Source organism: Enterobacter sp. DSM 30060 (genome assembly GCF_013375955.1).
Taxonomy (GTDB): Bacteria; Pseudomonadota; Gammaproteobacteria; order Enterobacterales; family Enterobacteriaceae; genus Enterobacter; species Enterobacter intestinihominis.
Window position 1 is genome coordinate 514,390 of record NZ_CP056118.1, and the last position, 115,343, is coordinate 629,732.

The following is a 115,343-nucleotide window of genomic DNA, read 5'->3' on the forward strand; positions in this document are numbered from 1 at the left end:
CCACCATATCCTGTGGGATAGGCGCATGCCATTCCATCTGAATTCCGGTGATTGGGTGGTAAAGACGTAGCATCGTCGCATGCAGCGCCTGGCGATCGAATTTACGCAGCACGGAGATGAATTCATCCGATGCGCCCTTTGGTGGACGCGGACGACCGCCGTAAACAGGGTCACCCACCAGCGGATGGGTAATATGCGCCATGTGCACGCGGATCTGGTGAGTACGCCCGGTTTCCAGACGCAGACGCAGGCGCGTATGAATACGGAAATGTTCCATGATGCGGTAATGGGTTACCGCCGGTTTACCCATCGGGTGTACGGACATATGCGTACGCTTGGTTGGATGACGACTAATCGGCTCTTCCACCGTGCCGCCAGAGGTCATATGACCAATCGCCACCGCTTCATACTCACGGGTGATTTCGCGCAGCTGCAAAGATTCCACCAGTCGAGTCTGGGCGGGGATCGTCTTCGCCACCACCATCAGACCCGTGGTGTCTTTATCCAGACGGTGAACGATACCGGCACGCGGTACGTCAGCTATCGGCGGGTAATAATGAAGGAGTGCGTTAAGTACCGTACCGTCAGGATTACCCGCGCCTGGATGGACAACAAAGTCACGCGGTTTGTTGATGACCAGAATATCGTCATCTTCGTAGACGATATCCAGCGGGATATCCTGCGGCTCGAAGCGGACTTCCTCTTCGATTTCAGCATTGATGGCGACAGCTTCCCCACCAAACACTTTCTCTTTTGGTTTGTCCCAGATCTTGCCGTTTACCAGCACGCGCTGGTCAAGGATCCATTCTTTTATACGTGAACGCGAATAATCAGGGAACAATTCGGCCAAAGCCTGATCTAAGCGTTGACCGAGCTGATTTTCGGAGACTGTTGCGGTGAGTTCTACTCGTTGTGTCATAAACTGCTTCTTCGTTTAACGTTGGGTTTTACGGCTTTGCCGTTTAATATAGTGTGCTATTGTAGCTGGTCTTAATCGGGAGCAGGAACTGAGTTTCTCCCGGACAAACATTTGAGGAAAGTCAAAACGTCATGACGCGCATGAAATATCTGGTGGCAGCGGCCACGTTGAGCCTGGCTTTGGTGGGCTGCTCCGGTTCGAATGAACAGGTCCCTGACAATCCGCCGAATGAAATCTATGCGACTGCACAACAAAAGTTGCAGGACGGTAACTGGAAACAGGCGATAACGCAACTGGAAGCGTTGGATAATCGCTATCCGTTTGGTCCGTATTCACAGCAGGTACAGTTAGATCTGATCTACGCCTACTATAAAAATGCCGATCTGCCGCTGGCTCAGGCAACGATCGATCGTTTCATGCGTCTGAACCCTACCCATCCTAACATCGATTACGTGATGTACATGCGCGGCCTGACTAACATGGCGCTGGATGACAGTGCATTGCAGGGCTTCTTCGGGGTGGATCGTTCTGACCGTGACCCTCAACATGCGCGTGATGCTTTCAATGACTTCTCCAAACTGGTGCGTAGCTACCCGAACAGCCAGTACATTACCGATGCCACTAAGCGTCTGGTGTTCCTGAAAGATCGTCTGGCGAAATACGAGTACTCCGTCGCGGAATACTACACTCGCCGTGGCGCATGGGTTGCCGTGGTTAACCGTGTAGAAGGCATGCTGCGTGATTATCCAGATACCCAGGCCACGCGTGATGGCCTGAAGCTGATGGAGAATGCGTATCGCCAGATGCAGATGACGGCTCAGGCTGACAAAGTGGCGAAAATCATTGCCGCGAACAGCAGCAACACCTGATACCGCTACAACGCATAACGGCAGCCCGCAGGCTGCCGTTTTTTTATTCTTTCAGACTTACGCTGAAGCGGTTTAGCTTCAACACATCCAGTCAACTATGACCGCAATTGCTGGCTTCGACAAGGTAAATCTCACCTCTTCCTGCCCTGCCTCACAAAAAAGATTCCCTGACAAAAACCGACAAAATAACGTGATCCAAATCACACATTTTGACATTAGGTCGGGTATGCTGGAATCACCAAGACGGAAAGACAAGAGGTAAAATTTATGACAATGAACATTACCAGTAAACAAATGGAAATTACTCCGGCAATCCGCCAGCACGTCGCAGACCGTCTCGCCAAACTGGATAAATGGCAAACACATTTGATTAATCCACATATCATCCTGTCCAAGGAGCCGCAGGGTTTCGTCGCTGATGCAACTATCAATACTCCAAACGGCCATCTGGTCGCCAGCGCTAAACACGAGGATATGTACACCGCAATTAACGATTTGATCAACAAGCTGGAACGGCAGCTCAATAAAGTGCAACACAAAGGTGAAGCCCGTCGCGCCACAACATCGGTGAAAGACGCCAGCTTCGCGGAAGAAGTTGAAGAAGAGTAATCCTTTAAATTGAGTGTACCGACAACGCGCCTTCGGGCGCGTTTTTTATTGACAGGATCAAAACAGTACAGGTACTTTAACCCTATCAATTTCAGGATGACCTAATGAAACAGACGCCGTTTTTCTTCGCATTCTTTTTTACCTTCCCCTGACCGGGAGGCGTTTCGTCGTGTGATAAAGAATGCGAAGACGAACAATAAGGCCTCCCACACCGGGAGGCCTTTTTTATTGATAACGATAAAATGAGACAGACAACACTATGACACCGGAAAACCCGCTCCTGGATTTACGCGTAAAAATCAGTGCACTCGACGAAAAGTTACTGGCCCTGCTGGCAGAACGCCGCGCGCTCGCCATTGAAGTGGGCAAAGCCAAGCTGGATTCTCATCGGCCGGTGCGCGATATCGATCGCGAGCGTGATTTACTGGAACGGTTGATACAGCTCGGCAAAGCGCATCATCTTGATGCCCACTACATCACCCGCCTGTTCCAGCTCATCATTGAAGATTCCGTTCTGACGCAACAGGCCCTGCTCCAGCAGCATCTGAACAAAACCAACCCGCACTCTGCTCGGATCGCTTTCCTCGGCCCGAAAGGTTCTTATTCTCACCTGGCGGCTCGCCAGTACGCAGCCCGTCATTTCGAAGAGTTCATTGAGAGCGGTTGTGCAAAATTTGCAGACATCTTCAACCAGGTCGAAACCGGCCAGGCAGATTACGCCGTGGTGCCTATTGAGAACACCAGTTCCGGCGCCATCAACGATGTTTACGATCTGCTCCAGCACACCAGCCTGTCGCTGGTCGGTGAGCTGACTATTCCTATCGATCACTGCGTGCTGGTCTCTGGCTCAACCGATCTGAGTCAGATCGAAACGGTGTACAGCCACCCGCAGCCGTTCCAGCAGTGCAGCCAGTTCCTGAACCGTTATCCGCACTGGAAAATTGAGTACACCGAAAGCACCTCGGCGGCGATGGAAAAAGTGGCGCAGGCAAACTCTCCTGCCGTCGCGGCACTCGGTAGCGAAGCGGGCGGCGCGCTGTATGGCTTACAGGTGCTGGAACGCAATCTGGCCAACCAGACGCAAAATATCACCCGTTTCGTGGTTCTTGCCCGCAAGGCCATCAACGTGTCGGACCAGGTCCCGGCGAAAACCACCCTGCTGATGGCGACCGGCCAGCAGGCGGGTGCGCTGGTTGAAGCGCTGCTGGTGCTGCGTAATCACAACCTGATCATGACGAAGCTGGAATCCCGCCCAATACATGGCAACCCGTGGGAAGAGATGTTCTATCTCGACGTTCAGGCCAACCTGGAGTCTGCATCCATGCAGAAAGCCCTGCGCGAACTGGGCGAGATCACACGCTCCATGAAAGTACTGGGCTGCTATCCGAGCGAAAACGTGGTCCCGGTCGATCCGGCTTAATGTTCGATAAAGCGGCTTTTCTTCATCCCTGCCACATTTACAGGCAGGGTGAAGATGGCACCGGAAAGCGGGTATTTCGCCAGCTCCTCCGCCTCCATATTTTCCCGCGTGGTGGTGATAAACAGCGTTTTCATATCGTCGCCGCCAAAGCAGACCATTGTCGGGCAGCGTACCGGCAGCCGGTATTCTTCCAGCTGTACGCCTTGCGGTGAAAACCGTGCGATACGCCAGCCGTCAAACAGTGCGCTCCAGTAGCAGCCTTCCTCATCCATTGCCGCTCCGTCGGGTATACCGTCTCCCTCACTAAAACGGCGAAACTCTTCGCGCTTACCGGGTTCCCCCTGCTCATCAAGCGGCGTACGGTAAATCACACCGTTCGGCGTATCAGAAGTAAACATCCACCGTTTGTCAGGACTAAACGCTAAACCGTTATGCCCCTGAATATCGCACTGGATCACTTTCGGTGTCAGGTCGTTGTCGATACGCATCAACATGGCGCCGTTATAATCTCCCGGCCCCCAGAACGTGCCCGCATAAAACCGTCCCTGATGGTCGGTGCCTCCATCGTTAAAGCGTGCAAGCTGCGGGTTGGACGGGTTATCGCAAACCTTACGCTGGAGCAGGCCGTGTTTATCGGTCAGCCAGATGGCGTTTCGCATCGCGACGATAAATCCGCCGCGTTCACGCAGGGCAAAACACCCAACTTCTTCATGGAATGAGAGCACCGAGTGTTCCGCGGTGGGCAGATGGTACCGATGAATCTCCCCTTCCAGAATATCCGCCCAGTAGAGCGCCTTCTCTTCAGCACTCCACGTCGGGCATTCGGGCAGATGCCCGGTATAGTTCAACAGCAGCTGCGGTTCAGCCATGACAATTCCCCAAAATGAAAAAAGCCAGCAATGCTGGCTTTTAGTATATACATCATCAGATTACTGGCGACTGTCATTTGCCTGGCGCAACAGCGTGCGGCTTTCACTCTGGAATCGCGTGGCGTAATCACCGAACCAGTGCTCCACTTTACGGAAACTGTCGATAAACGCTTGTTTATCGCCGTGTTCCAGCAAGGTGATCGCTTCGCCAAAACGCTGATAGTAGCGCTTGATCAGCGCCAGGTTATTTTCAGACGACATGATGATGTCGGCGTAAAGCTGTGGATCCTGGGCAAACAGTCGCCCGACCATCGCCAGCTCCAGACGATAGATTGGCGAGGAAAGCGCCAGCAATTGTTCAAGCTGAACGTTCTCTTCCGCCAGGTGCAGACCATAGGCGAAGGTTGCAAAGTGGCGCAGCGCCTGAATAAACGCCATGTTCTGATCGTGCTCAACCGCACTGATACGGTGCAAACGTGCCCCCCAGACCTGAATCTGTTCCAGGAACCACTGATACGCTTCCGGCTGACGACCGTCGCAGTAAACCACTACCTGCTTCGCCAGGCTGCCGCTGTCCGGGCCAAACATCGGGTGTAACCCAAGCACGGGCCCGGTGTGCGCCGCCAGCATTGCCTGTAGAGGGCCATTTTTAACGGACGCCAGATCCACCAGAATGCAATCTTCCGGCAGCGGAGGAAGTTTCGCGATAATCTGCTCCGTCACATGAATCGGTACGCTGACGATAACCATTCCGGCATCCTTCATGAGTTCCGGCGCATGCGGCCAGTCCTCTTTTTCCAGGATGCGCACCTGATAGCCAGAAAGCGTCAGCATTTTTTCAAACAGACGCCCCATCTGGCCGCCGCCACCGACAATCACCACCGGACGCAGCGACGGACAGAGAGTTTTGAAGCCCTTGTCGTTTTCGCTGGAATAGGATTCCCGCATCACACGACGCAGGACATCTTCAATTAAGTCCGGTGAAACGCCCAGCGCCTGTGCCTCTTTACGGCGGGAGGCGAGCATAGAGGCCTCACGCTCCGGAACGTAAATTGGCAGGCCGTATTTGCTTTTAACTTCGCCGACCTCAGCAACCAGTGCCATGCGGCGCGCCAGCAGGTCCAGCAACGCCTTATCCACTTCATCAATTTGATCGCGTAATGCGGTCAATTCAGCAACCATAACTATCCTCTTATGCCAGACGCGTCGCCAGCTGGCCGTTCAAATCTTTGTGGATCTCACGCAGTAGCGCATCAGTGGTTTCCCAGCTGATGCAAGCATCCGTGACCGAGACGCCGGGCTTCATCGCGCTACGCGGCTGTTCCGATGACTGATTGCCTTCATGAATATTACTTTCAATCATCAGGCCGATAATTGAACGGTTACCATCTTTAATCTGTGCAATCACAGATTCTGCAACCGCAGGCTGGCGACGGTAATCTTTATTCGAATTACCATGACTGCAATCTACCATCAGCGCCGGACGCAGTCCCGCCTGTTCCATCTCTTTTTCACACTGCGCGACATCCGCCGGGCTGTAGTTTGGCGCTTTACCACCGCGCAGGATCACATGCCCGTCCGGATTGCCCTGCGTTTGCAGCAGGCATACCTGGCCCGCCTGGTTGATCCCGACAAAACGATGGGGCATAGCGGCGGCGCGCATGGCGTTAATCGCCGTGGCCAGACTGCCGTCGGTACCGTTTTTAAAACCAACCGGCATAGACAGGCCAGACGCCATCTCGCGGTGGGTTTGTGACTCGGTGGTGCGCGCCCCAATCGCAGACCAGCTAAACAGATCGCCGAGGTACTGCGGGCTGTTCGGATCCAGCGCTTCGGTTGCCAGCGGCAGCCCCATGCTGACCAGCTCCACAAGCAGGCGACGCGCAATCTTCAGGCCCGCTTCCACATCAAACGAGCCATCCATGTGCGGATCGTTAATCAACCCTTTCCAGCCAACCGTTGTACGTGGCTTTTCAAAATAGACGCGCATCACCAGATAGAGGCTATCGCTGACCTCCTCCGCTAATGCTTTAAATCGACGAGCGTACTCAATGGCGGTTTCAGGATCGTGAATGGAGCAAGGACCACATACCACCAGCAGGCGCGGATCGCGGCCTGCGATAATGTCAGAAATGGTCTGGCGAGAGTGCTCAATCTGAGCTTCCTGCGCGACGCTCAGCGGGAATTCCGCCTTCAGTTGATCCGGGGTGATTAACACCTGTTCGTCAGTGATATGTACGTTGTTCAGCGCGTCTTTTTGCATGATTGCGATCCTGTAAAACTCGTTTGCGATAGTGGTTTTCCTCGAAGAGGTGACACAACGATAACACATCAAGTAAAGATTTCAATCCAAAATACGTACAGATTATTTTACAGCAGCCATTTTAATGCCAAATTACAGGTTAAAATCGTAAACATAAAATTACACATACGCTTTTAACGCCAGTCTACGCTCACACCAGGCACGCTATCCCGGCGCTGGCCGTTAGCTTAATTATCCTCGGGTGAATTGAGGGAAAGTTGCGTGGCTACATAAATTCTGGCAATAAAAAATGAATAAAAGTATGAATTTCAGCAGACTTAATTGAGCCTGTCTAAATTACTTTGAATATCGTGCTCTGTAAGATTTAGCTTAGGTCAAGACAGGGATATTTCTGACATAATGACGGCTTTGAGAAAGAATGGTATTCTGCCGGAAATTCATAAGGGCATCTATTTCCGGGGCGGTTTGGCGGATTCTGATGAGAAATACATTCTTGATCGCTTTGCTTCACCTCCCCCTGGCGCTAATGCTGTTCATTTTGGTGAGCCCTGCAAGGGCAGGCTCGCTCACGGAAACGGATAAATCGGTACGTTCGATTGTTTCTGGTATTGTAAGCTACACCCGATGGCCAGCACTTTCCGGCCAGCCTAAGCTCTGTATTTATGCCTCTTCCCGTTACAGACAGGCGCTCAGCAGTGAAGATGTAAATAACCCGTTGCCCTATAGTCCTGTCATTGTGCATAGCGATCGGGAAGCACTCACAGCAAGGTGCGATGCCCTCTATTTCGGGAGCGAATCACCGGCAAAACAACAGGAAATAATAAATCACTATCAGGGCCAGGCGTTGCTATTAATGTCAGAGCAAAATCCTGAATGCGTTATTGGCAGCGCATTTTGTCTGATAATAGAGCACAACAAGGTCAGGTTTTCCGTAAATCTGGATGCGCTGACGCGCAGTGGCGTAAGAGTCAATCCGGATGTATTAATGCTCGCACGGAATAAGAAGCATGAATAAGGAAGTCACACCAACACCGCGTCCGACGTTTAAAAGAACGTTGCGGCGAATCAGCATGATAAGCGTCATTATTACGATGACGTTTATATGGTTGCTGCTGTGTTTCGCTTCCGTGGTGACATTAAAGCAATACGCGCAAAAAAACCTCGAACTCACCGGCGCCACCATGAGCCACAGCCTTGAGGCCTCTCTGGTGTTCAACGATGCCGTGGCGGCAAATGAAACGCTGGCGACCCTCGGCAAGCAGGGGCAATTTGCCGTGGCGGAAGTGCTTAATGCACATCATAAACGGTTTGCCTGGTGGTCGTGGAACCCGGCGGATAATACCGACACGCTGGGCGCGCTGGTCAACCGGTGGTTGTTCCCTGTTCCTGTCGCACAGCCCATCATACATAACGGTAATGTGATTGGCGAAATTCGTCTGACCGCACGAGACAGCCTGATTAGCCACTTTATCTGGCTCTCATTTGCGGTCCTCACCGGCTGCATTCTTTTTGCCTCTGCCGTCGCATTGACCATCACCCGCTCGCTACATCATGGCATGGTTGTTGAAATGCAAAACATCACTGACGTTGTGCATGACGTCCGTACCAACCGCAACTTCTCTCGCCGGGTAACGGAAGGCCGCATCGAAGAGTTCCACCAGTTTGGTGAAGACTTCAACAGCCTGCTGGATGAAATGGAAGAGTGGCAGCTCAAGCTACAGGCGAAAAACGCTCAACTGTTGCGTACCGCCATGCACGATCCGCTCACGGGGCTTGCAAACCGCGCCGCGTTTCGCAACAACATTGCGGCCTTAATGAATGACGCTTCGGCAAAGACCAATTCTGCCCTGCTCTTCCTGGACGGTGATAACTTCAAGTTTATTAACGACACCTGGGGCCATGCCGCGGGCGACTGCGTACTGATCGAAGCCGCAAAAAGGATGGTCGAATTTGGCGAAAAACGTCATCAGTCTTACCGTCTTGGCGGCGACGAGTTTGCCATGATCCTTTATGGCGTCCACACCGCGCGTGAGGTCGAATATATTTGCGCTGCGCTGTCGCAGCAATTTATCCGTCCGTTTGATCTGCATAACGGACACACAGCATCAATGTCACTCAGCATTGGCTTTGCTCTGGCGTGGGAAAATGCCTCCGTCGAGGCATTACTGGAGCAAGCCGATCGCAATATGTACCTGGTCAAAAACCAGCGTTCGAAAACAATACCCTGAAAGGAAGACGATATGTTGAAGCGATACTTCGCGCCGTTGTTACTGGCATCTCTGGTTATGTCCGGGTGCCAGACGCCGGAGGGTAAATTCACACCAGAGCAAATCGCGGTCATGAAGTCCTACGGCTTTAACGAACTGAATGGCGACTGGTCCCTGGGCCTGTCGGATAAGATCCTGTTTGATAAAAATGACGCCAGACTGCGTCCGGAAAGTGAAACGCAGATCCAGACTATGGCCTCACGTCTGGCGGCAATCGGTCTGAATCACGCCCGGATGGACGGCCATACGGATAACTATGGCGAAGAGAGCTACAACGAAGCGCTTTCGTTAAAACGTGCCAATGTTGTAGCGGATGCCTGGGCGAAGGGCGCGAACATCCCGCGCAGCAACCTCACTACGCGGGGTTTAGGCAAAAAATACCCTCTCAGCAGCAACCGTACTGCGCAAGGGCGCGCTGAAAACCGCCGTGTTGCGGTAGTTATCAGCACGCCTTAAGGCTATTTAGCGGATGTGCCGGCGAGCGACACGCCTGAAGCCGCTCGCCAGCGCAGCCAGTCAATCACGATAAATACCGCCAGACTGACGCCCATTACCGGCAACGCCAGCCCCAGCAGGAGGCTTATCATGAACGTCACTCCCCTTCCCCACAGCGGCAATGCCAGCCAGCTTTGACAGAGCGTCTGTACCGGGTTCGCGGCTGACATCGCAGGACGACGCATCCACCACATCCGGTATCCCCAGATAATCAGCACGCACAGCGCAACGCCAAACGCGATGAGCAGCAGCTGATTTGCCAGACCAAACAGGATCCCCATATGGAAATCCACGCCCCAGCGGGTGAGTTTAGCCATCAGCGGGAAATCCCCAAAGCGAGTCCTGTCCAGCACCTTCAGAGAGTGGGGGTCCACGGCAACGGCATCAACCTGCGTCGGCCAGCGGCGATCGATTTCCGTCACCGTCCAGGCCTGGTCGACCCTGCTTGCCGGACGGATCTCAACGTTGTTCGCATCAATTCCTGACTGGCGGGCGGCCTGCAATACGCTGTCAAAAAGCGACAGTACAACAGGCATTTCAGGCATCGACATTCCGCCTTGATGACCACGATGTTCGGCGTGTTCATCCATGATTTCCGGCGCACCGGAAAGGGTGGTGTTTACCTGCGGCGTCAGCCAGTTCATCTCTGCACGCAGCTTATCGACGTTGCCACCGGCCCATTGTGACCAGGTTAACCCGGTGACTGAGAACAGCAGCATTCCCGCCAGTAAGGTCCAGCCTAAGATCACATGCAGGCGACGACGATTCTGGAAACGATTGTTAATACGGCGCTTCGGTCGGGTATAGAACCACAGCGCGATCCCGCCCAGGGCAGCAACCCACATCCACGAGGCGGCTAACTCGCTATAGAGGCGCCCGAGGTTGCCCAGCATCAGCGAGGTATGCAGATAATCGATAGTCTGACGCAGCGGTAAAATCCCGCTGGTGCCGTACACAGTCATATCCCCTCGAACCTCAAGGCTGGCGGGATCAATAAAAATAGCCCGATGCTCGGAGGGACCCAGCGCCGGGTCGGCAAACATCACGCGGGTCGTTTCGCCCTCTTCCAGCCCCGGACGAACGGCATGCAGACGCAGGTCTGATTCTACGGCCTTTTCGGCCGCGGCAATTTGTGCAGCAAGAGGCTGCGCCTCACCCACGGCATCCGTGTGGAGTGCATGATGGTACAGCGCATTTTCAAGCTGCGGCGTGGCGACATACAGCGTACCGGTCAGCGCTGCGAAGAAAATAAACGGACCAACAAACAGCCCGATATAGTAATGGAGGCGACGCAGCAGGTTTCCCCATGCCGCGCGCGGAGTGCAGGTAGTCATACTTTTCCTTTTTAAGGCAAAAAGTGAGTGATTTTGTTTTAAAGGGAGAAAGCAGACCGACGCGGCGGCGCGCGGGTATCGGGGTAAAGCCAGGGGAAAAAGTGCCAGTGGCTGACCGCCTGACGAGGCGGCTTCATGCGCAGCCGCTGCAACACCACGCTGAGCAGAACGATAAGCGCCAGCATCACGCCCGGCACATGCGCTAACAGCACGCAGTAGCCGCAGGCTTCCGCATGGTCAACTGGCATGGAATGCGGCATATCCCCATGATGCTCGTCCATCGACATCATGCTCATGTCATGGTGCATGCCCGGCATGGCGCTCATGGGATCTTTTTGCAGCGAGACGGAGATCAGCGGCGCCACGACGATCAGCAGGATCGCAAACAGCGCGGTCAATGCCGCTGCGCGTTTCCAGCTATGCTGATGCAGTACGTTATCCACTTACCCTCCACCCAAGAAGCGAACATTGTAAATGATTTATGACGGAAGGGTTAACGCGAGAGTTGCGATGAGATAAAAAAAGGGCCAGCCTTTCGGCCAGCCCTTTCTGACAGGATGTCGCTTAAGCGAATCTTAGTTCAGACGCTCTTTAATACGAGCAGACTTACCAGTACGCTCACGCAGGTAGTACAGTTTAGCTTTACGTACAGCACCACGACGTTTAACAGCAATGCTGTCAACTACCGGAGAGTGAGTCTGGAAGACACGCTCAACGCCTTCGCCGTTGGAAATTTTACGAACAGTGAATGCAGAGTGCAGACCGCGGTTACGAATAGCGATAACCACGCCCTCGAATGCCTGCAGACGTTTTTTGGAACCTTCAACAACCCATACTTTCACTTCCACGGTGTCACCTGGACGGAAGGAAGGTACGTCCTGCTTCATCTGCTCTTGTTCAAGTTGCTTAATAATGTTGCTCATAATTTAATCTCTTATCCTGGGTAAACTGATATTCGGGAGCGTATTACGCTTTCCCATCATGTTCATGCTGCTGGTGCGCGTGTTCGGTTTTGAACTCGGCCAGCAACTTTGCTTGCTCTTCAGTCAGAGCCAGGTTTTCCAGAAGTTCAGGTCTTCTAAGCCAGGTCCGGCCCAGCGACTGCTTCAAACGCCAGCGACGTATCTCGGCATGGTTTCCAGACAGTAACACTGCCGGGACTTCCATCCCTTCTAACACTTCAGGACGAGTATAGTGTGGACAGTCCAGCAATCCATCGGCAAAGGAATCTTCCGTTGCCGAAGCTTCATGGCCCAGAACCCCCGGAATAAACCGGGCGACGGAGTCAATCAGCGTCATTGCTGGTAGCTCACCACCGCTGAGAACGTAATCGCCGATAGACCATTCTTCGTCAATCTCGGTTTGAATTACGCGCTCATCTATCCCTTCGTAGCGACCACAGACCAGAATCAGCTTTTGATTCGTCGCCAGTTCGCTCACGCCCGCTTGATCAAGCTTGCGTCCCTGAGGTGACAGATAAATCACCTTCGCGCCTTCACCTGCCGCGGCTTTTGCTGTGTGAATGGCGTCCCGTAAGGGTTGCACCATCATCAACATCCCCGGTCCGCCGCCGTAAGGACGATCGTCCACGGTACGGTGCCGGTCATGCGTGAAGTCACGAGGACTCCAGCTCTGGATGCTCAGCAGGCCATTCTTTACTGCCCGGCCAGTTACCCCGTAATCGGTAATCGCGCGGAACATTTCAGGAAACAGGCTAATTATGCCAATCCACATAGCGCCGTCTTTTACCGTTTATCCGGAGAATTTAAAAACCAGGATCCCAATCTACTTCAATGGATTGAGTAGTGAGATCGACTTTCTTGATAACCTGTCCATCGAGGAACGGGACCAACCGCTCCTTGATGCCAAATGCATCTTTCAGGTTTGCCTTAATGACGAGAACGTCATTTGACCCGGTTTCCATCATGTCGATGACTTTCCCCAGGCTGTAGCCTTCAGTGGTCACTACCTGGCAACCCATAAGGTCTTTCCAGTAGTAGTCACCCTCTTCCAGTTGCGGCAACTGCGACGAATCCACGACAATTTCACAATTAGTCAGCGCATTCGCGGCATCTCGATCGTCAATGCCTTTCAGCTTGATGATGATGTCCTGATTGTGGTGACGCCAGCTTTCCAGCTCGACCTCTTCCCACTTACCGGCTTTCTGGATAAACCAGGGCTGGTAATCAAAAATGCTATCAGCGTCTTCAGTGGAGGAAAACACTCTGAGCCAACCACGGATACCGTAGCAAGAACCCATTTTTCCCAATACGATCGGTTCAACAGGTGCTTTATTGCTCATCATGACCACCGTGACAGATTAAGCTGCTTTGTTTGCTGCTTTGATCAGCGTAGCAACGCGATCGGAAACAGTAGCGCCCTGGCCAACCCAGTGAGCGATACGATCCAGATCCAGACGAGTTTCTTCTTCTGCGCCAGAGGCCAGTGGGTTGAAGAAACCAACGCGCTCAATGAAGCGACCGTTACGTGCATTACGGCTGTCAGTCACAACAACCTGGTAGAACGGACGCTTTTTAGCGCCGTGACGTGCTAAACGAATAGTTACCATAACATCCTCTTGTGTGAATAAAACAACCGGGCCCCATCGAGGAACGGAGCCCGGGTGTCATATTAAAAGCCCGAAAATTTTACTCATTTTCGGGCAAAAAGCAATCTCAAAAGCGATTATCGCCCAGGAAAACCGGGCGGCATCATGCCTTTCATGCCGCGCATCATCTTCGCCATGCCGCCTTTCTTCATTTTCTTCATCATGCGCTGCATGTCGTCGAACTGTTTCAGAAGGCGGTTAACGTCCTGGACCTGCATGCCGCAACCGGCTGCGATACGGCGCTTGCGGGAACCTTTGATGATTTCTGGCTTCGCGCGCTCTTTCAGCGTCATCGAGTTGATGATTGCCTCCATACGCACCAGCACTTTGTCATCCATCTGGGATTTGACGTTGTCCGGGATCTGCCCCATACCCGGCAGTTTACCCATCAGGCTTGCCATACCGCCCATGTTTTTCATCTGACGCAGTTGCTCAAGGAAGTCGGTCAGATCGAAACCGTCACCTTTTTTCAGCTTGCTGGCGAGTTTTTCAGCCTGCGCGCGGTCAACCTTGCTTTCGATATCTTCGATCAGCGACAGCACGTCGCCCATGCCGAGGATACGGGAGGCAATACGATCCGGGTGGAACGGCTCCAGCGCTTCGGTTTTCTCGCCCACGCCGAGGAACTTAATTGGCTTACCGGTGATATGACGAATAGACAGCGCCGCACCGCCGCGAGCGTCGCCGTCGACTTTGGTCAGCACCACGCCGGTTAACGGCAGGGCTTCGTTAAACGCTTTCGCGGTGTTCGCCGCATCCTGACCGGTCATGGCGTCGACAACAAACAGGGTCTCTACCGGATTGATAGAAGCATGAACCTGCTTGATTTCGTCCATCATCGCTTCGTCAACGTGCAGTCGACCGGCGGTATCCACCAGCAGCACGTCGTAGAATTTCAGCTTCGCCTCTTTCAGCGCCGCGTTAACGATGTCAACAGGCTTCTGCGCCACGTCGGACGGGAAGAAGTCTACGCCAACCTGCTCGGCCAGCGTTTCCAGCTGTTTGATCGCCGCCGGGCGATACACGTCCGCCGAAACCACCAGCACTTTTTTCTTGTGCTTTTCGCGCAGGAATTTCCCCAGCTTACCGACGCTGGTGGTTTTACCCGCACCTTGCAGACCCGCCATCAGCACGACGGCCGGTGGCTGAGCCGCCAGGTTAAGCACCTGATTCTCTTCGCCCATCGCCGAAACCAGCTCGTTACGGACGATTTTGACGAACTCCTGACCCGGAGTCAGGCTCTTGTTAACTTCATGACCAACCGCTTTCTCTTTCACGCGGTTGATAAAATCACGCACGACCGGCAACGCAACGTCTGCTTCCAGCAGCGCCATGCGCACTTCGCGCAGCGTTTCCTTGATGTTCTCTTCGGTGAGGCGTCCACGGCCGCTGATGTTGCGCAGCGTGCGCGACAAACGATCGGTTAAATTATCAAACATTGTCTCTCGCCTGGGGTAGAAACGTTAGGTCGCCTGGGCGACACATACACAGAATTTTGCCGGAGTATAACATGAAGGCGCCTTTGTTGTTATGCAACGGTTGGAGCAGGCGTCACGTAACGTTATACTGCTTCTCTTTCTTATTAAGACAACTGTCGACGCCTATATGCCTGTTTTCGCACTGATCGCCCTTGTTGCCTACTCTGTCAGCCTCGCGCTGATCATTCCTGGCCTGCTGCAAAAAAACAGCGGCTGGCGGCGCATGGCTATTCTTTCGGCAGTGATCGCACTGATTAGCCATGCGTTTGCGCTGGAATCACGCATCATTCCCGGCGACGGCAGCGTGCAAAATCTGAGCGTGCTGAACGTCGGCTCGCTGGTCAGCCTGATGATCTGTACGGTCATGACCATTGTCGCGTCTAAAAATCGTGGCTGGCTGCTGCTGCCGATAGTCTACGCCTTTGCGCTGATCAACCTGGCGTTAGCCACGTTCATGCCCAATGAGTTTATTACCCATCTGGAAGCCACGCCGGGGATGCTGGTGCATATCGGCCTGTCTCTATTCTCCTACGCGACGCTGATCATCGCCGCCCTTTACGCCATGCAGCTCGCCTGGATCGACTACCAGCTGAAAAATAAAAAGCTGGCGTTTAACCATGAAATGCCGCCGCTGATGGTGATTGAGCGTAAGATGTTCCATATCACCCAGGTCGGCGTGGTTTTGCTGACACTGACGCTGTGCACGGGCTTGTTTTATATGAAGAACCTGTTCAGCGTGGAGAATATCGATAAAGCGGTCCTCTCCATCATCGCGTGGTTTGTCTATATTGTCCTGTTATGGGGCCATTATCATGAAGGCTGGCGCGGTCGTCGCGTGGTCTGGTTCAACGTTGCGGGTGCGGGCATTCTCACGCTTGCCTATTTTGGTAGCCGCTTCATACAGCAATTTGCTGGCTAAGTAACAAAAGGAGTTCCCCCTGGAACACATCTCTACCACCACGCTGATCGTCATTCTGGTCATCATGGTGGTCATCTCCGCTTATTTCTCTGGCTCTGAAACCGGCATGATGACGCTGAACCGCTACCGGTTACGTCATCGCGCCAAGCAGGGTAACCGTGCCGCGCGTCGTGTCGAAAAGCTTCTGCGTAAGCCGGACCGGCTGATTAGCCTGGTGCTTATAGGTAACAACCTGGTCAATATTCTCGCCTCTGCACTGGGCACTATCGTCGGGATGCGTCTGTACGGCAATGCAGGCGTGGCGATTGCCACAGGTGTGCTCACGTTTGTGGTACTGGTGTTTGCGGAAGTGCTACCCAAAACCATCGCGGCGCTTTACCCGGAAAAAGTCGCCTACCCGAGCAGCTTCCTGTTAGCACCGCTGCTTATTCTGATGATGCCGCTGGTCTGGCTGCTGAATATGGTGACACGGGTGCTGATGCGCATGGTTGGTATAAAGGCAGACGTCACCATCAGTAGCGCGCTCAGCAAAGACGAACTGCGTACCATCGTGAACGAATCCCGCTCGCAGATCTCCCGTCGCAATCAGGACATGCTCCTGTCGGTGCTGGATCTGGAAAAGGTCAGCGTTGACGACATTATGGTGCCGCGCAATGAAATCGTCGGGATTGATATTAACGACGACTGGAAGGCCATTGTCCGCCAGCTGACGCACTCCCCGCACGGGCGTATCGTCCTCTATCGCGATTCTCTCGACGATGCCATCAGCATGCTGCGTGTGCGCGAGGCCTATCGTCTGATGACTGAGAAAAACGAGTTCACCAAAGAGGTGATGCTGCGCGCCGCCGACGAAATTTACTACGTGCCGGAAGGCACCCCACTCAGCACGCAGCTGGTGAAGTTCCAGCGAAACAAGAAGAAAGTCGGTCTGGTGGTGGATGAATACGGCGACATACAGGGGCTGGTGACGGTCGAAGATATTCTGGAAGAGATTGTCGGGGACTTTACCACGTCAATGTCGCCTTCCCTTGCAGAAGAAGTCACCCCGCAAAACGACGGGTCAGTGCTTATCGACGGCAGCGCCAACATTCGTGAAATCAATAAAGCGTTTAACTGGCATTTGCCGGAAGACGAAGCGCGGACGATGAACGGAATGATCCTGGAAGCGCTGGAAGAGATCCCGGCGGCAGGCACGCGCGTGCGCATTGAGCAGTATGATATTGATATTCTAGACGTTCAGGACAACATGATTAAGCAGGTGAAGGTCCTGCCCGTTAAACCTTTACGCGAAAGTATCGCCGAGTAATGTTGTAGGCCGGGTAAGGCGAAGCCGCCACCCGGCACTACGGGTCGGCAAATTACGCTTTCGCTTTCGCCACGGTCACCATCGCAGCGCGAATAGTACGACCGTTCAGGGTATACCCTTTCTGCATCACGCCCAGCACGTTACCCGCGGCAACGTCTTCGGATTCCACCATCGCAATGGCCTGGTGAACGTTTGGATCCAGCGGTACATCCGTATCGGCAATCACTTCAACACCGAACTTACGCACCACATCCAGCATGGATTTCAGCGTCAGCTCGATGCCTTCAATCATCGCCGCGTTATCCGGATTAGCTTTATCCGCCACTTCCAGCGCGCGATCCAGGCTGTCGATCACCGGAAGCAGTTCGTTGACAAATTTCTCCAGCGCAAATTTGTGCGCCTTTTCAACGTCCAGCTCGGTACGACGGCGCAGGTTTTCCATTTCCGCTTTGATACGCAGTACGCCATCGCGTTCGCGATTCTGCGCTTCTACCAACTGAGCTTCCAGATTGGCAATTTTTTCATCGCGCGGGTCCACCTGCTCAGCAGACGTGTCTGGCTCTACTGCCTCAACTTCATCGTGCTGTTCCGTGATAATTTCTTCAGGGGCTTGCCCCTCAGGCGTTTTCTGTTCTTTACTACTCATGAATTTCTCCGCGTTTTTCTGCATTCATCTCGCTAACTTCGCTTATTATGGGGATCAGTTTCCTGGATTCAAGGGAACAAGGCAGATTGTCATCATTCATCAGGCACAAGGACCTCCAGAAAATGAATAATCATTTCAGGTGTATTGGGATCGTCGGCCATCCGCGTCACCCTACCGCATTGACGACACATGAAATGTTGTATCGCTGGCTGTGTGGTAAAGGCTATGAAGTGATGGTCGAGCAGCAGATCGCCCAGGAGTTGCAGCTTAAAAGCGTCAGAACCGGCACGCTGGCGGAAATTGGCCAGCAGGCGGATCTCGCCGTGGTGGTCGGCGGCGACGGCAATATGCTGGGCGCGGCGCGAACGCTGGCTCGCTATGATATTAAGGTTATTGGTATTAACCGTGGCAATCTTGGTTTCCTGACCGACCTCGACCCGGACAATGCGCAACAGCAGCTGGCGGACGTGCTGGAAGGTCACTATATCAGTGAAAAACGGTTTTTACTTGAAGCCCAGGTCTGCCAGCAGGATTGCCAGAAGCGCATCAGCACCGCTATTAACGAGGTGGTTCTCCACCCTGGTAAAGTGGCGCACATGATCGAGTTCGAAGTCTATATCGACGAAATCTTCGCTTTCTCGCAGCGCTCTGACGGGCTGATTATTTCAACCCCGACGGGGTCAACTGCCTACTCGCTTTCAGCCGGAGGCCCAATCCTGACGCCATCGCTGGATGCGATCACCCTGGTGCCGATGTTCCCGCATACGCTCTCGGCGCGTCCGCTGGTGATCAACGGCGACAGCACCATCCGCCTGCGTTTTTCACATCGCCGCAGCGACCTGGAGATCAGCTGCGACAGCCAGATTGCGCTTCCCATTCAGGAAGGAGAAGATGTCCTCATTCGCCGCTGCGATTATCACCTGAACCTTATCCATCCAAAAGATTACAGTTATTTCAATACATTAAGCTCAAAACTCGGCTGGTCAAAAAAATTGTTCTGATTTTACATCCAGCGCTTTACTGTATATAAAACCAGTTTATACTGTATGCAAACACAGTTATGGTTTTTCATACAGGAAAACAATTATGCTGGCACAACTGACCATCAGCAACTTTGCCATTGTTCGTGAGCTTGAGATCGACTTCCATAGCGGAATGACGGCGATTACCGGTGAAACCGGTGCAGGTAAATCCATTGCCATTGATGCCCTCGGCTTGTGCCTCGGGGGTCGTGCAGAGGGTGATATGGTGCGCACAGGTGCGGCCCGTGCCGATCTCTGCGCCCGCTTCTCGTTAAAAGACACGCCTGCCGCCCTGCGCTGGCTGGAAGCGAACCAGCTGGAAGATGGACGTGAGTGTTTACTTCGTCGCGTTATCAGCAGTGACGGCCGCTCCCGCGGTTTTATCAATGGTACAGCGGTTCCCCTTTCCCAGCTTCGCGAGCTGGGCCAGCTGCTCATCCAGATCCATGGTCAGCACGCGCACCAGCAGCTAATCAAACCCGAACAGCAGAAAGCCCTGCTCGATGGCTACGCGGGTGAGTACGCGCTTACTCAACTCATGGCGGAGCACTATCGTCAGTGGCATCAAAGCTGCCGCGAACTTGCGCAGCATCAACAGCAAAGCCAGGAGCGTACCGCGCGCGCCGAGCTGCTGGAATATCAGTTGAAAGAGCTGAACGAATTTAACCCTCAGGCGGGTGAATTTGAGCAAATCGACGAGGAGTACAAGCGTCTGGCCAACAGCGGTCAGCTGCTTTCCATCAGTCAGAATGCCCTGAACATGCTGGCGGATGGCGAAGACGTGAATTTGCAGAGCCAACTGTATACCGTGCGTCAGCTTGTGACCGAACTGACCGGCATGGACAATAAGCTTTCTGGCGTACTGGAAATGCTGGAAGAGGCCGCAATTCAGATTTCAGAAGCCGGGGATGAGCTGCGCCACTACTGTGAACGTCTGGATCTCGACCCGAACCGTCTGTTCGAGCTTGAGCAACGCATCTCCCGTCAGATTTCACTGGCGCGTAAGCATCACGTTACCCCGGAAGAGCTGCCGAATTACTATCAGTCTCTGCTGGAGGAACAGCAGCAGCTGGACGATCAGGCCGATTCCCTCGAAACCTTGTCTCTGGCGGTTAATCTGCATCATCAGCAGGCGCTGGAAACGGCGAAACGGCTGCACGACGTGCGACAGCACTATGCTCTGGAGCTTAGCCAGCATATTACCGACAGCATGCATACGCTGGCGATGCCGCATGGGGTGTTCACTATTGATGTTCGCTTTGAAGAGCATCACCTGACGGCGGAAGGCGCAGACCGCGTAGAATTCCGCGTCACCACCAACCCGGGCCAGCCTTTACAGGCGATTTCGAAAGTGGCTTCTGGCGGTGAACTGTCGCGTATCGCCCTGGCCATTCAGGTGATTACCGCCCGTAAAATGGAAACCCCGGCGTTGATTTTCGATGAAGTGGATGTGGGTATCAGCGGCCCGACCGCGGCCGTTGTCGGCAAACTGCTGCGTCAGTTGGGTGAATCGACGCAGGTTATGTGTGTGACTCACCTGCCGCAGGTCGCCGGCTGTGGTCATCACCACTTTATCGTTAGCAAGGAAACCGATGGCGAAATGACGGAAACGCACATGAAACCGCTGGATAAACGCTCACGCTTGCAGGAGCTGGCACGCCTGCTGGGGGGCAGTGAAGTCACCCGTAATACGCTCGCGAATGCGAAAGAACTGCTGGCGGCATAAACTTTTTCGGGATCTCAGGGTCATACAGAACAACAAAAACGCCGCCAGACCAGTTTCAAAGTGGGGCAAGGTCTATTATCATCGGCATATTACATATGAGCCGCGTACTGCTCGGGCCCGAAAAGGAATCAAATCACTATGCGCTGTAAAACGCTGACCGCTGCCGCAGCGGTTCTTCTGATGTTGACCGCAGGCTGTTCCACTCTGGAGAAAGTGGTTTACCGTCCTGACATCAACCAGGGGAACTACCTTACTCCTAACGATGTGTCCAAAATCCGCGTAGGTATGACACAACAGCAGGTCGCTTATGCCCTGGGAACCCCGATGATGTCCGATCCGTTCGGCACAAACACCTGGTTCTATGTATTCCGCCAGCAGCCTGGTCATGAAGATGTGACCCAGCAAACCCTGACGCTGACCTTCAGCAGTGCCGGTGTGCTGACCAACATCGACAACAAGCCTGCCCTGACCAAATAATCAGGCGTCAGCAACGCAAAAAGGTGCTCAATGAGCACCTTTTTTGTGTATGTTTATTTGGCTACTTACCGGATTTCTCTGCTCGCTGACGGCGCAACTCTTTCGGGTCGGCAATCAGCGGACGATAGATTTCAACCCTGTCGCCCTCTTTCAGCACATCACCGAGCTTAACCGGACGGCTATAAATGCCGACTTTATTCTTCGCCAGGTCAATATCACGGCGAAGTTCAAGGATGCCGGAGGCCCGGATAGCCGCCTCAACGGTGGCGCCCTCTTCAAGCGTCACGCGCTGCAAATACTGCTTCTCCGGCAGCGCATACACCACCTCAACAGCAATCTTATGCGACACTGTAAACCTCTTTGGCGCGCGTGGTGAACGCCTGAACCATATTCGAGGCCAGCTCTTTAAATATTCGGCCAAACGCCAGTTCGATCAGCTTATTGGTAAATTCAAAATCCAGATGAAACTCAATGCGGCAGGCGTCAGCGCTCAGTGGCGTAAACTTCCACCCTCCCATCAGTTTTTTAAACGGACCATCCACCAGATGCATCAAAATACTCTGATTGCTCGTCAGGGTATTGCGCGTGGTGAACGTTTTGCTGATCCCCGCTTTGGAGACATCCACGGCCGCAGTCATCTGCGTCGGGCCAGATTCCAGCACCCGGCTACCCGTGCATCCTGGAATAAATTCCGGATACGACTGAACGTCGTTCACTAACTGATACATTTGTTCCGCGCTGTAGGGAACAAGCGCAGTACGGCTAATCTGAGGCATAGCATTTTCCATGGTCACACAACAGACAAATAATAACATTTATCACCTGTTAAAAAAACGCTAAGCCTTATCTCGTGCTAAGATAGCGCGTTAGACCTCACAGGACGCAATGAGGTGACTTTTTAAAATCAGATTACCGACGGCTTTACGACACTTATGACGAAGAAAAAAGCACATAAACCTGGTTCGGCGACCATTGCGCTCAACAAGCGTGCTCGCCACGAGTATTTCATCGAAGAAGAATTCGAGGCCGGCCTTGCGTTGCAGGGCTGGGAAGTAAAATCGCTGCGTGCCGGGAAAGCCAACATCGGCGACAGCTACGTGATCCTGAAAGACGGTGAGGCCTTCCTGTTCGGCGCGAACTTTACGCCGCTGACCGTCGCCTCTTCACATTACGTCTGCGATCCAACCCGCACCCGTAAGCTGCTGCTGAACAAGCGCGAGCTGGAATCCCTCTACGGACGCATCAACCGCGAAGGCTTCACCGTGGTTGCGCTCTCTTTGTACTGGAAAAACGCCTGGTGCAAAGTGAAAATCGGCGTGGCGAAAGGTAAGAAACAGCACGACAAGCGTACTGACCTGAAAGCACGCGAGTGGCAGCTCGACAAAGCACGTATCATGAAAAACGCAGGACGTTGATTCTGCGCGCTTATTGTACTATTCAATAAGTTAGCGTTTCGGGCTGGTATCGAGGAAGTGAAATCTGGTATACTGATTTCAACACTATTGGGGCTGATTCTGGATTCGACGGGATTTGCGAAACCCAAGGTGCATGCCGAGGGGCGGTTTGCCTCGTTAAAAGCCGCAAAAAAATAGTCGCAAACGACGAAAACTACGCTTTAGCAGCTTAATAACCTGCTAAGAGCCCTCTCTCCCTAGCTTCCGCTCTTAAGACGGGGATCAAAGAGAGGTCAAACCCAAAAGAGATCGCGTGGAAACCCTGCCTGGGGTTGAAGCGTTAAAACTAATCAGGCTAGTTCGTTAGTGGCGTGTTTGTCCGCAGCTGGCGTGCGAATGTAAAGACAAACTAAGCATGTAGTACCGAGGATGTAGAAATTTCGGACGCGGGTTCAACTCCCGCCAGCTCCACCAAATCATGATCCGGATACGTCCGGTGAAGTACAGAAAGCCCGCATGGCACAAGCTCTGCGGGCTTTTTTGTGTCTGTTGTTGTCCGAGAACATCCGGCTAAATCCAGATAAAATTGGTACACGTTTAGGTACACGCTATACTGTGGTCCATTAAACGTGTACCAATTATGGAAGGGATCCAGACATGGCGCGCATTACACGCCCCCTCACTAACAACGAAATCCTGAAAGCGAAACCCCGCGAAAAAGACTTCACTCTGCATGATGGTGATGGCCTGTTCTTGCTCGTCAAAACCTCCGGTAAAAAACTCTGGCGCTTCCGTTATCAACGACCGGGAAGCAGCAGCCGCACAAATTTGAGTCTCGGCTCATACCCTGCCCTTACACTCGCAGCAGCTCGTCAGATACGCGACCAGCACTTAACCACGCTCGCGCAAGGCATGGATCCACAACAGCAACAGGAACAAGCGTCAGAACAACGCCAGATTGAGTTAGACAGCATTTTCTCAACAGTGGCTGCTAACTGGTTCCAGATTAAAAGCAAAAGTGTCACAAAGGATTATGCAAAGGATATTTGGCGTTCTTTGGATAAAGACGTGTTCCCGGCAATCGGTGCGATACCCGTTCAGGAGATTAAGGCCAGAACGATAGTTGAAGCATTGGAACCGATCAAAGCACGCGGCGCATTAGAGACTGTTCGTCGCTTGGTCCAGCGCATTAACGAAATAATGATTTACGCAGTCAACACCGGCCTGATTGATGCTAACCCGGCATCAGGTGTTGGAATGGCATTTGAGAAACCCAAAAAGCAGAATATGCCCACGCTACGACCAGAAGAATTACCTAAGCTGATGCGTTCTCTGGTCATGTCAAACCTGTCTGTTACGACTCGTTGTCTTATTGAGTGGCAGCTTCTGACCCTAGTGCGCCCTTCTGAGGCTTCTGGTGCTCGGTGGGTCGAGATCGATCTCGATGCCAAACTCTGGACGATTCCCGCCGAACGAATGAAGGCTAAGCGTGAACACATTGTTCCTTTATCACCGCAGGCACTAGGAATCATAGAGATCATGAAACCTATAAGTGAGCATCGCGAATACGTTTTTCCAAGTCGCAACGATCCTAAGCGTCCAATGAATAGCCAAACTGCCAATGCAGCACTTAAGAGAATTGGATATGGTGGAAAGTTGGTGGCTCATGGTTTACGCTCAATTGCCAGTACAGCACTCAATGAACATGGATTTAATGCTGATGTAATTGAGTCAGCATTAGCGCATTGCGATAAAAATGAAGTTAGGAGGGCTTATAACCGCTCTACCTATCTAGAAAAACGTATTGCTTTAATGAATTGGTGGGGAGAACTAGTTCAACGATAAAATTTAAGCCTCCAGAAAAACATGTATAAATACACATGTTTTTATTTACAGTTTTTTTTATCATAAAGAAATACTATCTTTGCTTACATATCGAATAAGTCGCTAGGATGAGGGGTTACTCATAAGTCCACGCCTAGTAGTAACGGAATAATGAGGAATATAATGGATTTTGATATTCTTATAGACCAAAGCCTATCGACACTCTTTAATGATAGCATTAATACAATCAATAAAAATAACAAACTTATTTCTATGATAAATGATTTTGAAGACGGCAAGTGGCGTCATCAAAAATTCCACCGATTTATATGGGATAATATATTAGAAACCGCTCTATCGAATCAGGAAAGGGAAGCATATATAGGTGGCCCTAGCACATCTCTAGCTAAAGCAGCACAGAACCTTAGACTTACAGATAGTGAAAAAGATATTAGCAAAGGAAGCGAGCTCGCTGAGATTTTTTTATATGGCATTATGAAACACCACTTTAAAGCGCTACCTGTTGTACCTAAAATATTTTATAAACAGAACACTCAAGATAATGCCAAGGGTGCAGACAGCGTACATATTGTTATAGAAGATGACAACAACTTTACGTTATGGTTCGGTGAAGCAAAGTTTTACAATAGTATTGAAGATGACCGATTCGATTCAATAATCACATCAGTTAACAATTCCATTTCAACAGATAAAATAAAGAAAGAAAACAGTATAATAACAAACACTAAAGATCTAGTTAGCTTGGTAAAAAATGATGGACTAAGATCTAAAATAATGTATTCCTTGTCATCTAAAAACTCAATTGATAATATTAAGCCAATACTCAATATCCCTATTTTCATTTTACATGAATGCCCTATAACAGAAAACGCCTCGTCTCTTTCCCCTGAATATAAGTCATCAATTATAGAACTCCATAAAGAAAGAGCTAAGTCTTTTTTTAAAAAACACCAAATAAAAATAAAAAACATCCATGATTATGACAAGATAAAGTTTCACCTAATCCTTTTCCCTATTCCAAAGAAAGAACAAATAATTAATAAGTTTGTTGAAACAGTTCGTTTTCACAAGGAACAGTAATATGAACAATGAGATTACCAGTGCTACTGACAATGATGGCGAACATGTGGCGCATGTATTTTCAAAATGCAAAGAAATAAACGACCTTATCAACTCAGATAAGGAGGATGAAGCCAGGAATAGTTTAATCCTTCTTTTAGATTATCATAAAAAACATAAAATCCATTATACGCCTTTAGTTAATCATCTCATCAGATGCACAGGGTTGTATCCTTACATTCAGGCTGAAACAGCAGATTGGAATGAACGATTAATCTATGATTTATTCAAAGTTGACGTTGGTTTAAACACTCCAATCACTTTACACAGAGAGCAATCCTTAATATTAAAAAGATTATTAAATGGTGAAAGCTTAGCTGTAAGCGCACCAACAAGTTTTGGGAAAAGCTTCATTATTGATGCTTTTATATCATTAAACAAACCGACTAATGTTCTGATTATTGTCCCTACAATATCTCTTACAGACGAGACCCGAAGAAGGTTGCATAAAAAATTTGCTGCTGAATATAAAATAATTACAACTGCTGACGTTAGCATTTCTCAAAAGAATATATTTATATTCCCACAAGAAAGAGCAATTAGCTACTTAGATAAAATTAATGAGTTAGACTTATTAATCATTGATGAATTTTATAAAGCAAGTGAGAATCATGACAAGGAAAGAGCACCTGCTTTATTGAAAGCAATAATGAAGTTCACAAAAATTGCAAAGCAACGATATTTTTTAGCTCCAAACATTAGCACATTGAAAAGCAATCCTTTCACAAAAGGAATGGAATTTTTGAAATTGGATTTCAGCACAGTATTTTTAGAAAAACATGACCTATCAAAACAAATAAATGAGGATCCTCAAAAAAAACCCTCATTTCTTTTAGATATCCTTGAAAACACAGCAGGAAAATCTTTAATTTACGCTGGAACTTATTCTAACATCAATAAAATATCAGCAGCAATTCTCAACAATCATAAAAAAAGCGAGGTTAAGTTATTGAAAGAATTCTCTGATTGGTTGAGATTGAATTATTCTCAAAAATGGATGCTTGCAGATATTATTGAAAAGGGAACGGGCATTCATAATGGACAACTACATCGTTCAATCAGCCAAATTCAAATAAAACTATTTGAAGAAAATAACGGATTAAAAAACTTAATATCAACTTCTTCAATTGTCGAGGGAGTTAATACAGCAGCAGAAAACGTAATCATATGGCAATCAAAAAATGGAAACCGCAATCTGAAAGACTTCATGTATAAAAATATCATTGGCAGAAGCGGAAGAATGTTCAAACACTTCGTAGGCAAGATATATTTACTGTCTCCGCCACCAAAAGAAGAAGATAACGAATTAGATCTTACAATACCCAATGCACTTGTCGGCGATATTGATGAGACGGAGTTTAAAAACGACCTAACTCCAGAACAAATTTCTGCCATCATAGCTTATAAAGAAGAAATGCAATCATTATTAGGCTTTGAAACATTCAATAGATTACAATCAGAAGGTGCATTCAAATCTAATGATCCATTTCTAATCAGAGATATTGCTGTGGATATATCAATGAATCCTAGCGATTGGTTAAGCATTTCTTACCTTAATTCTGAAAACCCTGAAAGCTGGGATTATTTTTTATATAAAATAATTAAATTAAAACCGGCCGGATGGGGAGTTGAGTATAATAAATTTGTTTCTTATGTTAAAATTGCAAGTTATAACTGGAAATTAACCATCCCTGAAATATTAAGAAAACTCTCAAAACACAACATTACGATAAATGAACTCTTTGAATTAGAAAGAAATCTTACATTCAAATTATCTTCATTACTGAATGATGTAAATGTATTGCTTAACGAGCTAATCCCAAATAGAAACACAGACATATCTCCATTTATCTATAAAACTTCAAACGCATTTCTCCCTCCAATTGTTTATCAATTAGAAGAATATGGGCTACCGCGCATGATTACAAAAAAGATTGATGATGCTTTAAATCTTGACTTAGACAATGAAGAACTAACTTTACATACCATTCTGGACCACCTTAAAACTTTAAACTATGTTTTCGGATTATCCGGGTTAATCGGTGCAAGCATGATTGAAGAATATATAATGAACAACTTCTTTGATGGTGTAACGTATAGTCAATAAGTTCAAAGGTAACTATGGCGGGTATTTAGAGTATATGAATTCTATTCTCAATGACGCAAGGTATAGCCAATTGCGCGCAATGCTCTCCCCGCCCCGCCTGCCCGCTTAAGGGGGCGCTTTTAATGCAGGTGCATGACCGGCCTCAGGGCGCGCCAGTGCTGGCGCTGGCTGGGGTTTCAGTGACGTTAAAACGCATGCAAAACCATGCACCTTATGCATGCATGGCTTTTATACATAAAAATGGCGGGATTTTCGGGGATTTTTTTAGCGGGCTACTGCACGGCCAGTTCTGCACGGCGGCGGGTGTAATTCAGGTTCTGTGCAGGCGTGAATTTTTCACGATTATCATCGCGCGAAGCCGCGTCAGGCCTGAATCCGATGGCCGTTAAAATGTCATTATCCTGCGCCGAATAATTAATTTTTTCACCGGCTGACAGCCAGAGCTGTAGCGCCTCACGCAGATAATCGAGTGAGTGCTGCATGGCGCAGCGCTGAATGGCGGGATGTTGCCCGGAATAATTCATCAGTTCAGGGGCAAGGGCGGCGGCCAGCTCCGCGCCGTGCGCCTGCATAAAATCATTTAATCGGTCGCGGATGCTGATGCGCTGCACCTCCTCGTGCGAGCGGATGTAGCGACCGGCAGCCTGATTAATTTCCCATTTTTTCACGTCAATAATCTCACGCAGCGTTTGCAGGCTCTGGCCGCTGTGCCCGCTGCCGGCAAGCTGTTCGCGGTATGCCTGTTCGGCCTGCGTCAGTTCATCCCTGCGTTGCAGCCAGGCAGATTTGTTTGCCTGACAGGCCTCAAAGGCTTTCTGTAGTGTCAGTGTTGTCACGTATGTTTCTCCTGATGACTGGCCGTGCTTACGCACCGGCACGGTTAACGGTGGCTGCCGGTGCGGGTGCCGGGATGACCGGCTCTGTCACCGGTGAACGAATAACCCCGTCGATGGATTCAAGCGTGCGGAACGTGGCCGAGCACTCGATGTTCATGCACTGGTGATAGCGCTGTTTGACGTTATCGGACAGATACCGGCTGGTGCGGGAATGCGCGCTGGTTTTGCAGAACGGACAGTGAAACATGCTTACCCCTCCGCTTCTGTCTCGCCATTTTCAGCCAGTTTTCTGGCAAGCATCATTCTCTTCGCAGGGCTGCGTAACAGCTCCGTATCCACGCCTGTAATCTGCGGCCGGTGCATGCCCGTCACGGACAACACCGGCTCCTGCTTCATATCGAAGTGATACAGGCTGCCCTGACGGCTCAGCGCATCGCGCAGCTCACTGATGGCCACGGACTGAGGAGCGCTTTCTCCCTTCATTTCGAGGGCGCGAATGCGCAGCATGAAAGCGCGGATAAGGGCGACGGGAACCGCATTGACAGCCTGAGCCCATTCCGCACTGGCGTAAGCGGTAAAGGCATCTTCATGCGCTGAAAGGTATTTATTGGCGGTGGCGCAGGCAGTCAGCATGGCGCGTGTCCGGTCTGTCTCCAGCTCCGTAATCAGGCCGGTGAACTCGTCGGCCAGCTCGCTGCTGGCGATACGCCTGCTGTGCTCAGCTTTCATTTCAGGGGTAAGACTGCCGCGCAGGGTGCGAAAGCGGCTGCGCCAGTCCTGCTCCGCTTCTGCACTCTCACTGAGGGCGGTCTGCCGCTCCTGCTTACAGCGTACAATGGACGTATCAATCTCTTTCAGTACCTGCATGCTGGCCGCGTGCGTGTCTCTGGCAGCAGTGAATGTGCTCAGCTTGTCGGTGATGTGCTGGCTGTTCTCTGCGGACTGCCTGGCGGCAACATCTTGCAGGGCGGTGATGAGTGTTTCGGGTTTCATGTTCAGGCTCTCCATTTATTCAACATGAAATGATTCTGCCCTTCATCACACAACATCTCGATTCATTGCAGTTGTGGCAGTTCTGGCACAAACAGCACTCAAAACCCGGCTGGCCAGAGAAAAGTCTTAGCAAAACCTTACTCACCGTTTGTTTTTTTACTTATAACTATTCACCACTGTTCACTTTAAATAAAAATATAAGTAATACAGTAAGATAAAGGGTGAACAGTTGAGGGCGTGACTGTTCACCGTCTGTTCACCACTGTTCACCCCCTGTTTTTTCAGCCAGTCACTTGTTTAGACTTTTTAACGATTAAAAAAAAGAAATACATAAGTAAAAGTAATCATGAATTTGCCAAAGAATTATCAAGGATTGCCAGCGATTGCCACTGTTTGCCATTCACTTGTTAACGGTTTGTTATATGACATTTCGCTGCAAAATGACTTGTTGCCCTGAAGGAAAATATTCACAAAATAGAGAGCTACCCGAAGCCGGACGGACACGCCCGGCACTGTATGGACTTTGTGAGGTAGCCCGATGCACACTGCTTTTTCTTCTCCGTCTTCTGCCCCTGCCGCGCCACTGATGCCGGTTTCTGATGCCGTTCAGGAGCGCTTTATCCGCCTGCCCGAAGTGATGCATCTGTGCGGTCTGTCGCGGTCGACTATTTACGACCTCATCAGCCGGGAGGCTTTCCCGAAACAAATCTCCCTCGGCGGTAAAAACGTGGCATGGGCGCAGTCTGAAATCACCGCATGGATGGCAGATCGCATTGCCGAACGCAACCGGGGCTGTGACGCATGATGATGACCGTTCAGCAAACCACCCCTTTTTCTGGCTTGCTTCCTGTCGCCGTTTCCAGGTATAGTTTTCCCGCTGTCGCAAAATCGGCAGCCGGGCGTAGGAACCCGAGTTACTTATTGGCGACACCAGACGCGCCATGCGTCTTTTTTTACGTCGTTGCTCAGGCACACCCATTTTTCGGGCTGTGGTGCTTACACCTTAGCCCCTGTCAGATAATGGTGGTCCGGGCGGGGCAGCCTTCGGGCTGGCCGGTTTCCAATAAGGCCGGTATTCCTACCCCCGTCCGGGTCACCACCCATGAGCGTAGGAACTCCGGTGGTGGCAATAACCGCTACTTATTGGAGGTTGCCCCTATGGCTACAACCCTCACCCCGTCACACCCGCAGTTTGTCTTTGTGTTTGCCGCCGTTCGTCGCGCAGACCGTAAACCCCGTATCTGTATGCTCCGCACCGTTGCCGGTGATGAACACGCCGCACGCCTTTCACTCGTTCGCGATTACGTTCTGTCGTTCGCTGGCCGCCTGCCGGTTGCGGAGGTGCGCGCATGAGACACACCACCATTACCGCCCGTGACCTCGAATGCCTTGAGCACATGCGCAACGTCGGCCAGCTCGTCAATGAGCTGATGCAGGTGCAGGACTGCGCCACCGTTCGTCGTGACCCTGCGCAGCAGTCACAGCTCACTTCCGTGATTTACCTCATGACCGCCCAGCTCGACGGCGTGGTAGAGCGCTGCAATCAGCGCTGGCTGACCGGGGAGGGCAACGTATGAAAAAGCCATTACCCCCCGTATTACGCGCCGCGCTGTATCGCCGCGCTGTCGCCTGTGCATGGCTGACAGTATGCGAACGCCAGCACCGCTATCCGCACCTCACCCTTGACGCGCTGGAAAGCGCCATTGCCGCCGAGCTGGAGGGCTTCTACCTGCGCCAGCACGGCGAGGAAAAAGGCCGCCAGATTGCCTGTGCACTGCTGGAAGATTTAATGGAAGCCGGACCACTCAAAGCCGCGCCGTCGCTGTCCTTCCTCGGGCTGGCCGTGATGGATGAACTCTGCGCCCGTCACATGCAATCGCCTGTTGTGCACTGAGGGAGAAAATAACGATGAAAATGAACGTAACGGAAACCGTAAAACAGGCGTGCGGCCACTGGCCGCGCATTCTTCCAGCGCTGGGTGTGAAGGTCATGAAAAACCGGCATCAGGCCTGTCCGGTGTGCGGCGGCTCTGACCGTTTCCGCTTTGACGATAAAGAGGGGCGAGGGACGTGGCTCTGTAATCAGTGCGGCGCGGGGGATGGCCTGAAACTGGTCGAAAAGGTGTTCGGTGTAAAACCATCAGAGGCAGCCCAAAAGGTGAGCGCCGTGACCGGCAACCTGCCGCCGGTTGCCAAGGAAGTGATTGCGACAGCAGAGGCTGAAACCGAAGCTGACCGTAAAGCGGCGGTCTCGCTGGCTGTCAGACTGATGGAGAAAACCCGCACGGCCAGTGGCAACGCCTATCTGACCCGCAAGGGCTTCCCCGACCGGGAATGTCCGGTACTGTCGGTCATGCATAAAACCGGCGGCGTGACGTTCCGCGCCGGGGATGTGGTTGTCCCGCTGTATGACGATACCGGCGCGCTGGTTAACCTTCAGCTTATCAGTTCTGACGGTCTCAAACGCACCCTGAAAGGCGGGGCGGTAAAAGGGGCGTGCCACACCATCGAAGGGAAAAAACAGGCAGGAAAACGCCTGTGGATTGCAGAGGGCTATGCAACCGCGCTCACCGTGCATCACCTGACCGGTGAAACCGTCATGGTGGCGCTGTCGTCCGTGAACCTCCTTTCTCTGGCGAGCCTTGTCCGTCAGAAATACCCGGCCTGTCAGATTGTCCTCGCCGCCGACCGTGACCTGAGCGGCGATGGTCAGAGTAAAGCCGCTGCGGCCGCAGACGCCTGTGAGGGCGTTGTCGCCCTGCCGCCGGTGTTCGGTGACTGGAATGATGCGTTTATGCAGCACGGCGAAGAGGCCTCGCGGAAAGCCATTTATGACGCCATCCGGCCACCGGCGCAAAGCCCGTTTGATACCATGAGCGAGGCGGAGTTTACCGCCATGAGCGCCAGCGACAAGGCTCTGCGGGTGCATGAGCATTACGGCGAAGCGCTGGCGGTGGATGCGAACGGACAGCTCCTGTCCCGCTATGACAACGGCATCTGGAAAAATATCCCGGCCGCCACTTTTTCACGGAATGTGGCTGACTTATTCCAGCGCCTGCGCGCCCCGTTCTCATCCGGGAAAATTGCCTCGGTGGTGGAGACCCTGAAACTGATTATTCCGCAGCAGGCCGCACCGGCACGGCGTCTGATTGGCTTTCGCAACGGGGTACTCGATACACAAACCGGCCTGTTCAGCCCGCACAGCAAATCGTACTGGCTGCGCACGCTGTGCGACGTGGATTTTACCCCGCCTGTTGAGGGTGAAACGCTGGAAACCCACGCGCCGAATTTCTGGCGCTGGCTTGACCGGGCGGCCAGTAAAAATCCACAAAAGCGCGACGTGATACTCGCTGCGCTTTTTATGGTGCTGGCGAACCGCTATGACTGGCAGCTCTTTCTCGAAGTCACCGGTCCCGGCGGGAGCGGCAAAAGTATTCTGGCCGAAATTGCGACCCTGCTCGCCGGAGAGGATAACGCCACGTCGGCCGACATCGACACGCTGGAAGACCCGCGCAAGCGTGCATCCCTGATTGGCTTCTCGCTGATACGTCTGCCGGACCAGGAAAAATGGAGCGGTGACGGCGCAGGGCTGAAGGCCATCACCGGCGGCGATGCGGTCTCGGTTGACCCGAAATACCAGAACCCGTATTCAACACATATTCCGGCGGTAATTCTGGCCGTGAACAACAACCCGATGCGCTTTACCGACCGCAGCGGCGGCGTGTCACGTCGCCGGGTGATTATTCATTTCCCGGAGCAGATTGCCCCGGAGGAACGCGACCCGCAGCTCAGGGATAAAATTGCGCGCGAGCTGGCTGTTATCGTGCGCCAGCTTATGCAGAAATTCAGCGACCCGATGACCGCGCGCGCGCTGCTCCAGTTGCAGCAGAACTCCGACGAGGCACTCAATATCAAGCGCGATGCTGACCCGACGTTTGATTTTTGCGGTTATCTGGAAATGCTGCCGCAGACCAGCGGGATGTTTATGGGTAATGCCAGCATCGTCCCGCGTAATTACCGTAAGTATCTCTATCACGCGTATCTGGCCTATATGGAGGCCAACGGGTACAGAAACGTGCTCAGCCTGAAAATGTTCGGGCTGGGGCTGCCCATAATGCTGAAAGAGTACGGCCTGAATTATGAGAAGCGGCACACTAAGCAGGGGATACAAACCAATCTGTCGCTGAAAGAGGAAAGCTACGGCGACTGGCTACCGAAATGCGACGAACCCGTAGCAACATAACCTCACTCAGACCGGCAACAGCCGGTCTTTTCCTTTCTGGCCATTGCCACAAGGTGAACAATCCACTGTTCACCCTTCACCGTATCTTCACCCTGTATCATCATGAAATTATTAATAAAAAACCAGAGGTGAACAGTGTGAACAGTAAAACCTAAAAAAACTTTTTATCCCCCCACCACATCGCCTGACCGGGCAGATCCAGAACGAGCAAAAATCACAAAGGGGAAGATTCGACTTTTCACTCCTCACCAACTCACCACCGCTTAACCACATGATATAAAATAGAAAATCATCGAAGTTAACACTATAAACAGTTAGATTAAAAAAATACTAACGCATCTTATGGCGATAGGTAACACTATCGCCATAAGAAAAAGCACATTACATGAAGAACAAAGAAGGAAGGCATATAAATGGATAAAACTGATTACATCCTACGTTCACTTACGAAAACCTCAAAAAAACGATGGGAACATTATGCAGTAACTCGCATTTATCATCTTTTAAATGATCCCGACATTGAATTTGTCTGCCAGCAATGTGTCAGAAAAGAAAATGGAAAAATCTATTTGGCAGATTTATTTTTCCCACAACTGGAACTTTATCTTGAAATTGATGAAGGGCATCACAACAGTGAGCAATCACAAATAGATGATGCGAAACGTCGTATGGATATTACTGAAGCTACAGGATTTTTAGAGAAAAGAATTCCCGCCAGCGAAATAAGTCTTGAAATTTTCGATCGTTATATCAATGAATTTATTGAGTTGATACGCAATCGTAAAAATAGAATGATTAAAGATAAAAAATTCAAAGAATGGGATTATGATAATAAATATACAGCTCGTCCACATCTTAAGGCAGGAAGGATATCTGTAGGTCCAGATGCCGTCTTCAGATACCACCGGGATGCTTTGAACTGTTTCGGTTACAACAAAGGACATCATCAGTCTGGCGGTTGGAGCATTCCTTCTCACATAAGTGAAGCAATGGGTCTATCAGGAAAATGCATGGTTTGGTTTCCAAAACTATATGGAAATTCAGATTGGGGAAATGAATTGACTGATGATGGTAACAAAATCATAGAGCGGAATATAAAAGATGATGAGGGATACACAGAACGCTGGGATAAACGAATTGTTATGGCACATTCTCGTGATGAGTTGAACAGGACACTGTACCGATTTCTTGGGGTGTTTGAAGCTATCCCTGGTCACCATACTGGCAACATACTAGAGTTTCATCGTGTAAGTACATCGGTCAATGTATACCCTCCTAATGATGCTGCCCCATGATTAACAGCATATTTAGTTCCCTGTTTATACGAGATACAACACTGCTACAGTGAGAAAATTGGTACACGCTTAGGTACACAACTGAAAGTTGAATACGAAAAAATCTCTTACTTTTAATAGGTTGGAAAATTTATTCAGACTCCGCCAGCCCACCAAATAAAACAAGGGGTTACGTGAAAACGTAACCCCTTTTTTTGCCCATGTCCACATTACGTCCACTCGGCAAAACTTTGGCCAGCGCTAACTTCAGTAACCCCAGTTTTACATTTTTGCATCCAGTGCCCATATGCCGCTTGCCACGCCTCTTGTTCATCGGCAAAAGATGTTCTGCAATAGGCAACTACTCAATGCCTTTTGAACCAAACTCCGAGTACAAGGATGACCAGCTCTGTCGCTATATCCTTACAGCATTCCCGACCCCATAGGACAAATGGATTATGCAAAATTTCTATCATATTGATCAGCTGATTCAGGGTTATTTCAATCAGGATCATGACCTCATAAATGAGGGAGAGGATACTATTGAGGGCACTATTGAACTCTATAAAAAAACAGCCCCAGATTGGATGTTAAAAGAGTTAGCCGAAGAGGTCGATTGTTTTCTTAAGCTTTACGAAGACAGGCTGGATGAGCAATTCAAAAGCCGGTATGGATTTGATTTCTCACCTGAGTTGTGGGATTCAACCCCATTCGATTTCCTGATGACTGTGCGCAGACTTGCCCTTTCTTAGAAGTAGCTACAGGAAGACAAACCCGTAACGGCTTAACCGACCTCAGACCGGCAACAGCCGGTCTTTTTCTTTCTAAATATAAGTTAAGGGTGAACAGTTAAATCCAAAAAAGCTTTTTCTTGATGTGATCCATTCACAAAACAGGTTTGCTTAACCACAGGAAACACTGCAACAAATCGCCATTGGCATACCCGTGAAAGTTGAATTTATAAATTATCAACAAAAAAACAGCCTATTAATGAATTTATTCAGACTCCACCAGTCCAAAAATCCTCCATCGGTGATTACCAGAATCACCCGATGAAGTGCTGAAAGCCCGCACGGCGCAAGCTCTGCGGGCTTTTTATATCTGTCCCTTCCCGTCCAGCGCCCCCTCACACGCCAGCGCCAGCACCATCAGCGCCGTCTCATTCTCCTGCACCGATAATATCTCCATCCCCACCGGCAGACCGATACGGCTTACGCCGCACGGCAACGTTATAGCTGGCAGGCCGCTGATGGCGGCCAGTTCCGGCGCGCAGCCTGGCGGCATCTTCGCCATACTTTCTGGTAATCGTTGTACGGTGGGATACACAAATCCGTCGATGCGCTGCACCTCCGCCACCTGGCAAAGGTTCTGCCGCAACAGGCGCTGAAAGCGACGCCCCGCCAGCCAGAGCGGAGTTTTCAGCGTGCTACTCGCCAGCATCTGACGTAGAAACGGCGCAAACTCTGGCAGGAAAGCGCCGGAGTCCACAATGCTTGTCAGTCCGGAGGGAGCGCCAGGCTGTTTGCTAAGCCAGTCGTCAATCGCCACGCGAAATTCATACAGACTGAGGCAGGTGGCCTGCCTCACCTCTTCAAGGAAGGGGAGTGAAACCTCCACCAGCGTCGCTCCGGCACGGCGCAACGTGTGCAGCGCCGACTGCCAGACCTCCAGCTGTACCTCATCCTCTCCCTGTAACGCGGTTACCACACCAAAGCGAACGCCTTTCAGCGAACGCACAGGAAGCGCAACCGGTGGCAAACCATGGATCACCGCATGCAGCAAGGCGGCATCTTCAACGCTATGTACCATTGGCCCAACGGTATCTTTGCTGGGCGAGAGCGGCGCCACGCCATCCAGCTGTGAACGGCGAAAAGCAGGCCGTAGCCCCACCAGCCCGGTATAGCTACAGGGAATGCGGATAGAGCCGCCGGTATCGGTACCCAATGCGCCATCCGCCATCCCCGCCGCCACCGCCGCGGCGCATCCTCCGCTGGAACCTCCGGCGGTGAGTGACGGGCGAAGCGGGTTTGCCACATCGCCCCCAAGCGAGCTTCGCGAGCGCACGTCAAAAGCAAACTCGGACATATTCGCTCTGGCGAGGATAATCGCTCCTGCCCTGCGCAACCGCTGTATAACAAGCGCATCCGACGTCGCGTTAAGTGAGGCCAGCGCCCGGCAGCCAAGAGTAATGGGCATCGGTGCGCAGGCAATATTATCTTTGACGATCAACGGCACGCCGTGCAGGGGGCCGATCGGCTCCCCGCGGCGACGCTGCTGCTGATGCTGTTCCGCCTGAGACATGGCGTCAGGGTTAACCCCGAGGATCGCGTTGAGCGCCCGGTGCTGCTGAATGACGTCGAGACGGCGGGCAATTTCCTCCGGGCAGTCGTCTGGCGGTATCAGGCGCTTCATAGTCTCAGGCTCCCTCGTGATGAAAACCGGGCAGAAGGCTGCCCGGGATACGTTTTAGTCCCGCATGCCGGTAGTAATGGCATCAATGTCCTGCGGACGCAGACGAATTTCCGCCGCCCGTCGGTGCCCCTGCATCCCCTCGGTACGACTCTGGCGGATCGCCGGTTCTGCGATTGCCGGGATACCCTGCTCGTCAATCCACTGATGGGTACAGATTTTGACGTACGCCCCAACCCACAGACCGCCGGTATAGCGTGCCGCCGCCATCGTCGGTAACGTGTGATTAGTGCCGCAGCATTTATCAGAGAACACCACGCTGGCGTTCTGACCAATAAACAGCGAGCCATAGTTGCGGATCTTCGCCGCCGTCGCGTGCGGATCGCGGGTATGCACCTGCAAATGCTCCGTCGCCATATGGTCAGCAAACGCAATCAGCTGCGCTTCATCTTCGCAGAGCACAATCTCACCCTGCCGGCGCCACGCCTCCCCCGCCGTGGCGGCCGTTGGCAGGCTGGCAAGCTGACGCTCAACCTCCGCCAGGGTACGCTCAGCGATATCCCGGCTGGTTGTCGCCAGCCCGACGCGGGTATGAATATCGTGCTCTGCCTGCGCCAGCATATCGGCGGCCAGAATGCGCGGATCGGCGCTGTCGTCAGCGATAGTGAAAATCTCGCTCGGCCCGGCGAGGGCATCAATGCCGACTCGACCAAACACCTGGCGTTTCGCTTCGTTAACGAAGGCGTTGCCTGGCCCAACGATTTTGTCCACCGATGGAATGCTCTCCGTTCCCCAGGCCATGGCCGCAATGGCCTGCGCGCCACCTACCCTGAAAATGCGGTGCGCGCCCGCCAGATGGCAAACCGCGATCATCGCCGGATGCGCTCCCGGCGGCAGACAGGCGATGATCTGTTCGCAGCCCGCCACCGTCGCAGGGACAATCGACATCACCGGCGCAGAGAGGATCGGGTAACGCCCACCCGGCACGTAGCAGCCCACCGTCTGCACCGGGATGATCCGGTGACCGAGATGTACGCCAGGCAGCGTCTCAACTTCCAGCGGCTGCATGGTCGCCAGCTGCGCCTGCGCAAAACGACGCACCTGATTAATAGCAAACTCGCTGTCGCGGCGCGTCTGGGCATTCATCCCCTGCAGTGCTTCGGCGATCTCCTGCTCGCTCACCTCAAAGTGCGTCGGCACGACGTTATCAAACTGCTGCGAAAAGGCTCTTAGCGCCGTATCGCCTTCTGTTTTCACGCGCTCGATAATGGCGCTGACCTTCTCCGTCAGGGAACGATCGGCCTGCGCATCCTGCCCCTGCGGGCGCTTAATCCAGCTCACCTGATTTAACATTTACGCGTCCTCCATCTGGCCGAGTTTGATTTGCGCCAGCAGCGCCAGGTGGTCATACACGACCCATTCATCAACAATTTTGCCGTTGACGATGTGGTAGTGCGACATGCCCATCACGAACAGTCGTTCTCCGGTCGGCTTGCCCAGTTCGCCGTAACCCAGGTGATGCCCTTCGATGATCCAGCGAACCGCCACTTTGACGCCGCCTTCATCGCACGGGTTGGAACAGATATGCTGCGGCAGCCACGCGCCGTCAGGGATCATCCCCACCAGCGCCAGCGTCTGATGGGTTACCGCCGCGGTGCCGTACAGCTCTTTCATCAGCGGGCCATGCCACTGCACGTTAGGGGCGTAAACCTCTTTGATTTTGCCGAACATCCGACGATTGTAGATCTCGTGCAGCCAGCGCAGACACTGCTCTTCCGTATCGGTGTGTGCAATGGATACATCGCACTCCATCTCCGGCGGATATTGTCCCAGCATGCGGCCATTTTCGCCGATGTCCATCACGCGGAAGCCTTTATCGAACTGCTCTTTTGCCATATTAAATGCGATTTGATCGGTATTCAGGCCAAGCTGTTTCATTAACGACATGTTGTCGCTGACCACCCACTCCCGGTAAATTTTATTCTCGTGGATCATGCAATCTGCCACGGTACGGGTAACGAAGGTGCGGTTGGTCGGCTTGCCTAAATGGCTGTGCTGGGTATGCCGCCCGCTTCCCGTCACCAGGTGAGAGGTATAAAAACCGTCAACATCATTTCCGTTCCAGATAACCTGGGTTGCCATTCCGCGCCGTTCCGGGAAGGCAATTAAGCGTTGCAGCGTATCCTGTACCACCTGTTCACGGTTATAGAGTGTCCCCAGCGCGTTATACAGCACGCAGTTATGGGTATAGTGAGAATAAATTAAGCCGACATCGCGCTCGTCCCATATTTTATGGGTGCAGCGAACTATATAATCGACAATATCGGTATAGCAGTCATCAAAGCCGCGTAATGATTGCACGCGCGGTCTTTTTTCCGGTACCAGATCGACAAAATCACGACGTTCCACCTGTAATACAGGTTCCTCTTTCAGCGATTTCACGCTGCTTTTTTCGGGTACGGCTGGTGCTTTATTTGTTGCTTCGGTGGAAGACATATAAACTCCTGCTCTGTTTTCAGACAATAAGAACCCGCACCCGTAAGTGAGGGTGAATTAAACTCGATTATTTTCGGCAGCCAGAATAAGGGAGCTGCCGCCCCTGTTAATTCACTATTTGCGACCAGATCGCTAATTCATCGATCCCCAGATATTCACGGAAAATTAAACCATCACGTAATTCAAGCTGGCTGATACCGGTAATTGATATGGGTTTACGGGTTGGCGCACCAAATTTGCCGTAACCGTCATGCCAGGTTAATAACGACCAGCGCAGGGAAAGCCGAATCGGCTCGTTAGGATCTTTACGCACAATCAGATGATGGAGCTGCGTTTCGCTGTCGGCAAATGAAGCGCGGTAGCCAGAAAGCTGTGCGCTAATTTCCTGCTCACCGGTGCAGAGGCAATGACCCGGCGCGTAAAGCGTCGCCGCCGGGTGATAGAGACCGGGCACCACGCCACTGTTACCGCCCGCCCACATGGTTAAGTAGCGCTCAACGACGCCTGCCAGCGCCCCTTCTACGTCGTCGCCCTCGGGCCCGCCCGCCCAGCGGGCATCCAGCGTCTCGGCAGAGACCGCCTCCACGCCAAGCTGCTGGCGCATGGTCGCCAGGTTAAAGGCAAATTCGCGGATATCCAGCCCCAGTTGCGCCACAATCGCTGCACGATCCTGAAGCAGCCACTCCTGGCGTACGGCCCCATCAACACAGATGCGATCGGCCCAGGTGCGGACCCAGACATTTTTCCCGGTCGGCGGGCCAAAAAATCCCTCCCCCTGATGCTGAATGCGGGCTACGGTACGCTGAGCCGCATAGTACTCGTCCCCCGGGTTCTGGCTGCACAGAATATCCTCCGTCAGCACCGCTCGCTGCGGGAAGCTGTGCATCGCCTCAAGCGTCAGGCGCATAAACTGGGAAAGCTCATGCAGCTGTTTTTCGGGGGTAGTGAAAACCACCGGCGTGGCGTAAAAATCCGCCAGCTGGCCGATATCTTTCTGCTCCCACACCACGTGCGTCAGCGTCAAAATGAACTGCTGGATAGAGTCGAATTGAGGGCTGAAGCCCCGCAATCTGGTCATGTGCGCTCCTTAGACTGGAATAGCGTTAAACCATTGGTTTCGATAACGCCGCTGCGTGGGCGACGCGCCGAATGGCGTATCACCAGCGTACCGGGCACCGTAATCTGTTCAGGCTCTATGGTTCCGCTGTCAATTTGCTTCATTAACAGTTCCACCGTGGCATCTACCATCGCGCCGACCGGCTGCGACGCCGAAGTCAACGCATAAGAGGGCCAGCCGGAAGGGCCGATGTCGTCATACCCGACAATGGAGACCTCCTCCGGAATGCGCAAACCAAACTCATAGCGCGCCACATCCATTACCGTGACGGCCATATGATCGTTGGCGACAAAGACCGCATCCGGCGCTGGCGACGCCGAAAACAGGGTATAAGCCGCCCGGGTGGTTTGCTGAGCGTCGTAATTCCCGTGCACCACCCGCACATCGGTGATGCCATGTTCTTCCAGCGTGGAGATGAACCCGTTCTGGCGGGCGATATTGACCGGGGAATCAGCCACGCCGCCCACGTAGGCAAAACGCTTGTGCTCCCCCGCCAGCAGAAACTCGGCAATCTGCCGCGCGGCCGCTTCGTTATTACTGTTGACGCTGGAGGCCATGCCACTCTCTTCGCTGCGGTTAAACAGCACTACCGGGATCCCGGCGGCAAGACACTCCTCGGACAACTCCAGCGACAGCGTCACCGAGGCCAGCACAATGCCATCCACCCGGTACTGCATAATCTGGTCAAAAATACGGTCAACGTTACCGTCCCGGTCGCCAACGAACAGCAGCAGGTGATAGTTCAGCGTATCCAGCTTTTGTGCCAGCGCCTCCAGCACCTGCGAGTAAAAGGGGTTATCAAAGTAAGAAATGACGACACCGATAATGCGCGAACGCGCCGTGTTGAGCGAACGGGCTATCGCATTCGGGCGATAGCCCAACTCGCGCGCCGCCTTCAGCACTTTTTCACGCGTTGCCGGTGAAATGCTGGCCCCCGGCGTGAACGTTCGCGACACCGCAGATTGCGATACCCCCGCCAGTTGAGCGACCTGTTGGGATGTGACTGCTGCAAAAGTCTTACGTTTCATTACCCCTGATTCCTTATCAACGTCCTGCCCATTTGCGCGTGCTTCAAACGCCTCAGCAAGTGGGTGTTTTTTATACTTACACCACCTTTGCATGCGTATGCAACACAAAAAATTAAAATTCTCACAACAAGATCGAGATCACTTTACAAACATGAAACCTTTTCGTAACTTCAAATCTTGAATACGTATGCAAAGAGTTTTCATACCGTCAATGGTACCGGAGAGAACAGGAGTCGCCCAAAGGATTGAACCGGTAAACGTCGTCCCTGACTGGTTATAACCCATTAATTCTTAAGAGGTTCAAAACCATGTTTCAAGCACTGTTACGCCGTCGGGAAGCCCGGCTCTTTTTCATCATCAGCATCCTGTTCTTTATCTGCATCCATAGCATTGATGCATTCCTGGCCCCCATGATGATCAACCAGGGCATTGAGCCACAGATCATGGGCATCATCATGGGCGCATCCGGGCTGGCAACCCTTCTGATACGCTTCCCGTTAGGCATTATTTCCGACGTGGTTAAAAGCCGCAGGATCTTCATCCAGATTGGCCTGCTGCTGCCAATTATCGCCTGGCCAATTGCCTGGCTTGAACCCAATGCCATTACGCTGTATCTGGCGAAAGCGGCAGACGGCGTCACGGCGGCGACATGGGTGCTGTACAACATCCTGTTCATGCGTTACTTCGGTCGCAACGAAGCCCCTGCCGCCGTCGCGCTGCTGGCGCTGGCAGGGCCCATCGGCGTGTTTCTCGGCAACTGTATTGGCGCGGTGCTGATTCACTATTTTGCCAATAACATCGCCTTTTTTGTCTCCTGCATCTCCGCCCTGGTGGCGTTGATCCTGACGACCCGCATTCAGGACGTGCACGACCCGGTGCAGGCCCCCACGCTTAAAGCCTGCATCACCGGCGCGCGCCAGCAGCTGGCCGACCGTTCCGTCTGGCTGATTGGCATCCTGGCGACCGTCGTCATTCTGGTGCCCTTCGCCACCCGGGACACGCTGACGCCGGTCTACGCCGAACAGCTCGGCGCCCGGGCGGGGATCCTCGCGGTGCTCGGAAACATCCACCTTCTGTTTTACGGGCTGGCCATCGCCCTGTGCAGCTCGGTGTTTTATCAGCGCCTTGGGCTGGTAAAAACCGCCGTGCTCGGCATCGTTTTACAGGTGATCTCCACCTTCGGCATTCCCTTTACCAGCAATATGTACGTCATTTACCTGTGGCAGGCGCTGGCAGGTTTTTCGTTCGGTATGGCCTTTGCCGCATTCATGTCGCTCAGCGTAGTGAATACCTCGTCTGATGAACAATCCACGCGAATGGGACTATTCCAGAGCATTTATTCCTGCGGCATGTTTGTCGGGCCAGTAATGATGGGCGTAATGATGCAACATATTAACCTGTCGTCCGGTTATATATTGATTGCCGCCCTTTCCGTTGTGGCCGCTATTGCCACGCCGCTGTCCGCTCGATGGGTATATGCCCGTAAAACGCAAACCTCAGCCCAATTATTAAAAAACGGTGCGTACGCCGCCGCGCCGGATCAATAACCCACTTAGAAGTAAACACCCTTTCCCGGACTGCCGGGAGGACAACTGACATCTAAAAAAGGTAAGGAGAAGCGTGTGTCCTGGAAATTAAAAACCGGTAAATCTACCGAAGAGCGCCAGCAAGCCAACCAGCAAATAAGAGAAACGGTTGAGCAAATACTTGCGGATATTGAAAAGCGTGGAAATAAAGCCATTCGCGAATTATCCATTAAATTCGATCGTTATGACCGTCAGGATTATCGTCTGACCCCCGCGGAGATCGACCGCTGCATAAAACAGTTAAGCCGCCAGGATATTCAGGATATTGAATTCGCCCAACAGCAGGTGGCGAATTTTGCCCGCGCGCAGAAAGAATGCCTGCGTGATCTGGAAATTGAAACGCGTCCCGGCGTTATTCTCGGGCATAAAAATATTCCGATTAACGCCGTGGGATGTTACGTGCCTGGCGGAAAATATCCCCTGCTCGCCTCCGCGCACATGTCGATTATCACCGCCAGCGTGGCGGGGTGCTCAAGAATTATCAGCTGTGCCCCGCCGTTTAACGGTCAGCCCGCCCCGGCGATTGTCGCGGCGCAAAAAATGGCTGGCGCAACGGAAATCTATGCCCTTGGCGGCATTCAGGCGATAGGCGCCATGGCGCTGGGCACGGACTCGCTGGCACCAGTCGACATGCTGGTCGGCCCCGGTAACGCCTTCGTCGCGGAGGCCAAACGCCAGCTCTTTGGCCGGGTAGGTATCGATCTGTTTGCCGGTCCGACGGAAACGCTGGTGATTGCCGATGACACCGTTGACGCGGAAATGTGCGCCACGGATCTGCTGGGCCAGGCCGAACACGGCGTCACCACCCCTGCCATCCTGCTGACGAACTCGCTCCAGCTTGCCAAAGAGACGCTCAGCGAAGTGGAACGGCTGCTGGAAAAGCTCCCTACCGCCGACATTGCCCGCCAGTCCTGGCAGGACTACGGGGAAATCATCGTCTGTGACAGCTACGAAGAGATGCTGCTGGAGGCAGATCGTATCGCTTCCGAACATGTTCAGGTGATGACCGACCGGGACGACTGGTTCCTGGCTAACCTGACCAATTACGGCGCGCTGTTCCTTGGGCCGCGTACTAACGTGGCCTACGGCGATAAGGTGATCGGAACCAACCACACCCTGCCGACGCAAAAAGCCGCACGCTATACCGGCGGCCTGTGGGTGGGCAAGTTCATGAAAACCTGCACCTTCCAGAAAGTCCTCAGCGACGAAGCCACCGCCGAAATCGGCAGCTATTGTTCGCGTCTGTCGTTGCTGGAGGGTTTCGCCGGACATGCCGAGCAGGCCAATATTCGCGTGCGCCGTTATGGCCAGACGGAGGTTCCCTACGCCACACCGGCCCCGGTCAGGGAAAAGGTGTAAGCCATGACGCTTTTGCAAACGCCCTCTTTCACCCTGCACGGCAAACGCGCGCTGGTAACCGGCGGGTCAAGAGGGATTGGCTTCGCTGCCGCCGTCGCCCTCGCACAGGCGGGCGCAGAGGTATGGATCGCCGCCCGGGGCCACGAGGCGCTGGCGCATGCCGCAAGTCTGGCAGCGGAACACAGGCTCGCATTTCACCCGTTGGAGCTGGATATTACCGACGCTCAGGAGGTGGAGCGTGTGCTGGCGACATTGCCCGCTCCCGACATTCTGGTGAACAGTGCCGGGCTGGCCCGCCACCAGCCGTTTCTTGAGGTGAACGAGGACAATTTCGATGCGGTGATGGCGCTTAACCTGCGCGCCACCTTTTTTGTCAGCCAGCGCGTGGCGCGCAGAATGCGGGCGGGCGGTAAGGGAGGGTCGATTATTCACATCTCATCGCAAATGGGACACGTTGGTGGCCCCGAGCGTAGCGTGTACTGTGCCTCCAAATTCGCGCTTGAAGGGTTAACCCGAACGATGGCGCTGGAGCTGGGCGATGCGGGGATCCGCGTTAATACGCTGTGCCCGACCTTCATTGAAACCGACCTGACGCGCCCGGCGCTTGCCGATCCGGCGTTCCGCCACTACGTGCTGGACAACATCAAGCTGCGCCGGTTAGGCAGGCTGGAGGACATTATGGGCCCGGTAGTGTTTCTCGCCTCAGATGCCGCCGGGCTGATCACCGGCAGTGCCCTGATGGTTGACGGCGGCTGGACGGCTACGTGAGGGATGCAATGGAATATCCGCTTCTGGACAATACCGATCTGCCACTGGTGCTGCTTGGTGGCACGCTTTGTAACGCCCGGCTCTGGCAGCCCGTTATTGAACGGCTGAATGTCGCAGCGGTGTCGTGTATTACGCTGACGGGTGCGGAGTCCGCGCCGCAGGCGTCACGGCGGTTATTAGAGGTTCTGCCGCCGCGCTTTCTGCTGGCAGGGTTTTCTCTCGGTGCCATAGTCGCGCTGCAAATGGCCGCCGACGCGCCAGAAAGAGTGAACGGGCTGACGCTGATTTCCGTTAATCCGTTGCCCGTTGCGCCAGACACCCTCGCTTCACGCCGGGAAGCGGTACGCACCGCACAGGCGCGGGGCCTGGCCGACTGGCTGGTCTCCTCGCTGTGGCAGAGCTATGTCGCCCCGTCACGTCTGTCCGATCGGATCCTGCAAGAGACTATTTGCCGAATGGCGCAAGAGTGCGGCATTGAGACCTTTGCCGGGCAAACGGAAATAGCCATTCACCGGCAGGACAACCGGACTGCGTTTAACGCCCTCTCCTGCCCCACATTACTTCTAAACGGCGCGCAGGACGTTATCTGTACGCCCCATCATCATCATCAGCTACTGGCAGCAGGCAACGCGAACGTGACCAGGCATACGGTGGAGGCTGGCGGGCATTTTATTCCGCTGGAAACCCCGGATGAGATCGCGCCGCTGCTGCGTCAGTGGATAACGGAGTGCATACAGTGCGCAAAAACAGTTTAAAGACCGCATTTCTGGAAAATACTCCCATCATAAACGGCTGGCTGGCGATCCCGTCCGGTTATAGCGCGGAAATTATGGGCCATCAGGGTTACGACGCCGTCACCGTCGATTTGCAGCACGGCATGATTGATTTTGCCAGCGCGCTGTCAATGCTACAGGCGCTATCGGCCACGCCTGCCGTGCCGCTGGTGCGGGTGGCAGTTAACGATCCGGCGCAAATCATGCGCGTATTAGACGCAGGAGCCTACGGCGTAATCTGCCCGATGATCTCCAGCGCGGAACAGGCTCGCCGTTTTGTTGCGGCCTGTCGCTATCCACCGCTGGGTGTTCGCTCCTTTGGTCCGGCCAGAGGTCTACTCTACGGCGGCATTGATTATCCACAGCACGCTAACAACGAGATCCTGACGCTGGCGATGATTGAAACCCGCGAAGGGCTGGCTGATCTTGACGCCATCCTTGATACCGAAGGGCTGGACGGTGTGTTTATTGGCCCCAACGATCTCTCACTGACGCTGACCGGCAGCGCCAGCGCCGAATCGCAACATCCCGAAATGCTTGCTGCTATTGAGCGGGTGATTCACTGCTGCCGCCAGCAGCAGAAGATTGCCGGAATTTTCTGCACTTCCGGCGCGGCCGCCGCAGCGCGCATTGATCAGGGTTTTCAGTTTGTTACCCCTGCAAACGACGTCATGCAACTGGGTCGCGCCTCGCGTGAAGCCATTGCTCTCGCCCGCGGCAACGCTATCCCTACCACCGGTGCATCCGGTTATTAAAAGGAGAAATAATGAAAACCATCCATCTTACCCAGAGTCAGGCTCGAACACGGTTAATCGCCCCCGAGGACATGGTTTCCTGTAATCTTGCTTTTATTGATTGCAAGCTACCCGGCTCGCATCTCAAACAAAACTATTCCTTCATCGGCCCGGGTGTAACCCAGTCCAGCGAGCAGGTCGTCAATATTCCCGAGCCGCACGGCTTTAACATTGGCGCGGCGGCTATGCCGAAAGGGGTGACGAATAATCTGCATCTGCATTTCACCGCCGAGGTGTTCCTGATCCATGAAGGAACATGGCGTTTTCGCTGGGGTGCCAACGGCGAGCATGAAGCTGAATTTAGCGCACCCACTATCCTTTCAATACCGACCTGGATCTTCCGCGGTTTCACCAACGTCAGTAAAGAAGAGACCAGCGGTATGGTGTTTACGGTGCTCGGCGGGGACAACACGGGCGGCATCATCTGGCATCCTTCCGTGCTGGCGGCAGCCAGCGAATACGGAATGTATTTGAGTAAAGACAACATGCTCATCACACAGGAAACCGGCGATCCGCGGCCTGACCCCGCCGCGCTGCTGACGCCGCTGTCAGAGGAATATATTGCCGGGCTGCGTGACTACAGCGTTGAGGAGATGCGCCAGCGTGCGGTAACCGGCGATGACCGCTGCTGGTCAGCCCAGGGACTGCTGGATTCGGTGCTGCCAGGACACGGCGGCGAAATTGCGCCGGTTATCGGTTTCGGCATTTCACAGGATCGGGATTCCGCTCCCGCTATCGTGAGCCCGCACGGTTTTTCCGTCGAATGGCTGCGTCTCGCCGAGGATCACGTTGTGGGCCGCCATCTCTGCCCGGATATTCAGGTCATTATGGTCTTTAAAGGCCAGCTGGAGGTCACCTGGAACGAGGCGGGCGAAGAAGTGAGCGTTATCGCTCCGGAACGTTCGGTGATCTCTGTTCCGGCAAACAGCTGGCGTCGCTACCGCGCGGTTGACGGCAAAACGGAGTTTATTCTGACGACCCGCGGCGATCAGCGTAAGCGCCTCTACTGGGATGAAGCGATCCTGCAACAGGCGAGAGAACACAATCGCTGTCTCGATCCCGATGGCTACGTAGCCGATGCCGACATCCTGCCTGCCACGGCCCGTCGGGCCGGTGCGATACTGGAGACATGCAACAGCAACAAAACCTGAATTATCCGTTGAGCTCACTTGCCGGATCCGCTGCGTTCGTTGAGAGGCATGCCAGCCTGCATTTTCAGCCTGTTAACGAACCAGCGTCCGGCCGGGCCGGGCGGATGTTCCTCCAGGTGCACCGCCTGCATGGAAAAACCGGGCCCGACGTCGGGCTGCATCGGCACGTTCAGCGTAACCAGTTTTCCCGCTGCGAGATCTTCCTCGACCATTGGCAGCGGCATATAACCCCACCCCAGTCCGGCACGCAGGAAGGCGTGCTTCGCGCCCATATCCGCTAAATGCCATGTCTTTGACGACATGACGCCAAAGCTTCGGCCCACGGTGAGAGAGGAGCGATCGGTCAGCACCAGCTGGACGTGTTCCTGTAAAAGTGAACGAAGGATCGGACCGGACGCGTTCGCCAGCGGATGCTCAGGGGAGACAACGGCCACCGCAGGCACGCTGAGAAGGAATTCTGAGGTGCATCCCGCCGGAAGATGCGGCAGCGATCCGGTTATCGCCACCCGGCAATGACCGTCCAGTAAAGGCTGGAACACCGCCCCCAACGCTTCCACATACAAACGCAGCGGGGTGTCAGGAAATGCCTGCTGAAACGCCTGCACCGCAGCGGTGAGCTGCGCTACGGGAAACATCACGTCGACGGACACCGCCAGTTCAGGCTCAAGACCTTCGGCTAAGGTGCGCGCCTTAGCCTTAAAGGCGTCCATCCCGGCAGTGGCAAGACGCGCCGCTTCCAGCATGGCGACGCCCGCCTCCGTCAGCGTCGGATAACGCCCGGTACGATCGAATAATGGAAACCCGACCTGTGCCTCAAGGTTTGCCAGCGTCGCGCTGACAACCGACTGCGCGCGCCGCAGCCTGCGACCGGCGGCGGAAAAACTCCCTTCATCAACGGCAGCAATAAAGGTGCGGAGTTGATCAACAGACATACCGTCCAGCATGTATCGCTCCAGCAGATGGATCCCATCTAATTATATAGGCTATTCAGATAGGTCAAAGATTACTACTCTCAGTGCATGTTCACTACTCTTCAATGAAGGAAATACAATATGAAAACGACTACTGTAGGTATCATCGGCGCTGGCGCTATCGGGAAAGCCTTTGCAGAACAACTGGTTAAAGCGGGCATGAACGCTATTCTGAGTAACAGCCGCGGGCCGGAAAGCCTGACTGCGGTGGTTGAGAAACTGGGCCACGGGGCTCGCGCTGGCACCGTAGAACAGGCCGCCCAGGCCGACATCGTTTTTGTCAGCACAAACTGGGACAAAACCGAGGCCGCGTTACGCGGCATCAACTGGGAGGGGCGTATCCTGATCGACGCGACCAACCCGGTCATACTGCCAGGCTTCACGCTGGCTGAACTGGGCGGAAAAAACTCAAGCCAGGTGGTGACACAGTGGGCTCCGGGTGCACGCGTCGTTAAAGCCTTCAATACTCTCCTTGCAGGGGTGCTGGCTCAGGATCCGGCGCAGGCGGGTGGCCGTCGTGTCGTCTTTATCTCCGGAGACCATCCTGACGCAAAGGCGGAAATAACAGCCTTAGCCGGGCAACTGGGCTTCGCAAGTATTGATTTAGGCAGCCTGGAGGTTGGCGGTACGCTACAACAATTCCCCGGAGGGCCTCTTCCGGCGGTGAACCTGGTGCAACTGGCATAGCTAAAGGCAACGATAAATATGACGCAGCGTACTTCCGCAGAGACCTTTGAAGAATACCTTCCCGGCAAGCTGATCAGGGAACATCGGGCGCAATCTTCCCGGGATGTATTCGTGCAAATTCTGGCGCGCAGACACGTGCAGGAAAACGTCATTATTCCGGCAGTGCCGGAGCCTTTTATCGTCTGGATCCTCTCAGGTAATGCCGTCGTTGAGGAGCGTTCCCCCGGTGAGCCGTGGTTAGCAAACCGCGTTACCGCAGGCGATTTCTTTCTCACAACGGCGGCTTCTCCTACTGAAATGCGCTGGCACGCCGGGCCAGATACGCCTTTCGTCGTTATGCATGTTTATATGGGAGTGGCTATGATGCAGGAGTATGAACTGCGGGAAGTCTCCGGCGCGCGCGACGACACGCTATCCGCCCTGCTGGAGCAGATACGTCAGGAGCTGTATCTGCAAAATCCACCCAGCGGCCCGTTTATCCAGGGCATTGCGCAGGCGCTGGCAGTACATCTGATTCGCACCTATGGCACTCATGCGAAACGACACCGCGGGGGCTTGCAGGCATTTAAGCTGCACCGGGTCTTCACGGCAATGCGTGAAGGGTTAGCCCAGCCGTTTGACCTGGCACGCCTGGCTGAACTGACCGATCTTAGCGAATACCATTTTAGCCGCGCCTTTAAACAGTCAACCGGACTTTCCCCTTCTCACTACTTTATCCGGCTACGCATGGAGGAGGCGCGTCGCATGCTATCGGAAAGCAATGATTCCATAATCAATATTGCACTGAACGTCGGATACACCAGCCCCAGCCACTTTGCTGCCGTATTCCTCAGGCATAACGGCGTGACGCCCTCCCACTATCGCAGCGATGCCGTTCGCAGCAAAAGCCCGACAGTTTGAGCAAAAGCCCGCGCGAAGCGATTGCCAGAAAGATCCATTATTGACCCGTACTTCAGACATTCTTTCTGAAGCGTTGAAATTAACTCTCAAGAGGATCAACTATGGAACTCAACGGTAAAGTCGCGCTCATCACCGGTGCTTCAAGCGGAATTGGTGCCTCCACGGCCAAAAAGTTAGCGGAACAGGGCGTCAGGGTGGGTCTCGCTGCCCGCCGTCTGGATCGTCTTCAGGCGCTGGTGTCTGAAATTGAGGCTGCTGGCGGGGAAGCCATGGCGCTGGCCATGGATGTCACTGACCCGGCCTCAGTTAATAAAGGGGTGGAGGCACTGCACAAACGCTATGGCCATATTGATATCGCCTTTAATAACGCCGGGCTGATGCCGATTTCGGATATCGCCAGCCTCCGGGTTGACGAGTGGCATCGAATGGTAGATGTAAACGTAAAGGGCCTGTTTAACACGGTCGCGGCCGTATTGCCGATTATGCAGTCACAACGCTCGGGTCATATCATCAATACCTCGTCGATCGCCGGGCGTAAAACGTTTCCCGGACTGGGCGTATACTGCGCGACGAAGCACGCGGTTGCCGCCTTCTCGGATATTTTGCGTATGGAGCTGGCCCCTCAGTTCAACATTCGCGTCACCTCGCTTCAGCCGGGTGCCGTTGAAAGTGAATTATTCGAGCATATCAGTGACGAAAATTATCGTGCACAGATGGAACAGCTGAAGGAGAAGATGACGTTCCTGAAAGCCGATGATATCGCCGACTCGATTCTTTACGTATTGCAGGCACCGGAACATGTGGACGTGGCAGAGCTGTTTATTATGCCGACCGAACAGCCGTGGTAAGAGGGTGAAGCGGGTCAGGCTGGTGCCTGACCCGCTACGTTAGTTTGCAGAGGCCGTAGGTCTGATGGTGATTTCGGTGGTATCGACACTCTCAGGCGCCTCGATGATGTGGCGCACGGCGCGAGCGATATCAGCCGGTTTGAGAGCAATAGCCCGGTACGCATCCATCACCGCCATGGTTTCTTCGTGCGTGATGGTCGAGGCCAGTTCGCTTTCCACTACCCCAGGGTTGACGCAGGACACACGGATGTTCGAACTTTCCTGACGTAAACCATCGGAAATGGCCCGTACCGCAAATTTGGTCGCGCAATAGACGGCGGCCGTGGGCACGACGGACAAGGCACCAATCGAGCCTATATTGACGATCTGCCCCGAGCCCTGGGCTTCCATAATCGGCAAAACAGCACCAATACCCCACAGTACGCCCTTGATATTTACGTCAATGGTGCGCTCCCATTCATCCTGCTTGCCAGCCGAAAGGGGAGAGAGAGGCATAATGCCCGCGTTGTTAATAAGTACGTCAATGCGGCCCCACTTATCCCGTGCTGCCTGAACGAAGGCGGCCATCGACTGGCGGCTGGTAACGTCTAATACCTGAGCCTCTGCCTCCCCACCTGCGCTGCGGATTTCATCAGCCAGAGCGTGGATGCGATCCAGCCTGCGTGCACCCACGAACACTTTTGCGCCTGCCTTGCCGAGCTCTCTGGCGATACCTTCTCCGATACCGCTGGAGGCGCCGGTAATTAAGATGACTTTGTTCATGTTTTACTCCTTCAGTTGAGTTCACTGCAATCATAGATACAGACCATTGTTTCTTGTATCCTGCCTTTACTGGACTCACTGGTTAGCAATGTTAAACAATGAAAATCGATCTTAATTTGTTACCGCTTTTTCTGGCGGTCGCCGAAGAACGCAGCTTCAGCGCTGCCGCCGGGCGCCTGGGCATAACCCGTTCCGCTGTCAGCCAGGGAATAAGACGTCTCGAAGATGGGTTTCAGACCCTGCTGGTGATGCGCACCACGCGCTCGGTAAGGCTCACCGAAGCGGGTGAACGGTTGCATAAATCGTTGCTGGGGCCCATCGCCAACATTGAGGCGGCCTTTGACGACATCACCTCGGACAGCATACCGCGCGGACAGCTCAGGATCGCTGTCACCTCAATTGCGGAAGCGTTTCTTTCGGGCCCACTGCTCGCCTCGTTTACGGCCGCGCATCCTGCGGTATCGCTTGATGTTTTCGTGTCAGATGAGGAATTCGATATCGTGGCAGCGGGCTATGATGCCGGGGTGAGGCTGGGCGAAGTTATCGAAAAAGACATGATCGCTATTCCCCTTACGGGCCAGCAGCGTGAACGGGTGGTGGCTTCACCTTCCTATCTGGCGACACACAGCGCACCGACGCACCCCCGTGAACTGGTCGCTCATCGGTGTATCGGCTGGCGCCCTTCCCCGGACGTTGCCCCCTATCGCTGGGAGTTTGAGGAAGCAGGCGTCCCTTTCGATGTGGCAATTGAACCACAAATCACCACTAACGATCTGCGTCTTATGCTCAGCCTCGCGCTGGCCGGCGGTGGTATAACCTTTGCCACGGAGGACACCTTCACACCGTACATTGAATCAGGACAGCTGGTTTCCTTACTGGATGCGTTTCTTCCATCTTTTCCTGGTTTTTATCTCTATTTTCCCCAGCGCCACAATATGGCCCCCAAGCTCAGAGCCCTGATCGAGCACATCCGCCAGTGGCGACAGCTCCCCGCCACGCAGCCTACACTGCGTTAAATGGTTCCAACCCTGAATGCAGATTTTCCTCAATCTACTGCGTCCCTTTGATGAGCATCAACGACAGCACGTCATTACCATGGAAAATGACAACGGACACGATGGGCAGGACTTCACACAAGGATGGAACCTTAAAAATGTACAGACCAATAGTTGTTATCCTCTTTATTCTTTTGACATTAGCCGCCCTCGTGGAAATCGGCATAATTTCTTTAGGCTAATACCGATAGCCTCTGAAAGGCCTCGCTTGCGGCCTTTTATTTATTAAACATGAGAAGAAAATACGTAATTTTTTTGAGTAGCAGAAATTAACCCGCCCGTAAAAATATATTTTATAAATGAGAGAGTTTTAAATATATCATACACCAGATATTTTACCCTAACTTAAACTACAATTAAGCAGCAATTAAACCTAACCAAAATTAGATATTTATCGCATATTATAATTATTACTATCGCCCCACCAGCACCGTTTTAAGGGTTGCACCTTTTACGCCAAAACCCTTTATCCACGCGCCCTCATAGCTAACGAAATATATTCACGCTATCAATTAACCCCCCTGCAATAGCCGCGTTGGGTTTACGAACACTTAATTTGCGTATTCAGACATTTATAGCTATATCATTTTTATAACGAAATAATTTAATACCTGCACAAATAATAAGGCTTATAAATCGCAAACATATAAATAGACAACTATTTCCTGTGTAAATAATTAGCTTTGCCCTGAGGTTGCCACTTTTAATCCTGGCGGGCATCGGTCGCGCTAAAGAAAGTAACGGTAAATCCTGTTTATTAAACAGTATTTTCGCCGGGAGCGCGTTCATCCCTTCAGAAACGATGGCTTTGTTTGACACGCCGTAACCAATCACTCTGCTGGAGTAATAACTGTATGAGCCAAATATCTGTTATATCTAAATTAACTGGCGTGGAAACGACCACGGAAGGGACACAGATAACACTCGATCACTCCTCAATCGTTAAGCTTAACGTGGATCGAGCCAACATCGCAGATTACTCCCGCAGCGGAAACGATCTGGTGATTACCCTCAATTCGGGCGAAGTGATTACCCTCAAGAATTTCTACGTCACTGATGCGCAGGGCGTAAGCCAGCTGGTGCTTGAAGAGAGTGACGGAGCGCTGTGGTGGATTGAAGATCCAACCGGTGCCGCGACCTATGAATCCATCGCCTCCACCGATGCATTACTGGCGGCGTCAGGGAGTGATGCCGGCGGCGCCGCTGCGTGGCCCTGGGTGCTGGGTGGCCTGGCCGCCGCAGGTGGGATTGCTATTGCGGCGGGAACCGGCGGGGGAGGTGGCGGAGATGACGATAACAACAACCCGAATCCCGGTAATCCGGGAAATCCTTCCGAACCTGATACTACGCCTCCGAATGCTCCCACTAATCTTCAGGTCTCACCTGACGGCAAAACCGTAACAGGTACGGCTGAACCGGGCAGCACGATTACCCTTAAAGATGCCGATGGCAACACCATTGGAACGGGCAAGGTCGGCAGCGACGGCAAATTTACTATCGATCTCGGTACGCCGCTGACCAACGGGGAGCAGATCACCGCCACGGCCACCGACCCGTCCGGCAATACCAGCCAGGGTGGTCAGGTCACAGCACCGGATCTCACCGCGCCGGATGCACCTGCCAATCTGGAGGTTTCGCCTGACGGCAAAACCGTCTCCGGTACGGCTGAGCCGGGCAGCACCGTGACACTGAAAGATGCCGATGGCAACACCATCGGAACGGGCAAGGCTGGCAGCGACGGGAAATTTACTATCGATCTCGGCACGCCGCTCACCAACGGGGAGCAGATCACCGCCACCGCCACCGATCCGTCCGGCAATACCAGCCCGGGCGTTCAGGTCACGGCACCGGATTCAACCGCGCCGGCTGCCCCCGAGATTGTCACCGTCAATGATAACGTGGGCACCGAAGCGGGCCCGCTGAGCAACGGACAACGCACGGACGATGCACGCCCGACGTTCAGTGGCATCAGTGAAGCTGGCACCGTTATTACCTTCTATGACAACGGCAAGCCGATCGGCACCGCCACGGCCGATGCTACCGGGAAATGGAGCTTTACCCCGTCGACCAACCTGTCTGAAGGAAACCACGCCATTACCACCACCGCGACCGATGCGGCAGGCAATACCAGCCCGGCGTCCACGGCGGTGACCTTCGTGGTGGATACGGTCGCACCAGGTGCCCCGGCCATCACCGGCATGACCGACGACGTTGCGCCCAATACCGGCGTGCTCGGAAGCGGAAGCACCACTAACGATCCGCGCCCGCAGCTCACCGGCACGGCGGAAGCGGGCTCTACGGTCACCATCTATGATAACGGCATTGCCATTGGCACAGCGGTTGTAGGCAGCAACGGAAGCTGGAGCTTTACGCCGTCGGTTAACCTGAGCGAAGGCAGCCACCAGCTTACCGTACGCGCCACCGACATCGCCGGTAACACCGGTCCGGCCTCGCCGGCCTTTACCGTAACGGTGGATGTCACCACCCCGCCGGTGCCGACAGGATTTATCGTTAACGATGACACCGGAGGGCTGAAAGGCACGATTACCGCCGGGCAGTTTACCGACGAGTCGCAGCCCCGCCTGACGGGCCGAGGAGAACCAGGCAGCACGATTACGGTTTACGATAACGGCGTTGCGATTGGCAGCACAACGGTTCTGCCGAACGGTACCTGGAGCATCACGCCGACAACGCCGCTGGCAGAGGGTGCACATTCGATTACCCTGCGCGAAACCGATGCGGCAGGCAACCAGAGCGGCCTGTCTCAGCCGATCAACTTTACCGTCGATCTTACGCCGCCAGACATGCCGGAGGCGACGCTCAATTCGACAGGCACGCAAATCACCGGTACTGCCGACAGCAACGGCAACTACGTCGCCAACCTGAACCCTGCACAAGTGAACGGCGAGATCATCTCCGTGGTCGCCTCCGATGCTGCAGGCAACCAGAGTTCACCGGCGCTGGTTAACGCAGCGGACATCACCGCGCCTGCCACACCGGGTAACCTGGTGGTGGCGGAAGACGGGGCAAGCGTCAGCGGAACCGCCGAGCCAAACAGCACGATTATTATTAAAGCGCCGGACGGTACGATCATCGGCCAGGCCACCGCCGGTCCGGACGGCACCTTTACCATCCCGATTTCGCCAGCCCAGACCAACGGCGAAGCCCTTGAAGTGACGGCCACCGACGGCAGCGGCAACACCAGTCCGTCCGGCTTTGCCGACGCGCCAGACAGCACGCCACCGCTGGCACCGGAAAACGTGGTTATCTCTGCCGACGGCACCACGGTAACCGGTACAGCCGAGCCGGGCAGCACCGTCACCATTCGTGAAAATGGCGTTAAGGTCGGGGAAGCGGTCGCCGACGATCAGGGTAATTTCAGCGTTGATCTGATCCCGCCGAAAGCCAACGGCGAAGCCCTGACCGCAGATGCCACCGATACCGCCGGAAACACCGGCCCGACCGCGCCGTTTGACGCGCCGGACATCACCGCGGCACAAACCCCGGTCATCACAGGCGTGGAGGATGATGCGCTCGACGTCACCGGTCCTGTCAGCCAGAACGGTCTCACCAACGACAAAACCCCGACCATCAACGGAACGGGCGAGCCCGGCACAACGATCACCCTCTACAGCGGCACCACTGAAATCGGCACCGCAGTGGTTGGGCCTGACGGCCAGTGGTCCATCACGCTGGAAACGGATCTTCCCGACGGCGGGCACGTGCTGACGGCGACGGCGGTTGACGCCAACAATAACCTCAGCGGGACATCGAACACCTGGAGCATCACGGTGGATACCGCCGCGCCGGGCGCTCCAGCCATTACGCAGGTCATTGATGACGTACCGGGCCGCACGGGGCCGCTCGACAACAACCAAATCACCAACGACACGCTCCCGACGCTGAACGGTACCGGCGAGCCGGGCTCCACCGTGACGATCCGCCTGGACGGACAGGATATTGGTACTGCCATTGTGAATAACGGTGGCGCATGGACCTTCACGCCCACTACCGCATTAGGGAACGGGCAGCATACGTTCACCGTCGTCGCGAGCGATGCGGCCGGCAACACCAGCGCATCATCACCCGGCTTTACCTTTACCGTCGATACCACTCCGCCACCGGCGGCCACCCTTGACACCGTCTCCGATAACATCGGCACTGTGCAGGTTCCGCTTAACAGCGGGGATACTACCGATGACACGCTGCCGCAGCTGCAGGGAACCGCACCGGAAGGCACCACCATCACTATCTATGACGGGACCACCCTGCTCGGCACGGCCGTGCTTGACGGTAGCGGCGGCTGGAGCTTTACGCCAACCACGCCGCTGACGGACGGCCCGCATTCGCTGACGGTCCACGCGACGGATGAGGCGGGTAATACCACCATCTCGCCACCGTTTGAGCTGGCGATCGACACGACCGCGCCTGCAACGCCGGATATTCCTGAGATCACCGTGAACCCGGACGGCGCCACACCGGGGACGGCTCTGAATCCTGGGGAGACCACCCGCGATACCACACCAACCCTGAGCGGCTCGGGCACGCCGGGAGATACCGTAAACATTTACGATGGCGCAACCAAAATAGGTGAAGCCGAGATCGATGGCGACGGTAACTGGAGCTGGACACCGGAAGATCCGCTCCCTGACGGCACCTACGATCTCTCCCTGACGGTGACCAATCAGGACAGCGCCGGGAACGAAAGCGCACCGTCCACGCCAGTGACCATTACCATTGATACCGACGCGCCGGGCCAGCCGGGGATCCCGACGGTGACAGACAGCGTAAGCCAGATCACCGGGCCAGTGGACAACGGCGGAACCACCAACGATCCGCGCCCGGTACTGAGCGGCACCGGTACGCCGAATGACGTCATTACCATCTATGACCAGGTGGGTACAGGCGAGCCGCAGGCCGTGGGCAGCGTCACGGTGGACGGTAGCGGTAACTGGAGCTGGCGTCCTGAGAGCAACATTGGCGAAGGGACGCACCAATACACGGCGACCGCCACCGATGAAGCCGGCAATGAATCTCTGCCATCAACTGGTATCACGATAACGGTCGACACCCTCGCCCCGGATACCCCGCTCATCGGTTCCATTGGCGGCGCTCAGAATGGAGGCTCAACCAACGATAACACACCTGTCATTGGCGGAGGCGGCACGACCGGCGAAACGGTGATTATCTACAACAACGGCGTGGAAGTGGATCGCGTTGAAATCGCCAATGGCGAGTGGTCATACACCCTGCCAACACAAACCGATGGTCCGCTGAATATCACCGTCGCCGCGGTGGACGACGCGGGTAACCTGAGCCCGGTCAGCCCGGTCTTTAGCGTGACGGTCGATACGCAGGCACCGACCGTGCCGCAAATTGACGCCGTCTCTGACAGCCAACTGACTAACAGCGTGCTTTACACCCGCGACGGTTCCCCAACCCTCACCGGGATTGGCGAGCCGGGTTCGAGCGTAACCGTTTCTGTTGATGGCACGCCGTCTCCGGTGGTCGTGGTGGTTCAGCCGAACGGGACATGGTCCTGGACAGCCGACCCCGCGCTTGCGGAAGGGCCGCATACCTTCTCGGTTGCCGCAAGTGACGCGGCGGGGAATACCTCCGCCAGCTCCGGCGATCTCAGCGTGACGGTGGATACGCTGCTTCCTGCAACGCCAACCAATATCACCATTGCCGCAGAGGGCACGCCGCTGACCGGTACGGCAGATGACGGAACCACGGTGACGGTGCGTGACGCCGGCGGCAATATCATCGGGACCGGGGTCGCGACGGGAGGCACCTTCTCCATCGCCCTCTCCCCGGCCCAACTGGATCCCGCGACGCTGACGCTGTTCGCCACGGACGCCGCAGGTAATGCAAGCCCGACAACCACCTTTGACGTACCGGACTCCCCGCTTATTCTGCCAGCGGTGCCGGTGATTACGGCAATCAACGATGATGCCGATCCCGTCACTGGCGATGTGAAAGATAAAACCACCAATGACACCACGCCTACCCTTACCGGCACCGCCGATCCGGGTAGCGTCATCACCATTTATCTGGATGGGGCGCTGGTTCCGCTGACCGAAATTGTTGCGGATACAGACGGCAACTGGAGCTACACGCCGCTGCTGCCGCTCGCGGAAGGCCCACACACCTTCGCCGTCACCGCCACGAATACCGGCACCGGCGCGACCAGCGGGCAGTCGCCGATCGCGACCGTCACCGTCGACCTCACCGATCCGACCGCACCAGCCATCGGTGCGGTGACCGATGACGTAGGCCCGGTCATCGGCCCAATCGCTGACGGGCAGAGCACCAACGACAACCGTCCTACCCTGACCGGAACAGGCACGGCCGGGGACACCATTACGGTGTACGATGACGGCGACCCGCTGGGCACCGTTGTTGTCGGTCCGACCGGCACCTGGAGCTACACGCCGCCTGCGCTGGACGACGGCAGCCATACCCTGACCGTGACCGCCACCGACCCGGCAGGCAATGAGAGCGCCCCGTCGGCCGGGATCACCATCGTTGTCGACACCGTCTCTACCACGCCGGTGATTACCAGCGTGACGGATAACGCAGGCAATGCGGCAACGCCTGTCCCAAGCGGTGATCCAACCAACGACACTACGCCAACCCTGACCGGTAGCGCCGAGCCGAACAGCGTCGTCGCCATTTTTGATGGCGCTACGCAAATTGGTACGGTGGCAGCAGACGGCACCGGTGCCTGGACATTTACTCCTGAAACCGCCCTCGGCGAAGGGACGCATGACTTTACTGTCAGAGCGACGGATCCACAGGGCAACGTCAGCCAGCCGTCCAACGCCTGGAGCGTCGAAATCGATCTGACTGCGCCACAGGTGCCGACGATCGTTACGGTCAGCGACAACGCCCCGGGAGGCGCAACCGGCCCGCTTACCGCCGGGCAGGTGACCAATGACACCACGCCAACCCTCAGCGGCACCGGCCAGGCGGGTACCATCATTCACGTGCTGAATAACGGCGTGGAGATTGGCACCACCACGGTCGACGGCAGCGGCAACTGGACCTTTACGCCGGATCCGGTACTAACGGACGGGACGTATAACCTGCGCGTGAACGCCAGCGATGATGTCGGAAACGTCTCCGCCAACTCGCCAGTGTTCGCCTTTACGGTGGATACCGCCGGGCCTGCGGCCCCGGTGGTTACCACGGTAATAGACGATGTCAGCCCGGGAACGGGAACCCTCGCCAGCGACGGCTCCACGAACGACACCCGTCCAACCTTCAACGGTACGGGGGAAGTGGGCGCAACGGTACACGTTATTGTCGATGATGTGGAAATCGGCACGGCGGTCGTCAACGCCCAGGGTAACTGGACCTTCACGCCGACCACTGAACTGGGCGAAGGGCCGCACGTTATTACCTTCAACGCCACCGATGCCGCAGGCAATACCGGGGTCACCTCACCACCGTTCAACCTGACGGTGGATACCTCGGTGCCCGAGGCACCGGTCTTTACCCCGGCCACTGACGATGCTGGTACCGTGCTGGGCCCGGTCGCCTCGGGACAAAGCACAGATGACACCACGCCAACACTGAACGGCACCGCGGCGGCCAACGCGACCATCACCATTTATGAAAGTGGCCGTGAAGTGGGTACCGCCGTGGCGGACGCAAACGGCGTATGGAGCTTTACCACCGGTACGCTGGCAAACGGCAGCCACACCTGGACCGCCACGGTAACCGATGCCGCGGGCAACGTCAGCCCTGCCTCACCAGGCTTTACGCTGGTGGTAGATACGGCTGCGCCTGTCGCGCCGGTTATCACCCAGGCGATTGACGACGTTGGCACCATCACCGGGGCAATAGGTTCCGGCCAGACCACCAACGATCCTCTCCCGCGTCTGGTGGGGACCAGCGAGCCGCTGGCCACCGTGAATATTTATGAGGGCACCACGCTGGTGGGCACCGGTACTGCCGATGCCGATGGCAACTGGACCGTGGATATCACCGTGCCGCTGGGCACCGGGTCACACACCTTTACCGCAGAAGCAACGGATCAGGCAGGGAACACCGGCGCGCCGTCCGCCGACTTCAGCCTGACCATTGACACCACGCCGCCAGCGCTACCGGTGCTGACCAGCATCACCGACGACGTCGGTAACGCTGCGACGCCTGTCGCCAACGGCGGGTTAACCAACGATGCACGTCCAACGCTCACCGGTACGGCAGAAGCTGGCGCGACGGTAACCATCTATGACAATGGGGTACAGATTGGCACTGCGGTCGCCACCGGCGGCGCGTGGAGCTTTACGCCGTCCACCCCGCTGGCTGACGGGCCGCATAATCTGACCTTCTCCGCCACCGACGCCGTGGGCAACGCCAGCGCGCAGACCGGGGGTTACACCATCAATGTGGATGCCACCGCCCCTGTCGCACCGGCAATCACCTCGATTGAGGATGATGTGGGGACCGTCACCGGACCTGTTACTGGCACCAACCCAACCAACGACACCCGTCCGACCTTAAACGGTACGGCAGAAGCCAATGCCACCGTAAGTATTTACGACGGCACGACGCTGGTGGGGACCGTCACTGCCGATGCCAACGGCAACTGGACGCTGCCGCAAACCAGCACCACGCTGACGGAAGGCGCGCATAACTTCACCGCAACCGCCACCGATGCCGCGGGCAATACCAGCGTGGCTTCACCGATTATCACGATTAACGTTGACCTGACGCCGCCACCAGCCCCAACCGGGCTGGCGGTGATCACCAACGGGACGCAGGTCACCGGTACAGCGGAAGCGGGAAGCACCGTCACCATCACCAGCAGCACCGGAACCGTGCTTGGAACGGCCGTCGCGGACGGTAGCGGAAGCTTCAGCGCCACCATCACCCCTCCACAGACCGCCGGTGAATCCCTGATCGTCTTTGCTACCGATAAGGCCGGTAACGCGGGTATCACCACCTCCGTGATTGCCCCGATCACCACAATCCCGAACGCGCCTGTTATCGCCAATATTGACGATAACGTTGGCACGGTGACGGGCAACCTGACCAACGGGAATACCACCGATGACACCACGCCAACCCTGAGCGGCACGGCACAGCCGAACACGACCATCACCCTCTATAACAACGGGGTGCTGATGGGCACGGTCACCGCGAATGCCAGCGGCAACTGGAGCTTCACCACGCCGGTGCTGAGTGAAGGCCCGCATGCCTTCACCGCCACGGCGAGCAACGGCTCGGGCACCAGCCCGATTTCCACGTCGACCACCGTCATTGTCGATCTCACTGCGCCAACGGCTCCAACCGGGACCTTCAACGCAGACGGCAGCGTATTGACCGGTAGCGCTGAAGCGGGCAGCACCGTCACCATCCGCCTGGCGGATAATTCAACGGTCACCGCCACGGCGGACAGCAACGGTTCCTGGAGCTACACCTTCCTCAATAAACAGACGGAAGGTCAGACGCTGCAAATCACCGCCACCGATGCGGCAGGCAACGTTTCGCTGCCCGGCTCAGCCCTTGCGCCGGTGGTGCCGCTCTCTGCCAGCACCAACGCTGAAGAACTGGCGCTCACGACCACCGCCACGGTGACCAATTCGCAGTACAGCGACTATGGTTTCCTGCTGGTAGGCGCCTTAGGTAACGTGCTGACGCTGCTCGGCAACGACACCGCGCAGGTAGGTTTCACCGTCGGCAACGGCGGCAGTGCGGATATTGCCGTGAACGCCAACGCCACGGGTGCCGTTCTTTCCCTGCTCAATACCCTTGAGCTGGTAGTACAGCGCTTCGACGCCGCCAACAACACCTGGACTACCGTGGTCGATACCGGACAGCCGCAGTTCGCTGACCTGTTGACCCTCGGCGCGACGGGGGTGTCGCTGAACCTGAACGGGCTGGCGAATGGTCAGTATCGCGTCCTGAGCTACAACACTAACCTGCTGGCAACCGGCTCTTACACCAGCCTCGATGTGGCGGTGAAAGAGACCAGCGCAGGCACCGTGTCCGGCGAGACCAGCGTTGTCGGGAACGTCATCACTGACGTGGATCCAACCGCAGGCAGCGACAACGCCCCGGCGGGCACCACCGTCACTACGGTCACCAACGCCCAGGGCACCACCACCAGCGTTACGGCTGACGGCACGGTGATTCAGGGGCAATACGGCACGCTGACCATCAACCTGGACGGCAGCTATACCTATAACCTGACCAACACCAGCGCCGCCGTCATTGGCCGCACGGAGAACTTTACCTACACCATCACCCATAACGGCACCAGCGCCTCGGCAAATCTGGTTCTGTCGCTGGGCGAAGGCACTACCAGCAGCGGGATCGTGGCCGTGGACGATACCGCCTCGCTGACCTTCGACACCACCGTGGAGGCGATCAACAACGGCACCTCGTCGCAGGGCGGCTTTACCCTGGTGGGGATCAACCTTGGCAATACCCTGGGGCTGAACCTGCTGGACGATCTGGCCAACCCGATCATTTATAACGTGGAAGAAGGCACCACCCGCACCATGACCGTTCAGGCGTCCGTGGGCGGCGTCGCGCTGGCCTCGGTGTTCGACCTCTACATCTATAAGTTCAACAATGCGACGCAGACCTTCGAGCAGATGCGCGTTGAACCCGGCTGGCTGCGCGCGCCGCTGCTGGGCGGCACCTCCCCGCAGCTGACGTTGAACCTGCCCGCTGGCGAGTACCTGTTCCTGCTCAATACGGCGGCGGGGATCACCGCGCTGACGGCCTACACGCTGAACGTCTTGCAGGATCATGTCTACAGCGTGGCAAGCGTGAGCGAGAGCACGACCGGGGATGTGCTGGCGGATGATATTGCGCCAGCAGGTACCGTGGTCTCCGACGTTAACGGCGTGGCGGTGAACAGCAGCGGCCTGACGGAGATCACCGGCGAGTACGGTACGCTGCGGATCAACGCAGCCGGGGAGTACACTTACACCCTGGACAGCGGAGTCGGCGCTGACAGCATCAGCACCCCAGATACCTTCGTCTACACCATCACCGCGCCGAACGGCTCGAAAGACACGGCATCGCTGAACATCACCCCGACCGCGCAGCCAATGGACGCGGTGAACGATGTCAGCACGGTGATGGACGTGAACTCGGTGCACCGCACCGCCGCATACTCGGATACCACCGTCGGGTCGGCGAGCTGGAACGCCGCGCTGCTTGCCTCAACCCAGGGCAGCGGAAGCGGGACCTTCGTGGTGGATCCTAATACTGCACTGCATAACGTGGTTCTGTCGTTTAACGTCGCCTCGCTGCTGACCCTTACCGGGTTAACGGTCGACTGGACGCTGACCAACGGCACCACCACCCTCAGATCCGGCTCATTTAACGGCGGGCTGCTGCTGGGCGGCAGGGCGACGATCAACCTGACGGGCCTCGATCTGGAAGCGGGAACCTATACGCTGAACTATACCGGCAGAATGGGACCGCTGGGGGTGGGAAATATCACCGTTACCCCAAGCGTCACCGGGACCAGCTACTCCCTGTCGCAGTTTGACGCCACGGGCACCCACACCGTTGACGGCAATATCTTCGACGGCACCGGCTCCGCGGGCGCGATGGACCAGCTGCACTCGGTCGATACCCGTCTCAGCATTACCGGCTACGACGGCGTAACCACCACGCTGGATCCTTACACCGGCAGCACGCAGGTAAACATCACGGGTCACTACGGCACGCTGGCGATTGCCGCAGACGGCAGTTACACCTACACACTCAACCCGGGGATATCGTTCTCTACCATCACCAGTAAGGAGGTCTTTAACTACACCCTGACCGACGCCAACGGCACCCGGGATACCGCCTCGCTGACCATCAATATGGCACCGAAATTTGTCAGTTCGGAACATAACGATGTGATTAGCGGCACGGCCTACGGCGACACGCTGATTTATCAGGTGTTGAACACTACGGCGGGTAACGCCACCGCAGGTAACAGCACGGGCGACCACTGGACGAACTTCTCCCTCACGCAGGGAGACAAGATCGACATTGGCGATCTGCTGGTGGGCTGGAACGGTAGCGCGTCGACGCTGGGGAACTATGTCTCTGTTTCACAAAGCGGTAACAATACTGTGATCTCCATCGACCGTGACGGCACGGGAGCCGCCTACACTAAATCTACGCTCGTTACGCTGGACAACGTTCAGACCACCTACGACGAGCTTGTAAACCAGCAACACATCATTACCTGATAGCACCTGCAAGAAATGACCCGGGCGCGCACAGCGCCCGGGCATAAACAATAAAGCAGTACTTTTTTATTAGGGACAAGACATGGGAAAGAAGATGCCTTACTGGTGGCTCTCGTGCTGCCTGATATCTGTGCCCGCTATCGCGGCAAACCCTGCGGCGATGATTAATACCGGACAATTAAGCGAAACGCAGGAACTCCCCTCTTTAAATGGCCGCGTGGCGCCCGTAGCCAGCAAAGCCGCCCCCGGCACGCTACAGCTGAATGAAGCGGTTAACCGCGCCGTGACCTGGCATCCGGCCATCAGTGAAGCCGTCGGCAAACTCTATCAGCAGAGCGAAAATGTGGACGTCGCCAAATCGAAATATTATCCGCAAATTAACGCCGGCATGGATAACGGCTATAGCCACGACGGCGACGATAATGGCTTTACCCCCTCGCTGGTGCTTTCTCTTTCGCAAATGCTTTACGACTTCGGCAAAGTCGCAAGCCAGGTGCGCGCCGAAAACGCGGGCGTCGCCCAGCAGCAGGCCAACGTGCTGGTGAGCATCGACACTATCGCCCACGATACCGCCATCGCTATGGTGCAGGTGCAGACCTGGCAGCAGATGGTCGAGACCGCTAAAGAACAGCTGGACGCCCTGACCTCCATCGGCACACTGACGAAGCTGCGTAATGACGAAGGCGCCACGTCGCTCTCTGACGTGGTGCAGACCGATGCCCGTATCGAAGGCGCGCGAGCGCAGCTGATGCAGTATCAGGCCAGCCTCGACAGCTCACGCGCCACGCTGATGAGCATGCTGGGCTGGGACGGCCTGAACGCGGTCAGCAATGAATTTCCGCAAAGTCTCGCCCGCAGCTGCGATATTGCCGAGCCGGACGATCGCCTGGTACCCTCGGTTTTAGCGGCCTGGGCGCAGGCCAACGTCGCGCAGGCCAATCTCGACTATGCCAACGCGCAGATGACCCCTACCGTCTCGCTGGAGCCGGAAGTCCGCCACTATCTTAACGACCGCTACTCAGGCAACGAAACGCGGGACCGCACCCAGTACTCCGCGTGGGTAAAAGTGCAGATGCCGCTCTATCAGGGCGGCGGCCTCACCGCCCGGCGTAACGCCGCCGGACACGCGGTGGAATCGGCCCAGTCCACCATTCAGCGCACCCGTCTTGAGGTGCGGCAAAAACTGCTGGAAGCGCGCAGCCAGGTGATGAGCCTGATGAGCACGCTTCAGATCCAGGGCCGCCAGGAAGCGCTCAGCGCCCGTACCCGCGAGCTGTATCAGCAGCAGTATCTCGATCTTGGTTCCCGCCCGCTGCTCGACGTGCTCAACGCCGAGCAGGAGGTGTATCAGGCGCGCTTTACCCAGCAGCAAACCGCCGGACAGCTCCGCCAGCTTCAGCTGAACTGTCTCTACCAAACCGGGCGCATACGTCAGGCGTTCGATCTTGAAAACCGCACCATCCAGACCGTGGAGATCCAGCCATGAAGCAACGCGATATTCCGCAGGGTGAAAACATGACGGATGAGGCGCTGGAGCAGTGGGCGCAGGCGTTTGGCTATGTGGCGACGCGCTATCGCGTTGCCTGCTCGCCAGGCTCGCTGATCGCGGGCGCGCCGTGGCTGAAAGGCAAACCGATGGTGCCCGCGCTGACGCAGCTCGCCCGTGAAGCCGGGCTGACGTTCCAGCTGCTGACGGCCGATCAGCACGCCATCAACAGCTGGCGTCTGCCGGTGGTGGTAGAGCTGAACGACGGTAAAATCGGCGTGATCGATAATTTCGACGGCGAGGATACGCTTGAAGTCAGCTTTTTCGACGACAGCACGCACACCAACCGCCTGTCGATGAGCGCGATGCTGCCCGCCATCCGCCACGTCATCGCCCTGCGTCCGCTGGCGGCGCTGAAGGACAGCCGCGTGGACGCCTATATCTCAAAATACCGCCCGGACTGGCTCTACCGGCTGGTGATGCGCGACCTTCGCCCTTACAGCTGGGTGATGCTGGCGGCGCTGTTTATCAACGTGCTCTCCCTCTCCGGCATTGTCTTTTCCATGCAGGTGTATGACCGGGTGATCCCCGCCCAGTCCTACCCGACGCTCTACGTACTGACTATTGGGGTACTGATCGCCACGCTGTTTGGTTTTGTGCTGCGCGTGGCGCGCGGGCACATTATGGATCTGCTGGGCAAACGCTCGGATATGCGCGTCTCGGATCGGGTCTTCGGCCACGCGCTGCGGCTACGCCACAGCGCCATTCCGCGCTCCACCGGCAGCTTTATCTCCCAGTTGCGCGAGCTGGAGCAGATCCGCGAGATGGTCACCTCCTCCACCATTTCCACCATCGTCGATCTGCCGTTCTTTATCCTGTTTGTGATTGTGCTGGCGATCATCGCCCCGCAGCTGGCGTGGATCGCCCCGGTGGCGGCGGTGATTATGGTCCTGCCTGGCCTGCTGCTGCAAAAGAAGCTGGCAGAGCTGGCGAAGCAGTCGGCGCATGAATCTACCCTTCGCAACGCGGTGCTGGTGGAGAGCGTGCAGGGGCTGGAGGACATCAAGCTGATGCAGGCGGAGAACCGCTTTTTGCAGCAGTGGAACAGCTATATCCAGATCACCGCCGAATCCGGTCTGCGCACCCGCGAACTGACGCAGAACCTGATCAGCTGGGGGATGACCATTCAGAGCCTGGTCTATGCCGGGGTGATCGTGGTGGGCGCGCCGATGGTGATCGACGGCACCTTAACCACCGGTTCGGTGGTGGCCGCCTCGATGCTCGCCTCACGGATGATCGCCCCGATGGCGACGCTGTGCGGCGTGCTGGCCCGCTGGCAGCAGGTGAAGGCGGCCAAAGAGGGACTGGACAGCATTATGCAGCTGCCGACCGAGAACCAGCGCGAAGAGACGCCGATCCGCCAGGACGTGCTGCGCGGCCACTATCTTTTCGAGCAGGCGCAGTTCCGCTATCACCCGGAAGATCCCCGCATGGCGCTGCGCATTAACCGCCTGGAGATCAAAGCGGGCGAAAAAGTGGCGATCCTCGGGCGCAACGGCGCGGGTAAATCAACCCTGTTGCAGGCGATGGCGGGCGGGATGGATCTGGCGGGCGGTGAACTGCGGCTCGACAACCTCAGCCTGCCGCATCTGGACGTGGCTGACGTGCGGAGAAACGTCGGCTTTATGACCCAAAACGCCCGGCTGTTTTACGGCACCCTGCGCGAGAACATCACGCTCGGCATGCCGCGCGCCACCGATGAAGAGATCTTCGAGGTGCTGGAGATGTGCGGCGCGGCCAGCTTTGTGCAGAAGCTGCCAAAGGGGCTGGATTACCCGATTATGGAGAACGGCGTCGGGCTGTCCGGCGGGCAGCGGCAGTCTATTCTGCTGGCGCGGATGCTGCTGCGCGACCCGAATATCGTGCTGATGGATGAACCGACCGCCTCCCTTGATGAACATACCGAGCGGGAATTTATTCAACGTCTCGGGGCGTGGCTCGGCAACCGCACGCTGGTTGTCGCGACCCACCGCGTGCCGGTACTGGAGCTGGTGGAGCGCGTGGTGGTACTCAAAGATGGCATGCTGGTGATGGACGCGCCAAAAGCGCAGGCGCTGAACAACAGCCGTATGCAGCAACAGCAGCAGGCAACCGGACGGGAGTGGAATAATGAAAATCAATCAGCGTGACGTTGCCGCAGTAGAAGATCTGGATAACGCGCTCGACTCCGAGAGCGGTTATACCGGCGCCCGGCGCATCGTTTTCTTCTCCCTGCTGATGTTTGTGGTGCTCGGCGTCTGGGCGTGGTTCGGGGTGCTGGATGAAGTCTCAACCGGCACCGGAAAAGTGATCCCCAGTTCACGCGAGCAGGTATTGCAGTCTCTGGATGGGGGGATCCTCACCGAGCTGAACGTACACGAAGGGGATCAGGTGCAGGCCGGACAGGTGCTGGCGCGGCTGGATCCTACCCGCTCGGAATCTAACGTCGGCGAAAGCGCGGCGCGTTACCGCGCGTCGCTGGCCTCCAGCGTGCGCCTGTACGCCGAGGTGAACGATCTCCCGCTGAAATTCCCGCCTTCCCTGGCGAAATGGACTGACCTGACCGCCGCAGAAACGCGGCTTTACAACTCTCGCCGCGCCCAGCTGGAGGATACGCAGCGTGAACTCCGCTCCGCGTTAGCGCTCGCCAATAAAGAACTGGCGATCACTCAACGGCTGGTGAAAACCGGTGCCGCCAGCCACGTGGAAGTGCTACGCCTGCAACGGCAGAAAAGCGACCTGGAGCTGAAGCTCACCGACGTGCGTTCCCAGTATTACGTGCAGGCCCGTGAAGCGCTGTCGAAGGCCAACGCCGAGGTGGATATGGTGTCAGCGATCCTGAAAGGCCGCGAGGATTCCGTTACCCGCCTGACGGTGAAGTCGCCGGTGCGCGGGATCGTGAAAAACATCAAGGTGACCACCATCGGCGGCGTCATACCGCCCAACGGCGAGTTAATGGAAATTGTGCCGGTGGACGATCACCTGCTGATTGAAACCCGCCTCTCGCCACGGGATATCGCCTTTATCCATCCTAATCAGGAGGCGCTGGTGAAAATCACCGCCTACGATTACGCGATTTACGGCGGGCTGCACGGAGTGGTGGAGACCATTTCCCCGGACACCATTCAGGACGAAGCGAAGCCGGAGGTGTTCTACTACCGTGTATTCATTCGCACCAGCCAGGATTATCTGGTGAACAAGGCGGGCAGGCACTTTTCGATTGTGCCGGGGATGATTGCGACGGTGGATATTAAGACCGGGGAGAAAACGGTGCTGGATTATCTGATTAAGCCGTTTAACCGGGCGAAGGAGGCGCTGAGGGAGCGGTAGTCAAACGCCGGGTGGCGGCTTCGCCTTACCCGGCCTACACCGCTGTTCCGAGTGATGAGGATCCAACACACCTAACATGATCTCCATCACCAATCTGCTATAGTAGCCCAAATTCATTTTTCAGGAAGAAATCATGCGCCAACGAACCATTGTCTGCCCCATCATCCAGAATGACGGAGCCTACCTGCTATGTAAAATGGCCGACGATCGCGGTGTATTCCCCGGTCAGTGGGCACTCTCCGGTGGTGGAATGGAACCAGGCGAAACCATGGAACAGGCGCTGCGCCGTGAAGTCCGTGAGGAGCTGGGCGACGCGCTGGACATTATCGACGTCAAGCCCTGGGCTTTTCGCGATGACATCAGGGTCAAAACTTACGCCGAGGGTACCACTGAGGAAATTTATATGATTTATCTGATCTTCGACTGCATCAGCGCCAATCGGGATGTTACGTTTAACGACGAGTTTCAGGAGATCGCCTGGGTTTATCCGGAATCGTTAAGAGAGCTGGATCTCAACGAGGCCACGCGCATTACCTTTGCGCAAAAGGGCCTTCTTTAATCGCCCACTGCCCCGGCGTTTTACCGGTCCACGTTCTGAAAACTTCAATAAATGCGCTGACGCTGCTGTATCCGCACGAGAGCGCAATCCACCCCACCGGCTTCCCCGCCGCCAGCCACTCCATCGCCTGCATGACGCGCGCCAGCTGGCGCCAGTTGACGAAGTTCATCCCCGTCTCCGCGCTAAACCGCCGGTTGAATGTACGTACGCTCATCCCGGCACGGCTGGCATGGCTTTCCACCGTCTGATTATCATCGACGGATTGCAGCAGTTTCCTGACCACATTTTTCAGCCGGGGATCGGTCGGTACGGGCAGATAAAAGCGGACCTGAGACGCCAGAGCCAACTCCTCCAGCAGCAAGATGAGCTTTCGGGGATCGTATTCACTCCCGGCAACGCTTAAACGGGAAAACAGTGCATCGGTAAAATCGTCAGACTCGAAAAGCGTGGCCTCTTCCGGAAGCCCTTCACAATCGGCAGGGTCAAGATAGACAGCGCAACCTTCAATCGCGCTTTCCGAAAAGGCAGCGTGCTGCTGACCAGGCGGGATCCAGCCGATATGTTTTGCGGGTACCACCGAACGCCCCAGCGGCGTCTCAATCACCAGCAGCCCCGCAGCAATGCGCCAGAGCTGGCCGGCATGATGGCTGTGCCACGGTGTGTGATAGCCGCCGGGATGAACAAGCCTCTCAGTTGTCAGCATGAATTTGACCGAAAATCGTTATTCTTCGACTTATTACAGAAACTACGCCTTATGCTGTCAAGGATAATAGCGGCTCAACATCACGAGGAGCTAACATGACCATCATTACATCCCTAATAAACCAGCCCGACAACACCGCGCAGCGCGAGCAAATGGCCTGTCTGTTAACCCGCTTATTCAATGGCAATGTAGATCCGGCAGAGGTGTTTACGCCCGACTACCAGCAGGTTACGGACGGTCACATGCTTGATTATCAGGGATTTATGAAACACCTGAACCATGTGCGTGCGCAGATCCGCGAGATTACGTTTACCGTGGAAGCGTTATGTTGCCATAACGAATGTGTGGCAGACCGGCACAGAGTGGCCGTGACATATCCGGATGGTCGCCAGGCAGAATTAGAGGTGTATATGTTTGCCACGCTGCGCGAGGGGAAAATTTGTCGGATCCATGAAGTCACACAGGCGCCAGACGGCGATGCATTTGACCGCACCCTCGCCCACGCCACGCAATAACCTTACCCTACACGGGAACAGCGCATAACGGCATCTGCCATTATGCGCATCCGCTTACAGGGAAATTTTCAGACGTCGAACCGCTTCTTTAAGCTGCTCATCCGTTGGGGTAACGAAAGACATGCGCAGCGTGGTGTGGTCCGGCTCGTTGCAGTAGAAGAACTCACCCGGCACAAACACGACGCCGTTGCTCAACGTTTTTTCCAGCCATTTCGTCGTATTGATGCCGTTATTCATTTTCGCCCACAGGAACATGCCGCCCTTTGGCTTGTGGAACGACATCACATCGCCCAGCTCCGCTTCCAGTTCACTGGCAAAGGTCTGGTATTTCTGGCGATAGGCTTCGCGGATCATTTTAATCTGATTCGCCAGACGACCGGTTTTCAGATATTCGTACGTCATCAGCTGCGACAGCGTGCTGGTGTGCAGATCGGTGGTTTGCTTGAGGTTCACCACCGCACGCTTCAGCCACTCCGGCACCAGCACCCAGCCCACGCGGGTGCCCGGCGCGAGGATTTTAGAGAAGGTGGAGGTGTACACCACGTTATCCTCATTGCCGATATCTTTGGCATGAGCAATCAGCGGGCGGAACGCTTCCTCGGTATAGTTGATTTCGCTGTACGGATCGTCTTCGATAATCACGAAGTCATAGCGCTTCGATAATTCCACCAGCTGTTTACGACGCGCCTCGGAGAGCGTCACGCCGCCCGGGTTACCAAAGGTTGGCACGATATAAACCGCTTTGATGGTTTTGGTTGCCACCAGCGCTTCAAGTTCATCTACTTTCATGCCGTCGCCGTCGGTGCCGACGGAGTCAAAATTCGCCTGTGCCAGGCCAAAGACCTGCAACGCGGCGAGGTAGGTCGGACGCTCAACGACGACCGTATCGCCCGGGTTAATTAACGCACGCGCCAGCACGTCAAGCGACTGTTGAGAGCCGGATGTAATGACCACGTCATCGGCTTTACAGGCGATGCCGCGACCTTCACAGATGCGTTGGATCTCTTCGCGCAGCCCCGGGACGCCTTCCGTCAGGCCGTACTGGAACGCTTCGCCAAAATGCTGAGACAGCACGGCATCAGCGGCAATTTTTAAACCTTCATGATCGAACAGATCCGGGTTTGGAATACCGCCCCCCAGCGAAATCACGCCTGCCATTTTGCTATGTTTTAATAATTCACGGATGGCAGAGGATTGCAGGCCCTGCGCGCTGCTGGCGAGTTTGTTTGCAGACATTCTTTACTTACCTTCTTTTTTTATATTGTGCCCAATCTTAGCAGAATATGGGCAATAAATTCCGTTAGCTTAGGCAGCGGACGCAAATCCTGGCGCCACAATAAATGCACCGGCCTCGGCGCGGGCGTAAACGCTTCCAGAACCCGAACCAGCCTGCCGCTTGCCAGCTCTTCAGCCACCAGCACTTCCGGTTGCAGCAATAGTCCTGCCCCGGCTCGCGCCGCCATGCGTAAGCCGTAGCCGTCATTGCATCGTAAGACGGCATCACGCTTCCAGCGCACCTCGCCTTCCACACCCGGCAGCCGCCACTCGTTACTCGCCGTCCATACCGTGTGCGACAGACACAGGTGATCCACCAGATCGGCTGGCGTTTGCGGCGTACCGTGACGCGCCAGATATTCCGGCGCGGCGCAGATCGTCATGTTGTAGGGACACAGGTATTTCGCCACCAGATCCTCATTTCGGATCTCCCCGATGCGAATGGCCAGATCGACCCCTTCCTCCACCAGATCCACCATTCGGTTGGTGAGATCCAGTTCGATGCGCACTTGCGGGTAGCGCTGTAAAAACGTGGCCGTCAGAGGCGCGATAACGCAGCCGCCAAACGAGGTGGGTGCCGTCACGCGCAGGGTGCCGGCGGGCGTGGCTCGCAGACGTTCAACTGCGTTTTCAGCAATCGAGACCTGCTCCAGCACGCGCCTGGCCTCTTCGAAATAAACGCGTCCGGCGTCGGTCAGGCTCTGGCGACGGGTGTTGCGTTCCAGTAGCCGCGTGCCGAGCTGCGATTCCAGCAACGCAATATACTTCCCGACCATCACCGCCGACATCTCCAGCCGGGCCGCCGCGCCGGTGAAGCTGCCGCTTTCCACCACCGCGATGAACGTCTCCATCCCGCGAAGCTTATCCATATTCCAAACCTCTGGTTAGTAATCTTCTAACGTTAGCCCAGTTTATCTGAGTTTTTATTTATTAAAGAATGAAGACTCACAACATAAGGAGTCTGCTATGAAAATCGTCATTATTGGTGCCAGCGGTACGGTCGGTCGTGCAGTCACAGAAGAGTTAAGCCAACGCCACGAGACGATCCGCGTGGGTCGCACGCAGGGCGAGCATCAGGTGGATATCACCTCGCAGGCGAGCGTACAGGCGCTGTTCGAAAAGATCGGCCCGGTGGATGCGATTGTCTCCGCCAGCGGTGGGGTACACTTCGGCCCGCTCGCAACCATGACCGACAGCGAGTTCAACCGGGGCTTGCAGGATAAGCTACTGGGGCAGGTTCGTCTGGCGCTGACCGGCCAGCACTTCCTGAACGAAGGCGGCTCGATCACGCTGATAAGCGGGATTGTGGCGCACGAACCGATTGCTCAGGGCGTCAATGCCACCACCGTAAACGCGGCGCTGGAGGGGTTTGTGCGCGCCGCGGCCTGTGAACTGCCGCGCGGGATCCGCATTAACCTGATCAGCCCGACGGTGCTGACGGAATCCGTCGAAGCATATGATGGCTTCTTCCCGGGCTTTGAAAGCGTTCCCGCTGCGACCGTTGCGCAGGCCTACCGCCGCAGCGTGGAAGGGGTGCAGAGCGGGCGGGTATATAAAGTGGGTTACTGAGCCTTACGGGCGGCGATCAGCACCAGCATCGGGCGTTCCGCCTCTTCGGCCAGCGCGGGCCAGGCGTCAACCTGCGCCTGCGTTGGTCCCCACTCATTGACTTCACTTATCGTCAATCCGACCTTGATCAGCGCGTTAAGCGTGGTACCCAGCGTGCGGTGGTATTTGATTACCCCCTCTGCCAGCCAGTTGCTGACGCGCTTGCCTTCGTCCTGATAATGGTTCACGCCCCAGAACCGCTCACCGTTGTCGTCGGTGAGCCAGCCCTGACGGGTGGCGCAGGTATAAATCGGGTGCTCCATCGAGAAAACCAGGCTGCCGCCGGGTTTAAGCGCACGCTGCACCCTGGCGAATAACGCGTCCAGTTCCGGCAGATAGTGCAGCGCCAGCGAGCTGTAGACCAGATCGAGACTGTTTTCGCGAAACTGAAGAGATTCCAGATCGCTACGCTGATAGTGGATCTGCGTGTCATCCGTCAGTTCTGCCGCGCGGGCGAGCATCTTTTCAGAGATATCGACGCCCGTGACGTCGCAAGCGCCCAGCTCGCGCGCCACGCGGCAGAACCAGCCGTAGCCGCACCCAAGATCGATAACTGATGTGCCGGTTAAATCCGGCAGCATCGCCTTAAGCGCAGGCCACTCTGGCGCGCCGTCCAGCCCTTGCACGGAGCGCGGAAGCTGGGCGTAGCCTTCGAAAAACGCCGGATTGTCGTAGATGTTTTGTGCCATAACGGACTCCTTTATCGCAACAGTGGCGAGGGTAAAGCACCCCTCGCCCGTTGACAACGTATCCGTCTTATAAATCACAGCCTGCGCCGGATTTTCTCCACCATGGCTGTGGTTGAGATCCCGTAGCGGTCATGGAGGGTGGGCAACGCGCCCGCATCAAGGAACGCGTCCGGCAGCGCGACGGTATCGAAATCCACGTTCACGCGGTTACGCATCAACAGCGACGCGACGGCTTCGCACAACCCGCCTACGTTGCTGTGGTTTTCCGCCACGATGACCAGCCGTCCCGGCTTCGCAGCCTGCGCCAGGATCGTCTCTTCGTCCAGCGGCTTAATGGTGGGCGAGTGCAGCACCGCCACGCTGACGTTATCCTTACGCAGCTGCTTCGCCGCCTCCAGCGCACGCATGGTCATCAGGCCTGAGGCGACGATCAGGACATCGTTCCCCTCTTCCAGCAGCGCAGCTTTGCCAATCTTAAACTGGTAGTTGTACTGGTCCAGCACCACCGGCACCTTGCCGCGCAGCAGGCGCATATAGACAGGGCCATCGTGCGCTGCCATCGCCGGCACCGCCTGTTCGGTGTCGATTGCGTCACAGGGATCGATAATCGTCATGCCTGGAATACCGCGCATAATCGCAATATCTTCCGTCGCCTGGTGGCTCGGCCCGTAACCGGTGGTTAGCCCCGGCAGCGCCGCGCAGATCTTCACGTTCAGGTGCTCTTCAGCAATCACCTGATGGATAAAATCGTAGGCGCGGCGGGTGGCGAAGACGGCATAGGTGGTGGCGAAAGGAATAAAACCCTCTTTCGCCATGCCGCCCGCGGCCCCCATTAACAACTGCTCGGCCATGCCCATCTGAAAGAAGCGTTCCGGGTAGGCCTGAGCGAAAATATGCAGATCGGTGTACTTCGACAGATCCGCAGTCATGCCTACGACCTCCGGTCGCTGTTCCGCCAGCTTCACCAGCGCTTGGCCGAACGGTGCGGCTCGCGTCTCCTGGCCCTCTTCCGCGATAGAGGCAATCATCGCCGACGTGGTTAAACGCGGTTTTTTCTCCGTGGTCTGGCTCATTACAGCACTCCTTCAGGTTTGTTGGCATCCAGCACAGCGAGTGCCTTTTGCCACTCGTCAGCATCCACGCGAATAAAATGGTTCTTGTCACGCTTTTCGAGGAACGGCACGCCCTTGCCCATCAGCGTGTCGCACAAAATGACGCGCGGCTGGTTTTCCGGGTAGCGTTTGGCGTTATCAAACGCCGTTACCAGTGAAGGGACATCGTTGCCGTTGACGCGCTGCACGTACCAGCCGAAGGAGGTCCATTTATCTTCCAGCGGCTCAAAGCCGAGGATCGCGTGCGAGTTGCCATCCGCCTGCTGGCGGTTAATGTCCACCAGCACGATCAGGTTCGACAGGCCGTGATGTGCCGCCGACATCGCAGCTTCCCAAGTTGACCCTTCGTCCAGCTCGCCGTCCGACATGGAGTTAACGACCCATGCCGCGCTCTGCTTGCGCTTCAGCCCCAGCGCCATGCCAACGCCAATGCTTAAGCCCTGCCCCAGCGAACCGCCGGAGATCTCCATGCCCGGCGTGTAGGTTGCCATGCCGGACATCGGCAGGCGGCTGTCGTCCGCGCCGTAGGTCTCCAGCTCCTCTTCAGGAACGATCCCCGCTTCAATCAGGGCGGCGTAACAGGCAATGGCGTAGTGGCCGTGAGAGAGCAAAAAACGGTCACGCCCCTCCCACTCCGGCTCGCCCGGCTTAAGGTTCATCCCGTGGGCAAACGCGGTGGCCAGCACATCGGCATAGCCCAGCGCCTGCCCGATGTAGCCCTGCCCCTGCACTTCGCCCATGCGCAGCGCGTAGCGGCGAATGCGCCAGGCCGCGGCGGCAACCTGTTGAACTGTGGTATCCGTCATCGTCGTATCTCCTTAATGGATCAGCATCCCGCCGTTCACGTCGAGCGTGATACCGGTGGAGTAAGAAGAGAGGTCGCTGCCGAGGAACAGCGCGGCGCGGGCAATATCCTGCGCGTCTCCGAGGCGGTTAAGCGGAATGCCCGCCAGAATGGACGTTTTCATCTCATCGCTCAGCTTGCCTGCGGTAATGTCCGTCTGGATAAGACCCGGCGTGATGCAGTTTACGCGCACATTGTCGGGCCCCAGCTCACGCGCCATGGCTTTTGCCAGCCCCAGCACACCCGCTTTTGCAGCGCTGTAGTGTGGGCCGCCAAAGATGCCGCCGCCGCGCTGGGCCGATACCGATGAAATGCAGACGATGCTGCCCGACTTTTGCGCGCGCATAGTGGGAATAACCGCCTGGGACATTAGCAGCGTGCCGCGCAGGCTGACGTCAAGCACCGCATCGTAATTTTCGCGTTTGATATCCATCAGCTTGATCGGCTGAGTTATGCCGGCGTTATTCACCAGAATATCGATGCGCCCGTATTTCCCCAGCACCTGCTCAATGGCGGCATTAACCTGTAATTCATTGCTGACGTTCGCCGCAAGGCCCAGATGTTCGTCGCCCAGGCTCGCGGCGGCAGCCCGGCTGGCTTCAGCGTTTAAATCGATAATCACCACTTTCGCACCCTGTTCAGCATATAATTTCGCCGTAGCGAAACCCAAACCGCGTACGGAAGCCGCGCCGGTAATAACGGCGACTTTATTTTTCAGTAGCATACATTTACTCCATTCGGACAAGAGAGATTTAATGTTTTATTTCGGTTCTTCCAGCAGCATAATCATAATTAAGCCAATGGCTGCGCAAATACCGAAATAAATAAACACGGAATTAAAACTACCTGTTTTATCCAGCAGATAACCTGCCAGCATCGGGGAAACAAATCCGCCGAGATTACCGCCGCTATTGATAATGGACGCGGCAATCGGATAGGTTTTACTGTCCGCAACAGCCATTCCATAAGCCGTAAAAGCGGGCCAGCCGATATTCAGACAGAGGCCGACAAAAAATAACCCGACGCAAACCGCGACGGTGCTTTGCGGAATATTCAGCATAATAACCATCATTAAAACGGTGCTGATGGCGGTAAACATCATGGTCGGTTTACGTCGGCGGCCGAGCAGTTTGTCGGAGACGTAGCCGCCAAAAATCGCACCGATAAATCCACCGATGCACGGCATGCTGGCGACCAGCCCCATGCTCATAAACGTAAAGCCTTTCTCTTTCACCAGATAGAGCGGGATCCACGTCAACAGTCCGTACAGCACGCTGACCATCATAAAATAGGCCAGGCAGTCGCCGAGAATATTCTTCGAGGTAAACAGCCCTTTCACCGTGCTTACCGGGGCTAATTCCCGCACGCGGATCAGCCGATCGAGGCGTGCAAAGCCTGGTGAAATCACGATATTTTCCCGTCTGGCGTCCGGGGTCTCCTGACCGGCGGTAATGGTCTCCAGCTCCGCTTTCGAGACGAATGCGCTCTCGGACGGCTTGGTGCGTACCAGCAGATACCACAGGACGGCAATGACCAGACCGGGGATCGCAAAGGAGAAGAAGACCCAGCGCCAGCCCCAGGTCATGGCGATCCACACTGCCAGCGGCGGCACGAGGATGGGCGCGAACATGGTGGCGGCGATGTAGACGCCCGTGGCAGTGGCCTTCTCCTTTGGCGGAAACCAGTTATTGATGGTGGAGGCCAGCCCGACCGGGCACGGCCCCTCTGTTAACCCCAGCCCCAGGCGGATACACTTCAGGCCCAGAACCGAGGTTGCGGTGCCCATCAGCCAGGTAAAGGCAGAGAAGCCGAATATCGACAGTGCCACCATGCCGCGAATTCCCTTTTTGGCAATAAAAAAGCCCGCAGGAATTTGGCTCAGAGCGTATCCCAAAAAAAACATGCTGGCGATGGCACCGGCTTCGAAATTATTGATATGAAATTCGTCAATGATAAACGGCAGTACTGCACCAATATTTGTTCGGTCAGCATAGTTAATGGCATAAACAATAAAAATTAATGCCAGCACAACGAAACGGTAATTGGTTTTTTTAGTCTTTATGTAGGGGACAGCTTGTTCTATACGAGACATAACTTACCTCATTATTCGAACACCGTGAGTCGTTTTATTATTGCGTTCAACGTCAATATATCGGCTCACCCATGAAACGCCATTCAATAAAGCTCATTTATTGCTGAGATAAATTTGATTCGCGATACAGCTCAAAAAAATAACATCGGGATAAAATTGCCCGCTCGCAGTCTCAATGTTATGTTTTTTATCAATTATCGTGTAAGGAGTAGGCCATGTCCGCGCAGGATCGCCAGACGTTATCGCTGCCCTCGCTCAGAAATTTGCAGGCGTTTATCGCCGTTGCTAACGCTCTGAGCATCCATCAGGCGGCGGAACAGCTCAACGTCACGCCTTCGGCGGTAAGCCACCAGATCGCGTCGCTGGAATCGTGGCTGGGCAAGAAATTATTTATCCGCAGCGGCAAAGGGGTTCAACTCACCCCGACGGGAGAAAAATATCTGCGGGAGGTCTCGGCGGCGATGAGCGCCATCGGGCGCGCCACCGATCAAATCGTGAAAGAAAAAGACAATGCTGTGCTTCGCGTGCACTCTTCCCCCACCTTCGGGCTGTCCTGGCTGTTGCGCCGTCTGGGCAGATTCCGCGCCGAATATCCTGATATCACCATCAATCTCACCTGCTCCTATGAGAACCTACAGTTCGCCAGAGATAATATCGACATTGATATCCGTCACGGTATTCCGGACTGGGACGCCTACCGGGTGATGACCATTAAAAACGACACGCTGGTGGTATTGGCCTCGCCGGACTATGCAGAAGAGCATCCCATCAGCACGCCCGCCGATCTGCTGCAACAGTCGCTTATCTCGTCCACCAGCACTCTGGTGAACTGGGAGAAATGGTTCGCCTGGCACAATATCGACAGGCCCTGGCTTAATTTCAGCCTCAGCTTCGACCGCTCCTACATGAGCTTTGAAGCGGCGCGCATGGGGCTTGGGTTTATTCTGGAGAGCAAAATGATGGCTACCGATCACATGAAGGATGGCTCGCTGGTGCAGGTGCTGCCTGATGAAATGGGTACCGCCATCAACGCGCACCATCTGGTGATGCCGCACATGAACGAACGCGCGTGGAAGATCCAGCAGTTCGTCGAGTGGATTGACCGTGAGTTGCGATTGTCGGGGTATCACCTGTAGCGATACCCCAACGCGGCGTCAGGCGACCGTGCCCCAGACCAGATTCCCCTTGTGGAACGTCGCGGTACGCGGAGAGATACGCGCCACGGCCTCGGCGGAACAGGAGGCATCCACCAGCACGAAGCTGGCGTCGTCCTGCGCTTTAGGCCACACGCGCTCACCTTTGTCGTTCAGCGGCAACACGTCGCCGGTGGCGATGCCCAGCGCCCGCGAAAGCGTCTGTTCGTTCGGGCGAATATAGAGCTGGGCGTAGAGGTTGGCTTTCTCCAGCATGTCCCCCAGACCGTACGGGGACCAGTGGTCAATCACGCTGTCGGTACCGGTCATGACAAACACGCCTTTTTCACGCAGCTGCTTCAGCGGCATGTGCAGGGTGCCAATCGGCACGGTCGAGGCGATGGTCACCTGCTGCGCCGCCATGCGGGTGGCGATCTCATCCACCTGCTGTTCGTTAAGCGTCGCCAGCGCGAAGGCGTGGCTGATGGTCAGCTTCCCCTTCAGCGCCGGCGTTTTCTCCACGGTTTCTACCATGTAGTTCACCGCCGCCACGCCCGCCGGGCTGGTTTCGTGCAGATGAATATCCACCCCTTTGTTGTAATCCAGCGCAATCTGGAACATGGTGTCGAGGGATTTCTCCATCGCGCCGTCGACGCTGGTTGGGTCCAGCCCGCCCACGTAGTGCGCCCCCGCCTGCATCGCCTCGCGCATCAGCTTTTCAGAATTCGACAGCAGCAGACCGTGCTGCGGGAAGGCAACGATTTCACAGTCAAAACCTGGGCTTCGGCGCGCCAGTACCGCCTGCAAATTTTCCAGGTTTTTCAGGCCGGAAACCGGCTCTATGTTGCAGTGGCTGCGGGCGATGGTGGACCCTTTGGACTGGATCAGGTCGATCAGCTTTTCGGCGCGTTCTTGCGTGTAAGGCTGTAATTCCGGCAGCAGCTTCTGCTCCAGGCGGATCATGTCCTGAATGGTGGTACCCGCCGGACGGTTCAGGGAGCGCCACGGGCCGCCATAGAAGGTTTTGTCCAGATGGATGTGCATGTCGCGCATCGCCGGGAGCATCAGCTTTTTGCCCGCGTCGAAGTGCGGCAGGGCCGCATCGGCGTGGCTGTTGTTATCGCGCAGGGCGACGATTTTCCCGTCTTTGATCTCAAGCGTTTTCAGCTCGGTGCGGGTACTTGTCGCCACGCTGCCGTCGAAGTTAAACCCGGCTTCCAGCAGCACGTTGTCGAGATAGTAATGTTTTGCGGTGATGTTCATCGGTTTACCCGTCACGCAGGTTGCCTTAGCAGAATCGGCAGCATACGCGACGGAACCCGTGGCGCCAAACAGCGCGCAGGCGGTAACCATTTTACCGCTCTGGCTAATAAACTCGCGGCGGCTTTTATTCTCACTCATCTTATCTTCCTTCGTTAACAATGTGGGTCCCCGTTTCACCGCGCAGCGCTGCGGGCAGGCAGTCCGGCGAGGTGATGATCACGCGCCTGCCGCCATGGCGTAAAAATTCCAGCGAAGCGACGATTTTTGGCAACATGCTGCCCGCAGGGAAGTGGCCTTCATCCCTGTAGCGCGTCATCTGCGCCACGTTGACGGTATCCAGCGCCTGCTGGTTCGGCTTGCCGAAGTTCACGCACACTTTCTCCACGCCGGTGGTGATCACCAGCACGTCGGCGCCGATCTCGCGCGCCAGCAGCGCGGTGGAGAGATCTTTATCTATCACCGCGTCCACGCTCTGATAATCGCCCTGGTCACTGCGCACCACAGGAATGCCTCCGCCGCCCGCGCCGATCACCACAAATCCTTTCTGCGTCAGCGCCTTGATGGCGTCCGCCTCGACAATGCGCCGCGGCTGCGGTGAAGCCACCACGCGGCGATAGCCCCGGCCTGAATCCTCGACAAAATGCCAGTCCGGATGCGCCAGTTGCAGTTCGTCGCGCTGCGCCTCGCTGAAGAACGCGCCGATGGGTTTCGTCGGGTGCGTAAAGCCAGGATCATTTTTATCCACCTCCACCTGCGTGACGACCGTAACCGCTTTTTGTTCCCCGCGCGCCGCCAGGCGGTTGTTGAGCGCCTGCTGGATCAGGTAGCCGATCCCACCCTGGGTATCTGCCACACAGTTTGCCAGCGGGGTCAGCGGCAGCCCTTCCCGCTCGTGGGCGATCTCGGCGCGGCGCAGATCCAGCCCCACCTGAGGGCCGTTGCCGTGGGTGAGCACGATGTCATAGTCCGAGGCCAGCATTTCGAGCACCGACTCAGCCACCGCTTTGACCGCCTGCGCCTGATGCTCAATCGACTGGCTGGCGTTGTCTTTGATAATGCTGTTGCCGCCGATGGCAACGACCATAAGCTCTTTCATTTTGTTTCCTTTAGAAGGTGCGTTCTGGCGCCCTCACCCTGGCCCTCTCCCACTGGGAGAGGGGGATTAACAGAGATATCGAGAACATGCTTCACCACAAACATCACGCCCATCATCAGGTAGGCCGTGACGAACATCAGGGAACTGCCCTCGGCAAAGCCCACCACCGGCGCGTGGATCACGCCAAACAGCGCCAGCAGCGCGCCACCGGCCGCCGCGACGGCCCCGCGCAGCGGTTTGTTGATGATGGCGAAGATGGCGATACAGCCCCAGAGCATGCTGGCGAGCGGCGCACCGTTGCCGAGATGCATCAGGCCTTCGTAGTAGATCCCCTTGCTGTGCAGCACGTCGGTGCCAATTTTCGCCGCGCTGGTCCCCGCCGCGCTCATCACGCTGTTCATCATGGTCAGCGCCCAGTTGGCGATCCACGGGAACAGGCAGATGAAGATGACGGGCACCTCCACTTTCGGGGTTTCCCTCACCACCTGGTTGGCGGTGACGACGCCGATAAACACCAGAATCGGCACGATGGCGGTCATCGGGATGATGGCGAGCATAAAGGCCCCCAGCCCGAACAGCGGCACGATGAACATGGTCACGCCGGACGCCAGGGTGTAGCCGATGCTGGCGCCCATCGCTTTCCAGCCAGGATGGCCGACGTAGACCGTGACCGGGAACGGATTGCCCATCAGGCAGCCGAGCATGGAGGCCAGACCGTTCGCCAGCATTACCTTGCGGGTCGGATATTCATCCCCCGCCGCATGGGCGCTTTCGATGTTCTCCAGGTCAAAGATGTAGTTCGCCAGCCCCAGCGGTACGGCGGACGCCAGATACGGCAGCGCATGCGGCAACCCCTGCATAAAGCTGTCCACATGCACTTCCGGCGGGTTAAAGCCGAAGGATGACATGGACGCTTTAATGGCATCCGGGCTTTGCAGGCCGGAGATCCACGCAAGCAGAGTACCGGCAATCAACAGCAGCAGGCCGGTCGGGATGCGGGCGAAAATCGGCTTTTTACCGAACCAGTTAATGAAGATCAGCAGCAGGACGATAAACGACACGGTCGGCGCTTCGAACGCCTGCAACATCGGGTTCATCGCCAGCAGGAGCAGGCCAAGACCGGACAGGCACGACAGCAGCACGGTACGCGGGATCATCTTGCGGATGGTTTCCCCCAGGAAGGAACCGCCCGCGAGGATCATCGCTTCCACAAAGCACCACACCAGGCCAATCTGAATCGCGAAATCCGCATCGCCGGTTTGCTGGTAAACCGGCATTAAGACCAGGAAGGTCACGGTAAAAATCGACGGCGCGCTCGGGCCGGACGGCAGCGCGGTGACGTCCGTTCGTCCGGTGGCGCGCGCCATTTGCAGGCCAAACCACGTATAGCAAAGACTCGCCACCAGCACCGCCAGCCCGAAGGCTGGCGCGATGCGTCCATAAACAATCTCCTTCGGGATGCCGACGACAAAAATGAGCAACCCCATCATGGTCAGCAAATTGGTCAGGTTGTTGGTCATCAACCCGAAATAAGCTGCCCAGTCACCTCTTTTCCACTCCAGTTTCATGTTTTTCATGGATGCATACCTTATAGAACGTAGCGATCGCGGAAGGTTAACAGCGCCTTTTCAAAACAGCTAAACGGCGGGTGAACGATGCCCGCCCCAATCATGCCGATACCGGCGTCCTTATGGGCAATGGCGGTATTAATGACCGGCAGAATGCCGCTGCCCGCGACCTTCGTGATGTCGATGGCGGACGGGATGCCCATAAACGACAGCAGCGGAATGGTGACGTTCGGGTTTTCGCCGAGAGTGATTTCGCGCATCTGGCGGGAGAAATCGATGGCTTCCTCCACCGTGCCGCCCACCAGCGCCACGATTGCCGGTGCCGTCGCCATCGCAAAGCCGCCGATGCCGTAGGTTTCGGTAATCGCGCTGTCGCCGATATCCAGCCCGGAGTCTTCCGGCTTATAGCCCGCGAACATCGGGCCGATCACCTGCTGCGCCGGGCCGGTGAACCACTGCCCCGGCAGGCCGGAGACGCGCAGGCCGAACTCGTAGCCGTTACGCGCCATGGTGGTGACGACGGTGCTGTACTCAATGCCGTGGGCGGCATCCAGCGCGGCCTTACACATTGCCATCCACGTCGGACCGGAGAAGTAGTCGCTGCTGGCGACAAACTCGAACACTTCACGCTGCTGCGCCACCGGATAGCCCGCCTGGATCAGCCCCGGCGTCAGCGCCTGAATAAGCAGCGTGGTGCCCGCGTTGTTGCGGTTGTGGCACTCGTCGCCCATGTGCAGCGCCTGGGCAAGCATCAGGCGCAGGTCGATTTCGCCGATAATCTTCATCGCGTCGCGCAGCATTGGGCCGAGCACGTCGCGCATCCAGTTCAGGCGGTCGATCACGCTCTGATCGTTGGCCCCCATGCGCAGGATCTTCGCCATCTGCTCGCTGAGGTTGGTGAAGGCGCGGTTGCCGTAGGTTTTGTTCTCAACGATGTGCATAAACATCGACGCGGAGGTGACGCCCGCCATAGAGCCCACACAGTCGTGCTCGTGGCACGGCGAGAAGGTGATCTTCCCTGAAGCCGCCAGCCTTGCGGCGTCCTCCAGATCCGTCGCCAGCCCTTCAAACACCAGCGCGCCGGTAACCGCGCCCTTCATCGCCCCGCACATGTTTTCCCAGGTAACAGGCGGACCGGCGTGCAGAATGGTGGTGCGGGTCATGCCCGGCACCACGTTGATGGCCTGGTCATAGCCCACCAGCACCGGATGGGACTGAATAATGCGCTCAAGGGCAATGTTGTTCGCGGCGGCAATTTTCTCCGCCAGCGGTTTTTCCGCCAGCCGGTCCAGCGCGTCCACCACCTGCATATTGCCCTGCCCCGGAGGCGTCCAGTCGAGCTGGGTCACGGGAACGTGCTGTTTTTTGAGGTCGTCGCTGAACATCGCAATCCCGACGTTAATCACGTTCAGCGGTTGGTTGAATAAGGTCGTCATTATGCTCTCTCCCCTTTGCAGACAAATTCGCGTGCCAGTAATCCGGTATTGGTGCTGCTGCTGGCCCAGATGACGCCTGCGTCGGTCAGCAGCTGGCACTGCTGGGCCAGCGACTGCGGATCCTGATCGGTGCCGAGCACGTAGCCGAGAATTTCCAGCGGACGGTTGTCGGCTTTCGCGATTGCCTGTGCCTCTTTGATCGCCTCGATCATCACCCCCACCGGATCCTCGTGTGCGCCAAAGCCCAGCACGAAGTCCATCACGATGACGCCCACCTGCGGATCGCGCGCCTCCTGTAGCAGGCGGCTGATGCGGTTGGTCGGGTCGATCATCGGGTGTGGTTTGCCGTTGGTGAAATCGTCGTCACCGAAATCAAGGAAGGTGTGGGCCTGGCTGACGCTGATGTCCTTCAGACGCCTGGCCGGATCCGGCTGGATGTTGCTGTAAACATCGTCAAACTTCTCCAGCGCGGCAAACATCGCTTCGTCGCACAGGGTGCCGCCGCAGAACAGGCCGCGAATGTACTTCTGCCGCGGCGTCAGGCGGGCGCGCACCTCTTCGATCAGCGGCCAATTGAGCGGATGTAAATTCAGAGAGTCTTTTTTAATGCCGGTAAGCAGCACCGCTTTCAGGGCCGCCTCTTTGGTGCCACGAGCAAACTGCAAGCCGTCTTCATCGGCTGGCGGTTCGTTGCGGCCCAGGAAGCACACAACCACAGGCTTGCGGCAGGCGCGTGCCCGGGCCAGCACCTTCTCTGCCACCGCGGGTGCAGGCGGTTTGGAGATGAGCGCTATCACCCGGGTCGCGTCGTCCGCCTCCAGCATGTCGATGGCGTCGAGCATCATCAGGCCGCCAATCTTCTCGCTGAGATCGCGCCCGCCGGTGCCGATCAGCTGCGACACGCCGCCGCCGAACTCGTGAATGCGCACGCTCAGCTCCTGGCTACCGGTGCCGGAGGCGCCAACGATGCCAATTGGCCCGCGACGTACCGCGTTGGCAAAGCACAGCCCCGCGCCGTTGATAATGGCGGTGCCGCAGTCCGGCCCCATCATTAGCAATCCTTTGTCATGCGCCAGCTGCTTCAGCGCCAGCTCGTCGTCGAGCGACACATTATCGGAAAACAGCATCACGTTGAGATCGTTTTCCAGCGCCTGGCGCGCTTCGCGGGCGGCGAAGGTGCCGTTGACGGATATCACCGCAAGGTTGCTGTCCGGACGATGGGTTTTGGCGCTGGCAATCGTCGCGTAGCGTGCTTCATGGGAGCCAGCGCTCTCTTTACGCGTGAATAACGCTTCAATGGCGGCAAGGGTTTCCTCATTCGCCGCGTCGCCTTTAATAACGATCATCAGGTCGCCGTTTTTCGCGTCCGCTAATTCCGGCGTTAATAGCCCGAGGTTTTTTAATACCCCTTTGTTCATTTCCGTCGCCATCGCCACAAACGCCTGCTCGATGCCCGGCAATTTATTGGCTTTGGTGGAAACCGACATTAAGGAAACCGAATCGAAATACGTATTCTTTTTTATGACGATTTTGGTTGGCATTATTTTCACCTGTTTAAGATAAAAGGGGGCCGCCGTCGTGCTAAATGCACGTCGGTAACAATGCGTTTTTTGATTCACGGCCAGCCAGGGGAAGGCTGACCGAATGCGCTATGCGCCTGCCGCCAGCAGCAGGTCTGCGATCGCGTTGAAGCCTTTTTCCCGCGCCAGTTCGAGCGGGGTTTTGCCGTATTTATCAGTCATGTGCGGATTCGCGCCGTGATCGAGCAGCAGCTTCACAATTTCCTGCTGCTTTGCGCCGCCGTCGTTTAACACGATGGCCTCCAGCAGCGGCGTCCAGCCGACAAAATTGGTGTGGTTGACGTTAATGTCGGTTTTTTCCAGCAGCTCGCGCACGATTTCAACGTGCCCTTTTTCACTGGCAGGGGTAATGCCCACGCCGCCAAAGCGCGTCAGACGGTCGAGATCCGGATCCGCCGGAAGGACAATGCGCAGCAGGGTTAAATCATTGGTCAGGCAGCCGATCAGGAAGGGGTTAAAACAGGTCTGGTCCTGTTTATCAATATCCGCCCCGGCGGAAATTAAAAATTCCACACAGGCGTAATGCTTTTTCAGGCTGGCAATAATAATGGCGGTTCTTTTCTGGCGGTTGGTCGCGTTAATATCCACGCCTTTTTCCAGGCAGGCTTTTAGCGCGTCGATATTACCCTCTTCTGCCGCCAGCAAAAATTCTGTAACCAGTGCAGTTGCAGACATATTCAGACTCCCTATGTTTCACTTCTGATGACCTGAGAATAGCAACAGCCTGGTCATAAAAGAATCCGCTTAAAAATGATTCATCGACACGCAATTCATTGTTGAGTTAAATTCAACAGTCCGGCAAAAACGTGCGTCTGTGCAACCTTTTTCTTATGTTTTACCGCTTTTACGCGCCTCGGGCTGCATTATCCTTATGAATGAAAAAGCCTTACACAGCGCGGCTCTACGTAAAAACCCAGAACTGTGACCGACATCAACTATGATGTAACGCCGGTGTTAAAATATGTTCAAAACTGATGGTAACCAAGAGCCATAATATGAATTCCATCTTTACCGAAGAGAATTTGCTGGCCTTCACCACCGCGGCACGCTTTGGCAGTTTTAGCAAAGCGGCTGCCGAGCTGGGCGTGACCACTTCCGCCATCAGTTACACCATCAAACGTATGGAGACCGGGCTGGACGTGGTGCTGTTTGTACGCAACACGCGCAGCATTGAGCTGACCGAATCCGGTTTTTATTTTTATCGTAAAGCGACCGACCTGCTGAATGACTTTCATGCCATCAAGCGCGGGATTGATACCATTTCGCAGGGCATTGAGACGCGGGTGCGCATCTGCATTAATCAGCTTTTGTATACGCCACGCCATACCGCGCGTTTGCTCCAGGTGCTGAAAAAACAGTTTCCTACCTGCCAAATCACGGTGACGACCGAGGTGTATAACGGCGTCTGGGATTCCATCATTAATAATCAGGCCAACATCGCCATTGGCGCGCCGGATACGCTGCTGGATGGCGGAGGCATCGATTACACCGAGATAGGCGCGATCCGCTGGGTATTTGCCATCGCGCCCACGCATCCGCTGGCGTTCGCCCCGGAGCCCATTTCCGAAAGTCAGCTGCGTCTGTATCCCAATATCATGGTCGAGGACACCGCGCATACCATCAACAAGAAGGTCGGCTGGCTGCTTCACGGTCAGGAGGCGATTCTGGTACCGGACTTTAACACCAAGTGTCAGTGTCAGATCCTGGGGGAGGGTATTGGATTTTTACCGGAGTATATGACGCGTGAGGCGGTGGAGGACGGGCTGCTGGTAAAGCGGCGAATCAATAATCCGCGCCAGGACTCGCGCATGCTGCTCGCCACGCAGCATGCGGCGACCGGTCAGGTCACGCGCTGGATCAAACAGCAGTTTGGCCCCGAGGGCGCGCTGACCCGGATCTACAGTGATCTATTGTGGCGTACCTAGCTTTTCGTCTGAACCCAAAACGCGTGGATAAGACCCGGGAAGTAACCCAGGATGGTCAGAAGGATGTTCAGGATAAACGCCCAGCCCAGTCCCTTGCCAAGCAGCACGCCCAGCGGCGGGAGAATAATCGTAAAAACAACGCGCCAAAAACCCATAAATAACTCCGTGCAAGCTAACCAATTGAAAATTATAAAAGACACTTCTCTAAGCGTAGCCAGTTTACGGGTAACTGCCATTCGTCTCTCGCGCTTTTACCTGCCTTTACCCTCTTTACACTGGCTGAAACCCTGCCTTAAATGCTCTACTGTTCTGAAATTGAACGTAAGGAAATACAATGTCTCTTCCTCTTATTTCGCCGCAGCAGGCAAACGCGCTTATTGCTGAAGGCGCCAAACTTATCGATATTCGCGACCCCGACGAGTATGCCCGCGAGCATATTCCAGCGGCGCACTCCATTCCGCTGGATTCGTTACCCGGCGGGCTTAACGCAGCGCCGGGAGAAACGGTGATTTTCCACTGTCAGTCTGGCGCAAGAACCGCAAACAATGATGCTCGTCTTGCCCGGGCAGCGTCCCCTGCGAACGCCTTTGTGGTTGAGGGAGGCATTCAGGGCTGGAAGCAGGCCGGGCTGCTGACCGTTGAAGATAAATCGCAGCCACTTCCGCTGATGCGTCAGGTGCAGATCGCCGCCGGGCTGCTGATTCTCTGCGGCGTGGTGCTGGGTTACAGCGTCTCCAGCGGCTTTTTCCTGCTAAGCGGTTTTGTGGGCGCCGGGCTGCTGTTCGCCGGAGTGACAGGTTTTTGCGGTATGGCGCGACTGCTGAAAGTGATGCCGTGGAACCGACGTACCTGATAAGGGGTATCTGAAAGATTAGGCTGTACCCCGCCCCGGACGTGGGCTATGGTGAAGATCGTGACAATGATGAGGAGGTGCTATGTTTTCTGTCGGTGATTATGTCCAACCGCGTCAGGGCGGTCCGAAACTGAAAGTGCTCGAAGTGAATGGTGAAAACATTGTGGCCGTGCAGGCCAGCAATGAGCAGGGCGAGAAATATCACCTGAAAGCGGCGGACGTAGTTCTGTACTCCGAAGAAGGTGACTTTGGCGTCTGCTAAGTCAATAATCGGGCGGAATATACCGCCCGAATAATCATCAGATCAGGAAATCGTCCAGCGATTTACCGTTTGCCAGTGCGTTCGCAATTGGCTTTGGCGTACGTCCCTGACCGGTCCACGTTTTCTCTTCACCGTTCGCGTCGATGAAACGATATTTCGCCGCACGCGCTTTACGTTTTTTAGCCGGCTGGCCCGCATGAGCCAGTTCTCCGCCTAACAGATCGCTCGGGGAAATACCGTCTGCCTTCATCAGTTCCAGCAGAGCATTAATTTTATCCTGCTGTTCAGCGCGCTGGCGCTCTAATTCAGCCTGCTCGCTGCGTTTTTCTTCTGTGACAATCCGAACTTTTTCCAGCACTTCTTCCAGAACATCCATGGATAATTCACGCGCCAGCGCCCGGAGCGTACGGATATTATTAAGATTCTGTAACGTTAAAGCCATAATAATGAGAAACCTTTCTTCGTGTGTATAACATAAATCAGGCAACAGAATAATTGATTTTTGTTCTGATATCTACCCACTCTGTCGTTTTGACATTATTGTAAATGTTTTAGAATATCCCGTTAATATAACCCCGAATTACCTGTCAGTTTTAACGCGTAATATTCCGTCCTGCACCTGGTCAAAAACCCCTGTTTAATACCGTTCAAAAAACCGCCCGGCATCCTCCGAATAACAAACGTTATACGCTTGCTCAGATAAGCTAATAGTTTGATTTCGTTTAATAAAACGGTGAATGGGGAAGAAAATAACGACTCGCACAAAAAACAGCCAACTTTAGAGAATTTTATGGACAAAGCGCCCATAAATAAAAATTAATCACTACTTGTTAGTTAAAAGCCAGAGGGATACGCTATACACTCAAAACAAACCAACCTAAAGCACTAAACGCCGCAGGTAAAAACGCCACTTTTTTGTCCTGTTCGAGGAGTTCAGACATGTTCTCACCGCAGTCTCGCCTGCGCCATGCGGTAGCGGATACGTTCGCGATGGTCGTTTACTGTTCCGTCGTAAACATGCTGATTGAAATTTTCCTGTCCGGAATGACCTTTGAGCAGTCCCTCTCATCGCGCCTGGTGGCCATTCCGGTGAATATCATGATTGCCTGGCCGTACGGAATGTATCGCGATGCGGTGATGCGTTTAGCCCGGCGTATTAGCCCGGCAGGTTGGGTAAAAAACCTGGCGGACGTGCTGGCTTACGTGACGTTCCAGTCCCCGGTGTATGTGGTTATTTTGCTGACGGTGGGCGCAGACTGGCATCAAATCGCCGCCGCGGTAAGTTCAAATATCGTGGTATCTATGCTGATGGGTGCGGTGTACGGTTACTTCCTTGACTACTGCCGCCGCCTGTTTAAAGTCAGCCCTTATAGCCAGGCAAAAGCGTAAGATAAGGCGACTGGCTCATGCCAGTCGCTGAGTTATTGTACGTCGCCAAACAGCCCTTTCAGGAAACGCTCCAGCGCCATACGCGAGCTGAAACCGTGCGGAATACCATAATGTTCATGCGTCTCGCCGCCTAAATAGAGCGGAAATTGCTGATAATGATCGCAGGTTTTAATATCCGAGGCGGGCTCAGCAAATGACAGGCTTCTGTCTTTGAGTGTCGGGTGAATAATGAGAGCAGTACGCCCCATTCTTGCTTCACGGTTGACGTAAACATAATTCTCACCACGGCGATATCCGTACGCTTTTGATGTTACCTCATCCATGGTGAACCCTTCTTTTTCAAGAACGCGCGCCACCTCATCGGGTCGTAAATACATATCTTTTCCTCATTATCATACCTGCCGGGCAACCTTACAGTATTCAGCATTAGCAGGGCTTTCAGAATATTCCATAAACTGCCCGATAAGCCGTGACTCGCTTCAGATATTACATTTCTGGACTAAACTAAACGGGAACACAAATTATGGAGGATCGTATGTTTAACAGACCGAACCGAAACGATATTAACGACGACACCCAGGATATTCGTAACGATGTCAGCCAATTAGCGGACACGCTGGAAGCCGTATTGAAATCCTGGGGCTCTGACGCGAAGGATGAAGCAGATGCCGCGAAACGTAAGGCTCAGTCTCTGCTGCGTGAAACGCGCGCAAGGATGAATGGCCGCTCACGTACCACTCAGGCGGCCTGCGATATGGCAAGCTGCGCCACCACCTTCGTACGAGAGAAACCGCTGTGTACGTTGGGAACGGTCGCGGCAGTCGGGATTTTTGTCGGCGCCCTGCTTAGCCTGCGTAAGTAAGCACGCGTTTTCAGCCCCGGTAGCCTCAGGCGCCGGGGCTTTTCTTTGCCTGAAAGCCTGAAAAACCCGCGCAGTTCGCCCTGCCCCGCCAGGCTCATCATTGGGGCCTTATCAATCTGAATTTCCCATATCTTGTGTGGTTGAAAGTTATCTCAACTACATCTAGTATTCCCTTTAGCAAGACAGACACAACATGACGCGTTTACTCGCGCCGTTCTCTCATTCTAAATGGAAATACGAATCATGAGCATTATTATTTACACTCGTAACGATTGTGTTCAGTGCCACGCCACGAAACGGGCGATGGAGAGTCGCGGCGTGGCATTTGAGATGGTCAATATAGATCAGGTGCCTGACGCGGCAGACACCCTGCGGGCGCAGGGTTTCCGTCAGCTTCCGGTCGTGGTTGCTGGCGACACCAGCTGGTCTGGCTTTCGTCCGGACATGATCAACCGCCTTGCCGCTCAGGGCGTCAGTGCATGAGCAGGCTGGTCTACTTTTCCAGCAGCTCGGAAAACACGCTTCGGTTTATGGAGCGTCTCGGGCTGCCCGCGATTCGCACTCCGCTGAACGAGCGGGAGCGTATTCAGGTAGACGAACCCTACATTCTGGTAGTGCCCAGCTATGGCGGTGGCGGCACCGCGGGGGCTGTGCCTCGTCAGGTGATCCGCTTTCTGAACGACCCCCATAACCGGCAGCTGATTCGCGGCGTGATCGCGGCAGGCAATCGCAACTTCGGCGAGGCCTTTGCCCGCGCCGGGGATGTCATCTCTCAAAAATGCGGCGTGCCGTATCTCTATCGTTTTGAACTGATGGGGACACAGCAGGACGTAGAGAACGTGCGTAAAGGAGTGAACGAATTTTGGCAACGACAACCGCAGAGCGCGTGATTCAGGCGACGCCGGATTACCATGCATTAAACGCCATGCTAAACCTCTATGACCGGGAGGGGTGCATTCAGTTTGGCAAAGATCGTGAGGCGGTGGACGCCTTTTTTGCCGCTCATGTACGCCCGAACAGCGTCGTCTTTGGCAGCCAGCAGGAACGTCTCGACTGGCTGGTAAAAGAGGGTTATTACGAAGAGCGCGTCCTGACCCGCTACGACCGCGCCTTCGCGGTGGCATTGTTTGAACGGGCGCACGCCAGCGGTTTTCGCTTCCAGACGTTTCTCGGCGCGTGGAAGTATTACACCAGCTACACCCTGAAAACCTTCGACGGCAAACGCTATTTAGAAAGCTTTGAAGATCGGGTGGTGATGGTAGCCCTGACGCTGGCGCAGGGCGATGAAGCCCTGGCCGAAAGACTGACGGAGGAGATCCTCTCAGGCCGCTTCCAGCCTGCCACGCCAACCTTCCTTAACTGCGGCAAAGCCCAGCGCGGCGAGCTGGTCTCCTGCTTCCTGCTGCGTATTGAAGACAATATGGAGTCGATTGGCCGTGCGGTGAATTCGGCGCTACAGCTGTCGAAACGCGGCGGCGGCGTGGCATTTCTGCTTTCGAACCTGCGGGAAGCGGGCGCGCCGATCAAGCGCATCGAAAACCAGTCCTCCGGCATCATCCCGGTGATGAAGATGCTGGAAGATGCTTTCTCATACGCTAACCAGCTTGGCGCACGTCAGGGCGCGGGTGCGGTTTATCTGCACGCGCATCATCCGGACATTCTGCGTTTTCTGGATACCAAACGTGAAAACGCCGACGAAAAGATCCGCATTAAAACACTGTCGCTCGGCGTGGTGATCCCGGATATCACGTTTAAGCTGGCCAAAGAAAATGCCGACATGGCGCTTTTCTCACCGTATGACGTCGAGCGTGTCTACGGCAAAGCCTTTGGCGATGTGGCCATCAGCGAACTGTATGACGAACTGGTGGCGGACGAGCGCATTCGTAAGAAATACATTAACGCCCGCGACTTTTTCCAGACGCTGGCCGAAATTCAGTTTGAGTCCGGGTACCCGTACATCATGTACGAGGATACGGTGAACCGCGCCAACCCGATTGCCGGGCGCATCAACATGAGCAATCTGTGCTCGGAGATTTTGCAGGTCAACAGCGCGTCCAGTTACGACGAGAACCTCGACTACGCGGATATCGGCAAAGATATCTCCTGCAATCTCGGTTCGCTGAATATTGCCCACACCATGGATTCCCCCGATTTTGGCCGCACGGTAGAGACCGCCATTCGCGGGCTGACGGCGGTATCGGACATGAGCCACATCCGCAGCGTACCGTCCATTGAGGCGGGCAACGCCGCGTCGCATGCCATCGGCCTTGGGCAGATGAACCTGCACGGCTATCTGGCGCGGGAGGGTATCGCCTACGGCAGCCCGGAAGGGCTGGATTTCACCAACCTTTATTTCTATACCATCACCTGGCATGCGCTGCATACCTCGATGATGCTGGCGCGCGAACGCAACCAGCGGTTCGCAGGCTTTGAGCAGTCCCGCTACGCCAGCGGAGAGTATTTCAGCCAGTATCTGGAAGGCGACTGGCAGCCGAAAACCGAAAAAGTACGCGCGCTTTTCGACCGCGCCGGCATTACCCTGCCGACGCGTGAGATGTGGCAACAGCTGCGTGAGGATGTGATGCACTACGGCATCTATAACCAGAACCTTCAGGCGGTTCCTCCAACCGGCTCCATTTCCTATATAAATCATGCCACGTCGAGCATCCATCCGATCGTGTCGAAGATTGAAATCCGCAAGGAAGGCAAAACCGGCCGCGTCTACTACCCTGCCCCGTTTATGACTAACGAGAATCTGGCTCTGTACCAGGACGCCTATGAGATCGGCCCGGAAAAGATCATTGATACCTACGCCGAGGCGACCAGACATGTGGACCAGGGGCTGTCGCTGACGCTCTTCTTCCCGGACACCGCCACCACGCGGGATATCAATAAAGCGCAGATCTACGCCTGGAAGAGAGGCATCAAAACGCTGTACTACATTCGCCTGCGCCAGCTCGCGCTGGAAGGTACCGAAATTGAAGGCTGCGTGTCCTGCGCGCTGTAAGGAGAAAGGATGAAACTGTCACGCGTAAGTGCCGTTAACTGGAACAAAATTCAGGATGATAAAGACCTGGAGGTCTGGAACCGCCTGATCAGCAACTTCTGGCTGCCGGAAAAGGTGCCGCTCTCCAACGATATTCCGGCCTGGCAAACCCTGAGCCATGCCGAGCAGCAGCTGACAATCCGCGTCTTTACCGGCCTGACGCTGCTGGACACCATTCAGAATACCGTGGGTGCGCCCGCGCTGATGAGTGATGCGCTGACCCCGCACGAAGAGGCGGTAATGTCGAATATCAGCTTTATGGAGGCGGTCCATGCCCGCTCTTACAGCTCGATTTTCTCCACCCTGTGCCAGACCAGAGACGTGGACGCGGCCTACGCCTGGAGCGAAGAGAGCGCGTCATTGCAGCGCAAGGCAGATCTGGTGCTGGAATATTACCGGGCCGACGAGCCGCTGAAGAAGAAGATCGCCAGCGTGTTCCTGGAATCTTTTCTCTTCTATTCCGGCTTCTGGCTGCCCATGTACTGGTCGAGCCGGGGCAAGCTCACTAATACCGCCGATTTGATTCGCCTCATCATCCGCGATGAAGCGGTACACGGGTATTACATCGGCTATAAGTACCAGAAAGGACTGGAGAAAGTCACCCCGGAAAAACGCGAGGAACTCAAAGGTTTTGCCCTCGATTTACTGATGGATCTGTATGACAACGAGCTGAGCTATACCGAGGAGCTGTACGCCGGAACGGGCTGGGAAGAGGACGTAAAAGCCTTCCTCTGCTACAACGCCAACAAGGCGCTGATGAACCTGGGCTACGAAGCGTTATTCCCACCGGAAATGGCGGAAGTGAACCCGGCGATCCTCGCGGCGCTGTCGCCCAACGCCGATGAAAACCACGACTTCTTTTCCGGGTCCGGCTCGTCGTACGTGATGGGTAAAGCGGTGGAGACGCAAGACGAGGACTGGGATTTTTAATGAATGAATTAACGTTCATTAATTAACTCTACATTTCATTATTTTCAGCCGAATATTCCACTACGTACTACACTGTAATTTCTCCTTCATATTCGCCTGAATCACACCGATTCAGGCGAAATTCTCCCATGCAGTAGCAAAAAATTGAGAAAAATTCAAAGCGCCCTCAGCCCTTTATTCATGGGAAATTCAGCCGTTTCGCTTGCGGTAAAATTCCGACCTCAGGCAGGTCCAGGGTTGTCTCAGATTCTGAGTATGTTAGGGTAATGCCAGTTAACTATTTACCATGGTAATCATATCGACATAAACAAATAACAGGACACTCTCTATTGCATGGCAATTAAATTAGAAGTGAAAAATCTTTATAAAGTATTTGGCGAGCACCCGCAGCGTGCTTTCAAATATATTGAGAAAGGCCTTTCGAAAGAGCAAATTCTGGAAAAAACCGGGCTATCGCTTGGCGTTAAAGACGCCAGTCTGGCCATTGAAGAAGGCGAGATTTTTGTCATCATGGGATTATCCGGTTCGGGTAAATCCACTATGGTTCGCCTTCTCAATCGCCTGATTGAACCCACCCGCGGACAGGTGCTGATTGACGGCGTTGATATCGCCAGAATATCAGACGCGGAACTCCGCGAGGTGCGCAGAAAGAAAATTGCGATGGTGTTTCAGTCATTTGCACTGATGCCGCACATGACGGTACTCGATAATACCGCCTTTGGCATGGAGTTAGCCGGCACGCCCGCTCAGGAACGTCAGGAAAAAGCCCTTGATGCACTGCGTCAGGTCGGGCTGGAAAATTATGCTCATGCGTATCCGGATGAGCTCTCTGGCGGTATGCGTCAGCGCGTGGGATTAGCGCGCGCATTAGCGATTAATCCGGATATTTTATTAATGGACGAAGCCTTCTCGGCGCTCGATCCCTTAATTCGCACCGAGATGCAGGATGAGCTGGTAAAATTACAGGCCAAACATCAGCGCACCATTGTTTTTATTTCTCACGATCTGGATGAAGCCATGCGTATTGGCGACCGTATCGCCATTATGCAAAATGGTGAAGTGGTGCAGGTCGGCACACCGGATGAAATTCTCAATAATCCGGCGAATGATTATGTGCGCACCTTCTTCCGCGGCGTGGATATTAGCCACGTATTCAGTGCGAAAGATATTGCCCGTCGAACACCAAACGGCATTATTCGAAAAACGCCAGGTTTTGGTCCGCGCTCCGCGCTGAAGCTGTTGCAGGACGAAGACCGTGAATACGGTTATCTGGTTGAACGCGGCAATAAATTTGTCGGCGTTGTCTCCATCGACTCCCTGAAAACCGCCCTGAGCGAAAACCAGGGAATCGATGCGGCGTTGATTGACGCTCCGCTTGCCGTGGACGCCGAAACGCCGCTCAGCGAGTTGCTCTCTCACGTGGGTCAGGCGCCGTGCGCCGTGCCGGTTGTCGGTGAAGAACAACAGTACGTTGGCATCATCTCAAAACGGATGCTGCTACAGGCTTTAGATCGCGAGGGGACAAACAATGGCTGATCAATCAAACCCATGGGGCACCACTGAAGCAGCGGACAGCGCGGCGCAATCTGCCGATGCGTGGGGGTCGACGCCTGCGCCTGCCGATGGCGGCGGCGCGGCAGACTGGCTCAACAGCGCACCGGCGCCTGCCCCAGAGCATTTCAATATTATGGATCCGTTCCACAAGACGCTGATCCCGCTGGATAGCTGGGTAACGGAGGGGATCGACTGGGTCGTTACCCACTTCCGTCCGGTGTTCCAGGGGATCCGTATCCCGGTGGATTACATCCTGAACGGCTTCCAGCAGCTGATGCTGGGCATGCCCGCGCCGGTGGCGATTATCCTGTTCTCGCTGATCGCATGGCAGTTCGGCAGCGCGGGTATGGGGATCGCCACGCTGATCTCCCTGGTTGCCATCGGCGCGATTGGCGCGTGGTCTCAGGCGATGATCACCCTGGCGCTGGTGCTGACCGCCCTGCTGTTCTGCGTGGCGATCGGCCTGCCGATGGGGATCTGGTTGGCGCGTAGCCCCCGGGCCGCAAAAATTATCCGCCCGCTGCTGGATGCAATGCAGACCACGCCAGCGTTCGTTTACCTGGTGCCTATCGTGATGCTGTTCGGCATCGGTAACGTACCGGGGGTGGTCGTGACCATTATCTTTGCCCTGCCGCCGATTATTCGCCTGACCATTCTGGGCATTAACCAGGTGCCTGCGGATCTGATAGAGGCATCACGCTCGTTTGGCGCCAGCCCGCGTCAGATGCTGTTTAAGGTTCAGCTTCCGCTGGCGATGCCGACCATTATGGCAGGTGTTAACCAGACGCTGATGCTGGCGCTGTCGATGGTGGTGATCGCCTCAATGATTGCCGTTGGCGGGTTAGGTCAGATGGTACTGCGCGGCATTGGCCGTCTCGATATGGGGCTGGCGACCGTCGGCGGCGTCGGGATTGTGATCCTCGCCATCATTCTTGACCGCCTGACCCAGGCTGTCGGTCGTGATTCACGCAGTCGCGGCAACCGTCGCTGGTATACCACCGGCCCTGTCGGGTTACTCACCCGCCCATTCACAAAATAAGGAACAACGATGCGACATAACGTACTTTTTGCCACAGCGTTTGCGACCCTTGTCTCCACCAGCGCAGTTGCCGCTGACCTGCCGGGCAAAGGCATTACCGTGCAGCCGGTGCAGAGCACCATTTCGGAAGAGTCCTTCCAGACCCAGATTGTCAGCCGTGCGCTGGAAAAACTGGGCTATACGGTGAATACCGCCAGTGAAGTGGATTACAACGTGGGCTATACCTCTATTGCCTCCGGCGATGCCACCTTTACCGCCGTGAACTGGCAGCCGCTGCACGACGATATGTATGCCGCCGCAGGCGGTGACAAGAAATTCTACCGCGAAGGCACCTTTGTGACCGGCGCTGCGCAGGGATATTTGATCGACAAGAAAACCGCCGATAAGTATCACATCACCAATATTGAACAGCTGAAAGATCCGAAGATCGCCAAACTCTTTGATACCAACGGTGACGGCAAAGCCGACATGATGGGCTGCTCGCCGGGCTGGGGCTGTGAAGCGGTGATTAACCACCAGAACAAAGCCTTCGATCTGGCGAAGACCGTCGACGTGAGCCACGGTAATTACTCTGCGATGATGGCCGATACCATCGCCCGCTTTAAAGAAGGCAAGCCGGTGATCTACTACACCTGGACGCCGTACTGGGTGAGCGACGTGCTGAAGCCGGGCAAAGACGTGGTGTGGTTGCAGGTGCCCTTCTCCTCCCTGCCGGGCGAGCAGAAAGATATCGACACCAAACTGCCAAACGGCATGAACTATGGCTTCCCGGTGAATACCATGCATATCGTGGCGAACAAAGCCTGGGCCGAGAAAAACCCGGCGGCGGCGAAGCTATTCTCGGTGATGAAACTGCCGCTGGCAGACATTAACGCCCAGAACGCGATGATGCATGCGGGTAAATCATCCGAAGCTGATATCAAAGGCCACGTGGATGGCTGGATCAAAGCCCACCAGCAGCTGTTTGACGGCTGGGTGAAAGAGGCGCTTGCGGCGCAGAAGTAAAAATACTACCCCTCACCCTGCCCTCTCCCCAAAGGGGAGAGGGTGTATAAAATCCCCTCTCCCCTTTGGGGAGAGGGGTAGGGTGAGGGGATCAAACCGCACCCAACCTAAACCGCACAATCCACCACGTAACAATCCCCCAACATTCACAATCATTGGTTATTATGTTTCCGGAAAAATAATCACTTAACTTACGATTCCTGAAACAAATGACAAAAACAACTCAAGGGCTTAGCCCCGCACTCATCCTTTTAATGTCCGTGGCAACGGGACTGGCCGTCGCCAGCAACTATTACGCGCAACCTCTGCTTGATACTATCGCGCGTGCTTTCGATCTTTCAGCCAGCTCCGCCGGCTTTATCGTCACCGCTGCGCAGCTCGGCTATGCGGCCGGGCTGCTGTTCCTGGTGCCATTAGGCGATATGTTTGAGCGCCGGATGCTTATCGTCTCCATGACGCTGCTGGCCGCAGGCGGGATGTTGATCACCGCCAGCAGCCAGTCGTTAACGATGATGATTATCGGTACCGCGCTGACGGGGCTGTTCTCGGTGGTGGCACAAATTCTGGTTCCCCTCGCGGCGACGTTGGCTTCCCCGGAAAAACGCGGCAAAGTGGTTGGCACTATTATGAGCGGCCTGCTGCTGGGCATCCTGCTGGCGCGAACCGTTGCCGGGCTGCTGGCGAGCCTCGGCGGCTGGCGCACCGTTTACTGGGTGGCAAGCGTGCTGATGGTTATCATGGCGCTGGCCCTGTGGCGCGGCCTGCCAAAGGTGAAGCAGGAGAATCACCTGAACTATCCGCAGCTCCTCGCCTCCGTTTTCAGCCTCTTCACCCGGGATAAACTCCTGCGCACACGCGCCGTTCTGGGGTGTCTCACCTTCGCCAACTTCAGCATCTTATGGACGTCGATGGCGTTTCTGCTCGCCGCGCCGCCGTTTAACTACTCAGAAGGCGTGATTGGCCTGTTCGGGCTGGCAGGCGCGGCTGGCGCACTGGGCGCGCGCCCGGCGGGTGGCCTGGCCGACAAAGGTAAATCTCATATGACCACCTCCGCAGGGCTGGTTTTACTCCTGCTCTCATGGGCGGCTATCTGGTACGGACACGTCTCAGTGCTGGCGCTAATTGTCGGTATTCTGGTACTCGACCTCACCGTGCAGGGCGTTCATATCACCAACCAGACCGTGATTTACCGCGTGAAACCAGACGCCCGTAACCGTCTGACGGCCGGGTACATGACCAGCTACTTTATCGGCGGCGCGGCGGGCTCGCTAATCTCAGCCTCCGCCTGGCAGCATGCGGGCTGGACGGGCGTGTGCGCAATCGGCGCCATCGTGGCGGCGATAAATCTGCTGGTATGGTGGCGCGGCTATCACCGCCAGGAAGCAATTCACTAAGTTTTACATTGCTTTGGGCCCCCTGGGGTGTAAAGGGGGCCTGCATCTGTTAAGGTAACGGTAATCATTTATCCCAGAAATTTTACTGTGGGTGACATATTTACTACCGGCATGAATAGTTCAGACCCCTGTCCTCACATCCCCTCTTTCGCGGGTACACACCCCACACTTTCTGTGCTCACCGGGTCACGGATTTACCCGGCGCTTTCTGATGGTGACATACGTTTGGCGGATATAACCGCACAAATAATTCATTTACATTATTTGTCACTATCGTTACTATATCGGCTGTAATTAATGAGGTTATGCCCAAAATGGATAGTTCGTTTACGCCCATTGAACAAATGCTTAAGTTCCGCGCCAGTCGTCATGAGGACTTCCCGTATCAGGAGATCCTGCTGACCCGCCTGTGCATGCACATGCAGGGTAAGCTGCTGGAAAATCGTAACAAGATGCTGAAAGCGCAAGGGATTAACGAGACGTTGTTTATGGCGTTGATTACGCTTGAGTCTCAGGAAAACCACAGCATTCAGCCGTCTGAACTGAGCTGCGCGCTGGGTTCATCCCGTACCAATGCAACCCGTATTGCTGATGAGTTGGAGAAGCGCGGCTGGATAGAGCGCCGTGAGAGCGATAACGATCGCCGCTGCCTGCATCTGCAACTGACCGAGAAAGGTCACGAATTCCTGCGCGAAGTGCTGCCACCGCAGCATAACTGCCTGCACCAGCTTTGGTCTGCCCTCAGCACCGCCGAGCGCGACCAGCTTGAGCACATTACTCGCAAGCTGCTCACCCGTCTGGACCAGATGGATGAAGATGGCGTCATTCTTGAGGCGCTGCGCTAACGCGACGATCCGCTCAACATTCCAGATTGCAAAAGAAAAACTGACAGGCCAGCACGTGAAACTGCTGGCCTTTCTGACAACAGGTCGGCTCAGCCGATGTGAAAATAAAAAGATCGTGGAGAACAACAATGAGCGCAAATGCGGAGAACACCCCCCCGCAGCAACCGGTCAACAAGAAGGGCAAACGTAAGAGCGCCCTTATTCTGCTGACCTTGCTCTTTATTATTATTGCCGTGGCATATGGGATCTATTGGTTTTTAGTCTTGCGTCATGTTGAAGAGACAGACGATGCATACGTGGCAGGGAATCAGGTTCAAATCATGGCCCAGGTGTCAGGCAGCGTGACGAAAGTCTGGGCTGACAACACCGACTTTGTGAAAAAAGGGGATGTGCTGGTCACGCTTGATCCGACCGACGCCCAACAGGCGTTTGAAAAAGCACAGACGGCGCTGGCCTCCAGCGTTCGCCAGACCCGCCAGCTGATGATCAACAGCAAACAGCTTCAGGCCAATATCGACGTGCAGAAAACGGCCCTGGCCCAGGCGCAGAGCGACCTCAAGCGTCGTGTTCCTCTCGGCACCGCCAACCTGATTGGCCGTGAAGAGTTGCAGCACGCACGCGATGCGGTGGCAAGCGCACAGGCGCAGCTGGACGTGGCGATCCAACAGTACAACGCCAACCAGGCGATGGTGCTGGGCACCTCTCTGGAAAACCAGCCGGCGGTGAAACAGGCGGCGACCGAAGTGCGTAACGCATGGCTTGCCCTGCAACGTACCAAAATCGTCAGCCCGATGACCGGTTACGTTTCCCGTCGTTCCGTGCAGCCGGGTGCGCAAATTAGCACCACCACGCCGCTGATGGCGGTCGTTCCGGCGAACAACCTGTGGGTGGACGCGAACTTCAAAGAGACCCAGCTGGCGCATATGCGTATCGGCCAGACCGCAACCGTGGTCAGCGATATCTACGGTGATGACGTGAAGTACACCGGTAAAGTGGTCGGTCTGGACATGGGGACCGGCAGCGCGTTCAGCCTGCTGCCTGCACAGAACGCCACCGGCAACTGGATCAAAGTGGTACAGCGCTTGCCTGTGCGTATCGAGCTGGATCCTAAGCAGCTGGCAGACCATCCGCTGCGAATTGGCCTTTCCACGCTGGTGACGGTCGATACCGCCAACCGCGACGGTCAGATCCTCGCAAGCCAGGTGCGCAGCACGCCAGCTTATGAAAGTAACGCCCGTGAAATTAGCCTCGATCCGGTCAATAAGCTGATCGATGACATCGTGAAGGCAAACGCCGGTTAAGCCGAAGGTGAGCGTTATGCAACAGCAAAAGCCGCAAAAACCGCTTGAGGGGGCGCAGCTGGTCATTATGACCATTGCGCTGTCGCTGGCGACATTCATGCAGGTGCTGGACTCCACCATCGCAAACGTGGCGATCCCTACGATCGCCGGGAACCTTGGCTCATCGCTGAGCCAGGGGACCTGGGTCATTACCTCATTCGGGGTGGCGAACGCCATCTCTATTCCCATCACCGGCTGGCTGGCGAAGCGCGTCGGTGAAGTGAAGCTGTTCCTCTGGTCGACGATCCTGTTCGTGCTGGCCTCCTGGGCCTGCGGCATGTCCAGCAGCCTGACGATGCTGATTTTCTTCCGCGTCATCCAGGGGATTGTCGCCGGGCCGTTGATTCCGCTGTCGCAGAGTTTACTGCTGAACAACTATCCGCCCGCCAAGCGCTCCATCGCGCTCGCGCTGTGGTCGATGACGGTGATTGTCGCCCCAATTTGCGGGCCAATCCTCGGCGGCTATATCAGCGATAACTATCACTGGGGCTGGATCTTCTTCATCAACGTACCCATCGGTGCGCTGGTGGTGCTGATGACGCTACAGTCTCTGCGTGGTCGCGAAACGCGGACCGAACAGCGGCGGATCGATGGCATCGGGCTGGCACTGCTGGTTGTCGGCATCGGCAGCCTGCAAATCATGCTCGACCGCGGCAAAGAGCTGGACTGGTTCGCCTCTACGGAAATCATCGTGCTGACGGTGGTCGCCGTGGTTGCCATTAGCTTCCTGATTGTCTGGGAGCTGACGGACGAAAATCCGATAGTCGACCTCTCGCTGTTTAAATCGCGAAACTTCACCATCGGCTGCCTCTGTATCAGCCTCGCCTATATGCTCTACTTCGGCGCGATTGTTCTGCTGCCGCAGCTGTTGCAGGAGGTGTACGGCTATACCGCAACCTGGGCGGGGCTGGCCTCCGCGCCGGTGGGGTTAATTCCGGTTCTGCTGTCGCCGATTATTGGCCGTTTCGCCCATAAGCTCGACATGCGCAGGCTGGTGACGTTCAGCTTCATCATGTACGCCGTGTGCTTCTACTGGCGCGCGTATACGTTTGAACCGGGAATGGACTTTGGCGCCTCCGCGTGGCCGCAGTTTATTCAGGGCTTTGCTGTGGCGTGCTTCTTTATGCCACTGACCACCATTACGCTTTCGGGCTTGCCGCCTGAGCGGATGGCGGCGGCATCGAGCCTGTCGAACTTCACCCGTACGCTGGCGGGCTCCATCGGGACATCGATCACCACCACGCTGTGGACCAACCGGGAAGCGATGCACCATGCCCAACTGACCGAAGCGGTGAACCCGTTCAACCCTAACGCTCAGCAGATGTATAGCCAGCTTGAGGGGATGGGGATGACGGAGCAGCAGGCATCCGGCTGGCTTGCCCAGCAGATCACCAACCAGGGGCTGATTATCTCGGCAAACGAGATTTTCTGGATATCGGCGGGGATCTTCATCGTCCTGCTGGGGCTGGTGTGGTTTGCCAAACCACCGTTTGGTGCCGGTAGCGGGGGCGGTGGAGCACACTAGCCCTGTGCACGGGTTGCCCGGTGGCGCTACGCTTACCGGGCCTACGAACGTAGGCCGGATAAGGCGTAGCCGCCATCCGGCAAAACACCGCACCGTGTCCAAAACGCGACAGCGATTGTCAGTTCCGATAAAGCAGCGCGCCTGAAATTGATTCACGAGAGTGAAAAGACAACAGGAGCGTACCATGCTGAACACACCCGCGCCACGCGCTGGCTCTCGACAGACTTACGTCGAAGTGAGCTCGCCGAACGTCTATCTCGACCAGATCGAATATTTCTGCCACCACTTCAGCCGCCGCAGCGACGTCTGTATCAGCGTGCATCCGCAAAACGATCGCGATACCGGCGTCGCCAGCGCGGAGCTGGCCGTGGTTGTCGTCATCAGGATTGTAGGCCCGGTCAGCGAAGCGCCACCGGGCATCCACAGGCACGATACTAAATGTGCAGTTCCTGAAGTTTTTCTTTTGGCAGGGCCAGCTCGTCGTTGCTGTTTACACGAACATCACGTTCGATGATATGACGGGCAATCTCCTGAGCTTCTTCCAGAGAGTGCATCTGGTAAGTGCCGCACTGGTAAACGTTCAGCTCAGGGATCTGGTTCTGCTCTTTCACCTTCAGCACGTCTTCCATCGCCGCTTTCCACGCATCCGCGACGCGTTTCTCATCAGGCTGACCAATCAGGCTCATGTAGAAACCGGTGCGGCAGCCCATCGGAGAGATATCGATGATCTCCACGCCGTTGCCATTCAGGTGGTCGCGCATGAATCCGGCGAAAAGGTGTTCCAGCGTGTGAATGCCTTTCTCTGGCATCACTTCTTTATTCGGCACGCAGAAGCGCAGGTCGAAAACGGTGATCGTGTCGCCGTGCGGCGTGTTCATGGTCTTCGCCACGCGGACTGCTGGTGCTTCCATACGGGTATGGTCGACAGTAAAGCTATCTAATAACGGCATACGTCACCTCCGATAGTGATTTTTTTTAAAATAAACTGAACTCTTCTACAGAATGCGCGTCTGAGTATATGAAAGACGCGCATTTGTTATCATCATCCCTGAATTCAGAGATGTATATTTTGGCCACAGCGATGTGGCCTTTTTCTTTTGGTTCAGGCCTGCTTCGCCAGAAACGCCTCAAACGACTCCGTATCCGCCGCTTCGACCTCTTTCTGACGCACAACGGACGCATCGCGCTCTGCCACAAAATCCGCTTCGCTCAGGATCTCTAACGGCTCCTGCATCAGCATCTCACGGTACTCCGCTGAGAGTGAACGCCCTGTGCCACCAATTCCCTGTTCAATCATAGAACGCAGAATACGTGCTGAGAATGTCAGTTCCGGGTTATCAAAGCTTTCAATCAGTTCGTCGCAGACCTTCTGGTAAGCTTCGCCGCCGTACACGCTATCCAGCGTCTGGGCTACGCGCTTCAGGTCATGGAACAGATCCTTCCCTACCTTAGACAGTGGGAACTGGGCCGTTTCACAGCCAATACCTAACGTCAGACCCGGCTTGCGCCCTTCCAGAATCACGCGATTCCAGTTGGCACGAGTACACAGCAGTTCGTCGGAACTCATTTCCGGCGCATCCGCCAGTACGCACCAGACCATAAACAGGTCAAGGAAGCGAACCTGCTGCTCGTCAACGCCAATCGGTGAGAACGGGTTGATATCCAGCGAGCGCACTTCAATGTATTCGATCCCGCCGCGCTGTAGCGCATCCGACGGCGTTTCACCGCTGCGCGTCACGCGCTTCGGACGAATCGGCGCATACAGTTCATTTTCAATCTGCAATACGTTGGTGTTAATTTGCAGGCGCTTGCCGTCTTTTTCGAGGCCGATTTTTTCGTACTCTTCCGACGGGGTTTTTATCGCCCGCTTCAGGCATGCCACATATTCGTGCAGATCGTTAAACGTAATTCCGAGATTGCTTTGCGATTTATTGGTGTAGCCAAGGTCGCTCAGGCGCAGCGAGGTCGCGTACGGCAGATAGTACATGCCACACTCGGTCTTCTCGAACGGCAGCGTGGTCGGTTTCCCTTGCAGGAACGATGAACAAATGGCCGGGGACGCGCCGAACAGATACGGAATAACCCAGCCAAAACGGTAGTAGTTGCGGATCAGGCGGAAGTAGCCCGCGGAGATCGCTTCTTTATCCGTTTCACCGCACTTCGCCTGCCAGAACGCCATCGGCAGAGAGAAATTGTAGTGCACGCCAGAGATCGTCTGCATCAGTGCGCCGTAGCGATTTTTCAGTCCTTCGCGATACAGCGTTTTCAGCCGTCCAATATTCGAGGTGCCGTACTGAGCCAGCTCGATATCCTGCCCCTGCTCGATATAGCACGGCATGCTGAGCGGCCACATACGCTCGTCGCCGAGGTTGCGGGCGGTGAAGCGATGCACGTCGCGCATGATCGTCAGCATATGATCAATATCACCGTCTACTGGCGTAATGAACTCCAGCAGCGCTTCGGCGAAATCGGTTGTGATCCATTTATGTGTCAGCGCCGAGCCTAACGCCTTCGGGTGTCCCGTAGTCGCTAAGCTACCATCCGCATTTACGCGCAGCGTTTCGCGCTCAAGCCCACGCTGAATCCCCTTCAGTGCCTGAGGGTGATTTTCCAGCCAGGCCAGCGCCTGTGATACGTCCGGGATCAATTTGACCTCCCGCCTGTCAAAAAATTGTCACTCAGCATAATTGTAATGGTTGACGATTGAAGGTCGCGAATTCATTCCACCAATTAGTGCCACCACGTCATACCCTGTAGTGTTACCCATGCCAGTAAAACATAGCGTAACGCCTTGCCAAGGCACAAAAAAAAGAGCACCGGTCCCCAGGAGATGCGCATCCATCCCGCCAGCAGACACAGTAAATCGCCTATTACAGGCATCCAGCTTAATAACAGCGTGGCAGCGCCATAGCGTTTTAGCCAGCCCACTGCCTTTTCCTGCCAGCGAGATTTTTCGCGTAGCGGAAAGAAACGTCCAAGAATAACGTTAGTCAGCCCTCCAAGGCTATTACCCATTGTTGCTATTAAGACCAGCAACCAGGGCTGACTCACGCCGGACAACAGCATCGCCACCAGCACCACTTCCGAATTCCCCGGTAAGAGGGTGGAGCTTAAAAAACTGCTGGCGAATAATGAAGCGAGTGACAGCGCGTCACTCACAGTAAGCGAACATCCACCGCCGCCATTCCGGCATCACGCGCGGCCTGAATGCCAAAATCAGCATCTTCAAACACCACGCATTTTGCAGGTGGTACACCCACTAATTCTGCACAGCGCAGGAAGGTATCCGGTGCGGGTTTGTGATGTTTAACATGATCGGCGGCAACGACGGCAGAAAAATAGTGGCGCAGGCCAAGGTGTTTGAGTAGCGCTTCAGCAATCGCGCTCTCGCTGCCCGTACCGACAGACATAGGACGACGGCCGTGCCACTCCTTGACGACGTCAATGAGTGGTAAAGGCTGCACGGTGTCTAACAGTATGGCTTTTACCGCGTCGGTTTTTTCACGCGCGAGCTGGTGCGGGTCGAGATCGGCCTGATTCAGCTCAATCACGGCCTGTGCGATACGCCAGGTGGGCGATCCGTTGAGGGCAATCATCGCCTGTAAATCGAAGCGCATACCGTAACGGCCCAGGACTTCGGCCCAGGCCTGACGATGCGTGGGTTCGGTATCCAGGAGGGTGCCGTCCATGTCGAAGATCAAACCGTCATACTGTGCGTACATCGTGCTCTCGCTAAACGATTAACAAAGCATTACTTTATCGTAAAAGGGGATTTTTGTCGCTGATTGCGAAGTGATAACAATGAGAGTGATTAAGAACTAAACATCGAAGGGGATCACAAGAAGAGATGGTGCATCCGGGAGGATTCGAACCTCCGACCGCTCGGTTCGTAGCCGAGTACTCTATCCAGCTGAGCTACGGATGCATCGGGATTTGCTGCTGTACTTCTCGATACTCATATCACTTCAAAAGCAATATGAATTAAAAAATGGTGCATCCGGGAGGATTCGAACCTCCGACCGCTCGGTTCGTAGCCGAGTACTCTATCCAGCTGAGCTACGGATGCATCGGGATTTACTGCTGTACTTCTCGATACTCATATCACTTCAAAAGCAATATGAAGTAATAGATGGTGCATCCGGGAGGATTCGAACCTCCGACCGCTCGGTTCGTAGCCGAGTACTCTATCCAGCTGAGCTACGGATGCATCGGGATTTACTACTGTACTGCTCGATATTCATATCACTTCGAAAGCAATATGAAGTAATAGATGGTGCATCCGGGAGGATTCGAACCTCCGACCGCTCGGTTCGTAGCCGAGTACTCTATCCAGCTGAGCTACGGATGCAAAATGGCGGTGAGGCGGGGATTCGAACCCCGGATGCAGCTTTTGACCGCATACTCCCTTAGCAGGGGAGCGCCTTCAGCCTCTCGGCCACCTCACCACACAACGCCTCTTTCGAGTGCTTCGAGTAACTCGTTAAGAGCTTCTCGTCGCTGCGTGGCGCATATATTACTTTCTGGGACTTATAAGTCAAACAATTTTCCACATGCTTTTTTCGTTTGCACAATTCGCACGCAATTCGCATGTAAAAGCCGCAAAGAGAGTGTTTTATAAGCGGATTTTGCAGACATCTTCACAGAATTGTGTTGAGAGAAGCGCGTCATTTGGATGAGATAAGATTATGAGAGTGGTCAAAAACGAAGCGTTTGAAATAGAACGGTAACTTTATGCAGGAAAAATAGCGGGAGGGTTGCGTCTCGCCCGACAGCGAGACGCGACAATATCAGTAACTGGACTGCTGGGATTTTTCAGCCTGGATACGCTGGTAGATCTCTTCACGGTGGACAGATACTTCTTTAGGAGCGTTAACACCAATACGTACCTGGTTACCCTTTACCCCTAAAACTGTCACGGTGACCTCATCCCCAATCATGAGGGTCTCACCAACTCGACGAGTCAGAATCAGCATTCTTTGCTCCTTGAAAGATTAAAAGAGTCGGGTCTCTTGTATCCCGGCATTATCCATCATATAACGCCAAAAAGTAAGCGATGACAAACACGTAAAGTGTAAGCAGTCACGGCATCACATTCTGTTAAACGTAAGTTTAGCCGATATACACAAACTCAACCTGACTTTATCGTTATCGATAGCGCAGTGAGCAAGACGCCATAACGTTACCGCTATGGCGTCTGCTTGTGCTTTGTAGTTATTACAGTTTCGCGCTTACCCAGCTTTCAACGCTGGCTAATGCCGCGGGAAGTGCCGCCGCATCCGTACCACCGGCTTGCGCCATGTCCGGACGACCGCCACCTTTGCCACCCACCTGCTGGGCGACCATGCCAATCAGTTCCCCTGCTTTGACACGATCCGTCACATCCTTAGAGACGCCCGCAATCAGAGAAACCTTACCCTCTGCGACCGTTGCCAGCACGATAACCGTCGAACCAAGCTGGTTCTTCAGATCGTCGACCATGGTACGCAGCATCTTAGGCTCAACGCCCGCCAGGTCGCTGACCAGCAGTTTGACGCCCTTAATGTCTACCGCTTTGCTGGAGAGGTTTGCGCTCTCCTGCGCCGCAGCCTGTTCTTTCAGCTGCTGGAGTTCTTTTTCCAGCTGACGGGTACGATCCAGCGCGACACGCACTTTCTCGCCCAGGTTCTGGCTATCGCCTTTCAGCAGCTGCGCGATCTCGTGCAGCTGGTCGCTCTGCGCATGCAGGCTGGCAATTGCACCTTCCCCGGTCACCGCCTCAATACGACGCACGCCTGCCGCCGTACCCGACTCGGAAACGATGCGGAACAAGCCGATGTCACCGGTGCGTGATGCGTGAGTACCGCCACACAGTTCGGTAGAGAAGTCGCCCATGCTCAGCACGCGAACGCGGTCGTCATATTTCTCGCCAAACAGCGCCATCGCACCTTTCTTCTTCGCTGCCTCAAGATCCATGATGTGGGTTTCGATTGGCAGGTTGCGGCGGATCTGGGCATTCACCAGGTCTTCCACCGCACGAATTTCAGACGGCTTCATCGCTTCAAAATGCGAGAAGTCGAAACGCAGCACTTTGTCGTTAACCAGAGAACCTTTCTGTGCAACATGCGTACCCAGCACTTCGCGCAGGGCTGCGTGCATCAGGTGGGTTGCCGAGTGGTTCAGACGAATGCGCGCGCGGCGAGCTTCGTCAACGTTGGCCTGAACGCCCTCGCCCACTTTCAGAGAACCGGAAACCAGTTTGCCCTGGTGACCAATTGCCTGACCGTATTTCTGGGTATCGCTTACGCTGAAGCTGAAGCCATTGCCTTTCAGTTCGCCTTTATCGCCAACCTGGCCGCCGGATTCCGCATAGAACGGTGTTTTATCCAGGATAACAACCGCGTCCTGACCTGCGCTAATGCTGTCTACGGCTTTACCGTCAACAAACAGCGCGGTCACGTTGCTGGTCAGAGCCAGCTCTTCGTAGCCTTTAAATTCAGACGCGCTATCAACGCGGATCATCGCGTTGTAGTCCGCGCCAAAACCGCTGGATTCACGCGCACGACGACGCTGCTCTTCCATTGCGGCTTCAAAGCCTGCTTCGTCAACTTTGATGTTGCGCTCGCGGCAAACGTCCGCCGTCAGGTCAACCGGGAAGCCGTAGGTGTCGTACAGGCGGAAAGCGGTTTCGCCATCCAGCGTGTCGCCCTTGAGTTTCGCCAGCTCGTCGTCCAGCAGCGCCAGTCCGCGCTCCAGCGTACGGGCAAACTGCTCTTCTTCGGTTTTCAGAACCTGTTCAACCTGCGCCTGCTGGCGTTTCAGCTCGTCACCGGCAGAGCCCATCACGCCAATCAGTGGCCCAACGAGTTTATAGAAGAAGGTGTCCTTCGCGCCCAGCATGTTGCCATGACGGATCGCACGACGAATGATACGACGCAGCACATAGCCACGGTTTTCATTCGACGGGATAACGCCGTCAGCAATCAGGAACGCACAGGAACGAATATGGTCTGCGATAACGCGCAGTGATTTGTTGTTCAGATCGGTTGCGCCCGTCACTTCGGCAACGGCTTTGATCAGGGTGCTGAACAGGTCAATCTCATAGTTGGAGTTAACGTGTTGCAGAACGGCCGCGATACGCTCAAGACCCATACCGGTATCTACGGACGGTTTTGGCAGCGGCTCCATGGTGCCGTCGGCCTGACGGTTGAACTGCATGAAGACAATGTTCCAGATCTCAATGTAGCGATCGCCATCTTCTTCCGCGCTTCCCGGAGGGCCGCCCCAGATGTGGTCACCATGATCGTAGAAGATCTCGGTGCACGGACCGCAAGGGCCAGTGTCGCCCATCTGCCAGAAGTTATCAGACGCGTAAGGCGCGCCTTTGTTGTCACCGATGCGGATGATACGTTCGCGAGGGATACCCACTTCTTTTTCCCAGATGTCGAACGCTTCGTCATCGGTCTCATACACGGTCACCCACAGACGCTCTTTCGGCAGATTAAACCAGTTTTCACCGGTCAGCAGTTCCCACGCATATTGAATGGCGTCGTGTTTGAAGTAGTCGCCGAAGCTGAAGTTACCCAGCATTTCGAAGAAAGTGTGGTGGCGCGCGGTGTAACCGACGTTTTCCAGATCGTTGTGTTTACCGCCCGCACGCACGCAACGCTGTGAGGTTGTGGCGCGGGAATAATTACGCTTGTCGAGACCAAGGAACACATCCTTGAACTGGTTCATCCCGGCGTTGGTAAACAGCAGAGTCGGGTCATTGTTCGGTACCAGGGAGCTGCTGGCAACAACCTGGTGTCCCTTACTATGGAAAAAATCGAGAAACGCCTGACGGATCTCAGCGGTGCTCTTGCTCATAATTATCCTGAAATCAAGCTAACGAAATGTCGCAGCAGATCTGTATCTGTAAACAGTTGGACGGACCAGCTACTGGAAAAAGTGGGAATAAGATAAGTTTTCTTTAGTGGGAAGTAAAATCCCGCATGCGTTCAATCGGTAAAATTACGCCAGATATCCTGAATATCTTCCATCAGGAAGCCGCGGTAGAGCAAAAAGCGCTGGATTTTAACTTTTTCTGAAAATTCACGCGGCAGCGGCTCACCGTACTTTCGTACCGCCTGCTCACGCGCCAGTTCGCACCAGTCGATTTCACTTTCGCGCATGGCTTTTTCAATCGATTCACGGGCTACACCTTTCTGGTTCAGCTCCTGGCGGATACGCGCTGGCCCATAGCCTTTACGACCACGGCTGGCAAGAAAGCGAGCGGCAAAACGGCCGTCATCCAGATAGTGATGCTCGTAGCACCAGGCAACCACACGGTCATAATCTTCCGCGGTGGCATCAATGTCTTCCGGACCGTTTTTGCTCATGACGGGCGCTGACAGTTTCCGCCGCAGCTCCTGTTCACTATGGTCACGCACGGCAAGAATACGCACGGCCCGATCCAGCAAGCGTGAGTAGGCTGGTCGGCGTGATGTCGGTTCACTCATAAAAAACCTGTCGATTCAGAAATGCAAAAAGGGCCGCATCAGCAGCCCTTCATTTTTATCCGAGAGGATTAAAAGTCTTCGTTGGTTTCTTCAGCATCCGCGCCGTCGACCACGAAATCAGGTTTAGAGTCCTGGTTGCTCAGCAGGAGTTCACGCACCTTCTTCTCAATCTCTTTCGCCGCCGCCGGGTTCTCTTTCAGCCAGGAGATAGCATTCGCTTTACCCTGACCAATCTTGTCACCGTTGTAGCTGTACCATGCGCCCGCTTTTTCAATCAGCTTCTCTTTCACGCCCAGGTCAACCAGCTCGCCGAGGAAGTTGATACCTTCGCCGTAGAGGATCTGGAATTCAGCCTGTTTGAACGGTGCTGCGATTTTGTTCTTCACAACCTTCACGCGGGTTTCGCTACCGACGACGTTATCCCCCTCTTTCACCGCGCCGATACGGCGGATATCCAGACGGACAGAAGCGTAGAATTTCAGAGCGTTACCGCCGGTGGTGGTTTCCGGGTTACCGAACATTACACCAATTTTCATACGGATCTGGTTGATGAAGATCAGCAGCGTATTGGACTGCTTCAGGTTACCCGCCAGCTTACGCATCGCCTGGCTCATCA

Annotated in this window: 106 protein-coding genes, 5 tRNA genes, 1 other RNA gene, 1 pseudogene and 1 other annotated feature (2 of these 114 only partly in view); of the genes and pseudogenes, 59 read left to right on the top strand and 54 right to left on the bottom strand. The window is 55.3% G+C overall.

The genetic code is table 11. The features are described from left to right. Window positions 1-919, bottom strand: the 5' portion of a protein-coding gene (gene rluD, locus HWQ15_RS02395; protein WP_176587373.1) for a 23S rRNA pseudouridine(1911/1915/1917) synthase RluD. Its footprint begins 62 nt before the window's first position; the window shows 919 of its 981 coding nt (coding positions 1-919); its start codon is at window positions 917-919; the stop codon falls past the left edge of the window. 131 nt (window positions 920-1,050) lie between these two features. On the opposite strand from rluD, the gene bamD reads away from it, so the two are divergent. The 4 genes from bamD to pheA all read left to right on the top strand — a co-directional run bounded on the left by bamD (window position 1,051) and on the right by pheA (window position 3,817). Further along, window positions 1,051-1,788, top strand: a complete 738-nt coding sequence (bamD, locus tag HWQ15_RS02400; protein WP_003863164.1) for an outer membrane protein assembly factor BamD — start codon at window positions 1,051-1,053, stop codon at window positions 1,786-1,788. Between the two features lie 267 nt (window positions 1,789-2,055). Further along, window positions 2,056-2,397 carry a ribosome-associated translation inhibitor RaiA gene (raiA, locus tag HWQ15_RS02405; RefSeq protein ID WP_006811628.1) on the top strand — a complete coding sequence of 114 codons (342 nt, stop codon included), beginning with the start codon at window positions 2,056-2,058 and terminating at the stop codon, window positions 2,395-2,397. 103 nt (window positions 2,398-2,500) lie between these two features. Then, window positions 2,501-2,626 (top strand) — a sequence feature (Phe leader region). After that, window positions 2,502-2,549, top strand: a complete 48-nt coding sequence (gene pheL / locus HWQ15_RS02410; protein WP_100229775.1) for a pheA operon leader peptide PheL — start codon at window positions 2,502-2,504, stop codon at window positions 2,547-2,549. It overlaps the preceding feature by 48 nt. 30 nt (window positions 2,627-2,656) lie before the next feature. Then, window positions 2,657-3,817 carry a bifunctional chorismate mutase/prephenate dehydratase gene (pheA, locus tag HWQ15_RS02415; RefSeq protein WP_023306733.1) on the top strand — a complete coding sequence of 387 codons (1,161 nt, stop codon included), beginning with the start codon at window positions 2,657-2,659 and terminating at the stop codon, window positions 3,815-3,817. On the opposite strand, the gene HWQ15_RS02420 is transcribed toward pheA, so the two are convergent. The 3 genes from HWQ15_RS02420 to aroF are packed head-to-tail and all read right to left on the bottom strand — an operon-like array spanning window position 3,814 to window position 6,949. Beyond that, entirely contained in the window at window positions 3,814-4,686 is an 873-nt protein-coding gene (locus HWQ15_RS02420; protein ID WP_063148614.1) for an SMP-30/gluconolactonase/LRE family protein, read from the bottom strand. The two genes, pheA and HWQ15_RS02420, sit on opposite strands and share 4 nt — an antisense overlap. A gap of 60 nt (window positions 4,687-4,746) precedes the next feature. Next, window positions 4,747-5,868 carry a bifunctional chorismate mutase/prephenate dehydrogenase gene (gene tyrA, locus HWQ15_RS02425; protein ID WP_022649060.1) on the bottom strand — a complete coding sequence of 374 codons (1,122 nt, stop codon included), beginning with the start codon at window positions 5,866-5,868 and terminating at the stop codon, window positions 4,747-4,749. A gap of 10 nt (window positions 5,869-5,878) precedes the next feature. Beyond that, a complete protein-coding gene (gene aroF / locus HWQ15_RS02430; protein ID WP_006811632.1) occupies window positions 5,879-6,949 on the bottom strand; it encodes a 3-deoxy-7-phosphoheptulonate synthase AroF in 1,071 nt (356 codons plus the stop codon). Between the two features lie 478 nt (window positions 6,950-7,427). Here aroF and HWQ15_RS02435 point away from each other — a divergent pair, with 478 nt between their 5' ends. Genes HWQ15_RS02435 through HWQ15_RS02445 form a run of 3 tightly spaced genes read left to right on the top strand, consistent with a single transcriptional unit; the run spans window position 7,428 to window position 9,672 of the window. Then, a complete protein-coding gene (locus HWQ15_RS02435; protein ID WP_063148716.1) occupies window positions 7,428-7,964 on the top strand; it encodes a YfiR family protein in 537 nt (178 codons plus the stop codon). Beyond that, on the top strand, window positions 7,957-9,177 hold the full coding sequence (dgcN, locus tag HWQ15_RS02440) for a diguanylate cyclase DgcN (RefSeq protein ID WP_045308387.1): 1,221 nt from the start codon (window positions 7,957-7,959) through the stop codon (window positions 9,175-9,177). The genes HWQ15_RS02435 and dgcN overlap by 8 nt, the downstream gene beginning before the upstream one ends. A gap of 12 nt (window positions 9,178-9,189) precedes the next feature. After that, the gene (locus tag HWQ15_RS02445; RefSeq protein WP_063148615.1) at window positions 9,190-9,672 is read left to right on the top strand and encodes an OmpA family protein; all 483 of its coding nucleotides are present in this window, start codon (window positions 9,190-9,192) and stop codon (window positions 9,670-9,672) included. 2 nt (window positions 9,673-9,674) lie between these two features. On the opposite strand, the gene HWQ15_RS02450 is transcribed toward HWQ15_RS02445, so the two are convergent. The 7 genes from HWQ15_RS02450 to ffh all read right to left on the bottom strand — a co-directional run bounded on the left by HWQ15_RS02450 (window position 9,675) and on the right by ffh (window position 15,092). Beyond that, the gene (locus HWQ15_RS02450; RefSeq protein WP_063215938.1) at window positions 9,675-11,045 is read right to left on the bottom strand and encodes a PepSY domain-containing protein; all 1,371 of its coding nucleotides are present in this window, start codon (window positions 11,043-11,045) and stop codon (window positions 9,675-9,677) included. 38 nt (window positions 11,046-11,083) lie between these two features. Beyond that, entirely contained in the window at window positions 11,084-11,488 is a 405-nt protein-coding gene (locus HWQ15_RS02455) for a DUF2946 domain-containing protein (protein WP_022649065.1), read from the bottom strand. A gap of 132 nt (window positions 11,489-11,620) precedes the next feature. Beyond that, complete coding sequence (gene rplS / locus HWQ15_RS02460) at window positions 11,621-11,968, bottom strand: 50S ribosomal protein L19 (protein ID WP_002914145.1); 348 nt, start codon at window positions 11,966-11,968, stop codon at window positions 11,621-11,623. A gap of 43 nt (window positions 11,969-12,011) precedes the next feature. Further along, complete coding sequence (gene trmD, locus HWQ15_RS02465) at window positions 12,012-12,779, bottom strand: tRNA (guanosine(37)-N1)-methyltransferase TrmD (RefSeq protein ID WP_003863138.1); 768 nt, start codon at window positions 12,777-12,779, stop codon at window positions 12,012-12,014. Between the two features lie 31 nt (window positions 12,780-12,810). Next, window positions 12,811-13,350 carry a ribosome maturation factor RimM gene (gene rimM / locus HWQ15_RS02470; protein WP_063148617.1) on the bottom strand — a complete coding sequence of 180 codons (540 nt, stop codon included), beginning with the start codon at window positions 13,348-13,350 and terminating at the stop codon, window positions 12,811-12,813. 15 nt (window positions 13,351-13,365) lie between these two features. Further along, the gene (rpsP, locus tag HWQ15_RS02475) at window positions 13,366-13,614 is read right to left on the bottom strand and encodes a 30S ribosomal protein S16 (RefSeq protein ID WP_022649067.1); all 249 of its coding nucleotides are present in this window, start codon (window positions 13,612-13,614) and stop codon (window positions 13,366-13,368) included. 116 nt (window positions 13,615-13,730) lie between these two features. Then, a complete protein-coding gene (ffh, locus tag HWQ15_RS02480; RefSeq protein ID WP_003863132.1) occupies window positions 13,731-15,092 on the bottom strand; it encodes a signal recognition particle protein in 1,362 nt (453 codons plus the stop codon). A 166-nt stretch (window positions 15,093-15,258) separates the two neighbouring features. On the opposite strand from ffh, the gene HWQ15_RS02485 reads away from it, so the two are divergent. Together HWQ15_RS02485 and HWQ15_RS02490 are read left to right on the top strand one after the other, a co-directional pair. After that, entirely contained in the window at window positions 15,259-16,050 is a 792-nt protein-coding gene (locus tag HWQ15_RS02485; protein WP_014832951.1) for an inner membrane protein YpjD, read from the top strand. Window positions 16,051-16,069: 19 nt separating this feature from the next. Next, window positions 16,070-17,356, top strand: a complete 1,287-nt coding sequence (locus tag HWQ15_RS02490; RefSeq protein ID WP_026094274.1) for an HlyC/CorC family transporter — start codon at window positions 16,070-16,072, stop codon at window positions 17,354-17,356. Between the two features lie 52 nt (window positions 17,357-17,408). Here the strand turns inward: HWQ15_RS02490 and grpE are convergent, their stop codons facing one another. Then, window positions 17,409-18,002: a nucleotide exchange factor GrpE gene (gene grpE, locus HWQ15_RS02495; protein ID WP_003863126.1), complete on the bottom strand. Its 594-nt coding sequence runs from the start codon at window positions 18,000-18,002 to the stop codon at window positions 17,409-17,411. Window positions 18,003-18,124: 122 nt separating this feature from the next. Here grpE and nadK point away from each other — a divergent pair, with 122 nt between their 5' ends. The 3 genes from nadK to bamE all read left to right on the top strand — a co-directional run bounded on the left by nadK (window position 18,125) and on the right by bamE (window position 21,227). Further along, window positions 18,125-19,003 (top strand): NAD(+) kinase, encoded by an 879-nt coding sequence (gene nadK, locus HWQ15_RS02500; RefSeq protein WP_022649070.1) that lies wholly within the window; start codon window positions 18,125-18,127, stop codon window positions 19,001-19,003. A gap of 85 nt (window positions 19,004-19,088) precedes the next feature. After that, window positions 19,089-20,750, top strand: a complete 1,662-nt coding sequence (recN, locus tag HWQ15_RS02505) for a DNA repair protein RecN (protein ID WP_022649071.1) — start codon at window positions 19,089-19,091, stop codon at window positions 20,748-20,750. A gap of 138 nt (window positions 20,751-20,888) precedes the next feature. After that, window positions 20,889-21,227: an outer membrane protein assembly factor BamE gene (gene bamE / locus HWQ15_RS02510; RefSeq protein WP_003863121.1), complete on the top strand. Its 339-nt coding sequence runs from the start codon at window positions 20,889-20,891 to the stop codon at window positions 21,225-21,227. 61 nt (window positions 21,228-21,288) lie between these two features. Here bamE and HWQ15_RS02515 read toward each other — a convergent pair whose 3' ends face one another. Continuing rightward, window positions 21,289-21,576 (bottom strand): RnfH family protein, encoded by a 288-nt coding sequence (locus HWQ15_RS02515; RefSeq protein ID WP_003863119.1) that lies wholly within the window; start codon window positions 21,574-21,576, stop codon window positions 21,289-21,291. Further along, window positions 21,566-22,003, bottom strand: coding sequence for a type II toxin-antitoxin system RatA family toxin (locus HWQ15_RS02520; protein ID WP_003863117.1), 438 nt, complete (start codon window positions 22,001-22,003; stop codon window positions 21,566-21,568). The genes HWQ15_RS02515 and HWQ15_RS02520 overlap by 11 nt, the downstream gene beginning before the upstream one ends. A 156-nt stretch (window positions 22,004-22,159) precedes the next feature. Here HWQ15_RS02520 and smpB point away from each other — a divergent pair, with 156 nt between their 5' ends. From smpB to HWQ15_RS02545, 5 genes are all read left to right on the top strand, one after another. Next, window positions 22,160-22,642, top strand: coding sequence for an SsrA-binding protein SmpB (gene smpB, locus HWQ15_RS02525; RefSeq protein ID WP_003863115.1), 483 nt, complete (start codon window positions 22,160-22,162; stop codon window positions 22,640-22,642). A gap of 89 nt (window positions 22,643-22,731) precedes the next feature. Then, window positions 22,732-23,095, top strand: a transfer-messenger RNA (tmRNA) gene (ssrA, locus tag HWQ15_RS02530). Window positions 23,096-23,278: 183 nt separating this feature from the next. Continuing rightward, entirely contained in the window at window positions 23,279-24,466 is a 1,188-nt protein-coding gene (locus tag HWQ15_RS02535) for an integrase domain-containing protein (protein WP_045341289.1), read from the top strand. Between the two features lie 162 nt (window positions 24,467-24,628). Next, complete coding sequence (locus HWQ15_RS02540) at window positions 24,629-25,546, top strand: DUF1837 domain-containing protein (protein ID WP_045341291.1); 918 nt, start codon at window positions 24,629-24,631, stop codon at window positions 25,544-25,546. A 1-nt stretch (window position 25,547) separates the two neighbouring features. Next, window positions 25,548-27,692, top strand: coding sequence for a DEAD/DEAH box helicase (locus tag HWQ15_RS02545; protein ID WP_176587374.1), 2,145 nt, complete (start codon window positions 25,548-25,550; stop codon window positions 27,690-27,692). 272 nt (window positions 27,693-27,964) lie between these two features. Here HWQ15_RS02545 and HWQ15_RS02550 read toward each other — a convergent pair whose 3' ends face one another. Genes HWQ15_RS02550 through HWQ15_RS02560 form a run of 3 tightly spaced genes read right to left on the bottom strand, consistent with a single transcriptional unit; the run spans window position 27,965 to window position 29,521 of the window. Next, window positions 27,965-28,528, bottom strand: coding sequence for a phage polarity suppression protein (locus tag HWQ15_RS02550; RefSeq protein WP_155019819.1), 564 nt, complete (start codon window positions 28,526-28,528; stop codon window positions 27,965-27,967). Between the two features lie 28 nt (window positions 28,529-28,556). Then, the gene (locus tag HWQ15_RS02555) at window positions 28,557-28,775 is read right to left on the bottom strand and encodes an ogr/Delta-like zinc finger family protein (RefSeq protein WP_032659958.1); all 219 of its coding nucleotides are present in this window, start codon (window positions 28,773-28,775) and stop codon (window positions 28,557-28,559) included. Between the two features lie 2 nt (window positions 28,776-28,777). After that, window positions 28,778-29,521: a capsid protein gene (locus HWQ15_RS02560; RefSeq protein ID WP_176587375.1), complete on the bottom strand. Its 744-nt coding sequence runs from the start codon at window positions 29,519-29,521 to the stop codon at window positions 28,778-28,780. Window positions 29,522-30,059: 538 nt separating this feature from the next. Here HWQ15_RS02560 and HWQ15_RS02565 point away from each other — a divergent pair. From HWQ15_RS02565 to HWQ15_RS02595, 7 genes are all read left to right on the top strand, one after another. Beyond that, a complete protein-coding gene (locus HWQ15_RS02565; protein WP_021536580.1) occupies window positions 30,060-30,326 on the top strand; it encodes an AlpA family transcriptional regulator in 267 nt (88 codons plus the stop codon). Next, window positions 30,323-30,874, top strand: coding sequence for a host cell division inhibitor Icd-like protein (locus tag HWQ15_RS02570; protein WP_065189152.1), 552 nt, complete (start codon window positions 30,323-30,325; stop codon window positions 30,872-30,874). The genes HWQ15_RS02565 and HWQ15_RS02570 overlap by 4 nt, the downstream gene beginning before the upstream one ends. Continuing rightward, entirely contained in the window at window positions 30,871-31,098 is a 228-nt protein-coding gene (locus tag HWQ15_RS02575) for a hypothetical protein (protein WP_017692848.1), read from the top strand. The genes HWQ15_RS02570 and HWQ15_RS02575 overlap by 4 nt, the downstream gene beginning before the upstream one ends. Beyond that, the gene (locus HWQ15_RS02580) at window positions 31,095-31,415 is read left to right on the top strand and encodes a DUF5375 domain-containing protein (protein ID WP_023323953.1); all 321 of its coding nucleotides are present in this window, start codon (window positions 31,095-31,097) and stop codon (window positions 31,413-31,415) included. Before HWQ15_RS02575 ends, HWQ15_RS02580 begins: the two co-directional genes overlap by 4 nt. A 14-nt stretch (window positions 31,416-31,429) precedes the next feature. After that, complete coding sequence (locus HWQ15_RS02585) at window positions 31,430-33,763, top strand: primase-helicase zinc-binding domain-containing protein (protein ID WP_155019815.1); 2,334 nt, start codon at window positions 31,430-31,432, stop codon at window positions 33,761-33,763. Window positions 33,764-34,176: 413 nt separating this feature from the next. Beyond that, entirely contained in the window at window positions 34,177-35,058 is an 882-nt protein-coding gene (locus HWQ15_RS02590; protein WP_045344984.1) for an AbaSI family restriction endonuclease, read from the top strand. A gap of 437 nt (window positions 35,059-35,495) precedes the next feature. Next, window positions 35,496-35,789 carry a contact-dependent growth inhibition system immunity protein gene (locus HWQ15_RS02595; RefSeq protein WP_063148618.1) on the top strand — a complete coding sequence of 98 codons (294 nt, stop codon included), beginning with the start codon at window positions 35,496-35,498 and terminating at the stop codon, window positions 35,787-35,789. Window positions 35,790-36,132: 343 nt separating this feature from the next. Here the strand turns inward: HWQ15_RS02595 and HWQ15_RS02600 are convergent, their stop codons facing one another. From HWQ15_RS02600 to HWQ15_RS02620, 5 genes are all read right to left on the bottom strand, one after another. Beyond that, window positions 36,133-37,449: an amidase gene (locus HWQ15_RS02600; RefSeq protein WP_063148619.1), complete on the bottom strand. Its 1,317-nt coding sequence runs from the start codon at window positions 37,447-37,449 to the stop codon at window positions 36,133-36,135. Between the two features lie 54 nt (window positions 37,450-37,503). Then, window positions 37,504-38,799 (bottom strand): histidinol dehydrogenase, encoded by a 1,296-nt coding sequence (gene hisD, locus HWQ15_RS02605; protein ID WP_063148620.1) that lies wholly within the window; start codon window positions 38,797-38,799, stop codon window positions 37,504-37,506. Beyond that, window positions 38,800-39,942, bottom strand: coding sequence for an ester cyclase (locus tag HWQ15_RS02610; RefSeq protein WP_015571629.1), 1,143 nt, complete (start codon window positions 39,940-39,942; stop codon window positions 38,800-38,802). It lies immediately after the preceding gene. A gap of 106 nt (window positions 39,943-40,048) precedes the next feature. Next, window positions 40,049-41,020: a nuclear transport factor 2 family protein gene (locus HWQ15_RS02615; protein WP_032625868.1), complete on the bottom strand. Its 972-nt coding sequence runs from the start codon at window positions 41,018-41,020 to the stop codon at window positions 40,049-40,051. Beyond that, a complete protein-coding gene (locus tag HWQ15_RS02620) occupies window positions 41,017-42,087 on the bottom strand; it encodes a LacI family DNA-binding transcriptional regulator (RefSeq protein WP_063148621.1) in 1,071 nt (356 codons plus the stop codon). Before HWQ15_RS02620 ends, HWQ15_RS02615 begins: the two co-directional genes overlap by 4 nt. 308 nt (window positions 42,088-42,395) lie before the next feature. Here HWQ15_RS02620 and HWQ15_RS02625 point away from each other — a divergent pair, with 308 nt between their 5' ends. The 6 genes from HWQ15_RS02625 to HWQ15_RS02650 all read left to right on the top strand — a co-directional run bounded on the left by HWQ15_RS02625 (window position 42,396) and on the right by HWQ15_RS02650 (window position 48,518). Further along, on the top strand, window positions 42,396-43,634 hold the full coding sequence (locus HWQ15_RS02625) for an MFS transporter (RefSeq protein ID WP_176587376.1): 1,239 nt from the start codon (window positions 42,396-42,398) through the stop codon (window positions 43,632-43,634). Window positions 43,635-43,709: 75 nt separating this feature from the next. Continuing rightward, a complete protein-coding gene (gene hisD / locus HWQ15_RS02630; RefSeq protein ID WP_022649096.1) occupies window positions 43,710-45,032 on the top strand; it encodes a histidinol dehydrogenase in 1,323 nt (440 codons plus the stop codon). A 3-nt stretch (window positions 45,033-45,035) separates the two neighbouring features. Then, window positions 45,036-45,800, top strand: a complete 765-nt coding sequence (locus HWQ15_RS02635; RefSeq protein ID WP_046621197.1) for an SDR family NAD(P)-dependent oxidoreductase — start codon at window positions 45,036-45,038, stop codon at window positions 45,798-45,800. An 8-nt stretch (window positions 45,801-45,808) separates the two neighbouring features. Then, entirely contained in the window at window positions 45,809-46,555 is a 747-nt protein-coding gene (locus HWQ15_RS02640) for an alpha/beta fold hydrolase (RefSeq protein WP_063148622.1), read from the top strand. Next, on the top strand, window positions 46,537-47,328 hold the full coding sequence (locus HWQ15_RS02645) for an HpcH/HpaI aldolase/citrate lyase family protein (protein WP_063215945.1): 792 nt from the start codon (window positions 46,537-46,539) through the stop codon (window positions 47,326-47,328). The genes HWQ15_RS02640 and HWQ15_RS02645 overlap by 19 nt, the downstream gene beginning before the upstream one ends. Window positions 47,329-47,339: 11 nt before the next feature. Beyond that, window positions 47,340-48,518, top strand: coding sequence for a hypothetical protein (locus HWQ15_RS02650; RefSeq protein ID WP_032625878.1), 1,179 nt, complete (start codon window positions 47,340-47,342; stop codon window positions 48,516-48,518). 14 nt (window positions 48,519-48,532) lie between these two features. On the opposite strand, the gene HWQ15_RS02655 is transcribed toward HWQ15_RS02650, so the two are convergent. Beyond that, window positions 48,533-49,462 carry a LysR family transcriptional regulator gene (locus tag HWQ15_RS02655; RefSeq protein WP_023298425.1) on the bottom strand — a complete coding sequence of 310 codons (930 nt, stop codon included), beginning with the start codon at window positions 49,460-49,462 and terminating at the stop codon, window positions 48,533-48,535. Window positions 49,463-49,570: 108 nt separating this feature from the next. Between HWQ15_RS02655 and HWQ15_RS02660 the strand changes: the two genes are divergently transcribed. The 3 genes from HWQ15_RS02660 to HWQ15_RS02670 all read left to right on the top strand — a co-directional run bounded on the left by HWQ15_RS02660 (window position 49,571) and on the right by HWQ15_RS02670 (window position 51,924). Further along, window positions 49,571-50,176, top strand: coding sequence for an NADPH-dependent F420 reductase (locus HWQ15_RS02660; protein ID WP_048965950.1), 606 nt, complete (start codon window positions 49,571-49,573; stop codon window positions 50,174-50,176). A gap of 18 nt (window positions 50,177-50,194) precedes the next feature. After that, window positions 50,195-51,076, top strand: a complete 882-nt coding sequence (locus HWQ15_RS02665) for a helix-turn-helix domain-containing protein (protein ID WP_022649103.1) — start codon at window positions 50,195-50,197, stop codon at window positions 51,074-51,076. 101 nt (window positions 51,077-51,177) lie between these two features. Further along, the gene (locus tag HWQ15_RS02670) at window positions 51,178-51,924 is read left to right on the top strand and encodes an SDR family oxidoreductase (RefSeq protein ID WP_022649104.1); all 747 of its coding nucleotides are present in this window, start codon (window positions 51,178-51,180) and stop codon (window positions 51,922-51,924) included. A 39-nt stretch (window positions 51,925-51,963) separates the two neighbouring features. Here HWQ15_RS02670 and HWQ15_RS02675 read toward each other — a convergent pair whose 3' ends face one another. After that, a complete protein-coding gene (locus HWQ15_RS02675; RefSeq protein ID WP_063148624.1) occupies window positions 51,964-52,686 on the bottom strand; it encodes an SDR family oxidoreductase in 723 nt (240 codons plus the stop codon). 98 nt (window positions 52,687-52,784) lie between these two features. Here HWQ15_RS02675 and HWQ15_RS02680 point away from each other — a divergent pair, with 98 nt between their 5' ends. From HWQ15_RS02680 to nudI, 6 genes are all read left to right on the top strand, one after another. Then, entirely contained in the window at window positions 52,785-53,702 is a 918-nt protein-coding gene (locus tag HWQ15_RS02680) for a LysR family transcriptional regulator (RefSeq protein ID WP_063148625.1), read from the top strand. 893 nt (window positions 53,703-54,595) lie between these two features. Further along, a complete protein-coding gene (locus HWQ15_RS02685; RefSeq protein WP_063945644.1) occupies window positions 54,596-65,956 on the top strand; it encodes a BapA/Bap/LapF family large adhesin in 11,361 nt (3,786 codons plus the stop codon). A gap of 82 nt (window positions 65,957-66,038) precedes the next feature. Next, on the top strand, window positions 66,039-67,442 hold the full coding sequence (locus tag HWQ15_RS02690; RefSeq protein WP_046621232.1) for a TolC family outer membrane protein: 1,404 nt from the start codon (window positions 66,039-66,041) through the stop codon (window positions 67,440-67,442). After that, entirely contained in the window at window positions 67,439-69,631 is a 2,193-nt protein-coding gene (locus HWQ15_RS02695; RefSeq protein ID WP_045308440.1) for a type I secretion system permease/ATPase, read from the top strand. The genes HWQ15_RS02690 and HWQ15_RS02695 overlap by 4 nt, the downstream gene beginning before the upstream one ends. Then, window positions 69,612-70,811, top strand: a complete 1,200-nt coding sequence (locus HWQ15_RS02700) for an HlyD family efflux transporter periplasmic adaptor subunit (RefSeq protein ID WP_022649110.1) — start codon at window positions 69,612-69,614, stop codon at window positions 70,809-70,811. Before HWQ15_RS02695 ends, HWQ15_RS02700 begins: the two co-directional genes overlap by 20 nt. Window positions 70,812-70,944: 133 nt before the next feature. Beyond that, window positions 70,945-71,370 carry a nucleoside triphosphatase NudI gene (gene nudI / locus HWQ15_RS02705; protein WP_063148626.1) on the top strand — a complete coding sequence of 142 codons (426 nt, stop codon included), beginning with the start codon at window positions 70,945-70,947 and terminating at the stop codon, window positions 71,368-71,370. Here the strand turns inward: nudI and HWQ15_RS02710 are convergent. After that, the gene (locus HWQ15_RS02710; RefSeq protein WP_063148627.1) at window positions 71,342-72,073 is read right to left on the bottom strand and encodes an AraC family transcriptional regulator; all 732 of its coding nucleotides are present in this window, start codon (window positions 72,071-72,073) and stop codon (window positions 71,342-71,344) included. The genes nudI and HWQ15_RS02710 overlap by 29 nt on opposite strands. Before the next feature lie 95 nt (window positions 72,074-72,168). Between HWQ15_RS02710 and HWQ15_RS02715 the strand changes: the two genes are divergently transcribed. After that, the gene (locus tag HWQ15_RS02715) at window positions 72,169-72,588 is read left to right on the top strand and encodes a nuclear transport factor 2 family protein (RefSeq protein WP_023298434.1); all 420 of its coding nucleotides are present in this window, start codon (window positions 72,169-72,171) and stop codon (window positions 72,586-72,588) included. A gap of 54 nt (window positions 72,589-72,642) precedes the next feature. On the opposite strand, the gene HWQ15_RS02720 is transcribed toward HWQ15_RS02715, so the two are convergent. Both HWQ15_RS02720 and HWQ15_RS02725 read right to left on the bottom strand, forming a co-directional pair. Next, a complete protein-coding gene (locus HWQ15_RS02720; protein ID WP_063148628.1) occupies window positions 72,643-73,824 on the bottom strand; it encodes a PLP-dependent aminotransferase family protein in 1,182 nt (393 codons plus the stop codon). A gap of 20 nt (window positions 73,825-73,844) precedes the next feature. Beyond that, window positions 73,845-74,732, bottom strand: a complete 888-nt coding sequence (locus tag HWQ15_RS02725) for a LysR substrate-binding domain-containing protein (protein WP_063148629.1) — start codon at window positions 74,730-74,732, stop codon at window positions 73,845-73,847. A gap of 97 nt (window positions 74,733-74,829) precedes the next feature. On the opposite strand from HWQ15_RS02725, the gene HWQ15_RS02730 reads away from it, so the two are divergent. Beyond that, window positions 74,830-75,432, top strand: a complete 603-nt coding sequence (locus HWQ15_RS02730; protein ID WP_032625906.1) for a short chain dehydrogenase — start codon at window positions 74,830-74,832, stop codon at window positions 75,430-75,432. Here the strand turns inward: HWQ15_RS02730 and HWQ15_RS02735 are convergent. The 5 genes from HWQ15_RS02735 to HWQ15_RS02755 form a co-directional block, all read right to left on the bottom strand. Then, window positions 75,426-76,160 (bottom strand): bifunctional 2-polyprenyl-6-hydroxyphenol methylase/3-demethylubiquinol 3-O-methyltransferase UbiG, encoded by a 735-nt coding sequence (locus HWQ15_RS02735; RefSeq protein WP_063148630.1) that lies wholly within the window; start codon window positions 76,158-76,160, stop codon window positions 75,426-75,428. The genes HWQ15_RS02730 and HWQ15_RS02735 overlap by 7 nt on opposite strands. A 74-nt stretch (window positions 76,161-76,234) precedes the next feature. Then, entirely contained in the window at window positions 76,235-77,233 is a 999-nt protein-coding gene (locus HWQ15_RS02740; RefSeq protein ID WP_063146927.1) for a transketolase family protein, read from the bottom strand. After that, the gene (locus tag HWQ15_RS02745) at window positions 77,233-78,078 is read right to left on the bottom strand and encodes a transketolase (RefSeq protein ID WP_022651707.1); all 846 of its coding nucleotides are present in this window, start codon (window positions 78,076-78,078) and stop codon (window positions 77,233-77,235) included. Before HWQ15_RS02745 ends, HWQ15_RS02740 begins: the two co-directional genes overlap by 1 nt. 12 nt (window positions 78,079-78,090) lie before the next feature. Next, window positions 78,091-78,840 carry an SDR family NAD(P)-dependent oxidoreductase gene (locus tag HWQ15_RS02750; RefSeq protein WP_003862216.1) on the bottom strand — a complete coding sequence of 250 codons (750 nt, stop codon included), beginning with the start codon at window positions 78,838-78,840 and terminating at the stop codon, window positions 78,091-78,093. Between the two features lie 36 nt (window positions 78,841-78,876). Beyond that, the gene (locus tag HWQ15_RS02755; protein WP_041908551.1) at window positions 78,877-80,208 is read right to left on the bottom strand and encodes an MFS transporter; all 1,332 of its coding nucleotides are present in this window, start codon (window positions 80,206-80,208) and stop codon (window positions 78,877-78,879) included. 215 nt (window positions 80,209-80,423) lie between these two features. Between HWQ15_RS02755 and HWQ15_RS02760 the strand changes: the two genes are divergently transcribed. Further along, entirely contained in the window at window positions 80,424-81,344 is a 921-nt protein-coding gene (locus tag HWQ15_RS02760; RefSeq protein ID WP_063148631.1) for a LysR substrate-binding domain-containing protein, read from the top strand. An 18-nt stretch (window positions 81,345-81,362) separates the two neighbouring features. On the opposite strand, the gene HWQ15_RS02765 is transcribed toward HWQ15_RS02760, so the two are convergent. The 6 genes from HWQ15_RS02765 to HWQ15_RS02790 all read right to left on the bottom strand — a co-directional run bounded on the left by HWQ15_RS02765 (window position 81,363) and on the right by HWQ15_RS02790 (window position 88,959). Next, a complete protein-coding gene (locus tag HWQ15_RS02765) occupies window positions 81,363-82,742 on the bottom strand; it encodes an amidohydrolase family protein (RefSeq protein ID WP_063148632.1) in 1,380 nt (459 codons plus the stop codon). Window position 82,743: 1 nt separating this feature from the next. Then, entirely contained in the window at window positions 82,744-83,700 is a 957-nt protein-coding gene (locus tag HWQ15_RS02770; protein ID WP_058646221.1) for a carbamate kinase family protein, read from the bottom strand. Next, the gene (locus HWQ15_RS02775; protein ID WP_063215948.1) at window positions 83,697-85,277 is read right to left on the bottom strand and encodes a hypothetical protein; all 1,581 of its coding nucleotides are present in this window, start codon (window positions 85,275-85,277) and stop codon (window positions 83,697-83,699) included. The genes HWQ15_RS02770 and HWQ15_RS02775 overlap by 4 nt, the downstream gene beginning before the upstream one ends. A gap of 11 nt (window positions 85,278-85,288) precedes the next feature. Next, window positions 85,289-86,704, bottom strand: a complete 1,416-nt coding sequence (locus HWQ15_RS02780) for a DUF1116 domain-containing protein (protein ID WP_023298441.1) — start codon at window positions 86,702-86,704, stop codon at window positions 85,289-85,291. Continuing rightward, on the bottom strand, window positions 86,704-88,245 hold the full coding sequence (gene fdrA / locus HWQ15_RS02785; RefSeq protein ID WP_063148633.1) for an acyl-CoA synthetase FdrA: 1,542 nt from the start codon (window positions 88,243-88,245) through the stop codon (window positions 86,704-86,706). Before fdrA ends, HWQ15_RS02780 begins: the two co-directional genes overlap by 1 nt. 108 nt (window positions 88,246-88,353) lie before the next feature. Then, a complete protein-coding gene (locus HWQ15_RS02790; protein ID WP_032625916.1) occupies window positions 88,354-88,959 on the bottom strand; it encodes an ankyrin repeat domain-containing protein in 606 nt (201 codons plus the stop codon). A 320-nt stretch (window positions 88,960-89,279) separates the two neighbouring features. Between HWQ15_RS02790 and HWQ15_RS02795 the strand changes: the two genes are divergently transcribed. Beyond that, window positions 89,280-90,209 (top strand): LysR substrate-binding domain-containing protein, encoded by a 930-nt coding sequence (locus HWQ15_RS02795; protein ID WP_032625925.1) that lies wholly within the window; start codon window positions 89,280-89,282, stop codon window positions 90,207-90,209. Here the strand turns inward: HWQ15_RS02795 and HWQ15_RS02800 are convergent. Continuing rightward, window positions 90,206-90,364, bottom strand: a complete 159-nt coding sequence (locus tag HWQ15_RS02800) for a YqaE/Pmp3 family membrane protein (RefSeq protein ID WP_003862203.1) — start codon at window positions 90,362-90,364, stop codon at window positions 90,206-90,208. The two genes, HWQ15_RS02795 and HWQ15_RS02800, sit on opposite strands and share 4 nt — an antisense overlap. A gap of 179 nt (window positions 90,365-90,543) precedes the next feature. Here HWQ15_RS02800 and HWQ15_RS02805 point away from each other — a divergent pair, with 179 nt between their 5' ends. Together HWQ15_RS02805 and HWQ15_RS02810 are read left to right on the top strand one after the other, a co-directional pair. Continuing rightward, window positions 90,544-91,062 carry a rhodanese family protein gene (locus HWQ15_RS02805; RefSeq protein WP_022649125.1) on the top strand — a complete coding sequence of 173 codons (519 nt, stop codon included), beginning with the start codon at window positions 90,544-90,546 and terminating at the stop codon, window positions 91,060-91,062. An 82-nt stretch (window positions 91,063-91,144) separates the two neighbouring features. After that, window positions 91,145-91,324, top strand: a complete 180-nt coding sequence (locus HWQ15_RS02810; RefSeq protein ID WP_006811690.1) for a hypothetical protein — start codon at window positions 91,145-91,147, stop codon at window positions 91,322-91,324. A 37-nt stretch (window positions 91,325-91,361) separates the two neighbouring features. Here HWQ15_RS02810 and stpA read toward each other — a convergent pair whose 3' ends face one another. After that, window positions 91,362-91,766, bottom strand: coding sequence for a DNA-binding protein StpA (gene stpA, locus HWQ15_RS02815; RefSeq protein ID WP_022649126.1), 405 nt, complete (start codon window positions 91,764-91,766; stop codon window positions 91,362-91,364). Between the two features lie 497 nt (window positions 91,767-92,263). Here stpA and alaE point away from each other — a divergent pair, with 497 nt between their 5' ends. Further along, window positions 92,264-92,713 carry an L-alanine exporter AlaE gene (alaE, locus tag HWQ15_RS02820; protein WP_063148635.1) on the top strand — a complete coding sequence of 150 codons (450 nt, stop codon included), beginning with the start codon at window positions 92,264-92,266 and terminating at the stop codon, window positions 92,711-92,713. Window positions 92,714-92,745: 32 nt separating this feature from the next. On the opposite strand, the gene HWQ15_RS02825 is transcribed toward alaE, so the two are convergent. After that, entirely contained in the window at window positions 92,746-93,090 is a 345-nt protein-coding gene (locus tag HWQ15_RS02825; RefSeq protein ID WP_006811693.1) for a DUF2002 family protein, read from the bottom strand. Window positions 93,091-93,248: 158 nt separating this feature from the next. On the opposite strand from HWQ15_RS02825, the gene HWQ15_RS02830 reads away from it, so the two are divergent. The 13 genes and pseudogenes from HWQ15_RS02830 to HWQ15_RS23165 all read left to right on the top strand — a co-directional run. After that, window positions 93,249-93,575 (top strand): DUF883 domain-containing protein, encoded by a 327-nt coding sequence (locus HWQ15_RS02830; RefSeq protein WP_017382769.1) that lies wholly within the window; start codon window positions 93,249-93,251, stop codon window positions 93,573-93,575. 243 nt (window positions 93,576-93,818) lie between these two features. Further along, window positions 93,819-94,058: a glutaredoxin-like protein NrdH gene (gene nrdH / locus HWQ15_RS02835; RefSeq protein WP_017382770.1), complete on the top strand. Its 240-nt coding sequence runs from the start codon at window positions 93,819-93,821 to the stop codon at window positions 94,056-94,058. Next, complete coding sequence (gene nrdI, locus HWQ15_RS02840) at window positions 94,055-94,465, top strand: class Ib ribonucleoside-diphosphate reductase assembly flavoprotein NrdI (RefSeq protein WP_063148636.1); 411 nt, start codon at window positions 94,055-94,057, stop codon at window positions 94,463-94,465. Before nrdH ends, nrdI begins: the two co-directional genes overlap by 4 nt. After that, window positions 94,438-96,582 carry a class 1b ribonucleoside-diphosphate reductase subunit alpha gene (gene nrdE / locus HWQ15_RS02845; protein WP_063148637.1) on the top strand — a complete coding sequence of 715 codons (2,145 nt, stop codon included), beginning with the start codon at window positions 94,438-94,440 and terminating at the stop codon, window positions 96,580-96,582. Before nrdI ends, nrdE begins: the two co-directional genes overlap by 28 nt. A 9-nt stretch (window positions 96,583-96,591) precedes the next feature. Continuing rightward, window positions 96,592-97,551 (top strand): class 1b ribonucleoside-diphosphate reductase subunit beta, encoded by a 960-nt coding sequence (gene nrdF, locus HWQ15_RS02850; RefSeq protein ID WP_063215949.1) that lies wholly within the window; start codon window positions 96,592-96,594, stop codon window positions 97,549-97,551. 333 nt (window positions 97,552-97,884) lie between these two features. Beyond that, a complete protein-coding gene (proV, locus tag HWQ15_RS02855; protein ID WP_022649131.1) occupies window positions 97,885-99,087 on the top strand; it encodes a glycine betaine/L-proline ABC transporter ATP-binding protein ProV in 1,203 nt (400 codons plus the stop codon). Continuing rightward, window positions 99,080-100,144, top strand: a complete 1,065-nt coding sequence (proW, locus tag HWQ15_RS02860) for a glycine betaine/L-proline ABC transporter permease ProW (RefSeq protein WP_023298447.1) — start codon at window positions 99,080-99,082, stop codon at window positions 100,142-100,144. Before proV ends, proW begins: the two co-directional genes overlap by 8 nt. A gap of 9 nt (window positions 100,145-100,153) precedes the next feature. Beyond that, window positions 100,154-101,149 (top strand): glycine betaine/L-proline ABC transporter substrate-binding protein ProX, encoded by a 996-nt coding sequence (gene proX / locus HWQ15_RS02865; protein WP_058676732.1) that lies wholly within the window; start codon window positions 100,154-100,156, stop codon window positions 101,147-101,149. A 209-nt stretch (window positions 101,150-101,358) separates the two neighbouring features. Continuing rightward, a complete protein-coding gene (locus HWQ15_RS02870; RefSeq protein ID WP_017692795.1) occupies window positions 101,359-102,543 on the top strand; it encodes an MFS transporter in 1,185 nt (394 codons plus the stop codon). Between the two features lie 314 nt (window positions 102,544-102,857). After that, window positions 102,858-103,388, top strand: coding sequence for a multidrug efflux transporter EmrAB transcriptional repressor EmrR (gene emrR, locus HWQ15_RS02875; protein ID WP_017694792.1), 531 nt, complete (start codon window positions 102,858-102,860; stop codon window positions 103,386-103,388). A 128-nt stretch (window positions 103,389-103,516) separates the two neighbouring features. Beyond that, window positions 103,517-104,689 (top strand): multidrug efflux MFS transporter periplasmic adaptor subunit EmrA, encoded by a 1,173-nt coding sequence (gene emrA, locus HWQ15_RS02880; RefSeq protein WP_022649133.1) that lies wholly within the window; start codon window positions 103,517-103,519, stop codon window positions 104,687-104,689. A 16-nt stretch (window positions 104,690-104,705) separates the two neighbouring features. Then, window positions 104,706-106,253 carry a multidrug efflux MFS transporter permease subunit EmrB gene (gene emrB / locus HWQ15_RS02885; protein ID WP_022649134.1) on the top strand — a complete coding sequence of 516 codons (1,548 nt, stop codon included), beginning with the start codon at window positions 104,706-104,708 and terminating at the stop codon, window positions 106,251-106,253. A 229-nt stretch (window positions 106,254-106,482) separates the two neighbouring features. Further along, window positions 106,483-106,626, top strand: a pseudogene (locus tag HWQ15_RS23165) (hypothetical protein); the annotation flags it as partial. Between the two features lie 61 nt (window positions 106,627-106,687). Here HWQ15_RS23165 and luxS read toward each other — a convergent pair. The 13 genes from luxS to recA all read right to left on the bottom strand — a co-directional run. Further along, the gene (luxS, locus tag HWQ15_RS02890; RefSeq protein ID WP_017382778.1) at window positions 106,688-107,203 is read right to left on the bottom strand and encodes an S-ribosylhomocysteine lyase; all 516 of its coding nucleotides are present in this window, start codon (window positions 107,201-107,203) and stop codon (window positions 106,688-106,690) included. Window positions 107,204-107,355: 152 nt separating this feature from the next. Next, a complete protein-coding gene (gene gshA, locus HWQ15_RS02895; protein ID WP_063148638.1) occupies window positions 107,356-108,900 on the bottom strand; it encodes a glutamate--cysteine ligase in 1,545 nt (514 codons plus the stop codon). Between the two features lie 83 nt (window positions 108,901-108,983). Then, window positions 108,984-109,412 (bottom strand): YqaA family protein, encoded by a 429-nt coding sequence (locus HWQ15_RS02900; protein WP_017692791.1) that lies wholly within the window; start codon window positions 109,410-109,412, stop codon window positions 108,984-108,986. After that, window positions 109,409-109,975, bottom strand: a complete 567-nt coding sequence (gene yqaB / locus HWQ15_RS02905; RefSeq protein WP_063148639.1) for a fructose-1-phosphate/6-phosphogluconate phosphatase — start codon at window positions 109,973-109,975, stop codon at window positions 109,409-109,411. Before yqaB ends, HWQ15_RS02900 begins: the two co-directional genes overlap by 4 nt. Window positions 109,976-110,101: 126 nt before the next feature. Then, window positions 110,102-110,178, bottom strand: a tRNA-Arg gene (locus tag HWQ15_RS02910). Between the two features lie 64 nt (window positions 110,179-110,242). Further along, window positions 110,243-110,319, bottom strand: a tRNA-Arg gene (locus tag HWQ15_RS02915). 64 nt (window positions 110,320-110,383) lie between these two features. Next, window positions 110,384-110,460, bottom strand: a tRNA-Arg gene (locus tag HWQ15_RS02920). Window positions 110,461-110,524: 64 nt separating this feature from the next. Beyond that, window positions 110,525-110,601: transfer RNA gene (locus HWQ15_RS02925), tRNA-Arg, on the bottom strand. 4 nt (window positions 110,602-110,605) lie between these two features. Continuing rightward, window positions 110,606-110,698: transfer RNA gene (locus tag HWQ15_RS02930), tRNA-Ser, on the bottom strand. Between the two features lie 342 nt (window positions 110,699-111,040). After that, window positions 111,041-111,226: a carbon storage regulator CsrA gene (csrA, locus tag HWQ15_RS02935; protein ID WP_000906486.1), complete on the bottom strand. Its 186-nt coding sequence runs from the start codon at window positions 111,224-111,226 to the stop codon at window positions 111,041-111,043. 241 nt (window positions 111,227-111,467) lie between these two features. Then, complete coding sequence (gene alaS / locus HWQ15_RS02940) at window positions 111,468-114,095, bottom strand: alanine--tRNA ligase (protein ID WP_022649139.1); 2,628 nt, start codon at window positions 114,093-114,095, stop codon at window positions 111,468-111,470. A gap of 131 nt (window positions 114,096-114,226) precedes the next feature. Next, on the bottom strand, window positions 114,227-114,727 hold the full coding sequence (recX, locus tag HWQ15_RS02945) for a recombination regulator RecX (RefSeq protein ID WP_017382782.1): 501 nt from the start codon (window positions 114,725-114,727) through the stop codon (window positions 114,227-114,229). Between the two features lie 68 nt (window positions 114,728-114,795). Then, on the bottom strand, window positions 114,796-115,343 hold the 3' portion of the coding sequence (recA, locus tag HWQ15_RS02950) for a recombinase RecA (RefSeq protein ID WP_022649140.1). Its footprint extends 511 nt past the window's final position; only the last 548 of its 1,059 coding nucleotides appear in the window; its start codon lies beyond the right edge, outside the window; it ends in the stop codon at window positions 114,796-114,798.

Excerpts from the sequence above, each read along its gene's own strand:
- HWQ15_RS02665 (WP_022649103.1), top strand. The coding sequence starts at position 50,195 with ATGACGCAGCGTACTTCCGCAGAGACCTTTGAAGAATACCTTCCCGGC.
- HWQ15_RS02555 (WP_032659958.1), bottom strand. The coding sequence starts at position 28,775 with ATGTTTCACTGTCCGTTCTGCAAAACCAGCGCGCATTCCCGCACCAGC.
- alaE (WP_063148635.1), top strand. The coding sequence starts at position 92,264 with ATGTTCTCACCGCAGTCTCGCCTGCGCCATGCGGTAGCGGATACGTTC.
- HWQ15_RS02760 (WP_063148631.1), top strand. The coding sequence starts at position 80,424 with ATGTCCGCGCAGGATCGCCAGACGTTATCGCTGCCCTCGCTCAGAAAT.
- HWQ15_RS02650 (WP_032625878.1), top strand. The coding sequence starts at position 47,340 with ATGAAAACCATCCATCTTACCCAGAGTCAGGCTCGAACACGGTTAATC.
- rpsP (WP_022649067.1), bottom strand. The coding sequence starts at position 13,614 with ATGGTAACTATTCGTTTAGCACGTCACGGCGCTAAAAAGCGTCCGTTC.
- HWQ15_RS02485 (WP_014832951.1), top strand. The coding sequence starts at position 15,259 with ATGCCTGTTTTCGCACTGATCGCCCTTGTTGCCTACTCTGTCAGCCTC.
- rplS (WP_002914145.1), bottom strand. The coding sequence starts at position 11,968 with ATGAGCAACATTATTAAGCAACTTGAACAAGAGCAGATGAAGCAGGAC.
- emrR (WP_017694792.1), top strand. The coding sequence starts at position 102,858 with ATGGATAGTTCGTTTACGCCCATTGAACAAATGCTTAAGTTCCGCGCC.
- HWQ15_RS02585 (WP_155019815.1), top strand. The coding sequence starts at position 31,430 with ATGAAAATGAACGTAACGGAAACCGTAAAACAGGCGTGCGGCCACTGG.
- hisD (WP_063148620.1), bottom strand. The coding sequence starts at position 38,799 with ATGTTAAATCAGGTGAGCTGGATTAAGCGCCCGCAGGGGCAGGATGCG.
- HWQ15_RS02600 (WP_063148619.1), bottom strand. The coding sequence starts at position 37,449 with ATGAAGCGCCTGATACCGCCAGACGACTGCCCGGAGGAAATTGCCCGC.
- HWQ15_RS02680 (WP_063148625.1), top strand. The coding sequence starts at position 52,785 with ATGAAAATCGATCTTAATTTGTTACCGCTTTTTCTGGCGGTCGCCGAA.
- HWQ15_RS02755 (WP_041908551.1), bottom strand. The coding sequence starts at position 80,208 with ATGTCTCGTATAGAACAAGCTGTCCCCTACATAAAGACTAAAAAAACC.
- HWQ15_RS02710 (WP_063148627.1), bottom strand. The coding sequence starts at position 72,073 with ATGCTGACAACTGAGAGGCTTGTTCATCCCGGCGGCTATCACACACCG.
- HWQ15_RS02720 (WP_063148628.1), bottom strand. The coding sequence starts at position 73,824 with ATGTCTGCAAACAAACTCGCCAGCAGCGCGCAGGGCCTGCAATCCTCT.
- HWQ15_RS02775 (WP_063215948.1), bottom strand. The coding sequence starts at position 85,277 with ATGAAAAACATGAAACTGGAGTGGAAAAGAGGTGACTGGGCAGCTTAT.
- HWQ15_RS02765 (WP_063148632.1), bottom strand. The coding sequence starts at position 82,742 with ATGAGTGAGAATAAAAGCCGCCGCGAGTTTATTAGCCAGAGCGGTAAA.
- HWQ15_RS02690 (WP_046621232.1), top strand. The coding sequence starts at position 66,039 with ATGGGAAAGAAGATGCCTTACTGGTGGCTCTCGTGCTGCCTGATATCT.
- HWQ15_RS02545 (WP_176587374.1), top strand. The coding sequence starts at position 25,548 with ATGAACAATGAGATTACCAGTGCTACTGACAATGATGGCGAACATGTG.
- HWQ15_RS02870 (WP_017692795.1), top strand. The coding sequence starts at position 101,359 with ATGACAAAAACAACTCAAGGGCTTAGCCCCGCACTCATCCTTTTAATG.
- HWQ15_RS02565 (WP_021536580.1), top strand. The coding sequence starts at position 30,060 with ATGCACACTGCTTTTTCTTCTCCGTCTTCTGCCCCTGCCGCGCCACTG.
- dgcN (WP_045308387.1), top strand. The coding sequence starts at position 7,957 with ATGAATAAGGAAGTCACACCAACACCGCGTCCGACGTTTAAAAGAACG.
- fdrA (WP_063148633.1), bottom strand. The coding sequence starts at position 88,245 with ATGCCAACCAAAATCGTCATAAAAAAGAATACGTATTTCGATTCGGTT.
- HWQ15_RS02435 (WP_063148716.1), top strand. The coding sequence starts at position 7,428 with ATGAGAAATACATTCTTGATCGCTTTGCTTCACCTCCCCCTGGCGCTA.
- HWQ15_RS02735 (WP_063148630.1), bottom strand. The coding sequence starts at position 76,160 with ATGGCACAAAACATCTACGACAATCCGGCGTTTTTCGAAGGCTACGCC.
- HWQ15_RS02750 (WP_003862216.1), bottom strand. The coding sequence starts at position 78,840 with ATGCTACTGAAAAATAAAGTCGCCGTTATTACCGGCGCGGCTTCCGTA.
- raiA (WP_006811628.1), top strand. The coding sequence starts at position 2,056 with ATGACAATGAACATTACCAGTAAACAAATGGAAATTACTCCGGCAATC.
- HWQ15_RS02795 (WP_032625925.1), top strand. The coding sequence starts at position 89,280 with ATGAATTCCATCTTTACCGAAGAGAATTTGCTGGCCTTCACCACCGCG.
- HWQ15_RS02660 (WP_048965950.1), top strand. The coding sequence starts at position 49,571 with ATGAAAACGACTACTGTAGGTATCATCGGCGCTGGCGCTATCGGGAAA.
- HWQ15_RS02590 (WP_045344984.1), top strand. The coding sequence starts at position 34,177 with ATGGATAAAACTGATTACATCCTACGTTCACTTACGAAAACCTCAAAA.
- HWQ15_RS02580 (WP_023323953.1), top strand. The coding sequence starts at position 31,095 with ATGAAAAAGCCATTACCCCCCGTATTACGCGCCGCGCTGTATCGCCGC.
- HWQ15_RS02610 (WP_015571629.1), bottom strand. The coding sequence starts at position 39,942 with ATGTCTTCCACCGAAGCAACAAATAAAGCACCAGCCGTACCCGAAAAA.
- nadK (WP_022649070.1), top strand. The coding sequence starts at position 18,125 with ATGAATAATCATTTCAGGTGTATTGGGATCGTCGGCCATCCGCGTCAC.
- nudI (WP_063148626.1), top strand. The coding sequence starts at position 70,945 with ATGCGCCAACGAACCATTGTCTGCCCCATCATCCAGAATGACGGAGCC.
- recX (WP_017382782.1), bottom strand. The coding sequence starts at position 114,727 with ATGAGTGAACCGACATCACGCCGACCAGCCTACTCACGCTTGCTGGAT.
- HWQ15_RS02575 (WP_017692848.1), top strand. The coding sequence starts at position 30,871 with ATGAGACACACCACCATTACCGCCCGTGACCTCGAATGCCTTGAGCAC.
- nrdH (WP_017382770.1), top strand. The coding sequence starts at position 93,819 with ATGAGCATTATTATTTACACTCGTAACGATTGTGTTCAGTGCCACGCC.
- HWQ15_RS02615 (WP_032625868.1), bottom strand. The coding sequence starts at position 41,020 with ATGACCAGATTGCGGGGCTTCAGCCCTCAATTCGACTCTATCCAGCAG.
- aroF (WP_006811632.1), bottom strand. The coding sequence starts at position 6,949 with ATGCAAAAAGACGCGCTGAACAACGTACATATCACTGACGAACAGGTG.
- yqaB (WP_063148639.1), bottom strand. The coding sequence starts at position 109,975 with ATGTACGCACAGTATGACGGTTTGATCTTCGACATGGACGGCACCCTC.
- proX (WP_058676732.1), top strand. The coding sequence starts at position 100,154 with ATGCGACATAACGTACTTTTTGCCACAGCGTTTGCGACCCTTGTCTCC.
- bamD (WP_003863164.1), top strand. The coding sequence starts at position 1,051 with ATGACGCGCATGAAATATCTGGTGGCAGCGGCCACGTTGAGCCTGGCT.
- HWQ15_RS02620 (WP_063148621.1), bottom strand. The coding sequence starts at position 42,087 with ATGAAACGTAAGACTTTTGCAGCAGTCACATCCCAACAGGTCGCTCAA.
- HWQ15_RS02420 (WP_063148614.1), bottom strand. The coding sequence starts at position 4,686 with ATGGCTGAACCGCAGCTGCTGTTGAACTATACCGGGCATCTGCCCGAA.
- HWQ15_RS02675 (WP_063148624.1), bottom strand. The coding sequence starts at position 52,686 with ATGAACAAAGTCATCTTAATTACCGGCGCCTCCAGCGGTATCGGAGAA.
- HWQ15_RS02685 (WP_063945644.1), top strand. The coding sequence starts at position 54,596 with ATGAGCCAAATATCTGTTATATCTAAATTAACTGGCGTGGAAACGACC.
- HWQ15_RS02670 (WP_022649104.1), top strand. The coding sequence starts at position 51,178 with ATGGAACTCAACGGTAAAGTCGCGCTCATCACCGGTGCTTCAAGCGGA.
- HWQ15_RS02725 (WP_063148629.1), bottom strand. The coding sequence starts at position 74,732 with ATGGATAAGCTTCGCGGGATGGAGACGTTCATCGCGGTGGTGGAAAGC.
- HWQ15_RS02825 (WP_006811693.1), bottom strand. The coding sequence starts at position 93,090 with ATGTATTTACGACCCGATGAGGTGGCGCGCGTTCTTGAAAAAGAAGGG.
- HWQ15_RS02830 (WP_017382769.1), top strand. The coding sequence starts at position 93,249 with ATGTTTAACAGACCGAACCGAAACGATATTAACGACGACACCCAGGAT.
- HWQ15_RS02535 (WP_045341289.1), top strand. The coding sequence starts at position 23,279 with ATGGCGCGCATTACACGCCCCCTCACTAACAACGAAATCCTGAAAGCG.
- HWQ15_RS02740 (WP_063146927.1), bottom strand. The coding sequence starts at position 77,233 with ATGAGCCAGACCACGGAGAAAAAACCGCGTTTAACCACGTCGGCGATG.
- HWQ15_RS02780 (WP_023298441.1), bottom strand. The coding sequence starts at position 86,704 with ATGACGACCTTATTCAACCAACCGCTGAACGTGATTAACGTCGGGATT.
- HWQ15_RS02770 (WP_058646221.1), bottom strand. The coding sequence starts at position 83,700 with ATGAAAGAGCTTATGGTCGTTGCCATCGGCGGCAACAGCATTATCAAA.
- HWQ15_RS02640 (WP_063148622.1), top strand. The coding sequence starts at position 45,809 with ATGGAATATCCGCTTCTGGACAATACCGATCTGCCACTGGTGCTGCTT.
- HWQ15_RS02715 (WP_023298434.1), top strand. The coding sequence starts at position 72,169 with ATGACCATCATTACATCCCTAATAAACCAGCCCGACAACACCGCGCAG.
- grpE (WP_003863126.1), bottom strand. The coding sequence starts at position 18,002 with ATGAGTAGTAAAGAACAGAAAACGCCTGAGGGGCAAGCCCCTGAAGAA.
- nrdI (WP_063148636.1), top strand. The coding sequence starts at position 94,055 with ATGAGCAGGCTGGTCTACTTTTCCAGCAGCTCGGAAAACACGCTTCGG.
- alaS (WP_022649139.1), bottom strand. The coding sequence starts at position 114,095 with ATGAGCAAGAGCACCGCTGAGATCCGTCAGGCGTTTCTCGATTTTTTC.
- recN (WP_022649071.1), top strand. The coding sequence starts at position 19,089 with ATGCTGGCACAACTGACCATCAGCAACTTTGCCATTGTTCGTGAGCTT.
- HWQ15_RS02790 (WP_032625916.1), bottom strand. The coding sequence starts at position 88,959 with ATGTCTGCAACTGCACTGGTTACAGAATTTTTGCTGGCGGCAGAAGAG.
- smpB (WP_003863115.1), top strand. The coding sequence starts at position 22,160 with ATGACGAAGAAAAAAGCACATAAACCTGGTTCGGCGACCATTGCGCTC.
- HWQ15_RS02570 (WP_065189152.1), top strand. The coding sequence starts at position 30,323 with ATGATGATGACCGTTCAGCAAACCACCCCTTTTTCTGGCTTGCTTCCT.
- emrA (WP_022649133.1), top strand. The coding sequence starts at position 103,517 with ATGAGCGCAAATGCGGAGAACACCCCCCCGCAGCAACCGGTCAACAAG.
- HWQ15_RS02805 (WP_022649125.1), top strand. The coding sequence starts at position 90,544 with ATGTCTCTTCCTCTTATTTCGCCGCAGCAGGCAAACGCGCTTATTGCT.
- HWQ15_RS02745 (WP_022651707.1), bottom strand. The coding sequence starts at position 78,078 with ATGACGGATACCACAGTTCAACAGGTTGCCGCCGCGGCCTGGCGCATT.
- HWQ15_RS02800 (WP_003862203.1), bottom strand. The coding sequence starts at position 90,364 with ATGGGTTTTTGGCGCGTTGTTTTTACGATTATTCTCCCGCCGCTGGGC.
- tyrA (WP_022649060.1), bottom strand. The coding sequence starts at position 5,868 with ATGGTTGCTGAATTGACCGCATTACGCGATCAAATTGATGAAGTGGAT.
- HWQ15_RS02595 (WP_063148618.1), top strand. The coding sequence starts at position 35,496 with ATGCAAAATTTCTATCATATTGATCAGCTGATTCAGGGTTATTTCAAT.
- emrB (WP_022649134.1), top strand. The coding sequence starts at position 104,706 with ATGCAACAGCAAAAGCCGCAAAAACCGCTTGAGGGGGCGCAGCTGGTC.
- HWQ15_RS02450 (WP_063215938.1), bottom strand. The coding sequence starts at position 11,045 with ATGACTACCTGCACTCCGCGCGCGGCATGGGGAAACCTGCTGCGTCGC.
- proW (WP_023298447.1), top strand. The coding sequence starts at position 99,080 with ATGGCTGATCAATCAAACCCATGGGGCACCACTGAAGCAGCGGACAGC.
- luxS (WP_017382778.1), bottom strand. The coding sequence starts at position 107,203 with ATGCCGTTATTAGATAGCTTTACTGTCGACCATACCCGTATGGAAGCA.
- ffh (WP_003863132.1), bottom strand. The coding sequence starts at position 15,092 with ATGTTTGATAATTTAACCGATCGTTTGTCGCGCACGCTGCGCAACATC.
- bamE (WP_003863121.1), top strand. The coding sequence starts at position 20,889 with ATGCGCTGTAAAACGCTGACCGCTGCCGCAGCGGTTCTTCTGATGTTG.
- HWQ15_RS02625 (WP_176587376.1), top strand. The coding sequence starts at position 42,396 with ATGTTTCAAGCACTGTTACGCCGTCGGGAAGCCCGGCTCTTTTTCATC.
- HWQ15_RS02560 (WP_176587375.1), bottom strand. The coding sequence starts at position 29,521 with ATGAAACCCGAAACACTCATCACCGCCCTGCAAGATGTTGCCGCCAGG.
- proV (WP_022649131.1), top strand. The coding sequence starts at position 97,885 with ATGGCAATTAAATTAGAAGTGAAAAATCTTTATAAAGTATTTGGCGAG.
- trmD (WP_003863138.1), bottom strand. The coding sequence starts at position 12,779 with ATGTGGATTGGCATAATTAGCCTGTTTCCTGAAATGTTCCGCGCGATT.
- HWQ15_RS02700 (WP_022649110.1), top strand. The coding sequence starts at position 69,612 with ATGAAAATCAATCAGCGTGACGTTGCCGCAGTAGAAGATCTGGATAAC.
- HWQ15_RS02695 (WP_045308440.1), top strand. The coding sequence starts at position 67,439 with ATGAAGCAACGCGATATTCCGCAGGGTGAAAACATGACGGATGAGGCG.
- csrA (WP_000906486.1), bottom strand. The coding sequence starts at position 111,226 with ATGCTGATTCTGACTCGTCGAGTTGGTGAGACCCTCATGATTGGGGAT.
- HWQ15_RS02730 (WP_032625906.1), top strand. The coding sequence starts at position 74,830 with ATGAAAATCGTCATTATTGGTGCCAGCGGTACGGTCGGTCGTGCAGTC.
- HWQ15_RS02445 (WP_063148615.1), top strand. The coding sequence starts at position 9,190 with ATGTTGAAGCGATACTTCGCGCCGTTGTTACTGGCATCTCTGGTTATG.
- pheA (WP_023306733.1), top strand. The coding sequence starts at position 2,657 with ATGACACCGGAAAACCCGCTCCTGGATTTACGCGTAAAAATCAGTGCA.
- HWQ15_RS02540 (WP_045341291.1), top strand. The coding sequence starts at position 24,629 with ATGGATTTTGATATTCTTATAGACCAAAGCCTATCGACACTCTTTAAT.
- HWQ15_RS02655 (WP_023298425.1), bottom strand. The coding sequence starts at position 49,462 with ATGCTGGACGGTATGTCTGTTGATCAACTCCGCACCTTTATTGCTGCC.
- stpA (WP_022649126.1), bottom strand. The coding sequence starts at position 91,766 with ATGGCTTTAACGTTACAGAATCTTAATAATATCCGTACGCTCCGGGCG.
- HWQ15_RS02520 (WP_003863117.1), bottom strand. The coding sequence starts at position 22,003 with ATGCCTCAGATTAGCCGTACTGCGCTTGTTCCCTACAGCGCGGAACAA.
- HWQ15_RS02810 (WP_006811690.1), top strand. The coding sequence starts at position 91,145 with ATGTTTTCTGTCGGTGATTATGTCCAACCGCGTCAGGGCGGTCCGAAA.
- HWQ15_RS02635 (WP_046621197.1), top strand. The coding sequence starts at position 45,036 with ATGACGCTTTTGCAAACGCCCTCTTTCACCCTGCACGGCAAACGCGCG.
- nrdF (WP_063215949.1), top strand. The coding sequence starts at position 96,592 with ATGAAACTGTCACGCGTAAGTGCCGTTAACTGGAACAAAATTCAGGAT.
- rimM (WP_063148617.1), bottom strand. The coding sequence starts at position 13,350 with ATGATGAGCAATAAAGCACCTGTTGAACCGATCGTATTGGGAAAAATG.